A 114,261-nucleotide genomic window follows, 5' to 3' on the forward strand; every position below is an offset into this window, starting at 1 on the left:
GCCGCCGGCTCCGCCTTGCCGCGGAAGACACGATAGCCGACCGCGACATAGAGCAGCATCAGGGGGAACACGAACAGGCCGGCGCCCCAGAACATGAATGCGAGGCTCGCATGCGGCGCCGCGGCCTGGTCGATCGTGACGACGAACGGGATCATGTAGGGCCAGAACGACAGGGCGAGCGTGCAGAACGCCGCCGCGAAGATCAGCGACACCATGTGGAACGGCCAGTAATCGTCGTGCTGCAGGATGCTCGTGGCGAGCCTTGCCGCCGCACCCGCGCCGATGAGGGGAAACACGAGCAGATAGGGCCGCTCGGTCCATCGGCGCAGGATCGGCAGATGCTCGATCAAGGCATGCGTGAAGACGACGACGAGGAAGGCCAGCACGGCGATCGCAAGAAACGGGATCTGCCGCCGCGTGGCGTGGCGGACAGGGTCTTGGCACTTCCTCACGAGCCAGCAGGCGCCGAGCAGCGCGTAGCCGAAGCACAGGCCGATCCCGCACAGGACCGAAAATGTCGTCAGCCAGCCGAAGGTGCCTCCGACATACTCGCCGTTCGAAAACTGAAGTCCCTCGACCAGCGCGCCGACCATGACGCCCTGCATGAAGCTCGCGGCAAACGATCCCGCGGAGAAGCTGGCGTCCCAGATCCAGCGCGAGCGCGACGCCTTGCCGCGAAACTCGAACGCGACGCCGCGCAGGATCAGCCCGAGAAGCATCACCACGACCGGAATGTAGAGCGCGGACAGCAGCATGGAATAGACCACGGGAAACGCGCCCCACATGATCACGCCGGTGACGATCAGCCAGGTCTCGTTGCCGTCCCAGACCGGAGCGATCGTGCGCAGCATCGCCTGCCGCCTCGCCTCGCTGCCGGCAAGGCCGAACAGCATGCCGACGCCGAGGTCGAACCCGTCCAGAAGGAGATAGATCAGGATGCTGATGGCAAGCAGAGCAACCCAGTACGTCACCATGGCTATTCTCCCGCTTCGGCGATGGCCGGCATTTTGTCGGCGAGCGACATCGGCCGGTTGGGCACGGGAACATGCAGCGGCTTGCCGCCGAGTCCCGCGGGGCCGGCGCGCAGCAGCCGATAGATGTAATAGGTCCCGAACGAGAAGATGAAGGCGTAGACGGCGACGAACAGGATCAGCGATGTCAGCGCAGCGGACGCCGTGAGGAAGGGCGTCACGGCGTCGGCTGTCCGCAACACGCCGTAGATGGTCCACGGCTGGCGGCCGACCTCCGCGGTGTACCAGCCGGTCAGGATCGCGATCCACGGCAGCGGAAAGCTAAGGAAGATTCCCCACAGCAGCAGGCGGCTGCGCTCGAGCCGATGCTTGAGGCCGAGCCAGGACCCGAACCAGGCCAGCCCCAGCATCACGAAGCCGCAGCCGACCATGATGCGGAAGGCAAAGAACGGGATCGCCACCGGCGGCCGGTCCTGCGGCGGAAAGCTGGTGAGGCCGACCTCTTTCGAGGTCAGGCTCATGCTTCCGATGATGCTGCCGAGCACCGGAATCGAGATCGCGTATTTGTTCGACTCCGTGCTCGAATCCGGGATCGCGATCAGCACCTCCGAGGCCGGCTGCTCGTCATGCCAGCGCGCCTCGATCGCGGCGAACTTGGCCGGCTGAAAGTCGTGGACGTAGTCGCCGACGAGATGCCCGATGAAGAGCTGGACCGGAAGCAGCACGGCCGCAAGCGCAAGACCCATGCGCAGCATCACATGCGCCTCGGCCCGATAGGTCCGCCGCAACAGATACCACGCGCCGGTCGCCGCCACGCAGAAGGCGCCGGTGAGATAGGAGGCGAGCAGCATGTGCGGAAAGCGGACCCAGACCACCCGGTTGAAGATGATCTGCGCCCAGTCGTTCGGCACGAACTGGCCGTTCTCCAGCACGTAGCCGGTCGGCACCTGCATCCAGCTGTTGTTGACCATGATCCAGAACGCCGACAGCGTCGTTCCGAGTGCGACCATCGCCGTGGAGAACAAGTAGAACCAGGGCGGCACCCGCGGCCGGCCGAAGATGAGGATGCCAAAGAAGCCCGCCTCAAGCATGAAGGCGGTGAACGTCTCGTAGGACAGCAGCGGTCCCTGGATCGGCCCCGACATCTTCGAGAGCACGCTCCAGTTCGTGCCGAACTGGAACGCCATCACCACGCCCGAGACGACGCCCATGCCGAAGGCGACGCCGAAGATCTTCAGCCAGAACTCGAACAGCGTCCGGTAGACGGGCCTGCCGGTGTACTGGTGCATCGCTTCGAGAACGGTGAGCCAGGCGGCAAGCCCGATGGTGAACGCCGGGAAGATGATGTGGAACGAGATGGTGAAGGCGAACTGCAGCCGCGAGAGAAGAAGCGCTGTCGGGTCCATGGCAAGCCCCTTTTCTTCTCACGCCCGTTTCGCGACAGCCGGCGCGCGCGCGGCCGGTTGCGGGATGTTGTCGACCTTGAGCACCTCCGCCGTGGCGGCGCGGATCTGGCGGCAGAAATCCGCATTCTCGATCAGCGAGACGCCATAGGACGGGATGATCTGCTTCAGCTTCGGCAGCCAGGCGCTCGCCGTCAGCTCGCCGGCAAAGCACTTTTCCAGTACGCTGATGGCGATGAACGCCGCGGTCGAGGCGCCCGGCGAAGCGCCGAGAAGGGCGACGAGCGAATGATCGTCGGCGCCGACGAGCTCGGTGCCGAACTCGAGCAATCCGCCGCGCTTGACGTCGGGCTTGATGATCTGGACGCGCTGGCCCGCGACCTGCAATCGCCAATCCTTCGGATCGGCTTTCGGGAAGTACTCGTCGAGTGCCGCCAGACGGTGGCTCTCGGACTGCAGCACCTGCTCGACCAGATACTCGGTGAGATCGAAATTGTCGCGTGCCACCGCAAGCAGCGGCTTGACGTTGGCGGGACGGACGGACTCGAACAAATCGAGCAGCGAGCCGTGCTTGAGGAACTTGCTCGAGAAGCCGGCATAGGGGCCGAACAACAGCGAGTGCTTGCCGCCGATCACGCGCGTGTCGAGGTGAGGCACCGACATCGGCGGCGATCCGACCGCGGCCTTGCCGTAGACCTTGGCATGATGGCGTTTGTTGATCTCCGGATCGTCGCAGCGCAGCCAGATCCCGCTGACCGGGAAGCCGCCATAGCCTCGCCCTTCGGGAATGCCCGACTTCTCCAGCAGCGGCAGCGCACCGCCGCCGGCGCCGATGAACACGAACTTGGCGCGGACCGACCGCGTCTCGCCGCTGTCGGTGTCGCGCACCTCGACGCGCCAGCGACCGTCCTGCTCACGGGTGAGAGCGGTGACGCAGCTCTTGTAGTGCGTCGCGCAGCCCGGCTGGCCGACGAGATGATGGACCAGGAGATGGGTCAGCGAGCCGTAATCGACGTCGGTCCCCGTGATGATGCGCGTGGCGGCAACGGGATCGCCACCGGCGCGACCCTCCATCACCAGCGGCGCCCACTCGGCGATTTTGGCCGGTTCCTCGGTATATTCCATACCCTCATAGCAATGATGGGCCGACATCGCCTTGAATCGCTTCCTGAGGAAGTCGACGTTGTCGGTACCGTGCACGAAGCTCATGTGGGGCACGGGATGAATGAAGGACCGGGGATCGGCGATCGCGCCGCGCCCGACGAGATAGGACCAGAACTGCCGCGACAGGTCGAACTCGACATTGACCTGGAGCGCCTTCGAGATATCGACGCTGCCGTCGGGCCGCTGCGGCGTGTAGTTCATCTCGCAATTGGCCGCATGGCCGGTGCCCGCATTGTTCCACGCATCCGAGCTTTCGAGCGCGCAATCCTCGAGAACCTCGAGCATCTGAATCGAGAGCGAGGGCTCCAGCTCCTTGAGGAGGACACCGAGGGTGGCGCTCATGATGCCTGCGCCGATGAGGACGACGTCGGATTCGGAAGTTCCTTGCATGGCAGTTCTCTTCGTTTGGCTTGAGGGGGACGAGAGGTGCTTGGGATGGCTCGGTCAGGCCCGCGCCGGCTGGCGTGCCTTGGCGCGGTACGGCACGGCGGCGCCGGGCCGCAGCACCACATAGGCGCGGCGCCAGGACGAGTCGTCCGTCAGCTTCCAGCTGTGGCCCGAGCCCGCCGTGTCCTCGGCCAGCAGGATGTTGCCGGGATGAATGAGGAAGTGGTGGCCGTCACGCGTCTGGAAATCGAGCGTTCCGCTCAGCGTGATCACGAGCTGGCGGACCGGCGCGGTGTGCCAGGAGAAGGCACCGCCGGACTCGGTCTCCTGGAAGGAGACGCTGACGGCATCGATCTTGCCTGTGAGGAAGTCGCCGCGCTGGCCGGGCTCCAGCTCGATGACGCCTTCCTCGAAATGGGAGTTGTTGTCCTGTCCGGTCCACAGACGCACGCAACGGATCATCTTTCTCTCCTTCAGGCGGGCTGTTTCAGACGGCCTTGTTCAAACGGCTTTGGCGCCGATCGCGAGCGGCACCTTGATCTCGGCGACGTAGGGCTTGACCATCTTGGCGGGATCGACGATGCGGTCGAACTCCGGCTCGGTCACGAAGCCGAGCTTCAGCGCGGCCGATTTCAGCGTGAGATCGTTGTCCATCGCGTAATGCGCGATCCGCGATGCCTTGTCGTATCCGATCACCGGCGCCAGCGCGGTCACCAGCATCAACGACCTCTCGACATATTCCTGGATCTTCTTGTGGTTCGGCTCGGTGCCTTCGACGAGGAAGGTGCGGAAGTTCGTGCAGCCGTCGGAAAGGATCGTGACGGATTGCGCGATGTTGTGGATGATCAGCGGCTTGTAGACGTTCATTTCGAGATAGCCGCCGGCACCGCCGAAGCCGACGGCGACGTCGTTCGCCATCACCTGCACGGCGATCATCGTCAGCGCCTCGGCCTGCGTCGGGTTCACCTTGCCCGGCATGATCGACGAGCCCGGCTCGTTCTCCGGGATCAGCAATTCGGCAAAGCCCGCGCGCGGGCCGCAGGACATCAGGCGGATGTCGTTGGCGATCTTGTAGAGTGAGCCGGCAAGCGTGCGCAGCGTGCCAGACAGCTGCACCAGCGCATCATGCGCGCCCTGCACGGCGAACTTGTTGGGCGCGCTGACGAAAGGCAGGCCGGTCAACCGCGCGATCTCGGCCGCGACGGCCTCCGCGAAGCCCGGCGCCGCATTGATCCCGGTACCGACGGCCGTGCCGCCGAGCGCGAGCCGGTAGACGCCCTTGAGCGCGTCGTCGATGCGCGTCAGATCGTCCGCGAGCATGCCGGCGTAGCCGGACCATTCCTGCCCGAGCGTCAGCGGCGTTGCATCCTGCATGTGGGTGCGGCCGATCTTGACGATTTGGTCCCACTTGTCCGACTTCTTGGCGATCGCGTCATGCAGCGCCTCGACGGCGGGAACGAGGCGCTCGGTTACGTTCGTTGCCGCCGCGATGTACATGGCCGACGGGAAGCTGTCGTTCGACGACTGCGACATGTTGACGTGATCGTTCGGGTGGACCGGATGCTTGCTGCCGAGCGGCGTGCCCGCGATCTGGCAGCAGCGGTTCGAGATCACCTCGTTCACGTTCATGTTGAATTGCGTGCCGCTTCCGGTCATCCAGACATGAAGCGGGAACATGTCGTGGTGCTGACCGGCCAGGATCTCGTCGCAGACCTGGACGATCAGCTTGTAAGGCCGGTCCTCGAGACGGCCGCCGGCATGGTTCGTGATCGCCGCGGCCTTTTTCAGCACCGCGTAGGAGTGGATCATCTCGCGCGGCATGAGGTCCTTGCCGATGCTGAAATGTTCGAGAGAGCGTTGCGTCTGCGCGCCCCAGAGCTTGTCCGCGGGAACGGACACTTCACCGAGGCTGTCTGTCTCTTTGCGGAACTCGTTCATCCTGGCCTCTCGCGGCGGTTGATGTCTGAAAGCGCCATCCCGGCACTCGCGGAGGACGATACGTCGCGCACCGTGCACCTGCTTCCGCGAACGAACGTCGCTTTGCCGAATGGCATGGTGTGACGGCGCGCACGCCGCGAGAGATCGCTCAAGCGAGACCGTGGCCGGTCCGGTTCAGACGGCACCACAGCAGCGCGCACGCCGACAACGCGATCGGCACCGCGAGGCTGGCCGCGCCGAGCCGCGTCGTCGCAAGGCCGCCGATGGCGGCGCCGCACAGGAACATCAGGCAGAGCACGAGCATGACGACGCCGCCACGCGGGGCATCGCGATCGTTGACCGATCCGAACTGATCGATCGCGCGCAGCATGTTGCCGGTGACGGTGACCGAGAGATAGCTCCAGCGCTCGACACGCCTGAAGCTCGCCGACTGCAGCGCTACACCGAAGGAGATCCCGAGAATGGCGAGCGGCTCAGAAATCCGGTGCAGCAGCAGCATCACCACCGCGAGACAGACGATCTGCGCCATGAGACAGCGCAGCGGCGCCTGGATGCGGATCGCCACCCATGCGCCAAGCAGAAAGACGGCGAACGGAAGCAGGTGATGTGCTGCGCTCTGCCATTGCCCCGAGAGGACGTCGATGCCGAGGAAGACGATATTGCCGGTCTGCGAGCTCGCGAACACACCGCCCAGCGAGAGCCAGGTGAAGGCATCGATGAAACCGCCCGACAAGGTCAGCAGGGCCGCGACCGGCAGCGACCGTTCCGGTGCAAAGGCGACAGCCCGTAGCTCGGCTGCGGGCTCCGGGGATGCGGCCTGCATCGCCATGCGATCGGCCGGGGTCAACACCCCGCGCGCGGCGCGGCCTCGTCGGGCAGCAGCACGCGTCGCGGATGCGTGAACACGCCGTATCCGTCATCCCTTGCAATCGCCACCAGCGTGATGCCCGCCTCCTTCGCGGTCTGGATGGCGAGCGCGGTCGGAGCGGACACGGCCACGACGACCGGCACGCCCATCATCGCCGCCTTCTGCACCATCTCGACCGAGACGCGGCTCGTCAGCAGCACGGCGCCGTCACAGGCCGGGCTGCCGTCGCGCATGATCGCACCGGCAAGCTTGTCCAGCGCATTGTGGCGGCCGACATCCTCCCTGACCGGGCCGATGCCGGTGCGGGGACTCCAGAACGCCGCCGCGTGAACGGATCGTGTGTGCTGGTTCAATGTCTGCAGGGGCGACAGCGCCCGCATCGCGCTCAACAGGTCCTCGGCCTGAAAGGCAACGGCACGGCCTTCCACCCGCGAGGGCGCGCGGCGTGCCTGTTCGAGGCTTTCGATGCCGCAGAGTCCGCACCCGACCGGACCGCTGATGGCGCGGCGGCGGGCGGCCATGGACGCCGCGCGGTCACCCTCGAGCCACATCCGCACCTCGATGCCGAGGTCGTTCGGGATCAGATCGATGCTCCTGATCTCGTTCCGCCGTTCGACGATGGCTTCCGTGAGGCTGAAGCCGATGCCGAAATCCTCGAGATCAGCCGGCGTCCCCATCATCACGGCATGGGTCGAGCCGTTATAGGTGAGCGCGATGGCGGTTTCCTCGGCGATCAGCCGCGAGGTGGACCGTGTCTGTCCGCCGCGCCAGGCAATCTCCCAATGTCGCGTGAATGTCGAACCCGTCACCATGGTTCACACCGCCGCCGGCTGGGCCGAATGGCGCGAGGCCCGGCTTCTGAGCGCGAGGCCGAACGCAATGAAGCCCCAGCCCTGGAAGATCAGGTCGACGACCAGCATCGCACCCAGCAGCCACAGGCCGATCGCGGGCCAGGCCGCCACCAGCAGGACGCCGACGCAGAATGTCAGAACGCCGGCAGCGACGATCCAGCGCCAGCCCGGAGCCGGCCGCATATGAAAGCCCGCCCAGATCCGGATCGCACCGGCGACGACCAGGAACGCGCAGGCGACGAGAGACAGCGTGAACGAGGCCAGGACGGGATCGCGGAGGACGATGATCCCAGCAGCGCCATAGACGATGCCCGCCAGCAGCCAGAACAGGAATCCCCGCATGCCGCGCACCGAGAAGGCATGCACGATCTGGAAGATGCCGGCGGCGGCCATGGTGGCGCCGATCACCAGCACGGAGGCGAGACTGGCGGCCATCAGGTTTGCGGATGCGATGCCGCCGAGGATCAGTTCACCTGCGCCCAGCGCGACGAACCAGCCCCATTTTCCGCTGATCGCATGGATGGCTCTTCCAAGCGACGCCTTCGAGTTCGAGATATCCGTCATGGCTTGACCCTTGCACGTGTGACCGGTCTTCCGGTCATGGATGGCGCAAGCGTACACGCGGGGGCGCGCCCCATCTTTCGCAGAGGCGACCGTATTCTTGATCTGCACGATATGGCGCGCCACGCTCGATGAACTTGGCGGCACGGACGGCAAGCTCTGCAATGGCACACCACCGCCGCGAGCCTGCGCCAGTCAGGCCTGGCGCGGGATCTCCACGACGGTTCTCGTTGCGCCGGGTCCGACGCGGACGTCCATCGACCCGTTCAGGCGTGCGACGAGCATCTCGACCGTGGAATGGGCGCCCCGGGTCCGCGCTTCGTCCGGTGGCCCATTGTCAATGGCACAGCACGTCACCGAGTTGGCCGCCCCCCGGACCTCGAGCCGGATACTGCCGGTGCCGGAGCGGACATGACGCGCCGATGCGGTGATCAGTTCGAAGACGATCATCCCGAGCAGCCAGCAGCGCTCGGAGCTCATCGTCAACGGCTGTAGCCGGAGGGACAGCGCGATGCCTTCGGGCTCGAGCCGTGAGCGACTGATCGACCTGCCCAATTGCTGGAGATAGGCCGCCAGATCGACGGTCGTGGCAAATTGCGGCATCTGCAGCGCGTGGTGAAGCCGCATGTGGTTTTCGAGCCGGTCCTGCACCGATGCGAGGGCCGCCCTCGCCTCCGTGCCGTCGCAGCTGTTGGCCGCTTCCGACACCATGTCGATCACGGACACCAGCTCGTCGTCGATCTGCTGCGCGAGCTCGCGCAGCAGCATCCGCTCGGCGCTGGCGCCGTCATGCGGCAGGAGCTCCGGGAGACCGCTCATCTTTCGCCAGCCTCCGGCCGCACGGCTTGCCGCGCACTTACGAATTCGGGCCGCTGCGTCCGGTTTCGTAGAGGAACCAGATCCGCCGCTCGGTCTCGTCGATCCAATTTTCCAGCAGGCTCGCGGTGGCGACATCGCCATATTCGTCACAGAGCTCGTGGACCCGGCGCATTTCACGCGTGAGCTGCTGGTTGTCGCTGCGCAGCTCGGCCAGCATGTCCAGCGGATCGACATAATCCGCGTCGTTGTCGAGAATGCGCTGCTCGCGCGCGATCTGGCCGATCGAGCGCAACGTCGTGCCGCCGATCTTGCGCGCGCGCTCGGCGATGTCGTCGGTCATCGCGAAGATCTGCTCGGCCTGCTCGTCGAGCAGGAGATGGTAGTCGCGGAAGTGACGGCCCGACACATGCCAATGGAAGTTCTTCGTCTTGAGATACAGCGCGAAGACGTCGGCCAGCAATGCGCGGAGCGCGGCCGGAACGTCCCGGTTCGCATTGGCTCCGAGATCCGTCGGGACTTGCAGGTCGGCTTTGGTCATGGTCGGTATCCTTGTTGGAGGTGGGAACATTTCTAGCGAGGTGGCGGACGACCGGTCTTTCCGTCCCGTAAGGATCATTCCCGGATCGCACGCCTGCCTGCGCGCTCATTCGGCGGGCTTCATCCGCTCCTCTTGCGGCAGCGGCGAGATCGTCGCGAACACATCGTCGCGACGGACCAAAGCGTGGAACAGCGCCGCCGCCACATGCAGCAGCACGAGCGCGAAGAACGCGAGGCCCAGATAGACATGGGCGTTCCAGAGCAGCGTATGCGCGCGGTCGCTCTGCGGCAGCAGCGCCGGAATTTCGATCCCGCCGAACAGGACGACCGGATAGGCCGCCGCCCAGAGCATGCCGAGACCCAGCAACGGCATGACGATCATGAAGCCGTAGAGCAGCAGATGCGACAATCTCGCACCGAGCTTGATCGCCGGCGGAAGATCGGCCGGCAATGGCGGCGCACTGAGGCGAAGCCGCAGCGCCAGCCTGGCAAGGACGAGGATGAGGAGCGCAACACCGAGCGTCTTGTGGATCAGGATGAGCGGCAAATATTTCGGCGCCACGGTGGACACCATGCCGACGCCGATGAAGAGCATGGCGATGATGCAGAATGCCATCAGCCAGTGCAGCAGCCGCTGGATCGGGGAGAAGCGATGGGGAGCACCGGTCATGGCTTGGCGGTCCCGCTTCTCGGATAGTCCGCGGCTTCGGACGCGCGCAGGTCGTAGGATTTGCGGTAGACCGACGAGCGCGCGGCCGGGAAGGGATCGTCGGAGACGCTAACTCCCTGCGGCAGCACGGTCGGATCGAAATTGATGTCGCGGCAGGGTCCATCCCGCTCCGGTTCGATGCGCTGCACGACCAGTGTTCCGACCTGCACCTTGCGCCGGCTGTCCGGCCAGGCCCTGCTCGGATCCGCAGTCGGATCGCCGGGATCGGCGACGGTGGTGACCAGGGTCCATCGTTGCGGAGCGGACTTCACCCGGTCCGTGATGTCCTGCTCGAGGAAATCCGGGCCGCGCTTGTCCAGCTCCGCCTGCGTGATGGGAACAGGCGTTGCCGCGGGGACGAGCGACCAGCGCACGGCGTGCTCATCGCCCTTCGCGTTCGTGAAGACGAAACTGTTGAGACTGTTGTAGGGCTCCTCCGCATAGCTCGCGGTCCACGGCGCCGACTTGGCCCAGGCCGCGAAGGCGGCGAACTCCGGGTTGGCGCGGATGAATGCCGCCATCGCCTCCGGATCCTTCTTGCCGGCCGCAATCAGCAGGTCATGAAACGCATCCGGCGTGGAGACTGCAAAGACCGGCGGATTGATCATCGCCATCCGCCACGCCTCGCCGTCCGCCGCCGATATCTGCAGCCCGAGGCCGCGCACGCGCACGGTCGCATCCACCGCGTTGGGATCGGCGGTGCCGAGATTGAAACGACCGAGGACGGGATAGCTGCCCTGCACGAACACCTTGGCGCGGGACAGCTCCACACCGTTTCCATTCGCTTCGAATGTGCCGGTGAAGCAGATCCCCTTGGCATGATTGCGGCGGTGTCCGAGCGGCGGGCCGCTCGGCGGCGTCAACGCTGCGATCATCCGATCCGGAGTGAGACGCCCCGGCGAGAGCCACCCCGCGGTAAAGGCGAAGGCTGCGGCGCTACAGCCAAGGACGGCTGCAATCAGAATGAGCGCTCCGAGGCTGGATCGCTCCGGTCTACCCGGCAGTTTCATCAGGTCTCCTTGCGACGCGAAAGGCGCCTCGCGATCAAACGCGCAGCTTTCCGCTCGAATGACATCTGATGTTTAGCGGGGTCACGCAGGCGCGATCTTCCGAAACGCACCGTGAATTTCGCGAAGGCACGCCTGACCGCGTCGTTGCCGGCGGCGGTCGAAGCTGGTCGGGCATTTTGACAAGGTTTCGCGCCGCCGCGGCCGCGTGCAATCCGGATACAAGCGCGCGGAACCGGAAGATCGCCTCGATCCGCCAGGGCATTCTGATCCCGCAACAGGTTGTGGAATGTTCTGGAGCACGGGGGATGCGGCGCTCGCCGAGGCTGCAACGCGTCCGATCGATGGATCGGACGGCGCCCCCGGGTGTCCCCTAAGGTTTTAGGTAGCCAGGAGTTCGGCCATCATTGCTTGCGCGAGCCTCATGTCCGAGGTCTCGAAGCCTTCGGTGAATTTGCCGCAGACGGCGGCAAGAATGCCATGCGCGTCCGCGGCGCGGTTCTGACTCATCCGGAGCCTCGCCAAGCTGATCGCCGTTCGCAGCTCCCAGGATAGCGCACCCTGCTCCTGTGCCACCAGGAACGCCTCGTCGAAGGCCTGCTCGGCGGCGGCCACCGAACGGCACTGGCCCGGATGCAGCAATAATTCGCCCTTGATCCGCCAGAGCTCGGCTGCATACCAGCGCTCGTCCCTCGCCTCGCACCTGGCGAGCGCCTGGTCGGCGGTCGCAAGGCCCTCCGACACTTCGCCGGCCGCACCGAGGCATGCCGCCAGCTCACCGAGCGGAAGCAGGAAACGCGGCAGGAGGCGCGCCTCGCCCGCCAGATCCAGCGCCTTCTGAAGCAGAGGCAGTCCGGTGCCGATGTCGCCGTTTTTCGCCATCACCACGCCGCGGAAGGCACGCGCCCATACATTCCACAGGCGGATTGGATGCCGTTCGGTGTGCTCGATCAGCATCGTGCAATAGCGCTCGGCCGCATCAAGATCACCGGCGAGGAAAGCGACCGGGCAGGCGCCCTGGCCGAGGATGCTGCAGAATGTCAGGGCGTGGCCGCTCTCACGCCCCTCCTCGACGTTACGTTCGACCACGCGCAATGCCTGGTCCGGCAGACCGAGCAGCCACAGAATGCGCGCCTGGAAATAATGCGCCGAGGCTCTCAAGTCGAAGCGGAAGCGGATGACCTGCGGCCTCGCGGCGAGATCCGAGAGACGGGACAGCGCCCGCTGAATATGATCATGCGCCAGCCGCTGGTCACCGAGATAATGCAGCGAGGTGGCGAGCAGCCGGTCCGCCGTCATCCGGTCGACGGAATTGCTGCAATCGGCCGCGGCCCCTGCGAAGCGGTGCGCAAATTCGAGCGCCTTGCGGAACTCGCCGTTGTTGAACTGATCGATGGACAGCCCCCAAAGCGATCGCAGCAGGTAATCCCTGTCGCCGAGCTGTTCGGCAAGCTGCAGGGCCGCGGCCCAGGCAGGCCCGGCCTCGCGCGCTCGTCCGACGCCGTACATCAATGCCCAGCCGCGCGCGGCCGACAATTGCATGCGGAGCCGGGGCGCATTGGCGGCGCTCTCGTCGAGGCTGGCCAGGGCCAGTTCAGTCCGCTCGCGGCATTCAGACAGGAGCGACAATTGCACCCACAGCGGAACCGCCGCCGCGGTCAGCGCTGCGCCGATCTGCGCGTCTCCGCCGGACGAGAAGGCCCAGTCGAGGCACGCTCGCACGTTGTCGATGTGCCGGCCATAGAAGGCGAGCCATTCCGATTGCGGCTTCACCTCGCTGTCGCTCTCCGCGCTCGCGAAGAAGCCGCAATAGTATTTCGCCTGGCGGCGGGCCGCGTCGGCGGCTTCTCCGGCGGCATGCAGCTTCTCCATCGCGTAGACGCGCGTGGTATCCAGCAGGCGATAATAGGGGCGGTCGCCGCGAATGTCGGCGAGGACGAGCGACTTCGCCACCAGATTGGCGAGCTGCGCGGTGACGTCACCGATGCTCTTGCAGGCGACCGCAATCACCGCTTCGAGCAGGAACTCTCCGGCGAATATGCCGAGCTGGCGCAGCAGGCGGGCTTCGGTCTCCGGCAGCAGGTCGTAACTCCAGTCGAGCGTCGCGCGCAGCGTCTGCTGCCGCGGCAGCGCCGTACGCCGGCCGGTCGTCAGGAATCGAAACCTGTCATCGAGAAGCGCGGCGATCTTCGGCGGGCTGAGCATCGCCGCCCGCGCCGCCGCGAACTCGATCGCGAGCGGAATGCCATCGAGCCGCCGGCAGATCGCGGCGACGGCGTCGAGGTTCTCGTCGTCGGACACGAAGCTGGAGCCCAGCGCCCTCGCGCGCGTCGTGAACAGCTCCATGGCGGCATAGGCCGATGCCGCGCCGGGGTCGAGCCGGGTTTGCGGCGGCACGCCGAGCGGCGTGACGCGATAGACATGCTCGCCATCTATGCGCAGCGCTTCACGGCTCGTCGCCATGATCGTGGTGCCGGGACAGCGGCTGACGATCGTCTCCGCGACCTGGGCCACGGTGTCGACCACATGCTCGCAATTGTCGAGAACCAGCAGCAATTTCCTGGCGCCGATCGCGCGTGCGATGGACTCGGGCGAAATCTCCTCGCCCTCGAGCTTGATGCCGAGCACGCTCGCAACCGCGGAGCACACGAGCCTGGGATCGGACAGCGCGGCCAGCTCGACCAGCAATCGATCCGCGGCAAAGCCGGCCGGCGGCCGTCTGGCGGCGTCCAGGGCAAGCGCCGTCTTGCCGATGCCGCCGGGTCCGACCAGGCTCACGACACGATAGGCCGAAAGCAGCTCCCACAGATGCGTGGTCGCAGTCGTGCGGCCGATGAGATCGAATGAGGCGTTGGGGATATTGGTCGACGGCAACACCGCAGGTGCGGCCGATCGTAGCGGGGCCTCGGCCTGCCGGATTTGCCACACGCCGGCCAGGCGATAGCCGCGGCCGACGGTGGTGACGAGCATGTCGCGCTGCGACCCAAGGGCCTTGCGGATCGCCGCGATGTGGACGCGAAGTGCGCTGTCCTCGACGAAGACGCCCTGCCAGACCCGCTCCGTCAGATCGTTCCTGGTGACCAGTTCGCCCTGCGCCTGCGCCAATTCGGCAAGAATCTCAAAGGCGCGTCCTCCCAGCGGAACAAGCTCGCCCGTCGAGCGCAACTCGCGTCGGGCAAGATCGACTTCCCATTCCCCGCACACGTACACGGGTCGCTGGCCTGGCTCCGCCATCCTCGACAGCCCCGAGCGGTTTCTGGATCTCTTGTTCAGCCTATCACCAACCTTTCCGAAAAACACAGCTCGCCCGGCAGCCAATTCCGGCTTCGGAGCACCCTCATCACACTTCGATCCGGACGTCTCAGCAGCCGCGGCAGACCGATCCCTCGAGCATCTTCTCGAGCCGCGCGTCCTCCTTGGCGATGGCCTGGTCCGTGCCGAGCAATGGTCCGCCCATCGCATGACCGCCGCTCTCCGACGACGGAAGCGCGGTGCCGAGCGAGTTCGTCCCGGGCCTGCCGGCGCTCGTGCCGAGCGCACCGCCGCTCGTCATCGACATCGAAGAGCCGGCGCCGCCGCGGGCATATGCTGCGCCCGCGAGCGCAAGGCTGGTGACAACGCAGAGAAGCAGGATCGCCTTCATGGCTGCACTCCAAATACTTTAGGACCTGAATCCAGAACTGGGCGCCGCGCGCGATTTGACCATGCACGAACGCGCGATGGTTTCTGACATCGCTGACAGGATTCCCTGCGACACCGCACAAGGAATTCGTCGATAGCCGGGGCTCCATGTCCTGCACTCGGCCGTCTTCGCGCGAGCGTGATGCACACGCACGGGTTTTGCGGGCCGGGCGACCTATATATCCCTGCATAGAAGACGATTTCGGAAACGCCACCAGCCGAGCAGCGATCATCGCCAAGCGACTCTCCGCACAAGGCAACAATGGAGATTCGCCATGACTGCATTCAAGATCCTGATCGCCACCGCACTGATCTCGGCAGCAACAGTGTCGTCGGCTTCCGCCGCCTGGTCCTTCGCCGACCAGGAGCCCGCAACCTATGCCTCGATGTATCCCAACCGCGACGTGCTGAACGGCGGCGCATTGACACCGGCAGGACGCATCGGATTAGAGCGCGCCGGTGGCGCCGCGCCCGTGTTCGGCGCCGGCCACATTCACGGCTATCACTGGCGCCGATGACCGGGTGCAGTGAGCACATGATGCCAGCCGCAGGTACAGACGACCATCATACGCGAGATCAAACAGAGCGACATGCGCGCGCAATCACCGTGGACATCGCGCGCATGACTCCGTGCAATGACGAAAACGATCGTTCGTTTGGCACTGCAGATCCGGCACGCGCATGCACATGTCTGGCAAGCGAGCCGAGGCGTTCCCGGCGTCGCTTTGTCAAGGAGACGTACGATGACTACACTGAAGCTGTTCTCGGCCGGACTGATCGCCGCGGCGATGGTTGCTTCCCCGGCGATGGCGCGCGAAGCCAATACGAATGCGCGCAAGATGAATGCCGAAGCCTACGCATCGGCGCAGCGCGTTCCGGTCACGTCCAAGCGCAGCTGCGCGCGGGCTCCGGACGTCGGTGCCTATGCGACCGCCCCCTGGCGCCGTCCGCCCTGCGAGCCGACCTCCGGCTATTGATCGATCGAGCCGACGAGGCTCCTTCGGCGCGACGTCATCGCGTGCGCCGAGCCGAAGCGGACCGTCACATGGTCTCGAGGCACTCGTCAGGAAAGAGGAATGGCAGCTTCTCGTGATGCTGTCATTCCTCCGATTCCGATCGGGCAATGCCGGATCGGCCGCTCCGTCGCCGTCGCCGCGCGGACGACCGAGGCCTCCCGTCAGGAAAGAGTGTCGCCGCGAGGCAGGACGATATCGTAGGGCAATGTCCCGGTTCTCTCGAAACCCGCCGCAGCCGCGTTTCGCCATCGGCTCGGTGTGTCGCCGGTGAAGCGGCGGAACGTCGTCGTGAAGTGGGCCTGGCTCTGAAACCCCACCGCGAGCGCAATTTCGACAATCGACATCTCACAGTCGCGCAGCAGGTCCTTGGCCCGTCGTATCCGATGCCGCAGGATGAACTCGTGCGGCCTGCAGCCCGTCGCCGCCCGGAACTGGGCTGCGAAATGCATGCGACTCAAGCCCGCGGCCGCCGCCAGATCGGCAAGCACGATCTTCCGGCCGAAATGATTGTCGATGAAATCGATCACGCGCTTCAGGCGCCATTTCTGCAGTCCCTGGATCGGCCTCTCTCGTTGCTCGTCGGATTTCGACTGCTCCTCGGAGCGCAATGCGAACAGTCTGGCGAGGACCGCGAGCCGCAGCGCATCGGCACAGAGTGCCGTGTGATCCTCCTGCATGCTCTCGACGGCGAGGAGAGCTTCGGACAGGCCCTGAAGCACGGGATCGTCGGAAGCCGCAGCGCGATGACCGGCCTCTGCTCCTTCATCCTGGATGAGCGCCAGCTTCGCCGAACTCGATCTGATCCCGGATCCGGACTGCGACGGAATTTCAACCCGCAGCCGGCCGGCATCTTGGGCGGCCTCGCGCGGCGGCAGCCCGGGATGGCGCTGCGGGCGCGCCTCGATGGCAACGACCAAGGCGAGCTGCTTGAAGGCTATTGCGCTCGCGTCCCGAACCGGCACACCATGATCGCGCTCATGGGCAGCATCACCGATCGCATTCGTAAGCGATGCGAACGCTGCCGGCATGATGGTCGGCGATAGCCCCGCCCCTTCTTCATCCGCGATGGTCGTTGCAGGCACGTATCCATCATTCGATCGTCGCAATAGTTGAGGCATGGTCACGACTCTTGCTGTGATACTGAGGGGGCACAGTCTTGCGAGGAAGGTAGCAAGGTAGGCAGCGCTCGCCAGTTAAGAGACGCAAAATCAGGAATCTTCAGGTGCTCCAATCCGAGCCACAACCGCGCGAATCGAGGATGGGCGCGGCAAGGCGCGCCGGCTGATCAGCTCGCCCAATCGATCCATTGGCAATCCCGATCATCTCGCGGTGCGCGCGAATGCGCGATCTGATGGTGTCGGAGGTGACGGCGTTCTAGAATGCGCCGCTATGAAGCTGGGCGGCAAAAGCCCTGAGCTCCTCCTCGGCGATCTCCCATCCTGATCCAGACAGGATTGCCGGGCCCGAGCAGGCCAAGGCCGCCGGACCGACTCCGAAGCAGCCGGCCGGGAGCGGAATCGCGATGCTGCGCAGGCCTTCGGCATATTCGGAGAGAGTGCCGACGAAGCGGCTCTCGCGGGCAGCCGCGATGTCGCGCATCAAGGACGACATTGTCGTGCGGGTGTTTGATGCCAGGGCGACCAGCTTGCCGCGGCACAACTCCTCCACCTCGCCATCGTCAAGTTGCGACAGGATCGCCTTTCCGCCCGCGGTCGCGTGAAGCGGCACCTTCTCGCCCAGCATGCACCGCGAGGTCAGCGGCGTCGACCCTTGCCTGCTGGCAATGACGACCATCGCGCCGCATTGTAACGCAGCGATATCCGCCGTGAGGCACGTCGCAGCGCTGAGCTCTTCGATCTTCCGGATCACCACACCGCGAAGCCGGCTGCCCGCGACGTAGACCGACGCAAGCTGCACCGCGAGCACACCGATGCGGTAGCGATCATCGCTGGTCCGCTCGAGCATGCCGATTTCGGTCAGGGAGACCAGGTAGCGATGCGTCGTCCCGTCGTCCCAACCGAGATGGCGCGCGATATCCTGCAGCTTGCAGATGCTGCAAGCGCTTTCATCGACGGCGTCCGGAATAAAGAGCTGAAGCAGGCTACCGAGCTTCTGTACGGTTGGGACACGAAATCCCCTGCCCTGCGCTCCTTTCCGATCGCGCTTTCCGCTTCCTTCCGCCGCCCCACCCACTTTCGTCATCTCCGCTCGCCGTCACGAATTCGTGTAGCAAACGATCAGCGCGTCGATGCGTCCATCACGCAATGATGGATCATCGACTACTGAGAAGGTCTTCTTGACACGGCAACGAGCTTCCCTGTACGACACCCAAGCAAATTTGCGCTTTCAAATTCTTGCCAGGGTCGGTGATTTCCGGGTCGGTTCATTGCCTCTCCCCGGGTCACGGCAGTGAAGCTGATCCACGGACCCCCTATGTCGCCTTTGCAGGCTGGTCGAACCTACTCTTTCAAAAACTGGCTCATCGATTGCCAGCGCAGGGAGCTGAGGTACGACAGCGTCGCTGTTCCGATCGGAAGCCGCGCGTTCGAGATCCTCGAGAGATTGGCGAGTTCCGCCGGACATCTGGTGACGAAGGATGATCTGATCGGATGCGTCTGGTCGGGCCTCTCCGTCGAAGAGAACACGCTGCAGGTTCACATCTCCGCGGTCCGCAAGGCGCTCGGCAAGGATCGCGATCTCCTCAAGACAGTCTCCGGCCGCGGTTACACGCTTGCAGGAGCCTGGCAAAGCGGGCAACCGGAGCGCTTCACGGCCTCGCCGGTGTCCGTGCCGATAGACTCCGCGTTCGCAACCAACCTGCCGAACACGCACGCGCCGCTCATCGGCCGCGAGGATTACCTGAACGAGCTGGTCGACGTGCTGTCCGCATTCCGGGCAGTGACCTTGGTCGGCCCCGGCGGCATCGGCAAGACGAAGCTTGCGGTCGAGCTCGCGCACCGTGTCGCGTCCTCGTTCGACGAGTCCGTTGCGCTGGTCGAGTTCGCGACCTTGCAGGATCCGGCACTCGCAACATCCGCGACGGCCCGCGCCTTGAAGCTCGCCTTGAACGACAAGGAGGTCTCGGCTGCGGGTGTCGCTCAGGCCATCGGCTCGCGCCATCTGCTTCTGGTCCTCGACAATTGCGAACACGTCATCGACGTCGCCGCGCAGATCGCGAGCGCCGCACTTCGTTACTGTCCGAACGTCACCGTTCTCGCAACCAGCCGCGAGGCGCTCCGTATCGAGGGCGAATACGTCGCGGCGATCCCGCCATTGTCGGTCCCCCGTCCGGACGTGTGCGAGCCGGACTTGCTTCTGCAGGAAAGCGCCGTGCAACTGTTCGTCGCTCGCACGCGGGCGCTGCGCACGAGCTTCGCGCCGGACGCGGGGGACCTCGCCAAGATCGCTGCGATCTGCCGCCGGCTCGACGGAATTCCGCTCGCGCTCGAGTTTGCGGCCGCCCGGGCCGCAAATCTCGGGGTGGATACCGTATTGCTTCGCCTCGACAAGCGCTTCGAGCTCCTGAGCGGCGGACGCCGCGACCAGTTGCCACGGCACCAGACGCTGCGTGCGACGCTGGACTGGAGCTACGATCTGTTGCCGCCGGAAGAGCAGAGACTGCTTTGCCGGCTTGCGATGTTTCCCGCCGGCTTCACGCTCGATGCGGCCATCGCAATGATGGATGACGACGCATCGCGGCCGGATGTCATCGAGACCCTGTCCAATCTGGTCGGCAAGTCCCTCGTCTCCCTGGACCTGTCCTTCGACGGGCGATGGCGCCTGCTGGAGAGCACCCGCGCCTACGCACTGGAGAAGCTGGCGGAGGCAGGGCTCGTCGAGCAGGCCGCCCGGCAGCAAGCGGACTTTCTCATACAGCTCATCCAGCGGCCCGCCGGCAGCCCCGCGACCTCCGACGATTTCTCCCGGCTCGCCCAGGAGATCGGAAACGTGCATGCGGCGCTGGATTGGGCGTTCTCGCCCAACGGAGATGCCGCGCTCGGGATCGCGTTGACGGCAGGATTCGTCCCGGTATGGATGCAGCTGCTGTCCTTCGCGGAATGCTCGACCCGGATCGAGCACGCCCTTGCACATTTCAGCTCCGAACTGGAATGCGATCCCGGGCTCAAGGCACAGCTCTTCGTCGCCCTGGGCTTTGCGCTTCTCAACACGACGGGCTCGGCGGATCGCATGAAGGCGGCGCTGAGCATCGGGCTCGTGCTCGCCGAGGAACTGCGCGACCTCGAGCTTCAGCTCAAGGCCGTCTGGACGCTGTGGAGCTACAACCTCAATTCCGGCCAGTACGGCGCGGCCAAGGACGTCGGCGAGCGATACCTCGAGATCGCGCTGCGCACCGGGAATTCAGCCAGCGAGACCGTAGGCCGGCGCCTGATCGGCGCGGCGACGCACTTCTGCGGAGCGCAGGAGGATGCGCGACGTGAGCTCACCCTGTCTCTGGATCGCTCGGCGCATGGGTTGAAGGACGGCACCAACCAGATGTGGTTCCTGCTGAACCAGAGCGTTCTGGCCAAGGCCATGCTGGCGCGCGTCCTGCTGCTGCAGGGAAAGATCGCCCAGAGCAGATCCCTTGCCGCCGAATGCCTCCAGGAGGCGGAGACCGAGAACGACAAGCTTGCGATGGCCTACGCCCTGCGCAACGCCGTCTGTCCGATCGCATTGATGACGCACGATCTCGACGCTGCCGACCGCGCGATAGCGTCGCTCTCAAAGCTCGTCACGCGCGAGGGAATCGCATTCTGGGCGAGCTGGACATCGTGCCTGAAGGGGCAGTTGCTTGTCCTGCAGGGTGAGCATCGCGACGGGATCGCGCTGCTTCGCGATGGATTGAAGGCGCGCGCCGAGAACGGATGGCTGATGCGCAATCCCGAGTTCTTGGGATCGCTCGCCGAGGGCCTGTTCGCGATTGGCGAGAACGCGCAGGCCGTCGCCGCGATAGAGGAAGGCCTGAGCATGTCCCGGCAAGGCCGGCAGCTGTGGTGCGTGGCGGACCTGCTGAGGATCAAGGGCGAGCTTCTGCTGGCCGACGGCACAGCCGACACCTCCCGCGCGGAGCTGCTGTTCTCGGAAGGCCTATCCGTCGCCAGAGAGCAGCAATGCCGCTTCTACGAGCTGAAGGTTGCGGCGACCTGGGCAAGGATCATGGCGGGATCGAAGCGCCGCCAGGCCGCACTCGACCTCGTCGGTCCGCTCAGCGCGCTGTTCGATCCGGAAGTCGATCTTCCCGCCCTCGCCTTCGCGCGCGGCCTCGCCGCAAGACCGGGCATCCAGGCCTCGGCATCGCCCGGCGAGCACCCCGGCTCTCCCACCTGCCACTAGACCTTGCGGCGGCTCGGCCAAGGCAACGTGTCAAGGCAACGTGTCCAGGCGACGTGCCAAGGCAGCCTGCCCCAAAATCGGCAACATCCCTTCGATCAACTCTCCGGACTACACTTGATGAGCATCTCCAGACGACAGGTTTTGGGCGCCGCCGGCGCGTCGTTGTTTTCGCCGGTCATCGTCCGGGCACAGGGCACGCGACCGATCAGGATCGGCGAGATCAACTCCTACAGCAGCGCGCCTGCGTTCACGCTGCCTTACCGGCGCGGCTGGCAGCTGGCGGTCGAGCAGGTGAATGCCGCAGGAGGTCTTCTCGGCCGCGAGCTGCAGGTCATCAGCCGGGACGATGAAGGCAAGCCGAGCGTCGCCATTCGCGCCGCAGAGGAGCTCGTGCGCCGGAATGGCGTCGACCTCCTGGCGGGGACCTATCTGTCGAATGTCGGGCTGGCGATCAGCGACTTCGCGCGGCAGAACCGGACCCTGTTCGTGGCGAGCGAGCCGCTCACGGACGCACTCGTTTGGGATCGCGGACACCGATATTGTTACCGGCTGCGCCCCTCGACCTACATGCTGGCAGCCATGCTGGTGGAAGAGGCGGCGAAGCTGAAGGCGACACGATGGGTGACGATCGCACCCAACTACGAGTACGGGCATTCGGCCGTCAAATGGTTCACCGAGCTTCTCAGCCGCCGGCGTCCCGACGTCCAGTTCATCGCCAACCAATGGCCGCCGCTTGGCGCGATCGATGCGGGGGCGGTCGTGAACGCGCTCGCCCAGCAGAACCCCGAGGCGATCCTGAACGTGACCTTCGGACCCGACCTCGCGAGATTCGTCCGTCAGGGCAATGATCGCGGCCTGTTCGAGGGGCGGGACGTCGTCTCCTTCACCACCGGCGAGCCCGAATATCTGCATCCGCTCGGAGCGGACGCGCCGAAAGGCTGGATCGTCACCGGCTATCCCGTGACGGAGTCTCTCGGCGAGGCCAACAATGACTTCGTTGCAGCCTATTCGACGCGGTATGGCGAGGCTCCGACCATGGGCTCCGTGGTGGGCCACGCCATGATCAGCTCGATCAAGGCGCCGATCGAGAAGCTCGGAAGCGTCGACACCGAAACGATGGCCGACGGCTTTGGCAATGTCGGCTTCGCGACGCCATTCGGGCCGGCAAGCTGGCGTTCCATCGATCACCAGAGCACGATGGGTACGTTCGTCGGCCGCACCGCCGTGAGAGATGACAAGGGCGTCATGGTCGACTGGACGTACCGGGACGGCGGAACGATGCTCCCATCGGACGCCGAGGTTCACAAATTGCGTCCGTCGACCTGAAGGAATTGGCGATCCCCGCACCTTTCGCGCCGCTTCAGGAATCTTCACGACGACGCCAAGGAAATGCGCAGCCGCTTGGATCATAGTGCCGCCCTGACCATGATGGTGGGCAACGCAGATGATTCCCGAGCCGGATTCACATGATCAAGCGCCTGACGAGGCGCGCCACGAGCCAGGCGTGCGCGGCCTGGCCCGGCCGGGTCTCGAAGAGTGGCAGATGCGGCGCATCCGGGCGGCGATCGAATCCACCGAGACGTCATGGACGCTGGACGCCCTGGCGGCGCTGGTCGGCATGAGCCCGGATCGCTTCTGCAAGCGCTTTCGCGCCGCAACCGGATGTCCGCCGCATCGCTGGCAGATGCTGCAACGGATTGAACGGGCCAAGCAGCTATTGGGCGATCGGACTCTCACATTGACCGACATCGCCTATGCCTGCGGTTATGCAAGTTCCGCGCACTTCTCGACCAGCTTCGGACGTGCGACCGGCTCGACCCCGAGCGAATATCGACGGCTGCACGCATCGTCCCTGCGGAACTCCGGAGCGGCACAGGCCGAGGTGCCGTCTGCGGATATGCCCGCGGCCCGATGAGGCCATTGCGCCGCGCGGCTTGCTCCTCAGCAGCCCGGCGGCAAGACCGGCGACACGCCGGGCGTGGACGCCGCGCCTGTTGCGTTGGCCGGCATCACTGTCGCAGGCGACGCCAGGTTCATCGTCACGCTTTCCGCGCAGGCCGACGTGTTGGGGGTCGGCGCGACCGCGGCGTTCGGATCGATGCCGGTGCCCCCGACATCGGTGATGACCTGCGGAATCGTACCGAGCGAGGACGCGGCCGGCACGTCCGCGATCGAGAGCGGCAAGGTTGCAGCGCTCGGCGCCACGCCGCCCGGCGTTGAACTGCACGCCGTGGTCGCCGCCGTCCCGGCCGGCGCAGCCGCGGGAACGGTCCCGATCGAGCTGGTGTTCTGCCCGATCGGCGGCGTGATCGGGGACACACTTCCTGAAGCTGGCGATCCCATGCTCGATACGATCGGGGTCGCCGGCACCGGCGTCGGAGACGTCAATGGCGGCGCGCAGACGACGACCGTACCCGGCGTCGTCGGATTGAGGGCGAGCGGAACAGGCGCCAGCGTGGTATCGGGCGCCCCCGGCACAGTCGTTGCGGAAAACGGTCCCGGGCTGTTGAGCGGCGACGTGACGATCGCACCCGGCACGGTCGGAAGATCCATCGCCGTGCTGCCCGTCGTCGCCACCTGTGCTTCACTTGCAGAGCAGCCGAGCAACAGGGCAGCGAACGCCGCACACGCGATCCGGATCATGTCTGGCTCCCCGGGCCCGCATCCTGCTTGCGGATGGTGACCTTACTCCCCTCGACCAGATTGACCGGCGGATTGAGCACGACCTGGTCGCCGGGCTGCACACCCTCACGAACCTCGATCGACGTACCGAAATCCCGCGCGATCGAGACTTGCTGCAAATGAACGGTACCGTTGCGCACGACGTCGACATGAAGGCCATGCTGGTTGAAGACCAGCGCATCGGCCGGAACCGAAACCGACGGCGTCTTGCGCGGGATCGACAGCTCGACCGTGCAGTAGATGCCGGGATTCAGGAGGCCGTCAGGATTGGGGACGTCGATCTCGGTCAGCAGCGTCCGGCTTCCCGGCTGCAGCGCGGTGGCGATGCGCGTGACCTTCCCTGGAAAGGTCCGGCCCGGGATCTCGGGAACGCGAATGTCGGCATCCACGCCCGGCGCAACGCCGAAGGCCTCGTCCTGCGGCACGAAGACCTGCGTCCGGATCACGTTCGAATGCATCAGCGTGAACATGAAGGTCGATCCGGCCGAGACCAGGCTGCCATTGTCCACGTTTCGTTGCGTGATCACGCCGTCGAATGGCGCCACCACGCGCTGGTAGGCCTTCTCCTGCTGAAGCACGCGGATCTGCGCTTCCTGCGCCGTGATGTTCGACTGCGCCACGTTCACGGCCGCCTGCTGGGCGCGCAGGGTGAGGCGATCGTTGTCGCCCTGCTGGGCCGTCAGCCAACCCTGCTTGACCAGATTGCTGTCCCGCGAATTGGTGACGTCGGCAAGCTCCCTGCTCGCCTGTGCCTGCTGCAACGCGGCTTGGTTCTGCGCCAGCGTCGCCTGCGCCTGCGCGATCTGCTGGTCGAGCTCGGGCGCGGTGATGTCCGCGAGCAGATCGCCTTTCTTCACGCGATCGCCGATGTCGACATAACGCTTCTCGATGTAGCCGCTGGCCCGCGCGAAGATGTTCGCCGCCTCGAATGCCGTCGTGGTCGCCGGCAGGGTCACCTTGATGATGTCGCTGCTGGGGTGGACCGTCGCCACCCGGACCTCCGGAATGGCGGTCCTGATCTCTTCCGCCGTTGCGGCCAGATCGCGGGCAGCCTGATAGTGCCGCCAGACGCCGATGCCGAGCCCGCCGGCCAGGATCAGGAGCACGGCGCCGCCGAGCCAGGCGCCGCCATGCCGGCGCCGCGGCCGCGCGTTCTTGCCGGGCAGCTCGACGATGCGGCAGCTTTCCGCATCGGGCGGGTCGCTCACGCCGTCGCTGTTGGTCCGCACGCGAACATCGCTCATTCCGGTTGCTCCTCGAATACGCCGTGGTGAGCCTTGCCGTCATTGCCCTTGCGCAGCCAGGCGAACAGGTAAGGCACGATCAGCAATGTCGTCGGCGTCGCGAACAGCAGCCCGCCGATGACGGCGCGGGCGAGCGCCGCGTTCTGCTCCTCGCCCGGGCCTCCGATCGCCATCGGGATCATGCCCACGATCATCGCGGCAGCCGTCATCAGCACGGGACGGATGCGCGTGCGGCCTGCGTTCAGCGCAGCCTCGAAGGCGGACTGTCCCTTCAGCTGCGCCTCGCGTGCGAAAGTCACGAGCAGGATGGAATTCGCCGACGCGACACCCACCGCCATGATCGCGCCCATCAGTGAAGGCACGTTCAGCGTCGTCCCGGTGATGAACAGCATCGTCACGATGCCGCAGAAGGTCGCCGGCAACGCCATGATGACGACGAAGGGGTCGCCGAAGTTCTGGTAGTTCACGACCATCAGCATGTAGACCAGGATGGCGGCAAACAGCAGCCCGATCCCGAGGTCGCGGAACGATTGATGCATGCTCTGGATCTGTCCCAGGACCTGGATCGAATTGCCCGGCTGCAGCTGCTTCTGAAGCGTCGAGGTCACCTTCTCGATATCGGCTGCGACGCTGCCGAGATCGCGCCCCTGAACGCTCGCATAGACGTCATATACCGGCTGGACATTGGCCTGGTTCAGATTGGTCGGCACCGTCCCGCGCTTGAAGGTCGCGACATTGCTGAGCAGGCCGGGCACCGTCTGTCCGCTTGCGGCCAGCGAAGCCGACACCGGCGTGTTCCCCAGCGCATTGAGCGAGTTGGCGCGGTACTCGGGCGTCTGCACGGCCAGATAATAGGGGATGCCCGACGTCGGATCGGTCCAGAAGTTCGGCGAGACCTGGGCTGACGAGCTGAGGCTGACATTGATGTTGGTCGCGACCGTGCTGGCATTGAGTCCGAGTTGCGCGGCACGGGTGCGGTCGATGTCGGCATAGAAGGCCGGCGCGTCGACCTCCTGCTGGAGATGCGCATCGACAACCCCTGGAATGGCCGCCAGTCTCGTCTGCAGCTCCTTCGCCACCGACAGATTGTTGGTCCCGTAGCCGACGGTCCGGACGTCGATCTGCGCCGGCAGGCCGAAATTCAGGATCTGGGTGACGATATCAGCCGCCTGGAAGTAGAACGTATCCTCGGGGAAGGCCTTCGGCAGGACCTCGCGCAGCTTCTTGACGTAGTCCGCGGTCGGCTTGTGGCCGTCCTTGAGCGAGACGAGGATCGTGCCGTCGTTCACCCCGATCGTCGAACCGTCGGTGAACGCCAGATTGTAGGGGCGCGCGGGCAGTCCGATATTGTCGACGATCAGTCCGCGATCGCGGTCCGGAATGACTTCGCGAATCTTGTCCTCGACCGCCTGGAAGATCGCCTCGGTGCGCTCGATGCGGGTGCCGGCGGGCGCGCGAACATGAAGCTGGATCTCGCCGCCGTCGATCAGGGGATAGAAGTCCCGGCCCACATAGTGGAACATGACGCCGCCAAGAGCCAGCACCAACACGGCCACGACCGGCACGATGCTGCGCCGCCGGAGCAGAAGCACCAGGAGCCCGGAATAGCCATTGCGCAGGCGCTCGAAGGCGCGCTCGAACGCGGCGGAGGCGCGCGAAAACACGCCGGTCGGGGCCCCGCCCTCGCCATGGCGGCGCTCGCTCTTCAGCAACAGGCCGATCGTGATCGGCGTGAGGGTTCGCGACAGCACGTAAGAGGCCAGCATCGCGAACACCACGGCGAGGCCAAGCGGCGTGAACAGATATTTGGCCGGACCTTGCAGGAACACGACGGAGGTGAAGACGCAGCTGATCGCGAGCGTGGAAACCAGCGTCGGCACCGCGATCTCGGCGGCGCCATGCAAGGTCGCCTCCGACAGCGGCATCCCCTCCTCGGTCCAGAGCCGGTGCGTGTTCTCGATCGTCACGGTGGAATCGTCGACCAGGATGCCGACCGCGAGCGCGAGCCCGCCCAGCGTCATGGTGTTGAGGGTCTCGCCGAGGAAATGCAGGACGATAAGCGAGGACAGCATCGCGAGCGGGATCGAGATCAGCACCACGAGCGTCGAGCGCCACGAGCCCAGGAAGACCAGGATCATCAGCGCCGTGAGGCCCGCCGCGATCGCGCCTTCGCGCAGCACGCCGTCGACCGAATGGGTGACGAAGACCGACTGGTCGAACAGCTCGCTGATCTTCAAGCCCGCCGGGGCCGACGCGCGGATCGACGCCAGGGCATGCTTGACGCCGTTGACGACGGCGAGCGTCGAGGCGTTGCCGTTCTTGATCACGCTGAGCAGGACCGCGCGGTGGCCGTCCTCGCGCACGATGTTCTGCTGGACCTGCGATCCGTCGCGCACCTGGGCGACATCCTTCAGCTGGATGGTCGCGCCGTTGGCGAACTTGACCGGGATATCGTTGAGATCCTTGATCGTGGCCGGCGTCGCGTTGGTGCGGATGGTGTACTGGGTGTCGCCGATTTTCGCCGTGCCGGTCGGCAGCGTCAGGTTCTGGGTGTTCACGGCATTGACGATGTCGAGCGGCGTCAATCCGCGCGACAGCAGCTTGTTGGGATCGATGTCGACCATGATCTGCCGGTACTTGCCGCCCGCGGGCGTCGGCAGCGTCACGCCCGGAACGGGAGCCAACTGCTGCCGGATCCGGTAGATGCCGAAATCGTACAATTGCTGCTCGTTCAGCTTGTTGGACTCGAGGCTGAGCTGCAGCACCGGCACGCTCGAGGCATTGAACTGCACGATGACGGGCGGCTGAATGCCCGGCGGCATCAGCGCGCGGATGGCGTTCGTTGCCGAGACGATCTGCGAGATCGCAAGATCGAGATTGACGTCCGGCTGGAAGTAGATCTTCTGCACCGACAGGCCGTTGAGCGTCTGCGCCTCGATGTTCTTGATGCCGCTGACATTGGCGCTGATCGAGTACTGGCTGTACGTGCTGACGCGCTGCTCCATCTCCGGCGTCGAGAGGCCGGTATAGCTCCAGATCACCGTGACGACGGGGATGCGAATCTCGGGAAAGATGTCCGTGGGCATCGACCAGACCGCGATGCCGCCGAGAAACATGATCAGCGCCGCGAGCACATAGAACGTGTGCGGAAAGCGGAGCGCGAAGCGGACAATTCCCATGACGACGATTGCCTGAAGCAGGTTGCGCGAGATCTCTGGTCAGGTGGCGGTGATGCGCGGGCGTTCAACTGAAAACGAGTTCAGCATCGCTGCGAGCCGGCTGCTCGCCTCGCAACGGCGGCGAGAGGCGCCGCTGTTCATCGGAAGCAATCGCGCGCTCCTGCGTGGCCCGGATGGCGGCCCTGCGGACCTTTGCGAAGGCGCGGATCTCGATCTGCCGGACGCGCTCGCTCGAGATCGAAAGTTCGCGGGCGAGCTGGTCGAGTGTCGGCGGGTGCTCCGCGAGCCGCCTTGCCTCCAGCACGCGCCGCTCGCGCCCCGTGAGGACCTTGAGTGCGGCGCGCAGGGCACCGCTCCGGCGTTCGGTCTGGTCCTGATCGGCAAGGACGGTTTCGGCGTCGCTGGACTCGTCCACGAGCAGCGCCTCCCACTCGGCGCCCTGCTCGTCGCCGCCGACCCGCGCGTTCAGCGACAGGTCGCCGCGCAGGCGGCAATCCATCTCGAGCACATCACGTGTGGAGACTTCGAGCCTGACGGCAATCGCCTCGGCCGTCTCGGGCGTCAGCGCCGCCGCCGCGCCGCCGGCGGTCTTTCTCATCTCGCCGCGGAGCCGGAAAAACAGCTTCTTCTGGGCCGCTGTGGTGCCGATCCGGACCAGCGACCAGGAGCGCAGGATGTATTCGTGAATGGCGGCCTTGATCCACCAGGTTGCATAGGTCGAGAACCGCGAATTGTGGCCGGGCTCGAACCGCGAGGCGGCGATCACGAGCCCGAGATTGGCCTCGGCCATGAGATCGGCGAACGGCAGGCCGTATCCCCTGTAGCTGCGCGCGACCTTGGCGGCGAGGCGGAGATGGCTCGTGACCAGCGTGTTCGCGGCCTCGCCGTCGCGCGTCTCCTGCCAGCGGCGCGCAAGCTGCTGCTCCTGCTCGCGCTCGAGCATGTCGTAGCGGCCGATGATCGAGGAATATGCACTCACGGCACCGACAGCCGTCCGGCTGGCCGGCACGGCGATATCGGTCCTGGTCACACTTGCGTGGCGCGTTGACATCTCTTGCTCCCACATTCGAACCGGCGAACGGAGCGTAAGAGGCCTCCGAGTGACGGCGCCAGTAAATTGCACTTAACAAGCCTGAAATAGCTTTCAGAGATCGCGGCCTTATTTCCGCTTCGCACGCAGCGCGCGCGCCGCTCGCGGTCACAGCGGCGCGAGGGATTCGTGACGCTCGCGCGCGGGATCGGATGGCGCAGCGTCGCACGAGGCCGATCGCGCGGAGGCGAGGATCTCCACGCGCCCGCCGGGCCCGGGGCAGATGGTCAGGCGGAAGCCATGCAGCTTGACGATGGCGGCGACGAGGCTCAGCCCCAGTCCCACGCCCGGCGTGTTGCGCATCTTGTCGGAGCGATAGAAGCGCCGAAGCACCGCCTCGCGCTCGCTCTCGCCGATGCCGGGCCCGGTATCGCTCACGCGCACGCGCACGGCCTTGCCGTCCGACATCAGCTCGAGCGTCACCCGTCCGCCGCGCGGGGTGAACTTGACGGCGTTGTCGACGAGATTGGCGATCGCCTCGAACAGCAGGTCGCGGTCGCCCCTGACCTCCGCCGTGCGGTCGATGGCGACGCGCAGCGCGACGTCCTTGTCCTCGGCGATCGGCTCATAGACGTCGCACACCTGCCGCAGGATCTCGTCGAGCGCGACGTCGCCGAAACCGGCGGTGCGGCTGCTGCTCTCGATTTCGGCGAGGCGCAGCAGTGCTGTGATGATCGCGAGCGCCTGGTCGATACCGCCGATGGCCTTGTCCGCGACCTCCTGAAGGTCCTCCAGCGTGGCCGCGTGCGTGCGCCCGCGCTCCAGCGCCAGGCGAACCCGCGTCAGCGGCGTCCTGAGATCGTGGGCGATGTCGTTGCCGACACCGGCCAGCGCATTGATCGTGGTCTCCATCTCGTCGAGCATGCCGTTGACGATGCCGGCGAGCCGCGCGAACGGATCGTCGGCATCGCTCTGCGGCAATCGCTCGCGCAGATCCCCGGCGACAATGCGCTGAACGCGCTGGTTCACCTGCTCGACGCGCCGCTCCGCGCGGATGCTGAGCCAGGCTCCGGCCAGCAGGCAGAGGCAGAATGCCGGCAGCAGGCCGAGCAGCAGCGCCTGGCCGACGACGGTGGATATCTCGCGCGTCTCGTCGACATGCCTGCCCATCACGAGGATATGGCCGTCGCCGAGCCGCCTCGCCGCGGCCTTGACGATCGCCTCGTGAACCGCGGACGGCGCGATCCGGGCGAGCCGCACGCTCCGCACCGGCCCGCCTGGATCGAGCTGCGGCGGCAAGCGCGCGATGTTGCCGGCGAGCCGGGCGCCCGCGGCATCGAACAGGCCGGCATATTGCACGCCCCGGGAATCCTGCTTGAGGTGATCGGAGATCGCGTCATTGAGGCGGCCGGGCGGCAGCTCGGCCAGGAAGTTGAGCTGCGTTGCGATCATGCGGTCGGACCGCATGATCAGATAATCGTCGATCTTCCAGTAGATGAAGGCGAACAGGCCGGCGACGAACAGCGCCAGCGTGGCCGCCACCGCGGCGGTCCACAGGAACGTGTTCGAACGAATGAACTCGATCTGGCGCATCGGTCCGCCGGGCTTTGTTCAGCGAACGCGCAGGATGAATCCCGAGCCGCGAACGTTGTGGATGAGCTGGGTCTCGCCGGGACCGTCGACCTTGTGGCGGAGGCGGCCCATGTGCACGTCGATGAGATTGGTGGTCGCCGGCACGAATTTGTAGTTCCAGACCTCTTCGAGCAGCATCGCGCGCGTCAGCAGCTGGTCGCTCCGGCGCATCATGTATTCGAGCAGGCGGAATTCGCGCGGCAAGAGGTCGATCTCGCGCTCGCCGCGCCGCGCGGTGCGCTCGATCAGGTCGAGCTCCAGCGGCCCGGCCTGCAGCGTGGTCTCGCGGCTGTCGAACGGACGTCGCAGCAGCGCCTCGACCCGCGCGACGAGCTCGACCAGCGCGAACGGTTTTGTGAGATAGTCGTCGCCGCCGACGCGCAAGCCGCGCACCCGGTCATCGACCGCGCCGAGCGCGCTCAGCACCAGCACCGGCGTCCTGACCTGGTCCTTGCGCAGGGCCTCGATGACGGTGAGCCCGTCCATGCCGGGCAGCATGCGATCGACGATCAGGGCATCGGGCGAGGACTCGCGCGCGCGGTCGAGGCCGCCGATGCCGTCGGGCGCCCATCGCACCTCGAAGCCGCGCTCGGTGAGCTCGGACACGATCGCGTCCGCGGTCTCGGTATCGTCCTCGATCAGGAGAATGCGCGTCATGGTGCTGGTCCCACGTGCTGCGAGACGTTGGGGCCGACGGCGCGACATGGGGTCACTGGTCCGCGACGACATGTTCAACGCCCGTCCGGACCGAACATGCGGGGCAGCACCGCCATACGACGCGCCGCCGGCTCACCACCGAGATAGTCCCGCGGCGAATCGATCACCATTAAATAGCGTGTCAGTGAATCCATGCGCGCGGCCACGGCCGGCGACGGCGCGCGGGAAATCGAATGGGCTGTCGCCGGGGTCATCTCTCATCTCCGTGCAGCAGGACGCCCTCGCATATATGCCCCGGGACACGCCGCCGTTACGCGCCGGCCTCGCATGCGTTGCCTGATTGCACGATCGTGCTTGCCGGCAACGCCGGCATCACGCGCCGTTGAAGGCGGGTGAGCGTTTCGTGCGTTTTGTTCCTGCAGGGTCGTCCGCACCTGTCGAGCAGGCCGGCCTGGACTGGCTGCTGTCACACAAGGAGAATTCCAATGACCACTCTCAAGGTGTTGTCGACCGGACTGATCGCTGTCGCCATGCTCGGGGGACCCGTCATGGCGCGCACCAGCCATGCCGTTACGCATTCGTCCGCCATGCAGGCCGAACCGGCCGCATCCGAGGGCTTCGGCTATCAGGGCGAGCGCGCCTGCGTTCCGGCCCCGCGTGTCGGCGCGTTCGCGACGGCGCCGTGGACCGGCAACAACGTCCCCTGCGAGCCGGGCACCGGCAGCTTCTGATCCCGGCGACGTCGCGGCCGTTACCTCACCCGGCCGCTGCAATTGAAATGATGCAGGCGGGCCCGTTTGTACGGGCCCGCTTGCGTTTGGGGACGTGCATCGGCGCGCGGCCGGATCATGTCGCCGATGCGCCGGGCCCTCGCGCCTGACATCGAATTCAGTGGGAGTGATGCGCGCGCTTCCTATCTGTTTTCACGATAGGGCTTGCCGGCGGCACGACACGCAAGCGAACGCATCGGCCGCCGCGCATCCGGACACGAAAGGAGTCCCTCATGAAACGAGCATTGATCATTCTGGCGACAGCGGCGCTGGCTTCCACACTGGCTGTCGGAACGGCCGAGGCGCATGGCGGCGGTGGCGGTGGCCACGGCGGCGGCTTCGGCGGTGGCGGCCATATGGGCTTTGGCGGCGGCGGGCATTTCGGCGGCATGGGCCATGCCGGCGGGTTCGGCGGCGCGCACTTCGGCGGCGGCCATTTCGGCGGCGAGCACTTTGGTGGCGAGCATCTCGGGTTCGGCGGTCATGTCGGAGGCCTGCGCCAGCACGCGTTTCACAGCTTCGGCCACCACCACGCCGGATATGGATTCTACGGCGCCTATCCGGATTGCTACGACTGGTACGCCTATCATCCCTACCAGCCGCTGCCGCTGAGCTGCAGCTAGACGAGCATGCACGGTGTCGATCGGTCCGGGCCACACAGTCGCCAGGGTCGGCCGATCGCACCGCGCTGGTTCGAATGCGCGGCCGTCGCGATGCATTGCGAGGAAACACGGCTTCGCATTCTCGCGGCTCAATTCGCCCGAGCTTTGCCTGGTCACTCCACCCTCAAAGCCAAGAGGGCGCAGGGAAGGCCGGGTGCTGACCTCGCACCCACGGTCCGCTGCGCGAAAGGTAGCGCAAAAGAACCGCACAGCAGCATACAGGTGGTGCCAATCACTCGGCCTTCCCTGCGCGATGGTCGGACGGCTTATGCCGCGCTCTCCCGGGAGCCGAACTTTCCCTCTGGCCTCCCTCACGCTCACGGAATTCACCGGCGCCGCGCCGGTTGACGCGATCACCGCCTCCGCAAGAGCTTGACCGTAGCAACGACGGCCAGGACCACACGGTTTTGCCGCACGCGCGGCCCGCCATATTCGCCGCAGTCTTCCCAGCCCTGTCGACAGAGCCGGAAACCTGCAGACGAGACGAACCCGTCAGCGCCGTTCGTCCGCGCGATGCCCTGGGCTCACGGAGAGCAATCCGCCCTGCCCTTGACCTCGCGCCCGACGCTGCCGCGTCCACCGCAAGCCCGGCTCGCGAAAACGACGACCACATGATCGCCCCTCAAGGATGAGCCGGGATGGGCGAGATGTACGATATTTCCGAATTTCGGTAAAGTGGAATATTTTTGCGGGGAGGGGTTGACGGGGTGGCGGGTGTTTTGCCCGACGGCCCTGACCGTTTCTTCCCATGCCCGGAAAGGTGACGCAGAGGATAAGCGGCGCGAAAGCCGCATCATTTTCCACTGTGTGTTTCAGATCACAGCAGAATCATGCGCCTTGGCCTACAAAGACAGGGCATGGCCGCAAACAAGGTAACGGCGGTACGCACGAGGCTGCGGAGACCATCAACAGCTACGGACTTTTTCGGAGCCGCCAGGGTGAAGAACCCGGCGGCTTTTTTCCGTTTTGCTGGGACGAGAACGAGCGACGCGCTTTCGGCGGATGCGCGTTGCCCACCGTATCACTCCCCGCGAACTACGGTGACAGCCCGTAGGATGGGTAGAGCGAAGTGAAACCCATCAATACTACCCGATGTGAAGGGTGATGGGTTTCGCAAGTGCTCTACCCATCCTACGGACTGCACCACATCGCTCTCCCCGAGCTACGGTGTCCTCGTAGGATGGGTAGAGCGAAGCGAAACCCATCGATGCACCCGATGTAAAGGGCGATGGGTTTCGCAAGTGCTCTACCCATCCTACGGACTGCACCACATCGCTCTCCCCGAGCTACGGTGTCCTCGTAGGATGGGTAGAGCGAAGCGAAACCCATCTATACTACCCGACGTGAAGCATGATGGGTTTCGCAAGTGCTCTACCCATCCTACGGACTGCACTACATCGCTCTCCCCGAGCTACGATGTCTTCGTAGGATGGGTAGAGCGAAGCGAAACCCATCGATGCACCCGATGTAAAAGGCGATGGGTTTCGCAAGTGCTCTACCCATCCTACGGACTATCCGACGTGAAGAGTGATGGGTTTCGCTTCGCTCTACCCATCCTACGGATTTCCTATCCCAGCTCGAACGCCCCCCGCGCCGCCTTTACCGACGACGCGATGAAGCGGTGCACTTCCTGCACCCTTCGCGTGCCGTGCGTGTCGGGATGTGACGTCAGCCAGTAGCTCCGCACGAAACGCACCTCGGGCAGCAGGCGGCGGAGCTCGGGGTAACGGCTGGCCGCGTAGTCGTGCAGGATGCCGATGCCGTGCCCGGCGCGGACCGCCTCGATCTGCGCGACGATGCTGCCGCATTCGTAGCGGCGGGACATCAGGCGGCCGAGGGCTGCCGCGTAGTCGAGCGCGCGGCTGTAGGCGAAATCCTCGATGTGGGTGACGAACAGGCGGCCGGCGAGATCGGCCTGCGCCTCGATCGCGCCCTCGCGCTCCAGGTAATCCTGCGAGGCGTAGACGCTGAGGCTGTAGTCGGTGAGCTTGGACAGGATGAGCCGCCCCTGCTTCGGCCGGTCCAGCGTGATCGCGATATCGGCCTCGCGGCGCGACAGCGAGAAGGTGCGCGGCAGCGGTATGAGCTGGATGATCAGGCCGGGATGGCGCGCCGCCAAGGCGCCGAGATGCTCGGCAAGGAAGAAATTGCCAAGACCGTCCGGCGCGCCGACGCGCACCGTGCCGCTGATGGTGTCCGCGCTGCCGCCGATGCTGGCGCCGACTTTCAGAAACTCGCTCTCCGCGCGCTCGGCCGCCTGCACCAGGGACTCGCCGGCGGCGGTCAACGTGCAGCCGGCGGTGTGCCGCTCGAGCAGCTTGGCCTTCAGGCTCTTCTCCAGCGCGGTCACCTGACGCGCCACCGTGGTGTGGTTCAGGCGGAGGTTCTTCGACGCCTTGAGGATCTGCCCGGCGCGGGCGACCTCCAGAAATATCCTCACCCGCTCCCAATCCATCGACGGCACCCTTTCGGAGCACGCTCTCCAGAGCGACATTTCATGCACAATGGAGGCTATTTATCGTTCATTGATGTGCAATTTTATGAGCCATAGATCAAGCGGGTCAAGCCTTCAGATCGCTCGCAACCAGAGAAAGGACAACCAGATGCCGCTGCTCCGATTCAACATGTTCGAAGGTCGCACCGATGCCGAGATCAAGACGCTGCTCGACGCGGCGCATGCCGCTGTCGTCGCCGCGTTCCACGTGCCCGAGGGCGACCGCTACCAGCTCGTCTCGGAATATCGTCCCGGCCGGATGATCGCCCTCGATACCGGTCTCGGCATCGCGCGCACCGACAAGGTCGTGCTGGTCGAGGTCCGCTCCCGCACCAGACGCGAGGACGAGAAGCTGCGGTTCTACGAGCTGCTGTGCCGGAAGCTGAAGGACGCCTGCAATCTCGACAGCTCGGATATCATCGTGTCCTTTGTCGAGAACGGCGATGCCGACTGGTCGTTCGGCCTTGGCCGCGCGCAATTCGTGACGGGCGAACTCGCGTGAGGCTGCGCGCAAATTGGACCGCTCGGCGCAATTGAGCGTGCGGTTGGCGATGGCGACACCGTTGTCGCGCGCCGAAATCAACCGCCGCCCAGCCTCGAAGGGTCATTGGGCGACGGCGGGTCGTCGTGATCGGTCCGAAAGCCCCCTGGCGCGGACGGGTCGCGATAGATCCTTTCCCCTCCCGGCGCGATGTAGACCGGGCTCGCGGCCGCGTTGGCCGAGCCCGCAAAGGCGCGCGGATCGACGTGGCGTCCTCTTTGGGCCGGGTTCGCCGAAGCCCCGAGAGCGAGCAAGAGCGATAGTGCAACAATGGAGCGCATTGGTTCTTCTCCGATCACAAGCGACCGGTCAGGTTTGCGCGGCCCGGGTCCTGGCAGGCTGCGCCGATTGGCGGTCGCGTTCCCGGTCGAGCTATGAACGGGCCTCGCGCTCCGCGATCCCCAGGTTTCGTGTTCGCACGACCGCTTGGCCGGACGGTCTTCCATTTCGGCAAGCGCATTCAAATCTAGGCAGTACCATTCACGAGCGCATTCGGCGGGGACGCTCATCGTCGTGCCAACGTCCACGCCGCCAGGGAGCCAGCACGATGCCAAGACTAGCGCTTCTCCTCGCATCGCTCGCAATGAATGCGATATCGCTTCCGGCTCTCGCCTCGGATTGCGTCTCGACATCGGACATCGCAGCATCACGCGCGCACTGGGCAACCGTCCGCAATCACCCGGCAGGCGCCTCCGAAAACGAGAAAGCCTGCCGCGCATTCGCTGCTTCTTTCTATGAATCCGTGACGACGCGCCAGGCAGCCGCGGGCTGCATTCGAAGCAACGACCGCCTGCGCGACCTTGCCGCGCTCGATTCCGAAATTGAGGCGTTCAATACCGCAATCGCCAGCAGATGCGGCGGCTGAGAGCGGCGGCAATGGCTGGAAAATATCGACCCCGCTCGAGCTTTGAGGAGATGAGCATGAAGATCGTCAGCCTGAGTGCCATCGCCATCGGCAGCATGATCGCTCTGGCGCCGCCGGCGCAAGCCCGATCGCCCTACGATGGCTGGTGGGATCTCGTCTTCGTCACGCAGGCTGGAGGATGCGACGCATCCTATAATTTTACGGTCAACGTCGCGAATGGCGTGGTGACCCACCCTAACCTCGTCAGGTTCAGGGGCTACGTTGCGAAGTCCGGAGCAGTTCGCGCCTCCGTCACCGTCCAGGACAAATACGCGTCCGGCTCCGGCCGATTGCTCGGCACGACCGGCCGGGGAAAGTGGAGCGGCTATTCCGGCTCGTCGCGTTGCTCCGGGTATTGGACTGCCCAGCGGAACTGATCGTCCAAGCCCAGGCCTTCACTCCGTCAGGCCGCCGCACGGGCGACAAAACAGATCAGCGATCATCCCGCGACGACATCCCCAGGCTCGCCTTTGGTTGCAAAAGCGAGACGTCGCCGCCGCGAGCTTCCGCGCGAATTTGCTCTACCGAGATCATCACATGGAGAGTTCATTCGCGCGCAGGGGCGAACAGGCGAGACGAGTATTTTCAAGGATTTATCGGGAATTTGGTAGCGGGAGAGGGACTCGAACCCCCGACCCCAGGATTATGATTCCCGTGCTCTAACCAGCTGAGCTACCCCGCCACAGGGTCGCGAACGGCGGAACGCCGATCTCGCGAACGCGCGGCATATAAAGAAGGGGGCGGCGGGAAGTCAAGCAAAGGTCGGGCGATTGGCGGGATGAATTCAGCGCCTGAATCGACCTCATCCGCCACTGATTCCGTCATGGCCGGGCTTGTCCCGGCCATCCACGAGCCTATTCGGCACCCGGAGAACGTGAATGCGCGGGACGAGCCTCGCCGAAGCGGCTTCGGCCGCGCAGGCGGGACGAGCCCGGGCATGACGATATCCGGGACCAACCAAGGCCTATTTCGGCCTCACATTCGGGTCGCCGCCGGGGCTGCCGGGGGGCGGAATCACGGGGGTGTTGCCGCCGGTGTCGGGGGCCGGGGCGTGCATGTCGGGGTCTACCCCGGAGGGCGGACAGAGCACGCCGTCGGATTTGGCCAGCTTATCGCCGAGCGGTTCCCGGGACTGCCCAATGGTGGTGCCATCGGGCGAGCGGTTCGGGCGGTCCTGCGGGGCGCAGTTGGCCATATGTTGCGGGGATGGCGGCGCGGTCTGTTGCGGCGGCGTCGCCGGGGCGGGCGGAGCCTGCGCGATCGCACTGCCGGAGGCGGCGATCAGGAGGCTGGCCAGGATGATGTTTGATGTCGTGCGCATGGGAGGAAAACGCACCGGCCTCGGCGCGTGTTCCCGCGGCAAGATCACGATTTGCGGTAGCGGATCAGCGAGAAGTGGCCCATCGGGGGCATCGGGCGGCGCTCGGTGAGCGTGACGCCGCCGTGTTTGGCGGCCCAGTTGACGAGACGGGCCCACGGGAATTCCGGGCGCCAGCCGAGGCGGCGGGCGACGGGCGCGAAGGCGAGCTCGAACAGTTTGCGAGGGCCGCTCTCGGCGCCGATGTGGTTGACCAGGATCAGCTCGCCGCCGTGCTTGAGCACGCGCACGAACTCGTCGAGCGTTCCTTCCGGATCGGGCACGGCGGTGATGACATATTGCGCGACCACCGCGTCGAAGAAGTTTTCGGGGAAGGCGAGGTTCTTCGCGTCCATCACCGAGAGCACTTCGACATTGGAGAGGCGCTCGGCGCGCACGCGTTGCTGCGCCTTGCGCAGCATCGGCTCGGAGATGTCGACGCCGCAGATCTTCGTGCCGCGCGAATAGTCCGACAGCGACAGGCCCGTGCCGACGCCGACGTCGAGGATGCGGCCGCCGATGCGGTCGGCCTCCGCGATGGTGGACTGGCGGCCGGCGTCGAAGACCTTGCCGAACACGAGGTCGTAGACCGGCGCCCAGCGGCCATAGGCCTTCTCGACCCCGGCTCGCGAGATGTCTGCTGCCATGCCCCTGCCCTTACGCGAAACTCGAAAGAGTATTGTTCATTGGTGAGATCGAAGTCAGCCCCGAAATAGGTCTAGCGCCTCTCCCGCTTGCGGGAGAGGTCGACACGCTCGCAAGAGCGTGGCGGGTGAGGGCTCTTTCCGCTCGCGATATATCGCTGGTGGAGAGACCCCCTCCCCAACCCTCCCCCGCAAGCGGGAGAGGGGGCGCACTTCCCTCGCGGTAGCAGGTGGGGCCGATCTCGGCAAGATTAGCCGCGCACGGCTTCCGCGAGCGGGCGCGATGTCGCGGCGCCGAGCTTCGCGGCGGCGCTCTGGATGAAGCCGCCGCCGAGCACGCGGGCCTGCCCGCCGGGCGCGTCGTAGAACACGCAGGCCTGGCCGGGCGAAACGCCCTCCTCGCCGGCAACGAGTTCGACCTCGTATTGGCCGCCGGCGCCGCGCAGCCAGGCCGGCTGCGGCGAGCGGGTCGAGCGCACGCGCACGAACATTTCGAGGCCGTTGCCGATGGCGCGGTCGATGTCGCCGCCGCCGATCCAGTTGACGTCGCGCAAGGCGATGCGGTGCATCTTCAGCGCATCGCGCGGGCCGACCACGACGCGGCGGTTCGCGGCATCGAGCCGCACCACGAACAGCGGCGAGCCGGAGGCGATGCCGAGGCCGCGGCGCTGGCCGACGGTGAAATTGGCGATGCCGTGATGCTGGCCGAGCACGCGACCGTCGAGATCGACGATGTCGCCGGGGTCCATCGCATTCGGACGCAGCCGGGTGATGATGTCGGTGTAGCGCCCCGTGGGCACGAAGCAGATGTCCTGGCTGTCGTGCTTGTCGGCGACGGACAGGCCGTAGCGGCGCGCGAGCTCGCGCGTCTCGGGCTTGGTCATGTCGCCGAGCGGGAAGCGCAGGAAGTCGAGCTGCTCCTGCGTGGTCGCGAACAGGAAATAGCTCTGGTCGCGGTCGCTATCGGCCGCGCAGACCAGCGCGCGCGAGCCGTCGTCGCGGCGGCGCGAGGCGACGTAATGGCCGGTGGCGAGCGCCTGCGCGCCGAGCTCGCGCGCGGTCTTCAGGAGATCACGGAATTTGACGCTGCGGTTGCACTCGATGCACGGCACCGGCGTCTCGCCGAGCGCGTAGCTGTCGGCGAAATTGTCGATGACGGACTCGCGGAAGCGGTCCTCGTAGTCGAGCACGTAATGGGGAATGCCGAGCTTGGCGGCGACGTCGCGGGCGTCGTGGATGTCCTGGCCGGCGCAGCAGGCGCCCTTGCGGTGGGTCGCCGCGCCATGGTCGTAGAGCTGCAGCGTGATGCCGACGACGTCGTAGCCTTCCGCCTTCAGCAGCGCAGCCGTCGTCGAGGAATCGACGCCGCCCGACATGGCGACGACGACCCTGGTGTCCTCAGGACGGCCTTCGAGATCCAGACTGTTGAGCATGGCTTCTTGTGACGGCGGCGTTCGGCGATCCGCGATTTGCCTTTGACCGGGGCATGAACGGTCCCGGGGAACCTGGGTTCCCGCAGGGGCGCGACTTGCCCGGTCGAAAGCGGCTGAGAGCGATCTCTTTAATATAGGCGGCATTCCGGTGAAGCAATCGCAGGGCTGGCCAGCTTAGGGCAATTCTTGCCGGGGAGGCAGAAATGGCGGGGTTCTTGCAGCCCTTGCGGCCGGGGCAAAGATCCGTCAAGTCATTGAAATATCTTGATAAAATAGATCAGCGGGAGGCTGGCCCGCTCCTTGCTACCCCTTTGCCGAAGATGTTTCCAAGGGGTCGCCTGTGGTCGGTGTTTCGTCAGATCTAGTGGCAAACGTGCAGGTTTCGAGCGCGCAGCAGAAGCCTGCGCGCTCGCAAGCGTCCAAGGACACCGCGCCGAGCGACTCCTTCGGCTCGCTGGTCGACAGCAATACCCAGGCGATCAGCAACAGCGCGCCGGCGCAGGATACCGCGCCGCGCCGGACCGATTCAGCCTCGTCGTCCTCCGCCTCCGACCGGAGCTCGCGCGAACCCGCCTCCACGGATAGCTCCGCGCAGAGCAAGGCCAGCGACGACACCGATACGTCCGCGCCCGCGAAGAGCGACGCGACGGACGACGCGGCCAAGAATTCGGACAAGGATCAGGTCAAGGCGGGCAAGACCAAGGACAAGTCCGAGACGTCCGACGCCAAATCGGCCGACAAGTCCGACGAGACCAAGACCGACAAGACCGACGCCGGCGACGGCCTCACGGCCGCCGTCGATGCGGCAGCTACGGCGCAAATCGATGCGACGCAGACCGCGGTGCCCGATCCGAACGCCGTCATCGTCGCCGCGCCCGTCGTCCCGCTCGATCCGAACGCGGCCGCCGGCCAGGCCAGCGATGCCGCCGCCTCGCCGCTGACGATTGCCGCCGCCGGCATCGCCGCCAGCACCTCGACCGCGGCGCAGATCGCGGGCACCAAGACCGATACCGCAACACCAGGCGACAAGAGCGCCAAGACCGCCGGCGCGAAAGTCGATGCCGACACGTCGGCGACGCTGGCCGATGCCGCCACCGGGGCAACCGACACGACCACCGGCACCGCGACCGATGCCAAGACCAATGGCGGGCTGATCGCCGCGGTGGACCAGGGCACGCCGAAGACCTCGTTCAAGGCCGCCGCCACCGCTGCCGGTGCCAGCGACGTCTCCAATATCGGCCAGGATACGGGCAAGGCGAACGCCGCACTCACGCCGGCGAACGCGACGCCCGCCAACGCCGCGCATGCGCAAGCCGCCAAGCCGCAGGCCGACGGCAACGCGGCCGAGGCGAAGACCAACGCTTCGGACCGTGCGCCCGACGCGATCCCCGCCGCACCGGCCGCCCACGCCCATGCCAATGCGCAGGCCGCTTTCAACACGACCGATCCCGGCGCGCAGGCCGCCGCCGCCGTGCAGGCACCGCTGACCACCACGACGTCGGCCGCGACCGCCTCGACCGCAACCCTGACCGCGACCGCGGCCACCTCGACGGCGGTGCCGATCAACGCCGTGCCGATCGAGATCGCCGCCGCCGCGCGCGCCGGCAAGACGCGGTTCGACATCAGCCTCGACCCGCTCGATCTCGGCCGTATCGACGTCCGCATCAATGTCGACCGCAACGGCCAGGTCACCTCGCATCTGACGGTCGAGAAGCCGGAAACGCTGCAGATGCTGCGCCAGGACGCGCCGCAATTGCAGCGCGCCCTCGACGATGCCGGCTTCAAGACCGGCAGCAACGGGCTCTCCTTCAGCCTGCGCGACCAGAACTCGTCAGGCCAGCAGTCCGGCCAGAACAACGACAATGGCGGCAATGCCCGCCGGCTGATCATCAGCGAGGACGACAGCGTTCCCGCAGCGCCCGTGGGGCGCGGCTACGGCCGCATGCTCGGATCGAGCAGCGGCGTCGACATCAGAGTGTGAGGAGTATTCGACCATGACCACCACGAATGCCGCCACCGCGCCCGCCGTCGTCTCCGGCACGACCGACATCCCGAAGTCCTCCTCGAGCTCGACCATGAGCTCGACCACGGGCTCGACGCTCGCGGGCAACTTCCAGACCTTCCTGACCCTGCTGACGACGCAGCTGCAGAACCAGAACCCGCTCGATCCGCTCGACACCAACCAGTTCACCCAGCAGCTGGTGCAGTTCGCCGGCGTCGAGCAGCAGCTCAAGACCAACGATTCGCTGGCCCAGCTCGTCACCCTGCAGCAGACCACGCAGGCGACCCAGGCGCTGGGCTTCGTCGGCAAGACCGCGCTGGTCGACGGCTCGACCGCGACCATGACCAAATCGTCGGCGACCTGGCATCTCAACGTGCCCAGCGATTCCACGGTCGACGTCACCGTTGCCAATGCCAGCGGCCAGACCGTGTTCACCGGCAAGTACACCGCCTCAGCCGGCACCGACATTCCCTTCACCTGGAACGGCATGGGCAATGACGGCACGCAATGGCCCGACGGCAAGTACACGGTCTCGGCCACCGGCAAGGACGTCGCGGGGAACAATGTCGGCATCGCCGCGCAGGTGCAGGGCGTGGTGTCCTCGGTCGACCTGACCCAGTCGCCCCCGCTGCTGACGATCGACGGCGCCAGCTACACGCTGAGCCAGGTGAAGAGCATCATTGCGACGAGCAGCAATTGAGGCGGCGGGCGAGATAGCGCCGCTACATATCCGGTGTCGTCCTGGCGAAGGCCAGGACCCATAACCACCGAACCCTGTTGTAACGCGAGGACGTAACCCCGGGTCTTCGCCAAACTGCTCCCTGGGGTAATGGGTCCTGGCTTTCGCCAGGACGACGGCTGAGGGCTCTGCAGCGTCCCGCGCAGGCCCGTTCGTTAGTAAAGTATTTACGAAGACCCCCGCCCGGCCCGCTGAAATCGCGTTCTCAGCGCCCCGGGCCGGTCGCGTTCCCGCAAGTTTCAACGAGAATTGTATTGAAGCCTTAGGCTTAGCGGATTTTTAAGCCGACGGGGTTACGGTTACGGCGTGAGTTCAGTGGTTGAGAGTTTGTGAGTACGCCATGACAGAACCCCATCGCCCGAGGGTAAAATACGTCATCGGGCCGGACGGCAGTCCGCTGACGATCGCAGATCTGCCCGCGCCCGGCACCAAACGCTGGGTCATCCGCCGCAAGGCCGAGGTCGTCGCCGCTGTGCGTGGCGGACTTCTCTCCCTCGAGGAGGCCTGCAGCCGTTATACCCTGACGGTCGACGAATTCCTCTCCTGGCAGTTTTCCATCGACCAGCACGGTCTGGCGGGTCTTCGCACCACCCGCATCCAGCAATATCGCCAGTAAGCGATCCGGAAATCTGCGGCTTTTGACGAAAATCGGTCTCGCCCCGCGAGGCCGATTTTTTTCATGACGCTACTTTTGTCCGCCCTCTTAACCTTCGTTAACCATATCGAAACCATCACCTAGGCAATAATTGCCCAGTCGGCCGCTCGGTTGCGGGTCGAAGCTTCGGGGCGGTTGCTTGCAAGGTCTTGCGGACTTCTTAAAAAGTATCGGCGCCGCCCGGTTCGGGGCGATGATCGCGGTCACCGCCGCGCTCATCGGCTTTTTCGCGTTCGTCATCATGCGGGTTACCACGCCGCAGATGACGACGCTGTTCACGGACCTCAGCGTCGAAGATTCCTCCAGCATTATCAAGGACCTGGAACGCCAGGGCATCCAGTTCGAGATCCGCAATGAGGGCTCGATCATCATGGTGCCCAAGGACAAGGTCACGCGCCTGCGGATGAAGCTCGCCGAGGGCGGCATGCCCAAGGGCGGCGGCGTCGGCTACGAGGTGTTCGACAAGTCGGACGCGCTCGGCACCACCTCCTTTGTCCAGAACATCAATCATCTGCGCGCGCTGGAGGGCGAGCTTGCCCGCACCATCCGCGCCATCGACCGCATCCAGGCCGCCCGCGTCCATCTGGTGCTGCCCGAGCGCCCGCTGTTCGCCCGCGAGGCGCCGGAGCCGTCAGCCTCGATCGTGGTGCGGGTGCGCGGTTCGCTCGAGGCCCAGCAGATCCGCGCCATCCGCCACCTCGTCGCCTCCGCCGTCAACGGGCTGAAGCCGCAGCGCGTCTCGATCGTGGACGAGGCCGGCCAGCTGCTCGCCGACGGCGCCCAGACTGACCCCGAGCAGGCGCTCGGCGACGAGCGCCGCACCGCCTTCGAGAAGCGGCTGCGCAAGCAGGTCGAGGACATCGTGTCCTCCGTGGTCGGCTCCGGCCGGGCCCGCGTCCAGCTCTCCGCCGATTTCGACTTCAACAAGGTCACCCAGACCTCGGACAAGTTCGACCCCGAAGGCCGCGTGCTGCGCTCGAGCCAGACCCGCGAAGAAAGCAGCATGACCGCCGACAACAACGGCCAGGTCACCGTCAACAACGAGCTGCCCGGCAACCAGCAGAACAACGGCGTCGCGGCCAAGGACCAGAGCAAGAAGACCGAGGAGACCAACAATTACGAGATCTCCCGCACCACCAAGACCGAGGTGACCGAGGCCGGTCGCGTCAACCGCATCTCGGTCGCGGTGCTGGTCGACGGCATCTACACCAAGAACGACAAGGGCGAGCTGGCCTACACCGACCGCACCAAGGAGCAGCTCGACCGCATCGCCACCCTGGTTCGCTCGGCGATCGGTTTCGACCAGAAGCGCGGCGACCAGGTCGAGGTCGTGAACCTGCGCTTCGCCGACGCCCCCTCCACCGCTCCGATCGGCGAACCCGGCGGCTTCCTCGGCATGCTGCAGTTCACCAAGGACGACCTGATGTACTTCGTCGAGCTCGGCGTGATGATGCTGCTCGGCCTCGTCGTGCTGTTCATGGTGATCCGCCCGCTGGTCAAGCGCATCCTCGCCTCCGACGAAGTCGCCGCCGCCATCAGCGGTGTCCTTTCCGGTCCGGCGGCGTCCGAAGAGGCAGCTCCCGCCGGCCAGCCCCTCCTGCCGGGCGGGGCCGCGAGCGCGATCGACGTCGCCACCATTCAGGGCCAGGTCCACGCCCAGTCCGTTCATCGCGTCGGCGAACTCGCCGAGCGCAACCCCAACGAAACCGTCGCCATCATCCGCCAGTGGCTCACCGAGCCCACCAAGTAACCGCCAAGTGAATCAAGAAGTGATCTGACATGGCCGCCTCCTTGCAAAACGCCAATTCGAACGACATCACCAGCGTGATCTCCACGCTCGGCCAGCGTGCCGGCAGCCGCACGGGCAAGGCCGAAACGGTGGCGGGGCCGAAGCGCGCCGCGATCCTGATGCTGGCGCTCGGCGAGCAATATGGCGGCAAGATCTGGGGCCTGCTCGATGATGACGAGGTGCGCCAGCTCTCGCTGGAAATGTCGACGCTCGGCACCGTCGAGGTCGACACGGTGGAAGACATGCTGCTCGAATTCGTCTCGCGCATGTCGGCTTCGGGCGCGCTGATGGGCAATTTCGACGCGACCGAGCGGCTGCTGCAGCAGTATCTGGCGCCCGAACGCGTCAACGGCATCATGGACGAGATCCGCGGTCCCGCGGGGCGCAACATGTGGGAGAAGCTCTCCAACGTGCAGGAAGAGGTCCTCGCCAACTACCTCAAGAACGAATATCCGCAAACCATCGCGGTGGTGCTGTCGAAGCTGAAGCCGGAACACGCCGCCCGCGTGCTCGGCATCTTCCCGGAAGAGCTCGCGCTCGACGTCGTCAACCGCATGCTGAAGATGGAGGCGGTGCAGAAGGAGGTGATCGAGAGCGTGGAGAAGACGCTGCGCACCGAGTTCATGTCCAATCTGTCGCAGACCCGCCGCCGCGACGCCCACGAGGTCATGGCGGAAATCTTCAACAATTTCGACCGCCAGACTGAAACCCGCTTCATCACCTCGCTCGAAGAAGAGAACCGCGAATCGGCGGAGCGCATCAAGGCGCTGATGTTCACCTTCGACGACCTCGTGAAGCTGGATTCCGGCTCGGCACAGACCCTGATGCGCAACGTCGACAAGGACAAGCTCGGCGTCGCGCTCAAGAGCGCCAACGAGGACGTCCGCAACTTCTTCTTCGGCAACATGTCCTCGCGTGCGGCCAAGATGCTGCAGGACGACATGGCCGCGATGGGCCCGGTCCGTCTGCGCGACGTCGACGAGGCCCAGGCGCTGCTGGTCAACCTCGCCAAGGACCTCGCCGCCAAGGGCGAGATCATGCTGACCAAGAACCGCGCCGACGACGAGCTGGTGTACTGATGGCCGCTCCGGCAAAATTCCTGTTCGATACCGACTTCGCGGCGCCCGAGCGGTCGCCGCGCGAGAAGGCCGCGACCGCGGCCGAGATCGCCCAGAAAGTCGCGGAAGCGGAGGCGCGCGCCTACCAGGACGGATTTGCCGCCGGCCAGCGCGAGGCCAAGGCCGAGAGCGACCGCCGCGTCGCGCTCGCCATGGAGGAGATCAACATCGGAATCCGCGGCGTTGCCTCCGGCATCGGCAACATCGAGACCAGGATGGAGACCGAGGCGGTCGAGGTCGCGGTCGCCGTGGCGCGCAAGTTGTGCGCCGACCTCGTCGACGCCGAGCCGCTCGGCGAGATCGTCGCGCTGGTCAAGGATTGCTTCTCGCATCTGGTCGCGACGCCGCATCTCGTCGTCCGTATCAACGATGCGCTCTATGACGCCGCGCGCGAGAAGATCGAGCGGCTGGCGAAGCAGAGCGGCTTCGAAGGCCGGCTGGTGATCCTGGCCGAGCCTGAGATCGCCACCGGCGACTGCCGGATCGAATGGGCAGACGGCGGTGTCGTGCTGGAACGCAGTGCCATCGCAGCCAAGATCGACGACATGGTCGGACGCTATATCGCGTCCCGCAGGGGGAGCTAAATCATGAGCGACACCGACGGACAGGTCCCGCTGCCCGATCTCAACGGCCCGATGCCGCCTGCCAGCACCGATGTCGGCTACAACGAGGACGAATACGCGACGCGTGCCGCCGCCGACCTCGAAGCCGTATTCGACGTGCCTGTGCAGGTCTCGGCCGTGCTCGGCCGTTCGAAGATGGACGTCAGCGAGCTCTTGAAGCTCGGGCCCGGCACCGTGCTCGAGCTCGACCGCCGCGTCGGCGAGGCCATCGACATCTACGTCAACAACAAGCTGGTCGCCCGCGGCGAAGTCGTCCTGGTCGAGGACAAGCTCGGCGTGACCATGACCGAAATCATCAAGACCGAACGCACCTAATACGCAGGGAATGACGCGCGGCAGCGCGACCAGACGGACAGGAGACTGACATGCGGCTTCTCATCGTTGGCACACTGAAGGGCCAGCTCACCACCGCCACCAAGATCGCGATGGAGAACGGCGCCACCGTGACCCACGCCGAGGATCACGAGCAGGCGATGCGGGTGCTGCGCGGCGGCAAGGGTGCCGACCTGCTGCTGGTCGACGTCGCCCTCGACATCCGCGACCTCGTGATGCGGCTCGAGGCCGAGCACATCCATGCTCCGATCGTCGCCTGCGGCATCACCAACGACGCCCGCGCCGCGGTCGCGGCGATCCACGCCGGAGCCAAGGAATACATCCCGCTGCCGCCGGAGCCGGAGCTGATCGCCGCGGTGCTGGCCGCCGTCGCCAACGATTCCCGCGAATTGGTCTACCGCGACGACGCCATGGCGCGCGTCATCAAGCTGGCGCAGCAGATCGCCGGCTCCGATGCCTCGGTGATGATCACCGGCGAATCCGGCACGGGCAAGGAGGTGCTGGCGCGCTATGTCCACACCCGCTCGGCCCGCGCCAAGCGCCCGTTCATCTCGATCAACTGCGCCGCGATCCCCGAACATCTCCTGGAGTCCGAGCTGTTCGGCCACGAGAAAGGCGCCTTCACCGGCGCGGTCGCCCGCCGTATCGGCAAGTTCGAGGAAGCGACCGGCGGCACCCTGCTGCTTGACGAAATCTCGGAGATGGACGTCCGTCTGCAGTCCAAGCTCCTGCGCGCCATCCAGGAGCGCGTGATCGATCGCGTCGGCGGCACCAAGCCGGTCGCCGTGGACATCCGCATCATCGCGACCTCGAACCGCAATCTGGCGGAAGCGGTGCGCGAAGGCACGTTCCGCGAGGACCTGCTGTTCCGCCTCAACGTCGTGAACCTGAAGATCCCGCCGCTGCGCGAGCGCCCGGCCGACATCCTCGAGCTCGCCCAGCACTTCGTGAAGAAATATGCCGAGGCCAACGGCGTGCCGATGCGCCCGATCTCGGCGGAGGCCCGCCGCGTGCTCTCCACCAACCGCTGGCAGGGCAACGTCCGCGAGCTCGAGAACACCATGCACCGCGCCGTGCTGATGGCGCAGGGCGACGAGATCGGTCCCGACGCGATCATCACCCCGGACGGCGACCGGCTCGACCTCGCCAAGACCGCTCCGGCGGTTGCGCATGCGACCATGGCCGCCGAGCAGGTGACGCGCGCACTGGTCGGCCGCACCGTCGCCGACGTCGAGCGCGACCTGATCCTGGAGACGCTGAAGCACTGCCTCGGCAACCGCACCCATGCCGCCAACATCCTCGGCATCTCCATCCGCACGCTGCGCAACAAGCTGAACGAATACGCCGACGGCGGCATCCCGATCACGCCGGCGGGCACGCCCGGGGAATATCCGCGGATGCCGATGGTAGGAGCGTAAGGGCTTCTGACAAGATCGAGACTACGAATGCCCGGGCCAGTCCCGGGCATTTTTCGTTGCCAGGTGCGTTAATGCCTATCCGTCATCCTGAGGTGCGAGGAATGCGATGCGAAGCAGCGCAGGCCGAGCCTCGAAGGATGAACGGCCACAGCCGGGCCGTCGCCCTTCGAGGGCCGCTAAAGAAGCGGCCACCTCCAGCGACAGACAACGGCTCCGCCGTTGCGCGGGGGTGAAGGTGATATGGTCCCGTAGCCCGGATGGAGCGAAGCGCAATCCGGGGCCAGAGTCCGCGATCGAGAATCCCGGATTTCGCTTCGCTCCATCCGGGCTACGGGGCGGAACACATGGCCGCACCCCGCGCGTGAAGCAGTTCACAATCGACATGCCGCGACATCGCTAGAGTCCCGGGGCCGCTTGGCAGGATGCCGGCGAGGTGCCGCATCCGCGTTTTGCGAACCTCCCTCAACCGAAAGGGCACGCCATGAAATGCACTTCGTGGACGATTTCCCGCTTATCGCTGGTTGCAATGCTGATCACAGCCACAGTGCCGCCTGCACGCGCCGACGTGATCATGGACTGGAACGCAAAGGCCGACGCGATCGCCGCCGAGAAGCAAATTCTTCCGGCGCCGCACAGCCGCGCCCTGTCCATGATGCACGTTGCGATGTTCGAGGCCGTCAACGCGATCGACCGCCGCTACGCGCCTTACAAGCTCGCGTTGTCCGCGGAGCGTTCGACCTCGCGGGAAGCCGCGGCGGCGGTTGCGGCCCACGACGTGCTGCTGTCGATCTATCCGGACATCAAGCCGGATCTGGATTCGACGCTGACGAACTCTCTGGCGCCGATCGCCGAGGGCGAATCCAAGACCGCCGGCATCGCGCTCGGGAAAGACGCCGCGGTGCAGATCATCCAGCTTCGCGCCAATGACGGCAGCAAGGCTCCGGAGTCTTACCGCCCCCTGACCACGGCAGGCGTCTATGTTCCAACCGCCGTTCCGCTGTTCCAGACCACGGGCGCGACGACGCCCTGGGTCATGACGTCGGGATCGCAATTCCGGCCCGGACCGCCGCCGGCGCTCGATTCAGAGGTCTGGACCAAGGACGTCAACGAAATCCGCGAGGTCGGTGGCCGTGGCAGCCCGACCCGGACGCCCGAGCAAACGACGATCGGCCGCTTCTGGTTCTTCGTCGGCGCCCGCACCTACAATCCCATCGTCAGGCAGGCCGCGATGGCCAAGGGGATGGATCTCGTCGACTGCGCCCGGCTTTACGCGTTGACATCGATGACCGGCAACGATGCCATCGTCGCCGTGTTCGAGGCCAAGTATCACTACAATTTCTGGCGTCCGATCACGGCCATACGCAACGCCGACATCACCTCGAATGCCGCGACGCCGCGCGATCCGTCCTGGCTGCCGCTCGGGGACACGCCGATGCATCCGGAATATCCCTGCGCGCACTGCATCGTCTCGGCCGCGATCTCGACCGTGCTTCAGACCGTCGTCGGAGATTTCGGCGAGTTCTCCCTGACCAGCCCGACGGCACCGGGGGTCACACGCAAATGGTCGCGGCTGCAGGACTACAGCGACGAAGTCGCCAATGCCCGCATCTACGCCGGCTTCCACTACCGGTTCTCGACCGAGGTCGGCAAGGACATGGGCCGAAAGATCGGTGCCCTGGTCGTCGCGACGCAGCTTCGCGGTGCCGAGGCGAAGGCCGAGCCGAGCCGGTAGGATTGCGACAATCTCCACCGCGCCTTCGTAGCCTGGATGGATCGAAGCGCAATCCGGTAATCCCGAACGCGGATCAAACCCCGGATTTCGCTCCGCTCCATCCGGGCTACGGAAGAGAACACATGGCCGCATCGCATCCAGCGACTAGGCCACGCCTGCGCAAGGTCCTATAACCCCGCGTGGGAACCACGAGGATACACATGTCTGAAGCTCAAATCACGGACTGGCTGGCGTCGCAGAAGCAGGCGATGATCGATCTCTTGCGCGATGTCGTGAACATCGATTCCGGATCGTATGACAAGGAAGGCGTCGATGCGGTCGGTGCGCGGTTCGAGCGGCATTTTGCCGAGCACGGCATTCCCTGCCGGCGCGAGGCCGACGGCACGTTCGGCGATGCGATCCATGCCGAGGTGGCCAAGCCCGGCAGCAACGAGAAGCCGGTGCTGTTGATGGGCCATCGCGACACCGTGTTCGGCAAGGGCGAGGCCGGGCGGCGGCCGTTCACGATTCTGGACGGCCGCGCCTATGGTCCGGGGGTTTCCGACATGAAGTCTGGCCTCGTCATGAACGTGTTCGTGGCGACCGCCTTCCACAAGTTCGGCGGCTCGCCGCATCCGATCAAGGTGCTGATCACCTCGGACGAGGAGATCGGATCGCCGTCGTCGCGCCCGGTGATCGAGCGCGAGGGACGCGCCGCGCGCGCCGTGTTCAATTCGGAGCCGGGCCGCCCCACCGGCAACGTGGTGACGGGACGCAAGGGCGGCATCTTCATGCACATGACCATCACCGGCAAGGCCGCGCATTCCGGCGCCAATTTCAAAGCCGGCATCAGCGCGATCGGCGAGCTCGCGCACAAGATCGTGCAGATCCACGCGCTGACCGATCTCGACAAGGGCATCACGCTCAATGTCGGCCTCGTCTCCGGCGGGCAGTCGGTCAACACTACGGCGCCTCACGCCGAAGGCCAGATCGACCTGCGCTATGTCGATCCCGCCGATCGCGCCAGGATCATGGCCGCGATCGAGAACATCGTCGCGACCTCCTACGTGCCGGGCACCAGCGCGACGCTGACGATCAAGGGCGAGTTCGTGCCGGTGGTGCAGAGCGCGGAGTCGAAGGCGCTGTTCGAAGGTTACCAGGCGGGCGCGAGGAAGGTCGGCCTCACCACGCTGCAGGGCGAGTTCTCCGGCGGCTGCGCCGATTCCGGCTTCACCGCCGCCGTGGGCACGCCGACCATCTGCGGCCTCGGCCCGGTCGGCGGCCTCGCGCACACGCCGGAGGAATATCTCGAGATCGACAGCATCGTGCCGCGCGCACAGGCGCTGGCGCTGGCGATCTTGCGGGGGTAGTCGCGGCATACACCGCCGTCATGCCCGGGCTTGACCCGGGTATCCACGTCTTCCCGAGAACGCCGATGCCCGTGGATGGCCGGGTCAAGCCCGGCCATGACGCGTTGAGAGAGATCCGCGCCACATTGGCCGCGCGCGTTGCTCTACGAATAACTTGGCGCGTCCGGCTTGCGGAAGATGTGGATGGGATCGCCCGGCACGATCGGCTGGCCCGAGAACATCGCATAGGCGTAGAGCGCGAGATAGGCGATCGCGAGCGCGCCGATGGCGTAGAAGGCGATAGTCGCGACGCGCTTCATCGTTCCGCTCCATTGCCTCCCGGATGGGAAGCTCAGGGCGCTTCTAGAGCGGTGCCGGAAAAAAGGCCAGCCTGAGTCAGGCGATCAAATGCCGCGCCGGCCACGCGCGGGAACGCTGACGTCGGCGAGCCTTACCGCGTCCTCGTCCTGGTCGACCGCCACATACTGGCCGTGCCAATAGGCCAGCGCCGCGGTGCGGGTCGAGCTCTTGATGTCCCTGACACGGCCGATGACGATGCCGTGCGAGTGCCGCTCGACGATCTCCTCGACCTCGCAATCGAAGGCCGACAATGCCCCCACCAGGAGCGGAACGCCGGAGACCGCCGTGATCCAATGGGCGCCGGCGAAGCGATCGGCCCCCTTCAGCCCGCCCTTCCCGGCGAAGCGTTCGGCGACGTCGAGCTGGTCGGCATTGAGGATGTTCACGCCGAAAGCGCCGTGTCGCCTGATCAGCGGGAAGGAGGAGGCATCGCGGTTGATGCTGACCAGCAGCGTCGGCGGCTCCACCGACAGCGAGGTCACCGAGGTCACGGTCATGCCGGTGATGTCCTTGCCCCGCCCGGCGGTGATGACGCTGACGCCGCCGGTGAGGTGGCGCATGGCGCCGCGGAAATCGGCGGGCGAAACGGGGATTTCAGTCATGAGATCGCGGGGCACTACATTCATGGCACGGTCCCCAAAGCCGGGGTTCCCTCTATCTAGGTACGATCTTCCGCCGACAAAAGGTGGCTCAAAATTGAGGCTTCGAGGCTCGCCAATTCAGCAGAGCCGCGTTCGCGGGGCCGGGCGGCGTTAACCACGACGTCATGGGCGATGCGGCCCTCCTCGATCACCAGCACCCGGTCGGCCAGCGCCACGGCCTCGGCAACGTCGTGGGTCACCAGGATCGCGGTGAAGCCCTGGTCGCGCCAGACCCGCTCCAGAAGGCGCTGCATCGAGATGCGGGTCAGCGCGTCCAGCGCGCCGAGCGGCTCGTCGAAGGCGAGCACGCGCGGACGCGAGACCAGCGCGCGGCCGAGCGCGACCCGCTGCTTCTGGCCGCCCGACAGCACCGAAGGCCACTGGTCGCGCTTGTCGGCAAGGCCGACCTCGGTCAGCGCCTTCTCGGCGCGCGCATGCGCATCGGCCGATGCGCGATCACGGCCGAGGCCGACCTCGACGTTGGCGAGCACGCGGGCCCAGGGCAGCAGCCGCGGCTCCTGGAACATCACGCGGATGTCTTCCGCCTGCACGTCCTGGCCGAAGCTGATGCTGCCGGCATCGATCTTGTCGAGACCTGCGATCAGGCGCAGCAGCGTGCTCTTGCCGCAACCGCTCTTGCCCACGATGGCGACGAACTGGCCGGCGGGGATGTGCAGATCGATGCCGCGCAGCACCTCGTTACTGCCGAAGGACTTGCGCAGGCCCCGGATGCTGAGCGGCAGGCCGATGGCTTGCTGCGGACGCTCCTCGCGCACGATGCGGGCGTGAGGGGCGAAGCTGGCGCGGCTGGCGAGCTCGGTCTCGGGAAGGGAGGTACGAAGCGCTGTCTGCATGTGATTCCCAGTGTTGGTGCTTAACGTTTCTGGAAGGCGGGGTGCCAGGAGAGCGTCGCCCGCTCCAGCACGCGGGAGGCGCTGTCGGCGAGCTTGCCGAGCAGGGCGTAGATCAGGATCGAGAGCACGACGACGTCGATCAGCATGAACTCGCGCGCCTGCATCGCCATGTAGCCGAGGCCCGACGAGGCCGCGATGGTCTCGGCGACGATCAGCGTCAGCCACATGATGCCGAGCGCGAAGCGGATGCCGACGAAGATCGACGGCAGCGCGCCCGGAAAGATCACGCGGCGGAACAGTTCGCCGTCGCTCATGCCGTAGATGCGACCCATCTCGATCAGCTGCGGGTCGACGGTACGGATGCCGTGCAGCGTGTTGAGATAGATCGGGAAGAACACGCCGAGCGCCACCAGGAACAGTTTTGCGCTCTCGTCGATGCCGAACCACAGGATCACCAGCGGGATCAGCGCCAGATGCGGCACGTTGCGCACCATCTGCAGCGTGGTGTCGGTGAGCTTTGCCGAGAGCTGCGACAAGCCGTTGGCGAGCCCGAAGGCGAAGCCGATGCTGCCGCCGATCAAGAAGCCGATCGAGGCGCGCCAGAATGAGACCCAGATGTTGCGGACGAGCTCGCCGGAGAGCAGCAGCTTCCAGCCTGCGAGCAGGACGTCGCTCGGGGCCGGCAGCACCCGCGTCGGCACGAAGCCGGTGACGCTGGCGACCTGCCAGATCGCGATGATGGCGAGCGGCACGATCCACTGGATCAGGCCGTCGACGCGCGGCAGGCGGACGCCGCGCGGAAGCGAAACGCTGTCGATCAGGCTCATGACTGCGATACCCTGTGTTGCGGACGGAAATCGCTGCCGACCGTCTCGCCGAAAGGACCGCCGTTGAAGTGCAGCCTGGTCACGTTGCTCGGCTGCTCCAGCGAGAGCAGCGGGAATACCAGCTCGGCGAAGCGATAGGCTTCCTCCAGATGCGGGTAGCCCGACATGATGAAGGTATCGATGCCGAGATCCTGATACTCCCTGATGCGGGCCGCGACGGTCTGGGCGTCGCCGACCAGCGCGGTGCCGGCACCGCCGCGTACGAGGCCAACGCCGGCCCACAGGTTCGGAGAGATCTCGAGCTTGTCGCGCTTGCCGCCGTGGAGCTGCGCCATGCGCTGCTGTCCCACGGAGTCCATGCGTGCAAAGTTCCTTTGCGCCTTGGCGATGGTGTCGTCGTCGACGTGCTTGATCAGCTCGTTCGCGGCGCGCCAGGCTTCTTCATTGGTCTCGCGGACGATGACGTGAAGGCGGATGCCGAAGGAGAGCTTGCGGCCCCGCGCGCTGGCGACCTCCCTCACCTTCGCGATCTTCTCGGCCACCAGAGCCGGCGGCTCGCCCCAGGTGAGATATTTGTCGACGGCGTCGACCGCGACGTCGATGCCGGCATCGGACGAGCCGCCGAAATAGAGCGGCGGGCGCGGCGACTGCACCGGCGGAAACAGCAGCTTGCCGCCCTCGACATGGATGTGCTTGCCATCGACATCGACGGTCTTGCCGGCGAGCAGATCGCTGTAGACGCTCAGGAACTCGCGCGTGACCTCGTAGCGCTCGTCGTGGCCGAGGAAGATGCCGTCGCCCTTGTTCTCGACGGGGTCGCCGCCGGTGACGACGTTGACGAGCAGCCGGCCATTGGTGATCCGGTCGAGCGTCGCCGTCATGCGTGCCGCAACGCTCGGCGATTGCAGGCCGGGACGCACGGCGACGAGATAGCGCAGCCGCTCGGTGAACGGCGCGACGCTGGAGGCGACGATCCAGGAATCCTCGCAGGAGCGCCCGGTCGGCAGCAGCACGCCGTAATAGCCGAGCTGGTCGGCGGCCTGCGCGATCTGGCGCAGATAGTTGAAGTTGACCTCGCGGCCGCCGATGCCGGTGCCGAGATAGCGGCCGTCACCGTGGGTCGGCAGGAACCAGAGAATGTTGGCGTTGGATGGTTTGCTCATGGCTTTGCTCACGATCCCGATTTCCGAGCGACGTCGGAAATCCTGATGGATTTGGGAATCAGGCCCAGCGCGAAGAACGCGTCGGCAACCTGCTGCTGGTCGGCGATGACGGCATCCGTGACCGGCTTGATGCCGTAGGCTTGGCGCTTGAGCGCCACCTCGACCACGGGGACCGACAAGCCGATCGCGGGGGCGAGCTGCTCGGCCACCGCATGGATGTCGCCCTTGGCCCAGTCGTCGACCGAGCTCAGCTCGGCGAGCACGGCGTCGACGATCTCAGGGTTGACGTCGAGGAATTTCTTCGAGGAGAAGTAGAACTGGTAGTTGGCGACGATGCCAGTGCCGTCGGCGAGCGTGCGCGCGCCGGTGGCGGCTTCCGCGGCGGCCTGGAACGGATCCCAGATCACCCAGGCATCGACCGCGCCGCGCTCGAAGGCGGCGCGGGCATCGGCGGGCGCCAGGAACACCGGCTCGATCTCGGAGTATTTGACGCCGGCCTTCTCCAGCGCCTTCACCAGGAGATAGTGGACGTTGGAGCCCTTGTTGAGCGCGACCTTCTTGCCCTTGAGTTCAGTGACCGATTTCAGCGGGCTGTCCTTCGGCACCAGGATCGCTTCGCCCTTCGGCGCCGGCGGCTCGTAGGCGACATACTGGATCGGCGCGCCCGCGGCCTGCGCGAAAATCGGCGGGGCTTCGCCCGTGTTGCCGAAATCGATCGCGCCGACATTGAGCGCTTCGAGCAGCGGCGGGCCGGACGGAAACTCGGTCCACACCACCTTGTAGCCGCCGGCGGCGAGCTTCGGCTCCAGCGTGCCCTTGCTCTTGAGCAGCACCAGCTTGCCGTATTTCTGGTAGCCGATCCGGACCACCTTGTCCTGACCGTAGGAGGTGCCGACCGCGGCGGCGACGATGCCGATCGACAGCACGATGGCCGCGATCAGACGCTGAATGATACGCCTCATGTTCAGACCTTTATGAATGGGAAGAGTGGTCGGCACGATCAGGCTGCCGGATTGCGCCAGACGATGTCGCGGATCACGATCGGCTTGGGGATCAGCCCGAGCTTGTGGAAGCGGTCGGCGACGCCCTGCTGGGTCGCGACGATGTCGTCGGTGACGGGGCCGACCACGAAGGACGAGCGGTTGGCCGCGATAGTCTGGATCTCCAGGGGAATGCCGGTGACGGCGGCGAGCGATCGGGCGACCTCGTCGCGATGCTGCTCGGCCCATTTGGCGGTGGCGCTGGTGACGTCGACGATCTGCTGCAGGACCGCGCCGTGGTTCTTCGCAAAGTCGCGGTTGGCGATGTAGAACGAGTTGGTCTTGGTGACCTCGCGCGCATTGATCAGGATGCGGCCATTCTGCTTGGTCTCGCCGATCGCGAAATACGGATCCCAGATCGCCCAGGCCTCGATGCTGCCATTGGCGAAGGCGGGGCCGGCATCCGGCGGCGTCAGATAGACCGGCGTGATGTCGGCATAGGTGAGGCCCGCCTTCTCCAGCGTCTGCACCACGATGTTGTGCGCGCTGGAACCTTTTGTGAACCCGACGCGCTTGCCCTTCAGTTCAGCGATCGAGCGGATCGGCGAATCCTTCGGCACCAGGATGCCCTGGCCATTGGTGATCGGCTGTCCCGCGGCGTAGACGATCGCAGCTCCGGCGGCCTGCGCGAACACCGGCGGGGAATCGCCGACGGCGCCATAGTCGACGCTGCCGACATTCATCGCCTCCATCATCGGCGGGCCCGAGGAGAACTCGACCCATTTCACCTCGATGCCCTGCGGCAAGAAATGTTTTTCCAGGGCGGCCTGCTGGCGCGTGATGACCAGCACGCCGTTCTTCTGGTAGCCGATACGAATTTCCTTCACCGCGCCTTGCGACGTTCCTTGCGCGTTCGCGCGGGAGACGAACGCAGCGGCAACTGCGGTTCCGGCAGACAATTTCAAGAAGTCGCGACGCTGCATTCCAAACTCCCGGCCGCCTGCGGCCGTCATCATTCATGTTTGACGAATGATGGGGCGCGTTACGAAAGCTGTCGAGACATCAGGAAAAATAGCGATGCGAGCACTGCGGGCGCGGCAAGGCGCGTGATTAATCTTTCAAGCGGCGGAGCGAACGCAGATGGAATTTTTCTGCACGCGGATGTGAAGACCGCGCACTGCCGCTCCGGGAAACCTGTGGCCGAAACCAAAACTGCGAAAACAACCCCATGCACAGTAGGCGCGGCACGCGAAATCAACGACTTACAAATTGTCCGAAATTTTCTTCGAGGCGTCGGGCAAAACAGGGGCATAATGGCATTGTGGCGGACTGGAGATAGGGTGTCGGAAGCCCCCTCCACCGGCTCGCCGTCATTCCCCGCGCAGGCGGGGAATCCAGTTTTCCAGAGACGCCAACGTTTCACACGACCGCCGCGGCGTACTGGATCGCCCGGTCAAGCCGGGCGATGACACTGCCATTGTGGCAACGGCCCATCCCGTCAACGAATGCAGCCACATCACCGAAACTAATTCGGCCACTTCACCGGCAGGTTCTGCAAGCCCCTGAACGCCCAGCCGCCGATCCGCACCGGCTCGTCGTCGGCGATCTCGAGCTGTCTTGCGCGCGCGAACACGGTCGGCAGCGCGACGTCGGCGATCATCGCGCGCGACGCGAAGGCGCCGGCACAGAAATGCGGGCCGGCGCCGAAGGCGACGCTCTTGGTGGTATCTCGTCTCACATCAAATTCGTCGGCGCGCTCGAAATGCTTCTCGTCGCGGTTGGCGGAGCCGAACATCAGGAACACGCGTTCGTCGGCTTCGAACTGGACATCGCGGATGCCCCAGGGCTTTGCGATCCGCCGCGGCGACATGCCGATCGGCGAGATCCAGCGGGCATATTCCTCGAAGGCCTGCAGCCAAGTCACCTCGCCCCTTCGCACGAGGTCGAGCTGGTCCGGATGGGTCAGGAGCGCCCACACCGTGCCGGCGATGGCCTTGCGCGGCTCGTTCTGGCCGCCCGAGATCGCAAGCTTGACGTTGGCGCGCACGCTCTCCATGGCCATGCCGGAGGCGAGGAGCACGCCCAGAATGCTCTGGTCTGGCTTCTCACGCATCACCGGCAGGATGTCGTCGATCGCGGCATCGATGCCCGACGTCGCCGCGTGGCAGCGCGCTTCGACCGCGGGATCGCCGGCATAATTGGCGATGCCTTCGATCATGCCCTGCGACCACGCATCCATGTCCTCAAAGCCGATATTGGTGAGGCCGGTGATCGACTTCAGGCATTCGCCGGAGAACGGCAGCGCGAAGTCGCGCATGAAATCGATCCGGCCCGGCCCGATTGAATCGAGGATGCGGTCGGCATGGGCCTGGAACAGCGCGGTCCAGTAGGCCTTCACCGTCTTCGGCGACACCGTCGGAAACATCGCGCGGCGCTCGACCTGGTGCGCCTCGCCGTCCTTGCGCATCATGTTGTGGCCCATCAGCCGGTTCATCAGGCCGGCCGGCTGGTGCGACGAGAACACGTCGATCTGCTTCTCCGAGATCGAGATGTCGTCGCGGCTGGTCAACAGCGTCGAGCCGAGCTGCGGCACAAACGCGATCGGCGCTTCTCTCCGCATCTTCGCGAGCATCGGATAAGGATCGGCCCAGAATGCAGACGGGTCGATGTCGATGTGCGGCGCCGTGCTCAAGGCGGTCTCCCCTGGATTTGCGTTTGCTCCAAGCTAGCGAAATCCGGCGGCGGCGTCTGTCCCTAGCGATAGGGACAGACGCCGCCAGGACACGCGTTCAAGAACAAGGTGCCCGCGCACGACAGCACGCGCGCGGCCGGACAACGAACATCGACGAGGCGCGAATGAATGAGGGTTAAATTATTCAAGCAGATTTTATGCGCGCATTAATTCAACAATTCACGCTCGGGTGGTGACGTTCGCGTGACGCCGAGCGCTATCCCCACTGCCGGGCAGATCATCGCGAATGCCTATAAATATCGGCAAATGCGGTAACATGGTCGGGTAACCTGGATCTGAACTTCGTCAAGAACGCCGGAACGTCCTGCTTCGCGCAGCGCCGCGACATCGCGACGCTATTTACAAAAGTTAATGCTTGATTTAACGTTTCCACTTTCGTCGAGGTTTGCGGGCTCGACAAGCATTGAAATTGCGCACCTACAGGCACTTGAACAGAGTTGGCCCTGATTTGATCGAGAGGGCTTCAGAGTAGAGTTCAATTGTTGTTTGAGGAGGCGGCCATGTTTGAGCCCGCTATTTGCTTCAGGACATATTCAATCAGCAAGGCGTGATCGTCGCTCGAGGCGGCGCGCGCTCCCGACTACGTTGCAAGCTCGATCTCTCACCCTCTGAGAGACGATGAGTTTTGTTTTGTTGTGTAATGCGTGCGTCACCTCCAGGCGATGGGAAATTCTTCGATGAATTTCAATCCATTTATCCTCGGAGGATTCAATGGCTCTCGGTATTTCCGGCAACCTCGTCATCGACGAGGAATTTCGCACACCTTCAACCGGCAGCACCGATAACGAGGTCGCAACGCTCTCGGCGGATGCAAGGCTGCTCGCCTTCCTCAACGGCCTCAACACCAGCCCCGATACGGGCTTCCCGCACTACGCCGAACGCGACGACATGATCGTCGGCTTTGCCAGTGGGGCCACGCTATCGCTGGTCGCCGACACCTCGGGCACGGCCTTCTCGACGAGCGTCGGCGTCGCCACGGGTTTCACCGATATCGATGGCCATGCGATCAGCCTCTATCAGGCCGACGCGGCGGATCGCCGACGAGCCTGCACGTGGAATTTCTGAAGTGCATACCTCACCCATAGTCATTTTGGAGGATGGATATCATGGCACTTACGGTCACTCTTACCGGCACAACCGTTATTCTCGACGAAACCGCTGGTCTGCAGAACAACGACACCAACACGGCGCTCCCGAGCGAGTTTTCAACCCGGCTGGCCGCACTGCTCGCTCCGGCCACGGAGATCAACCACGCGGTCAGCAACGGCGACGTCATCACCATCAGCGGCGTCACGGGCTCGGTCGGCAACGTCGCCTTCACCGATGGGAGTGGCGGCGCGCTCGACGGTGACACGAGCGGTCTCTTCACCAACGACGGCGAGGAGATCTTCCTTTTCACGGACCCCGTGAACGACAACATCGTGCTCGGCAAGACGGCTGCGGGCGTGATCGCCTTCGCGGTTTATCTCGAGCAGACCGCGACCGGCGGCAAGATCTGGAGTGTCCAGTACGAGGCGCTGGAGCATCCGGATGGCACCAACCCCGACGACTCCCTTGACCTCGGCAGCCATCTCAAGGTCGCGGTCAGCGAAGTGATCAATTTCGGCTTCGCCGGCGCGCCGTCCGGCAGCAATCTCTTCATGACCTTCGGAGATCCTACCTCGACCCAGATCGTGGTGATCGGCAAGGATCCGCTCAACCAGTCCCAGGGCGGAAACATCTCGAGCAAGGACGTGCTCAATATCAGCCAGGCCGGCAGCACCACCTCGTTCGGCGTCAACGGCAACGCGATCAACCCGGGTGAAGGTGCGTACATCACCTATGTCACGGGCGCGAACACGAACTTTCTCGTGCCCAATCTGGACCAGAACGAGGCCGACGTCGAAGCCAACATCGACTTCCAGAACGTCTTCAATGCGACCAGCGCGTCCTTCACCGTCAACCAGACGAACCCGGGCGTCGGACCCGTCACCGTCAAGATCTCGGCCTTCGACACCGCCAAGGAAACTGGCGTGAATTTCGTCGACGGACTCACCAACGACGCGCACGTCAATATCACCTCATTCTCGCTCACCGACGTCGTCGTCAAGTCGGGCAAGACGCAATTTACGCCGCAAGCCACGATCGACAACGACGGCAATCTGATCGTCACCGGCCTGAGCACGGGCGACAAGGTGCAGTGGACGACGGGCGCAACGCATGACCGCGTCCTGATCGAGAACATCAGCGCCACCGACGGCATTAGCGGCAACGACAACAACACCTTCGACATCGGCGGGTTCGGCTTGAGCAGCGCCAACGCCGCGAGTGCCGTGGTCGGCACGGCCATCCACTTCGAGGATGATGGGCCGACGGCGGGAATCGTGCAGGGCGCGCCGACCGTGGCGCATGACGAGACCGCGGGCAACCAGAGCGATGCCGATGACACCACTGCGGCAGGCGTGGTGTCGCTGTTTGCGGGCGTCACCAACGTCAGCGCCGACCTCAACCCGACCGGTTATGCGCAGGATGCGAACGCTGTTGTGAGCTCGACCGGGAGCTCGTTGGGTACCGACTCGGTGGGCGGGACGATTGCGTTCTCGCTGGCGGTGTCCGCCGCAGGGGTGGATTCCGGCCTCGACACCACCGACGGCACCAGCATCTTCCTGTTCAAGGAAGGCAGCCTGGTGGTCGGCCGCATCGGCGGTGCCGCCGGGGCGGCGGCCTTCGCGGTGGCGATCAACAGCACGAGCGGCGTCGTCAGCGTGGCGCAGTACGCCTCGCTGAAGCACCCGACGACGACGAACCCCGACGATTCGGTGTCGATCACCGACGCTGCGCTGCTGGCGGTGGTGACGGTGACCGACGGCGACGGCGACACGGCGACGAGCTCGACCGGCATCGGCGATGCCGTGCAGTTCCAGGATGACGGGCCGACGGCAGCGATCGTCCAGGGCGCGGCGACCGTGGCGCATGACGAGACCGCGGGCAACCAGAGCGACGCCGATGACACCACGGACGCCGCGGTGTCGGTGCTGTTCGCGGGCGTCACCAATGTCAGCAGCGACCTCAGCCCGGCCGGCTTCGCGCGGGATGCGACCCCTGTCGTGAGCTCGACCGGAAGCTCGCTCGGCGCGGACCAGGAGGGAGGGACGATTGCGTTCTCGCTGGCGGTATCCTCCGCAGGGGTGGATTCCGGCCTCGATACGACGGGCGGCACCAGCGTCTTCCTGTTCAAGGAAGGCAGCCTGGTGGTCGGCCGTATCGGCAGTTCCTCCGGGGCCGCGGCCTTCGCGGTGGCAATCAACAGCTCGACCGGCGTCGTCAGCGTGGCGCAATACGCCTCGCTGAAGCACCCGGACGCCACCAATCCCGATGACTCGGTGTCGATCACCGACAGCGCGCTGCTGGCGGTGGTGACCGTCACCGACGGCGACGGCGATACGGCGACGAGCTCGACCGGCATCGGCGATGCCGTGCAGTTCCAGGACGACGGGCCGACGGCGGGGATCGCGCAGGGCGCGCCGACGGTGGCGCATGACGAGACCGCGGGCAACCAGAGCGATGCCGATGACACCACGGACGCCGCGGTGTCGGCGCTGTTCGCGGGCGTCACCAACGTCAGCGGTGACCTCAACCCGACCGGGTATGCGCGGGATGCGAGCGCTGTCGTGAGCTCGACCGGAAGCTCGTTTGGTGCGGACCAGGAGGGCGGAACGACGTCGTTCTCGCTGGCGGTGTCCGCCGCAGGGGTGGATTCCGGCCTCGATACGACGGGCGGCACCAGCATCTTCCTGTTCAAGGAAGGCAGCCTGGTGGTCGGCCGTATCGGCAGTTCCTCCGGGGCCGCGGCCTTCGCGGTGGCGATCAACAGCTCGAGCGGCGTCGTCAGCGTGGCGCAATACGCCTCGCTGAAGCACCCGGACGCCACCAATCCCGATGACTCGGTGTCGATCACCGACAGTGCGCTGCTGGCGGTGGTGACGGTCACCGACGGCGATGGCGATACGGCGACGAGTTCGACCGGCATCGGCGATGCCGTGCAGTTCCAGGACGACGGGCCGACGGCGGGGATCGTCCAGGGCGCGCCGACGGTGGCGCATGACGAGACCGCGGGCAACCAGAGCGATGCCGATGACACCACCGACGCCACGGTGTCGGCGCTGTTCGCGGGCGTCACCAACGTCAGCGGTGACCTTAGCCCGACCGGATATGCGCGGGATGCGAGCGCTGTCGTGAGCTCGACCGGAAGCTCGTTTGGTGCGGACCAGGAGGGCGGAACGATCGCGTTCTCGCTGGCGGTGTCCTCCGCAGGGGTGGATTCCGGCCTCGACACTACCGACGGCACCAGCATCTTCCTGTTCAAGGAAGGCAGCCTGGTGGTCGGCCGTATCGGCGGTGCCGCCGGGGCGGCGGCCTTCGCGGTGGCAATCAACAGCACGAGCGGCGTCGTCAGCGTGGCGCAATACGCCTCGCTGAAGCACCCGGACGCCACCAATCCCGATGACTCGGTGTCGATCACCGACAGTGCGCTGCTGGCGGTGGTGACGGTCACCGACGGCGATGGCGACACGGCGACGAGTTCGACCGGCATCGGCGATGCCGTGCAGTTCCAGGACGACGGGCCGACGGCGGGGATCGTCCAGGGCGCCGCGACGGTGGCGCATGACGAGACCGCGGGCAACCAGAGCGATGCCGATGACACCACCGACGCCACGGTGTCGGCGCTGTTCGCGGGCGTCACCAACGTCAGCGCCGACCTCAGCCCGACCGGATATGCGCGGGATGCGACCCCTGTCGTGAGCTCGACCGGAAGCTCGCTCGGCGCGGACCAGGAGGGAGGGACGATCGCGTTCTCGCTGGCGGTTTCCTCCGTAGGGGTGGATTCCGGCCTCGACACGACGGGCGGCGCCAGCATCTTCCTGTTCAAGGAAGGCAGCCTGGTGGTCGGCCGCATCGGCAGTTCCGCCGGGGCCGCGGCCTTCGCGGTGGCAATCAACAGCTCGACCGGAGTCGTCAGCGTGGCGCAGTACGCCTCGCTGAAGCATCCGACGACGACGAACCCCGACGATTCGGTATCGATCACCGACGCTGCGCTGCTGGCTGTGGTGACGGTGACCGACGGCGACGGCGACACGGCGACGAGCTCGACCGGCATCGGCGACGCCGTGCAGTTCCAGGACGACGGCCCGACCATCGGGCCCATCGCCGATGGGCAGGTGGACTTCTCTGCTCTCTCTACCGTAACCAAGACGCTCGCCGGAGTGGTCGGAGCGGATGATCCGGCGACCTACAGCATCACGAGCTCGCCGGCGAGCCTGACGATCCTCGATGGCACGGTCTCGCAGATGACGCTGCTCCGGGATCTCTCGAACAGCGATACTGTCGCGACCTATTACAAGGACGTCGATAACAGCGGCACTCACAACGCCGGCGACATCGATTTCTTCAAGCTGACCCTGTCCGGCGGCAACTACACCTTCGATGTGCTGCAAAATCCTCCGCCCGCGGAGATCAGCTTCAGCTTTGCCGGCGCGCCCTCCGGCAGCAATCTGTTCATGACCTTCGGCGATCCAAACTCCACCCAGATCGTGGTGGTCGGGGAAAATCCGCTGAACCAGTCCCAGGGCGGAAACATCACGACCAAGGACGTGCTCAATATCAGCCAGGCCGGCAGCACCACCTCGTTCGGTGTCAACGGCAACCAGCTCAATGACAACGCCAACTACCCCACTGAAGGCGCGTACATCACCTACGTGACGGGTACGAATACGAATTTCCTCGTGCCCAATCTGGACCAGAACGAGGCGGACGTCGAAGCCAACATCGACTTCCAGAACGTCTTCAATGCGACCGGCGCGTCCTTCACCGTCAACCAGACCAACCCGGGCATCGGTCCCGTCACCGTCAAGATCACGGCCTTCAACACCCTCAAGGAAGCGGGGGTGAATTTCATCGACGGGCTCACCAACGATCAGCACGTCAATATCACGTCGGCTTCGGTCACCGACCTCGTCGTAAAGACGGGCAACACGTCATTTACTCCCGTTGCCACGATCGACCAGGACGGCAACCTGATCATCACCGGGCTGAGCACCGGCGACAAGGTGTCGTGGTCGACGGGTGCAACGACCCACGACCGGGTCCTGATCGAAAACATCAGCGCCCATGACGGCATTGCCGGCAACGACAACAACACTTTCGATATCGGCGGGTTCAGCCTGATCCAGTCGCAGCCGGCGCCCGACGAGAAGCTCGACTTCACCGTTCAGATCGCTGATGCCGACGGGGATACGGCGTCCAGCAGCTTCTCCGTCAAGATCGACGGAAACCACGACGGCGTCATCAACGTCTGAACCGCAAGCCGCCGGCTGCGCGCCGCTTTGGCGCGCAGCCGGCACCTCACATCGGGCGGGTCATGCTGCATGAAATTTCAAGAACCTGACTTCAATCAGTCACCACACGCGCGTCTCCGGTCCTCGCCGCTTCAGGCCTGTCGCGGCGTGCTGGTCGGGCTCGGCCTGATCACGGCCATGTTGAACGTGCTGTACCTGACCGGCTCGTTCTTCATGCTCGAAGTCTATGACCGCGTGGTGCCGAGCCGCAGCGTGCCGACGCTGATCGGCCTCGCCGCGCTGGTCGGCGCGCTCTATTCGTTCCAGGCGTTCCTCGACATTCTGCGCGGGCGCATCCTCGTCCGCATCGGCGAATGGCTCGACCGTGCATTCTCGGCGCGCGCCTATGACATCGTCGCGCGCTGGCCGTTGCGGGCACGCGCGAGCGGCGACGGGCTGCAGCCGGTGCGCGATCTCGACCAGGTGCGCAGCTATCTCTCCGGGCTCGGCCCGACCGCGCTGTTCGATCTGCCGTGGATCCCGTTTTACCTCGCGATCTGCTTCCTGTTTCATCCGCTGATCGGACTCACGGCGTCGATCGGATCGCTGTTGCTCGTGTCCCTGACCCTCATGACCAACCGGCTGACGCGCGAACGCACCAGGGAGGTCACCGGCCAGATCGCGCAGCGCAACGCGCTCGCCGAGGCCAGCCGCCGGAACGCCGAGGTCTTGCAGGCCATGGGCATGCGCGGGCGCCTTGCCGCGCGCTGGACGGAGGCCAATGACAGCTACATGGCCACCCAGCGCAGTGCCGCCGATATCACCGGCGGCCTCGGCTCCGTTTCCAAGGTGCTGCGCATGGTGCTGCAATCGGCGGTACTCGGTGTCGGCGGCTATCTCGTCATCATCCAGGAGGCGACCGCCGGAATCATCATTGCCGGCTCGATCCTCGCCTCGCGCGCGCTCGCGCCGGTCGAACTCGCCATCGCCCACTGGAAGAGCCTGATCGCGGCCCGGCAGAGCTGGAAACGTCTGCAGCAGCAATGGGCGCAACTCCCGGCCGAGGAGGAGAAGACGCCGTTGCCGCCGCCGTGCAAGGCCCTCGCGGTCGAGGCCGTCTCCGTGGCGGCGCCGGGCGAACAGGTCGCCGTCGTGCTGGATGCCTCCTTCGCGTTGAACCCGGGCCAGGGGGTCGGCATCGTCGGCCCGAGCGCATCGGGCAAGTCGTCGCTGGTGCGTGCCGTCGTCGGCGTGTGGGGAGCCGCGCGCGGCAAGGTGCGGCTGGACGGCGCCGCGCTCGACCAATGGAGCTGCGAGGCGCTCGGCCGCCATATCGGCTATCTGCCCCAGGACGTCGAGCTGTTCGCCGGCACGGTGGCGCAGAACATCAACCGCTTCGAGCCCGCCCCCGATGCCGAGGCGACGATCGCCGCCGCGAACGCGGCCGGTGTGCACCAGATGGTGCTGCGGTTGCCGAAGGGCTACGACACCCCGATCGGCGAAGGCGGCGCGGCGCTCTCTGCCGGGCAGCGGCAGCGCATTGCGCTTGCCCGCGCGCTCTACCGCGACCCCTTCCTGGTGGTGCTCGACGAGCCCAACTCCAATCTCGACGCCGAGGGCGACCAGGCCCTGACGCAGGCCATTCTCGGCGTGCGCGCGCGCGGCGGCATTGTCATCGTCGTCGCGCATCGCACCAGCGCGCTCGCCGGTGTGGACCAATTGATCGTGATGGCCGAGGGGCGCGTGCAGGCGTTCGGACCGAAGGACGCGCTGCTGGCCAAGATGATGCAGCCGCGGCCGGCGGTGCCGCTCAAGATCGTAACCGAGGGAGCAAACCCGTGAACCGCGAGCCGGTGAACCAGGTCCCGCACGCGATCCGCCAGCACCTGCGCGCCGGCCTCGTGGGCGTCGTCATTCTTGCCGGCGGCGTCGGCGGCTGGGCCGCGACCACGGAACTGGCCGGCGCCGTCGTCGGCTCCGGCACGCTGGTGGTCGACAGCTACACCAAGAAAGTGCAGCATCCGACCGGCGGCGTGGTCGGCGAACTCAAGGTGCGTGATGGCGCCCAGGTGAAGGCCGGCGACGTGATCGTGCGCCTCGACGAGACGGTGACTCGGGCCAATCTCCTGATCGTCGTCAAGAGCCTCGACGAACAGACGGCGCGCCGGGCGCGGCTCGAGGCGGAACGCGACGATCAGGAGTGGCTCGGCTTTCCCGCGGACCTCGTCGGGCGCATCGCTGATCCGGACGTCGCTCGCTTGATCGTCGGCGAGCGCAAGCTGTTCGAGCTGCGCCGCGTCGCCCGCGCCGGCAAGAAGGCGCAGCTCAACGAGCGCATCGGCCAGCTTCAAGAGCAGATCCGCGGGCTCGAGGAGCAGATCCAGGCGAAAGACAGGGAAACCACCTTCATCGACCAGGAACTGCTGGGCGTGCGCGATCTATGGCGAAAGAATCTGATCCAGATCTCGCGCCTGACCACGCTCGAGCGCGACGCGGTGCGCGTGCATGGCGAACGCGGCGCGCTGGTCGCCGCCATCGCCGAAGCCAGGGGCCGGATCACCGAGACCACACTGCAAATCATGCAGATCGATCAGGATCTGCGCAGCGAGGTCGGAAAGGATCTCGCCGAGATCCGTGCCAAGTCCTCGGAGCTGGTCGAGAAACGCGTGGCCGCCGAGGATCAGCTCAAGCGCATCGATATTCGGGCGCCGCAGGACGGTACCGTGCATCAACTGGCGCTGCATACCGTAGGCGGCGTCATCAGCCCCGGCGAGCAGATCATGCTCATCGTCCCCGCCCATGATGCGCTCGTCGTCGAGGTACGGATTCCCCCGCATGAGATCGATCGTCTGTCGGTCGGCCAGCCGGTGCTGCTGCGCTTTACGACCTTCAACCAGCGCACCACGCCTCAGCTCAACGGCGAGGTGAGCAACATCTCCGCCGACGTCTCAGTCGACCAGAAAAGCCCGGCGAGCTTCTACGTCGCACGCATCGCCGTTCCCGAGGCGGAGATCGCACGCCTGGGCGAGCTGAAGCTGATCGCCGGTATGCCGGTCGAAGCCTTCATCCAGACCGGTCAGCGCACGGTGATGTCGTACCTCGTCAAGCCGCTCTCCGATCAGTTGATGCGCGCTTGGCGCGAACGCTAGCGCGAGGCCAGCGCTGACCGCGGTCGACCAACGCGAGGCCGCGCCCAGCTCTTCGGCCCGCGCGACAGCGTTCTCGCCAAGGTTACGCAGCTGCGACCCGACGCGCCGATGCCTGTCAGGCTGGCGGGAGACGCGCGATGAAAGCACCGCCCGGCTGGCAGGCACAATCCGCGGACACCAAGACCGGCGCGAACTACTTCACGCTGCGCGTCACGGTTCCGGACCAGGAGGTCGGCCGATGAGATAGCCTGGATTGCGACGTACTCGCTCCCGCAATCGCGTCGGTTTGCCCACTGCGCGCCTTCATCGGCCTGTTTCATCATCAAAATGGCGGCCCCGCACGGGCGGCCAGGAACCGTGCCTCGGGAACCCCGAGATCGCGTGCCGGCAGGCACCTCCAAATCTCTCAAACGGTTGAAATAGGAACATAATCTCTGCTAGGCGTCGATCCGGCCCGCCCGGGAAATAGTAGCAATTGAGTTCCATTGAGCGGGGTGTTGGTATCAAGGGGCCTTGGACAAGCGAAGCACGGTCGAATCTGATGGGTCTATCGCTGCCAATGACGGACATCGATTTCGAGCGCATCGTGGATCGCATCCACGAGGCTTCGACCGTTCCAGAGCTCTGGCCGGAGGTTCTGGAAGACATCGCCCATGCCGCGGGCGCGCATGGCATGGTCATGATCACCTCGGATTCCGATCAGTGGTCCGGCGTCTGGAATGGCGTCGTGACGTCGCCATCGATCCGCGAGGCATTCTCGGCGTTCATGCGTAGCGACCTCTCCAGCCGGACGGAGACGACCCCGAGACTCCTGGCCCTCGATCACCCCGGCTTCGTCGGCGAGCATGAGGCGTTTTCGCCGGAAGAATGGGAGCGTGATCCCTATCGGGTGGAATGGAACAAGAAATGGGGCTTCGAGCACGCTTGCGCGACCGCCGTGCGCAGCCCCTCCGGTGAGATCATCGTTTTCCATATGGAACGGCTCGCCGGCCAGCCTGCCTTTTCGCGGCAGGATCTCGGTTTTCTCGACCGGTTTCGTCCCCATCTGGCGCGGGCGGCCCTGCTGTCGACGCGCTGGCGTCTCACCCGGATGCGGGCGGCGACCGAGGCGTTGTCGCTGGTCGGCTTGCCGGCCCTCGCGATCGCGCGCTCCGGGCGGGTCCTGGCGGCGAACGCCCTGATTGAAGGCATGACGGACGTGCTGCAGTGGTTGCCGAAGGACCGGATCGCCGTCAGAGACCGTGCCGCCGACGCCCTGCTGCGCGCGGGCCTCGCTCAGCTCGATTCACCGGAAAAAGCCGTGCGCTCCTTCGCCGCACGCGGCTCGAGCGATCTCGACCGGATCGTCTTTCATCTCGTGTCGATGCCGGGCGAAGCACGCGATCTGTTCGACGGGGCGGTTGGCCTCCTGGTGGCGACGCCGGTCACCGCCTCCCAGGCACCGAGCCTGGCGCTGATTCGTGGCCTGTTCGATCTCACCCCCAGCGAGGCGCGCGTGGCGCGCGGAATCGCGCAAGGACAGACGATCGGCGACATCGCGGCCCATCACGGGCTGAGCCGCGAGACGATCCGCACCCAGATCAAGGCCGTGCTGGCCAAGACGGGAACGCGCAACCAGAAGAGCGCGGCTGCGCTGTTCGGCGCCATCCCCAAATTGCCGCTTCAGGACTGACGGCGGATTTTTCCCGCCGGATCGGGTTTACCTTGCCATGAGCCATGCGCCTCTCTTCACCCAAAGGGGTGAAGACACAGGCCGCCCCTCCGGGTTCAACTCCGTTCAGTGTCTGACGAGAACGGCAGGGATGGCGAGACCGGAATTCCCGATTTTCGAAATGGCCTTGGAACGGCAAAGGCGCGGGAAATGGACCTGGAGCGTCAGCATCGTCCAGGGAACGGTCGTGATGCGGGGCCGCGAATCCAGCCGGCCCGCTGCAAAGTACCGGGCCGAAAGAGCGCTTTTCATGCTGCTGCTCACCGCGCCCTACCGGTCGCGGCTTTCAGCCTAGCCATGCACGGCTGCCGACGCCGTCAGTTCAGGCTGGGCGTCAGCAATCGCAGCACGATCGCAAACAGCTCGCTCTGCGAGGAGATGCCGAGCCGCTCATAGGCGCGCTTGCGGTAGGTCAGCGTCGAATGCAGGCTGATGCCGAGTGCCTGCGAGATCGCTTCGGAGCTCGAACCCGACAGGATGCGGCGGCAGACCTCCTGCTCGCGCGGCGTCAGCGCGGCGAGCGGCGCTCTCGCGGCGAACAAGGAAGCGAGGGACTGGTCCGGCGCCGACGTCTGGAAATGCCGGGCCACGCTCGCCACGATCGCCGGTGCGATCGCCTCGAGCCGCTCACGCTGCGCGGCGCTGAAGCGGCCCTGCGCGGCGATCCGGTAGAAGTTGACGTAGAAGCAGGTGTCGCCGGTCCAGATCGCGGTCGCGCATTTGTCGACGATGCCGGAATCCTGGAAGAAGATCTTGCGGTAACGCGCACCGTACATGCGCGGCGCGAACGCCGGCAGCATGATCGGCGCGCCGCCTTCGCCCTCGAACAGCGCATCGCGGTTGGGATCGGATTCGTGGAATTGGCCGGCATAGGCCGCGCCGAGATCGCCGCCGGTCGGGATGTTGCCGGCATCGAGCAGGCAGTCGGCGGCACCGGCCCGGCTCAACGCGAACACCATGCAATGGCCAACCTCCGCCTGCCGGCGCAGCGTGTCGATCAGGACGTTCGGGAAATCGGAGCGGCCGATGGCGAGCACCGCGGAGGTGACATCACCCGCCGACGGATTCGAAGGCACCGCCCGAGACTGCATCGCTTCCTCCGCACGCCGCTGTTTTGCGGGAGGATAGCAGCAAGCCCGGTGCTCCGGAAGCCGGCGGCGCCTGCACGCACCGCGTCCGGGACACGCGCGCAAGCTCGAAACAGCCTTGCGCCCCGGACGCAGCGTAGCACCCCGGCGATGCGAGCATCGTCCGGTGCGGTGCGCGGCAGAGCCGGGGCCCATGTCAGTTCTGAATCAGCCCACCGGCCCCGGCGTCCAATCATCCCCCGCCAGCGGGCTGACCTTGACGTCCTTGATGACTCCGCGCTCCAGGCTCGGGTCGAAATGGCGCATCGTGCGCTCGTTGAAGTCGATGACGCGGCCCGGTCTGAGCGGTCCGACGTCATTGATCTTGACGATGACCTTCTTGCCCGCGGCCTCGACGAGCGCGAACTTCGGCCTCTCGCCGAATTGCACCCCACCGAATTTCCGGCGCAAGCTGGTCTTGATCGCAGCCGACCAGGCAGAGGGATTATACCGCTCGCCCGAGGCGGTGCTCGGTCCGCCCTCCTCCTTGCCGGGCCTGAACGGATTGTACATCGATGCCGCGCCGACGACCGCATCCCCGGAGGCGGCTTCGACGACGGCGTTTGCGTGAACACCACGCGATTCACTTCGTGCAACAGTGACGGAAACGGCAAGCGCAACCAGGGCGCCGCAAACTGCGGCGCTCGAGTGGAACAGCATCATATCTCCTGTGATTTTCGTCGTCCGGTTCCCGGCACCGCACAGCGCAAGCGAACGCCGAAGCGTTCATGAATCTTGCGCCGGTCCTTTGCGGATTCGAGCCAACCCCTTGGCTATGGAACCGTTGTGCGAACCTGAGCGGTTCCCACGCAGTGTTTTACGTTGTCGCTGTTAAGACAGAGATTGCGTCAGCAACATGACCCGACGAGCAATCTATTCCGCGGCTGCCTTTGCCGGAGCAACATTGATCGCGAGCTTGCCGTAGCGATCCGTAAAAGCCACAGTGTCGATCTCTTCCAGCTTGATCTCGCCGCTCATGACGCCCCGTTTCCAGGCCGCCTGCGCCGGATCGTTCTGGAACTCCGGCATCACCTCGCGGCCGAACAATTCGAGCGATTCACAGATGTACTCGTGGCTGTTCTTGCCGGCCTGGTTGAGCAGGATGACCTGATCGATATGCGAGGACTGGAAGCGCTTCAGCTTCTTGCGGATCGTCTCGGGCGAGCCGATCAGGCCGCCGCGCAGCGCCGCCTCCTGCGCTTCAGGGTTGTCGCGCTTCCACTTGTTGTACTCGTCCCACATGTTGACGGTGTAGGGCGCAGGCCGCTGGCGGTTTTGCGAGGCACCGTAGAAGCGCAGCGCGAACTGGAAGAAGGTGGCGCCGTCGGCGCGCGCACGCGCTTCTTCGTCCGTCTTCGCGCACATGAAGAACGACACCAGCGCCATGTTCGGGTTGATCTCGTAGTCGGCGAGCTTGTGCAGCCGCTTGGTCATGGCGTTGTAGTAGGCGTGCACCCAGGCATGCGCAGCATCAGCGCTGACGAACTGGAAGCCGAGCGCGCCAAAGCCGTGGCGGCCGGCACGCTCGATGGTCGGCAGCTGAGAGCAGGCCATCCACAGCGGCGGATGCGGCTTCTGCACGGGCTTCGGCACGACGTTGCGCAAGGGAATGTCGAAATACTTGCCGTGATGCTCGCTGCCTGCGTCCTTGAACATCGGGAAGATCGCGGCGACGGCTTCCTCGAACACCTCCTTCTTGGTCTCCATGTCGCGGCCGAACGGCGTGAGCTCGGTGATCGACGCACTCTCGCCCATGCCGAATTCGCAGCGGCCGTTGCTGAGCAGATCGAGCACCGCGACGCGCTCGGCGACGCGGGCCGGATGGTTGGTGGTGAGCTGGAGGATGCCGTGGCCGAGCCGGATGTTTTTCGTGCGCTGGCTCGCGGCCGCAAGGAACGATTCCGGCGACGGCGAGTGCGAATATTCCTCGAGGAAGTGATGCTCGACGACCCAGGCGTGGTCGTAGCCCAGCCGGTCGGCGAGTTCCATCTGCGAGAGCGCGTTCTGGTAGAGCTTCAGCTCGTCGCCGGCCACCCAGGGCCGTGGCAGCTGCAGCTCGTAGAAGATGCCGAACTTCATGACGACGTCTCTCCCAAGGTTTCTTGCCCGCTTATTGTTGTTAAGCACATCTTAAGGTGTGGGGCGGCGCTGTCTACGGAGCACCAATTCCGCCGCGCGGGAGAAGCATTCCGCGCCTGAACGCAGCAACACGCTGCCCGCCGCGACGCAGCCGCTGCGACATCGGCGCAGAGCGGTAACTTGATCCAGATCAAGGCCGCACCGGCCCGAATGCATCAAAAGTGCAGCAAGGCAACGGCCCGGATGCCGTCCCGATTCCATACCAGTTCAAAGAGACCGAATATGTCGGCCCCTGACGACACGACTTCGCGCGTGCGCCGTAAGCGCATGGAGATTTTTGCGTTCCTGTTCCTGACCGCGATCGTGATGCCCGTCCTCGCGGTCGGAACGGTGGGCTCCTACGGGCTCGGCGTCTGGATCTACCAGATGTTCGCCGGCCCACCGGGACCTCCCTCCTCCCCGCATTGATCCCCCCTTGAAGCGAAAGACAGGCATCATGGCCCAAGCCACACGCAACAGAAACACACTCGACCGCCGCGCCTTGATCACCGGCCGCGTGCTCAGCACCGAGCGCGTCATCTCGCCACCGGGCGCGGAGATCGCCAGCATCATCGTGCAGGCCCGCCCCGAGCGCCTTGCCGAGCTGGAAGCGGAGATCGCCGCGCTTCCGGGCTGCGAGATCTACGCCCGCGACGCACGCGGCAAGCTCGTCGTCGTCACGGAGGCGCCGGACGCCGGCAGCCTCGGCACCATGCTCAACACCATCCAGTCGCTGCAGCACGTCTATTCCGCGGCGCTGGTCTTCCACGCCATCGAAACCGCCTGAGACGGAGAGCCATCATGACATCGCCGAAGCTCGACCGCCGTCAGATGCTGAAGCTCGAGGCCGCCGCGATCGCCGCGGCCGCCGCCGGCCTCCCGGCGCCGGCACTCGCCGCCAACCTCGCCGCCGAGCGCGAGGTGAGCGAAATGAAATGGGACAAGGCCGCCTGCCGCTTCTGCGGCACCGGCTGCTCCGTGATGGTCGCGACCAAGGACAACCGCGTCGTCGCCACCCATGGCGACATCAAGGCCGAGGTCAATCGCGGCCTCAACTGCGTCAAGGGCTACTTCCTCTCCAAGATCATGTACGGCCACGACCGCCTGACGCAGCCGATGCTGCGCAAGACCAACGGCAAGTACGACAAGAACGGTGACTTCACGCCGGTGTCCTGGACCGAAGCCTTCGACATCATGGAGCAGAAGTGGAAGGAGGCGATCAAGAAGCGCGGGCCGAACGGCGTCGCCATGTTCGGCTCCGGCCAGTGGACGATCTGGGAAGGCTATGCGGCCTCCAAGCTGTTCAAGGCCGGCTTCCGCACCAACAACATCGACCCCAATGCGCGGCACTGCATGGCCTCGGCCGTCGCCGGCATGATGCGCACCTTCGGCATCGACGAGCCGGCCGGCTGCTATGACGACATCGAAGCCACCGACGCCTTCGTGCTGTGGGGCTCGAACATGGCGGAGATGCACCCCATCCTGTGGACGCGCCTCGCCGACCGCCGGCTGTCCGCGCCGCATGTCCGCGTCGCCGTGCTCTCGACTTTCGAGCACCGCTCGTTCGACCTTGCCGACATCGGCATGGTGTTCGTGCCGCAGACCGATCTCTACATCCTCAACGCGATCGCCAACCACATCATCACGACCGGCCGCGTCAACAAGGACTTCGTCAACGCCCATACCATCTTCAGGCGCGGCCAGACCGACATCGGTTATGGCCTGCGGCCCGAGCATCCGCTGCAGAAGAAGGCGACCGGCGCGGCCAAGGCCAACGATTCCACCGACATGAGCTACGACGAATACGTCAAGTTCATCTCGGACTACACGCTGGAGAAGGCGGCAAAAATGTCCGGCGTGCCGCTCAATCGCCTCGAGGCGCTGGCGGAGCTCTATGCCGATCCCAAGACCAAGGTGGTCTCGTTCTGGACCATGGGTTTCAACCAGCACACCCGCGGCGTCTGGGCCAACAACCTCGTCTACAACATCCATCTGTTGACCGGAAAGATCTCCTCGCCCGGCAACAGCCCGTTCTCGCTGACCGGCCAGCCTTCGGCCTGCGGCACCGCGCGCGAGGTCGGCACCTTCTCGCACCGCCTGCCCGCCGACATGGTCGTGACCAACAAGGCGCACCGCGATCACGCCGAGCACATCTGGCAGCTGCCCGAAGGCACCATCCCCGACAAGAACGGCGCACACGCCGTGCTGCAGAGCCGGATGCTGAAGGACGGTCTGATCAACGCCTATTGGGTGCAGGTCAACAACAACCTCCAGGCCGGTCCCAACGTCAACGAGGAGACCTATCCGGGCTTCCGCAACCCCGACAATTTCATCGTGGTCTCGGATGCCTATCCGACCGTGACCGCGCTCGCCGCCGACCTGATCCTGCCGACCGCGATGTGGGTGGAGAAGGAAGGCGCCTACGGCAATGCCGAGCGGCGCACCCAGTTCTGGCACCAGCTCGTCACCGCGCCGGGCGAGGCCAAGTCCGATTTGTGGCAGCTCATGGAGTTCTCCAAGCGCTTCAAGATCGAGGAGGTCTGGCCCGAGGAGCTGATCGCCAAGAAGCCGGAAGTTCGCGGCAAGACGCTGTTCGACGTGCTCTACAAGAACGGACAGGTCGACAAATTCCCGGCGACCGAGATCGAAGCCGGCTACGGCAACGAGGAAGCCAAGGCGTTCGGCTTCTACGTGCAGAAGGGCCTGTTCGAGGAATATGCCCAGTTCGGCCGCGGCCATGGCCACGACCTCGCGCCGTTCGACACCTATCACCGGGAGCGCGGCCTGCGCTGGCCGGTGGTCAACGGCCAGGAGACCAAGTGGCGCTTCCGCGAGGGCAGCGACCCCTACGTCAAGCAGGGCACCGACGTGCAGTTCTACGGCTATCCCGACGGCAAGGCGCGCATCTTCGCCCTGCCTTTCGAGCCGGCGGCGGAATCGCCCGACAATGAATATCCGTTCTGGCTCTCGACCGGCCGCGTGCTGGAGCACTGGCATTCCGGCACCATGACGCGCCGCGTGCCGGAGCTCTACAAGGCGTTCCCCGAAGCCGTCTGCTTCATGCATCCCGACGACGCGTCGGAGGCGAAGCTCCGGCGCGGCGACGAGGTCAAGGTGGTGTCGCGCCGCGGCTTCATCCGCGCCCGCGTCGAGACGCGCGGCCGCGACCGGCCGCCGCGCGGTCTCGTCTTCGTGCCGTGGTTCGACGAATCCAAGCTGATCAACAAGGTGACGCTGGACGCCACCGATCCGATCTCGCTGCAAACCGACTTCAAGAAATGCGCCGTGCGCATCGAGCGGGTGAACCTGTCATGATGAAACGATTTGGTATCGCCCTGCTCGCGGTCGCGATTGCCGCCGGCACGGGCTCGCTGACCGCGCAGACGGTGTCGTCGGGGCTGCGCGGCCCGGCGCCGCTCAACGACGAGGGCCCGGCGCCGCCGATGCTGCCCAACCGCAACACCTCCGAGAAGGAGGTGCGCAACTATCCGGAGCAGCCGCCCGTCATCCCGCACACGATCGACGGCTATCAGATCGACCTCAACGGCAACAAGTGCCTGTCCTGCCATGCGCGGGCGCGGACCGCGGAATCGCAGGCGCCGATGGTGTCGATCACGCATTTCATGGATCGCGACGGCCAGTTCCTGGCCGCGATCTCGCCGCGCCGCTTCTTCTGCACCGAATGCCATGTGCCGCAGAACACGGCCAATCCGCCCGTCAGCAACGATTTCACCGACATCGACACGCTGCTGTCGCGTGCAAGCCCCGGTGGCCGGCGATGACGACGACTGCGGACGAGCCCAACGAGAAGCAGGAGCAGAAGCTGGAAACCAAGCGCAGCTTCATCGCGCGAAGCTGGGACTTCGCGCGCGAGCTCTGGCAGGTGCTGATCCGGCCGAGCTCGGTGTTCGGGCTCGGCGTGCTGGTGCTGGCGGGCTTCATGGCCGGCGTCATCTTCTGGGGCGGCTTCAACACCGCGCTGGAACTGACCAACACCGAGAAGTTCTGCACCGGCTGTCACGAGATGAAGGACAACGTCTTCGCCGAGCTGAAGTCGACCATCCACTTCACCAACCGTTCCGGCGTGCGCGCGACCTGCCCGGACTGCCACGTGCCGCACAACTGGACCGACAAGATCGCGCGCAAGATGCAGGCCTCCAAGGAAGTCTGGGGCAAGATCTTCGGCACGATCGACACCCGGGAGAAGTTTTTGGATCACCGGCTCGAGCTTGCCGCGCATGAATGGGCGCGCTTCAAGGCCAACGATTCCCTGGAATGCCGCAACTGCCACAGCGCCGATTCCATGGACATCACCAAGCAATCGCCGCGGGCCTCGGTGGCGCACCAGCGCTTCCTGTTCACCAAGGAAAAGACCTGCATCGACTGCCACAAGGGCATCGCCCACCAGCTGCCCGACATGCGTGGCGTTCCCGGCTGGCAGTAGGGACGGCCCACATCTGACCTGGCTTCGGGTACCAAAGCTTCCACATCGTCATGGCCGGGCTTGTCCCGGCCATCCACGCCCGGCAACGCCGCACTGAGAACGTGGATGCCCGGGCCTTCGCCTCCCCGAAGCGGCTTCGGCCGCGCAGGCGGGACAAGCCCGGGCATGACGACCTCTTGCACCGGTCCATAGGGGATTGTCTGCTAATAGTAGGGTAGCCCGCGCTTGAACCCCCGGGGCGAATGGTTAGTTTTGGGGCATGGCGAATCGCCTCGGCTCGCCCTTCTCAAGACAGACATGGCCACCTTCACCCCGCATCAGGATGCTGCGCTCAAGGCCGTCGGCGATTGGCTCAAGGCCAAGCCGGGCCGCAATGGCACGCCGCCGATTTTCCGCCTGTTCGGCTTCGCCGGCACCGGCAAGACCACGCTGGCGCGCCATATCGCCGAGGGCGTGGACGGCGAGGTGAAATTCGCCGCCTTCACCGGCAAGGCGGCCCTGGTCATGCGCAACAAGGGCTGCGACGAGGCCTCCACCATCCATTCGCTGATCTACCGCGCCCGCGAATCCGGCGAGGAGCAGCCGAGCTTCGAATTGTGGGACGACGCGCCGGCCTCCAAGGCCAAGCTGATCGTGATCGACGAGTGCTCGATGGTCGATGCCGAGCTCGGCCGCGACCTGATGTCGTTCGACTGTCCGCTGCTGGTGCTGGGCGATCCCGCGCAGCTGCCGCCGATCCAGGGCGGCGGCTTCTTCACCAATGTCGAGCCCGATGCGATGCTCACCGAAGTGCATCGCCAGGCCCAGGACGACCCGATCGTGCGGATGTCGATGGACGTGCGCGAGGGTCGCGAGCTCGATATCGGCCGCTACGGCGAGAGCGAGGTGGTGTCGCGGAAAGAGCTCGACCCTGACCGCGTCATGGGCGCCGACCAGGTGCTGGTCGGCCGCAACAACACGCGCCGCGCCTACAACATGCGGGTGCGCCAGCGCCAGAACATCGAGGATGTCTTCCCGGTCGCCGGTGACAAGCTGGTGTGTCTGCGCAACAACCGCAAGAAGGGCCTGTTCAACGGCGGCCTGTGGCGCGTGAAGTCGCGCAACACCTCGCGTTCGAAGTCGCGCATCCTGTCCATGCGGCTGTCGCCGGACGAGGACTTTGGACACAAGATCACGAAGGTGTCGGTCCGCGCCGACTGCTTCGAGGGCGGCGTCGAGCAGATCGCCTGGGAGCAGCGCAAGCCCTATGACGAGTTCGACTACGGCTATGTGCTGACCGTGCACAAGTCGCAGGGCTCGCAATGGGACGACGTCGTGCTGTTCGACGAGAGCTTTGCGTTTCAGGATTCGCGGGCACGGTGGCTGTACACGGGCATCACGCGTGCGGCGAAGCGGCTGAGTATCGTCGTTTAGAGCACCGCCGCCGTAGGGTGGGCAAAGCGAAGCGTGCCCACGCGCCTTATTGCTCATAGCGAGAGATCGTGGGCACGGCGCTGCGCGCCTTTGCCCACCCTAGGATTCTAACTTTCTCCTTCATTCCGGGGCGCACGAAGTGCGAACCCGGAATCTCGAGATCCCGGGTTCGATGCTTCGCATCGCCCCGGGATGACGACCATCCTTGCTACGCAAGCCTGGTCGTCACTTCCCCGCCACGAAGTAAAAATCCTCACGGCCCGGCGGCGAGCCGTAGGTGAAGGGCTGCTGCTCGTGCTTCGTCGCGGCCCAGACGTCGTCGCGGACGATGTCGAACAGCTTCCGGATCTCGACCTTCGGCTCCTTGATCTCGCGGGCGAGCGCGGTGGCGAACGGGCTGTTGGCGGCACCGTCGCCGTCCATCGCGGTCTCGCCGTGCTTGGCGGCGTAGACCACCATGAAACCGGCGCCGGGCTCGATGTTGGAAAAACCCTTGTCGACGAGCTTCAGCGACAGCGTGTGCTGCATGGTCGGCGCGAACGGATTGTCGCGGCAGGCATCCAGCACCACGAGCCGCATCTTTCGCGCGGCACCGACCGCGGCGATGACCTGCTCCAGGGCGACCGCCTGGCTCTCGGCGTCCTTGTCGGCGGCGAGCTTGGCATCGACGGGGACGAGGTAGTTCACGCCGCCGATCTCGAAGCCGTGGCCGGCGTAATAGACCACGGCCCAGTCGGCCTTCTCCGCTTCCTCGGCGAAGGCCTTCAGCGCGTCGAAGAACTTGTCGCGGGTGAGATCGCTGACGGAGATCACGGTCTGGAAGCCGACGTCCTTCAGCACGCTCGCAATCAATTTCGAGTCGCGCGGCGGATTGGGCAGAGCGTGGACGTTCTTGTAGGCGCCGTTGCCGATCACCAGCGCGACGCGGCGCCCGCTCATCGCGGCCGGCGCCTGCGGCGTCAGCGCGGCGAGACGCTCCTGCGCGATGGCGCGGGCACGCGCCACGTCGGGGTCGTCGAACTTGGTCAGCGAGTAGGCGGCGGCGCGGTAGTCGGCACGCGCCTGGGCGAGATCCTTCTTGCGCTCGTAGATCTGGCCGCGGCCGGAATGGGCGCGGATATTGTTCGGATTGATCTCGATCGCCGTGTTGTAGTCCTTCAGCGCGGCGTCGAAGTCGCCTTTCATCATGCTGACGTCGGCGCGATTGTTGATCGCGAAGACGTTGCGGGGCTGCTTCTGGATCAGACCGTTGCAGTCGGCAAAGGCCTGCTCGTACTTGCCCATCATGCCGAAGGTGACGCAGCGGTTGCCGGCGATCTGCGGTGCGGCCGGATCGATCTTCTCGGCCTCCGCAAAGTCGGCGATCGCGCCGTTGTAATCCTTCATCGCCGTGCGCACGCGGGCGCGATTGGTCCAGGCGAGCAGGAATTTCGGCGTGTACTTGATCGACAGGTTGAAATCGTCGAGCGCGCTCTGCAGCGCGCCCCTGCGGGCGTGGATGACGCCGCGATTGTTGTAGGGCACGCCGTAGGTCGGCCGCTTCTGCAGCGCAAGGTTGTAGTCGGCCATCGCGAGGTCTTCCTTGCCCGAGCGCTCGTAGGCGAGGCCGCGCAGGTTGAGCGCGATGACGTAGTCCGGATCGAGGTCGACCGACATGGACAGGGTCTCGATGGCGCGGACGTAGTCGCGCTTGTTGATCAAGGTGTTGCCGCGGACCGACAGCGCGATGGCCTTGTCCTTGCCGGTCACGCGATCGGCGTTGAGCAGATTGTCGCAGGCCGGTGCGCGGGCCTGCATATCCGTCTGGCGGTCCCGGCAGACGGCGAGATCGTCGCTGACTTGATCTGCCGAGGCGGTCGCGACGGCCGCGATCAGGGTGACGAGGGTCAGGGAAACGACGCGCAGCATGTTGTCAGGTCAGCTCCAGCCACCACTTCTTTGGGTCGATCGTCGATCTCACTGGTTCATCTATTGTTTGAGCATGATCTTTGCGGAAAACCGCTTCACACTTTTCCGGATCATGCTCTTAGCGCGGAGTTCCGCATCCCGCCAAGCCGGATGTCTGAGTACGTCGCTTTCACAGACTCGTGTCCGTCACGGCGTAACAATCGGTCCCCCTGTCCGTATCTCAGATGACCGAAAATGCGGCCGGGCAGGCTGTTCGCCCGGTGCCAACCGACCTAGACTGTCGCAACCTTCCGAAAAGAGGCTCCGCCATGCGTCGTCCCGCCCTCCTGACCCTGCTCGCCGCCACCGCCGCCGCGACCCTGGCCTTTGCCATGCCGTCGCAGGCCGCCGAGGACGCGGTGGTGCTTCCCGCTCCCGCCGTGGACGCAGCGCCCGCCAGCGGCATCCAGACCGCGGTGGTCGCCGGCGGCTGCTTCTGGGGTGTGCAGGGCGTCTTCCAGCACACCGCCGGCGTCGTCAACGCGGTCTCCGGCTATGCCGGCGGCACCAAGGCGACCGCCGATTACCAGACCGTCTCGGGCGGCCGGACCGGCCACGCGGAATCGGTCGAGATCAAGTACGACCCGAAGAAGATCTCCTACGGCAAGATCCTCCAGATCTATTTCTCGGTGGTGCACGACCCGACCCAGCTCAATCGCCAGGGCCCCGACGTCGGCACGCAATATCGCTCGGCGATCTTCACCACCTCCGACGAGCAGAAGAAGGTGGCGGATGCCTATATCGCCCAGCTCAACGGCGCCAAGGTGTTCGGCAAGCCGATCGTGACCAAGGTCGGCGCGCTGGAGGCGTTCTATCCGGCGGAGGCCTACCACCAGGATTATCTGACGCTGCACCCGAACCAGCCCTACATCGCCTATAACGACCTGCCGAAGGTCGAGAACCTGAAAAAGCTGTTCGCGGATAACTACATTGAGAAGCCGACGCTGGTGAATGCCAGCAAGGCCACCAACTGATCGCGACATCATCAAAAGAAACGGGAGACCCATGCCCGACACCAAGACGAAAACCACCGACGACAAGGTCATCAAGAGCGAAGAGCAGTGGCGCAAGGAGCTCTCGCCAATGCAGTACGCGGTGCTGCGCGAGAAGGCGACCGAGCGTCCCTTCACGGGCGAATATGAGCACGACCACCGTGCCGGCACCTATGTCTGCGCCGGCTGCGGCAACGTGCTGTTCGAGTCCGACGCCAAGTTCGATTCCGGCTGCGGCTGGCCGAGTTTCACTGCGCCCGCGGTCGAGAGCCATATCGACGAGGAGCACGACGCGAGCCACGGCATGATCCGCACCGAGGTGCTCTGCTCCAAATGCAGCGGCCATCTCGGCCACGTCTTCCCCGACGGCCCCGCGCCGACCGGCCTGCGCTACTGCATCAACTCGGCAGCGCTGAAGCTCGAGCCCAAATAAACCCTGCGGGAGATCGGGTTCCTTCATGGAACCCGATCGCCCGATGTGCTTTTCTTCCCTGGCGGTGCGGCCGATCACCGCATTTCGGCGGCCGCCAGGGAGGATGCCATGACGCTTGGGACCATCCTGATCATCCTGGTGATCATCTATCTCATCGGCGGCCTGTCGGGCCGGTTCGGCGGTTACGGCTATGGCCTCGGCCATTCCGGCATGGGCATCGGAGGGGTCGTGCTGGTGGTGCTGGTCGTGCCGCTGCTTCTTGGCAAAGTGTAAACCATATAAGCTATTGAATTTACTTGGATTATAACCCTTGCGGGGCTGCCATGCGTGGATTCATCATCTCCCATCGCAGGGGTCGCATTTCTGTCAAATCGGCCTATATTAGAGGGCGAAAATGATGTGCGGCGGGCCGACCCGATCGTGGCCCCTGCCTTCCCAAACCCCACGCGCTTAAAGCCCCAGAGAGATCACGAGGTCTTTGACCATGCGTCCACTGCGTCCGTTCAACTTCAACACTTCCGCCGAGCTCTTCCCCGCCGCCATCCGCAAGAAGAAGCGTGCGGGCTTCACCTATCGCCGGTTCGGCACTGCGGCTGAAGCCGTGCAGTTCGCGATGGAGCAGTTGCCGACGGATTCGCTGAACGGCGCCTATCTCCAGGTCGAGGAAGCGCGCTTCGACCAGAACGGCATCCGCTCGCTCTACGAGAGCGAGGCCTTCCCGCTGCCCCGCCGTCCCCGGCCGGCGCCAGCCGCCGAGACCGACGCCGACGCGGCGTAAGTTTTCGCAAAGCCCGATGTGCGCAGAAAGCGCGATGGCCCAACGGCCGTCGCGCTTTTTGCGTTTCTGGAGGTCCCCCTTGCTTGCGGGAGAGCGAAGACTCTCGTTCCCCGGACGCAGCGCAGCGCTCCTTTAGCGGTGCGCTGCAGAGCCGGGGCCCATGCCAGCCACGATCCTCCCGACCTTTCTTGGGTTCTGGGTCCCGGCTCTGCGCAGCGGCACTGCGCGCCGCAGCGCGTCCGGGACACGAGAGAGGAGCGAGAAGAGACGAAGCCTCACATCCGAGGCTGCTTTTCGAGCCAGCGGCGGAGCAGGCGGACGTTGCGCATGTTGGCGCGGAACATGACGTCGAAGGCATCGCCGACGAACGGCACGATACCGACCACGCCGTCCACCGCGACATTGCCGAGCATGCGCGCGGTGATGTACCAGGGCGCCCCCAATGCGCGTGCCTCGCGCACCAGCCACAGCGAAATGGCCGTGGTGATGATGTCGCCGATGACGGGGATCAGCCCGATCAGGCCGTCGATGCCGTAGCGGATGTTGGTGCCGGGCAGGATGAAGGCGACGTCGAGCAGCTTGGCGATCGCCTCGAGCCGCGCGATGCGCTGCTCGCGCGTCAGATTGCCGAACGGGTTACCGGCGAACGGATTGTCCTTGCCGAACTCGAAGCGAAACTCGCGAAAGCCCTGGTCGAGCGTCTCCGGGCGGATCTCGTGTCCTTCCTGGTCGATGATCGGCCCGCGCGCCTCGGCGGTGCGCGAACGGCTCCCGGAACGGGATTTGGGGGGCACAAGGATATCGTCGTCGGACATGGTCATAGCCTGAGGAAAACGCGCCAGCGCGGCGGAGGTTGCTGCACCGCGCCTGAAGGCCGCACGTTCAGGTCGGGGCGGCCGCGGATTGCGGCTCCTCGACATATCTATGTACGATCCACGAGGAAATCACCGACGGCACGAAGCCGACCATGCCGTACAGGATGAACTGCACCACGCCCGAATCCGGCCCGCGCGAACTGTAGGTCAGCGAGGCCAGCACGAAGGCGAACAGGCCGACGAGGAGCATCCGCAATCCGGGTCCGATCCGGCGGACATGGATCAGGATATCGTCGACCGCGCCGATCATCAGCGAGGGCAGGAAGCCGAACAGATAGCTGTATTGCAGGGTCTTGAAGAACACGACGAACAGCTTGCCGACCTCGCCGAGACTGGTCTGGGCCCAATAGCCGGACTGGTAGGTCGTCGTCAGCAGCAGCAGGAACCCGCCGACGAACGGGCCGACCAGCGCAAACACCAGATAGCGTTTCATCAAATACCCTCACACATCGGCCCTGTTATAGCAGCGCCGCGGGAACCTTGAACAGCGGCGCGCCGGCCGCCTCGAAGGGGAACAAGTGGTAAGGCGACGAGTTCAGACAGGACCTGAATCATCCCTGTTGGATTGGAGCCGCCGATGTCCCGCAAACTTCTCCTGGCGACGATCACGCTGATCACCCTGAGCGGCCTGGCGGGCACGCCGGCTTTCGCCCAGGGGCACATGGGCACACAGCAGGAGCAGAACGCCTGCTCGCGCGATGCATCGCGCCTGTGCCGCAAGGAACTCGGCAATGACGGCGCAGTGCAGAGCTGCCTGCAGGCCAACCGGGCCAAGCTGTCGAAATCATGCAGCAAGGTGTTCGCCAGCCACGGCATGTGAGGATCGGCAACGCCCTGTGAACGGAGAGTGAAGCCATGTTGCGCGACGAACAACTCTCGATCCTCAGGGACATCAGCCAGTCCATCGCCTTCGCCGACGACCGGCAGGGCAAGGTCGGTGAGCTGATCGCCGACGGCTACGTGATGAAGGACGGCGACCTGTTCGAGCTCACCGCGAAGGGCGTCACCGCGGTGGAAGAACATGCCGCTTCGCTCGGCGCGAGCGAGGCGGAACAAGAGAGCGTATCCTCCGAACGTCTGATCTGATCGCGTGCATCTCGTTTGCTGCGTGACGTGCGCGCAACAATTGCGAATTCCTTTACGATGACCATTGCGGCCGCGTGACAATGGCGCATACTTCGCTCGGGCGGCGCAGCACTTTCGATTCGACATCGTAATCGAGCGACCACATGCGGGATCGAGATCCCGGCGTGAAGGCTGTGACATGCGGCAGATCAAGCCGTGTGCGGCGCCCCAAAACCAAGCGGCTCAAGCCCAGGGAACTCGGGGACCCATCCTTCATGACACGCCATCAGACCATCGCTTCGCTCTTCGCCTTCTCCGCCTGTCTCGCACTCCAGACATCGCCCGGCCTCGCCTTCTCGTCCGAAGCGCAGCAGATGTGCTCCGCCGACGCGATGCGGCTGTGCTCCAGTGAAATCCCCGACATCCCGCGCATCACCGCCTGCATGGTCCGCAACAAGTCGCAGGTCAGCCCCGGCTGCCGCGCCGTGATGGACCGCGAGCACGCCGCCGCGGCCGCATCCCGCAAGCGGGAAGCGGCGGCACAGTAACGGCGGACGTAGCGTCATGGCCCGGCTTGTCCGGCCATCCACGGCTCCAGGCCATGAGAACGTGGATGCCCGGGACAAGCCCGGGCATGACGATCTTTCTCGGTAGGAAGAGCGGAGCTCTAGTCGCCCCACTGCGCGAAGGCGTCGTTGAAGGCGCGCTCGCCGGGGGCGCCCTTCTCGATGGCTATGATGGCGCGGCGCTGGTTGGCGTAGACCAGCGGCACGTCGAACCACGAGCGCTCCTTCAGGAGCTGGACGTTGCGGGTGCGGTCGGCATCGACATTGGAGAGACCGACCAGGAAGAAGCCGTCGGTGACCTTCACCGCGAGGCCTGCGAGCGGGGTGCCGCGCGCCTGCTCGTTCGACTTCATCAGGATGCCCGGCACGTTGGAGACGCTGCCGCCCGGGAAATCCGGCGGCAGGATGAAGGTCAGTTCCGCGGTGTGACTCGCCGGCAGCGACGAGTCGGTATTGCGGCGGAACGACATCGTCATCTTGAACTTGCGGTCGGGGATCTCGATGTCGGCGCGCACGGCGACGTCGGGCTTCTGGTTGCCCGCGGCCTTGATCGGCTCGAGCCGCCACACCACCGAGCCGACATATTGCTTGCCCTTCGGATCGGACGGATCCTCGTCATAGAGCACGACCTTCTGCGCCACCGGCGCGACCGGCTGGTCGCTGGCCGAAGGCTGGCCGACGCGATCCGGAATCTTCGGCTTGCTCTGCGGCTGCGACGGATCCTTCGGCGCCTCCACCACCTGGGTCGGCGAGGACTTGAACAGATTGGTGACGGTCTGCACCAGGGGCTTGCCCCAGAGGATGCCGGCGCCGACCAGGATCAGCACGATGCCGATGGCGATCGCGCTCTTGAACGGGAATGCGGAGCCGGAGCGCCTGGGCTTCTTGACGTCGCGGTCGGGCGAGATGCGCGGACGGGGCGACGGCGGCTGCGGCGCGTAGCGCTCGGCCTCCTCGATCGACTCGTCATAGGAATAGGGCGCCTCGCCCTCGCCGACGCGGTTTTCCAGGCTCGGCTCGAGACGGTCGAATTCCGGCGAGGGCGAAGGCACATTGGCGTAGGTGCGGCGCGCGGCGCGGTTGGCCTGCGCGGCGGCGCCGCCGAGATCGTTGGCATCGGCCGTGATGTCGCGGAAGCCGCGCACGCCCGGGGCCGGCGGCAGCGCCGGCGGAGGTCCGATGTCCGGCGGGCGGCGCCCGCCTGCGCGGTCGCGGCCGGCCGGCGGAGGCGCGGGCGGCTCCGGCATCGACGGCGGCGCGGGCGGAGAACCAGGCGGACCTGGCTGGCGCGGCGCGTCGAAACGCGGCGCACGCGGCGGACGCTGGGCATCGCCCTGGTCGTCGACATTGAAGGACGGACGGTCGGCCCGCGGCGGTGTCGGGGCCGGCCGGGTGCGTGGCGCGCCGGGCTGGGAGGCGGGCTGATTGCCTTCGGCGGCACGCGTACTGGCCCGGCGGAAGGCATCGCCGCTACCGCTGCCGCCGCTGCGGCCGCCGCCCCCACCGGGGCGGGAGGCGTCGCGGGCGCGCTGGGCGGCTTCCGATTCGACCTTGCGGACGGCCTCTTCCAGCGACAGCCGTTCGCGGGTGATCTCGGATTCGGAGAGCGGCGGCTGCACGCTGCGCAGCTGCGCGATCAGGGCCGTGCGCGCCCGCTCATAGAGCGCGCGACGGCTTTCGCCGGGAGCATTGGGGTCCAGGGCGGCAATAGCGCGGGCGATCAGCGGATAGTAATCAGCCATTTCTACTCAACTATACGCGCGTCCCGGTAAGATATCGTTAAGCCTCAAACGGATTTTGCACGAGGATAGTATCTTCGCGTTCGGGGCTGGTGGAAAGCAGCGCCACCGGGCACCCCACCAATTCCTCGATCCGGCGGACATATTTGATGGCCTGGGCGGGCAGGTCGGCCCAGGACCGGGCACTGGCGGTCGGCTCCTTCCAGCCCTCGATGGTCTCGTAGATCGGCTCGACCCGGGCCTGGGCACCCTCACCGGCCGGGAAATGGTCGATCTCCTTGCCGTCGAGCTTGTAGCCGGTGCAGACCTCGATCGAATCGAAGCCGTCGAGGATGTCGAGCTTGGTCAGCGCGAGGCCGTTGATGCCGCAGGTGCGGACCGCCTGGCGGACCAGCACGGCGTCGAACCAGCCGCAGCGGCGGGGACGGCCGGTGTTGGTGCCGAACTCGCGGCCACGCTCGCCGATCTTGCGGCCGGTCTCGTTGTCCTGCTCGGTCGGGAACGGGCCCTGGCCGACGCGGGTCGTGTAGGCCTTGCACAGGCCGAGCACGTAGCCGACCGCGCCCGGTCCGAGGCCGGCGCCGGTCGCGGCCTGCGCCGCCACCGTGTTGGACGAGGTGACGTACGGATAGGTGCCGTGATCTACGTCGAGCAGCGCGCCCTGCGCACCCTCGAACAGCATGCGCTTGCCTTCGCGGCGCTTGATGTCGAGCAGCCGCCACACCGTCTCGGCGTAGGGCAGAAGCTGCGGCGCCAGCGCGCTCAGCTCCTTCAGGATCTCCTTGCCGTCGAACTCGGGCAGATTGAGTCCGCGGCGCAGCGCGTTGTGGTGCGCCAGCAGCCGGTCGATCTTGTGCGGGAGGGTGTCGAGGTCGGCGAGGTCCATCAGACGGATGGCGCGACGGCCGACCTTGTCCTCGTAGGCCGGGCCGATGCCGCGGCGCGTGGTGCCGATCGCCGTGGCCGCGTTGGAGGACTCGCGCAGCGCATCGAGCTCGCGGTGCAGCGGCAGGATCAGCGTGACGTTCTCGGCGACACGCAGATTGTCCGGCGAGACCGCAACGCCCTGCGAGCGCAGCTTGGTGACCTCGTCGAGGAAGGCGGCGGGATCGAACACCACGCCGTTGCCGATCACCGACAGCTTGCCCTCGCGCAGCACGCCGGAGGGCAGCAGCGCGAGCTTGTAGGTCTTGCCGTTGATCACCAGCGTATGGCCGGCGTTATGGCCGCCCTGGAAACGGACGACGATGTCCGCTTGCTCCGACAACCAGTCGACGATCTTGCCCTTCCCTTCGTCGCCCCACTGGGCGCCGACGACGACAACGTTGGCCATTCGCGGGTAATCCCTGTTCAATCTGTCTCTAGGAGGCACGATCCTCGCGGAAAACCGGTGTCCACTTTTCCGGGATCATGCCTGGTGCCCAGCCCAATCCGCGGCTCAGGACCGCTCGCACGCAAGGCAGCCAACCGGATAAAGGAAGCAGCCCTTCTAGGCAAGCAAGAACGGGGCTTTTTCGAGGTCCAAAGGCCTGCCCAAGCCTTTGATATCCCCTTAAAATCCTGCAACCTTTGGGCCCGGCGCCAGGCCTTCGACCAAAGCCTGAGAAGCCGCCTCCCCGCTGCATGGTCGCGATGCATCCGCCCCCCGTTGATGCAACCGCGATTTCCGTGTCTTTGAGCGTGGCCGGGCTGTCAGCCGGCCCGGGCATCGCCGGGCGGGTCGCCCCGGCGATGATGCGGGGCCATAACAAGCACAATGTCCGCCACCGGCCAGACCACGAGCGCCGACACATCCGGTCACAACTGGGTCGCCAACCAGCCTTACCTGCTGCTCAGCATCACCGCGCTGTGCTGGGCCGGCAATGCCATTGTCGGGCGGCTTGCCGCCGGCCACATCCCGCCGGTGACGCTGTCGTTCCTGCGTTGGACCTTCGCCTTCCTGCTGGTGCTGCCGTTCGCCTGGAAGCACCTGGCTCAGGACTGGCCCGCGATCCGCGGGCGGCTCGGCCTGATGATCACGCTCTCGATCACGGGCATCGGCGCCTTCAACACGCTGCAATACTGGGCGCTGGAGCACACGCAGGCCCTCAACACGCTGCTGCTGCAGTCGGCCGCGCCGCTGGTCGTGGCGCTGTGGTCGCTGGCCATCCTCGGCGTCCGCCTCACGGCGGCACAGGCGTTCGGCGTGCTGCTGTCGATGTGCGGCGTGCTGACGATCCTGCTGCATGGCGATTTCACCACGCTGTCGAACATCGAGTTCAACAAGGGCGACCTCATCTTCATCGTCGCGCTGATCATCTTCGCGCTGTATTCGGTGCTGTCGCTGAAGCGGCCGCCGATGCACGGCCTGTCGTTCCTCGCCTTCACCTTCGGCGCAGGCGCCGCCTGTCTCATCCCGCTGGAGATCTGGGAATTGTCAGCTCGTCCCGTCATGAAGCTAGACGGCCCTAATTTGCTCACGCTGTTCTATGTCGCGGTGTTCCCCTCGACGCTCGCCTATCTCTGCTTCAATCGCGGCGTGCGCCTGATCGGCGCCAACCGCGCCGCACCGTTCTTCCACGTGGTGCCGGTGTTCGGCTCGATCATGGCGATGGTGTTCCTGGGCGAGCACCCGCAGGCGTTCCATTTCATCGGATTCGCGCTGGTGCTGTCGGGCGTGTTCGTGGCGTCGAGGAAGCAGGCGAACTGACGCCTCAATGGGCGACTCTTCTCCTGTGCGCGTATTTCGGATTGATGCCGCAGGAGGCACGCGTGCCGGACGCCGAGACGCGGCACTGCTCGTAGGTATCGAAGCTGCAATTCCCCGGATAGCCCCATTGATCCCCTTGAAGGCAGTAGCGCCGCGCATGGGCCGGGGCGATCCCGACCGCGCACGACAGGACAAGGGCGGACAGGCTAATCAGGGCAAGGCGATGCATGGGTTCTCCGATGGCATGCGTGAGACTCACCTCGATTCCTTGCTGGCAAGCGCAGGACGACCCCTTGATCGAGATCAAGGCCGCGAGCCCGGCGGCGTCAGAGGACGCTGAACTTGCTGTAGGCCTCGCTCGTCGCGATGATGACGTGCTCGGCGCAGCCGTTCACGCGATGCGGGTCGGCCTGCGTCTCGTAGGCTTCCGACGTCATCATGTCCAGGAAAGCCGCAACGGTCGGATAATAGACCAGCGCGACGAAGTCCCAGTCATTGCCGGCGTGCGGACCGAGGGCGATGGCCTTGGCCTCGCCGGTCCAGAGCAAGGTGCCGCCGCGCGCCTTGATCATCGGCACTGTGACGGCGCTGTAACGCAAATAGGCGTCCCAGCCCGAACCGTCGCCGTCGCGCGAGCGCGCGTGAAAGCGCATCAGGTTCAGCATCACCACGGGCGCGTTCTGATCGAGCCCTTCCAGGCCTTCGATGTTCAACATATTGACCGCCAATGGCACCTCCTCCGGGCTTGCCTGCATTGTAGCATTGCGACCGCGTGACTTGTGTCATGACGGCAATCCGGCGCAAGCTCGTATCCGACGCCAATGACGATCGCTTCGCCCGCGCCAAAAGCCGCCAATCCCGCCAGTTGGCTCAACAACCAGCCTTATCTGCTGCTCAGCCTGAGCTCGCTGTTCTGGGCCGGCAACATCGTGCTCGCGCGCCATGTCGGCGCGCATGTGCCGCCGCTGACGGTGACGACGATCCGCTGGTTCGGCGTATTCCTGATCCTGCTGCCGTTCTCCTGGCCGCACCTGAAGCACGACTGGCCGGCGCTGCGCCGGAGCCTGCCCCTGATGCTGTTCCTGTCGCTGGTGGGCTTCGCCTTCAACAACGCGATCTCGTACTGGGCGCTGCAATACACGGAAGCGCTGAACGCGCTGCTGATCCAGTCGGCGGGTCCCCTGTTCGTGGCGCTGTGGTCGCTGGTGCTGTTCGGCGTGCGGCTGACCGGCGGACAGCTCGCCGGCATCGCGATCTCGCTGCTCGGCGTGCTCATCATCATCCTGCGCGGCGATCTCGCCGCGCTCGCCGGCATCAGCTTCAACCGGGGCGATCTGATGTTCGCGTCCTCGCTGGTGGCGTTCGGGATCTACTCCGCCTTCATCCCGCGCCGGCCGAAAGTCCATCAGCTCTCTTTTCTCTCCTTCACGACCTGCTGTGGCGCGCTGATGCTGCTGCCCACCGCGGTCTGGGAAGCCATGAACGGCAACGTCATGCATTTCGATGCGCTGACCTTGGCGACGCTGGGCTACATCCTGATCTTCCCCTCGACGCTGGCCTATCTGTTCTTCAACCGCGGCGTCGCGCTGATCGGCCCGAACCGGGCGGCACCGTTCTTCCATCTGGTGCCGGTGTTCGGCTCGGTGATGGCGATCGTCCTGCTCGGCGAGAAGCTGCAGCCGTTCCACCTGATCGGCTACGCGCTGGTGCTGGCCGGCGTCGTGATCGCCTCTAGGCAGGGCTCGGCGGTGAAGTAATTCCGCGGCGCGGACGCACGATAATTCTCGTGTCCCGGGCGCAGCGCAGCACGCAGTGATGCGCTGCTGAACCGGGACCCAGTTTGCCGCGGCATGGGCCCCGACTCTGCAGCGCACCGCACCGGACGATGCTTCGCATCGCCGGGAGCGCTGCGCTGCGTCCGGGGCACGAGACGTCGCGTCAAACTCACGCCTTCCGATTTCAGCGAAGAGAAGCTAGGTTCCCCGCCAACGAAAAAGAGGGAACGACCAGACATGCTTTCAGCGTTGATTTCGAACCTGCGCACCATCGGCGCGGCCGCGCTCTGCCTCGCCGCCGCGACCGCCGCCCAGGCCGACACCTACCCCAGCCGCAACATCACGCTGGTGCTGCCGTTCGCGGCCGGCAGCGGCACCGACACCACGACGCGGCTGATCTCGCAGCATCTGTCGCAGGCGCTCGGCGTCGCCATCGTGATCGAGAACAAGGCCGGCGCCAACGGCATGCTCGCCGCGACCTACGTCGCGAAGGCCGCCCCGGACGGCTACACGCTGCTGGTGACGACCAACACCACGCATTCGGCCAATCCCTATCTGCTCAAGAATCTCACTTACGATCCGGTCAAGGATTTCACCCCGATCGCGCGCACCGGCGACCTGCCCTTCATGTTGGTCGTCAATCCTGAGGTCCCCGCCAAGACCGTCGGCGAGCTCGTCGCCTATGGCAAGGCCAATCCGGGCAAGCTGAGCTATGCCTCGGGCTCGTCCTCGGCGATCGTGTCGGGCGCAACCTTCGCGCACAATGCCGGGCTCGACCTCCTGCACGTGCCCTACAAGAGCTCGCCGCCGGCGCTCAACGACGTCATGGGCGGACGCGTCTCGATGATGTTCGTGGACATCCTGACCGGCCTGCCGCACGTCCAGGGCAACGCGCTGCGCTCGCTCGCCGTCACCACCAAGGACCGCTCGCCGCTGGTGCCGAACCTGCCCTCGATGCAGGAGGCCGGCGTGCCCGATTTCGACATCTCGTCGTGGCAGGGCTATTTCGGCCCCGCCGGCATGCCGAAGGAGATCGTGACGCGGCTCAACGCCGAGATCCGCAAGATCGTCGAGAAGCCCGAGATCAAGGCCCAGCTGGCGACGCTCGGCATGGATGCGTTTTCGGGCACGCCCGAGGATCTCGGCAAGTTCGTGAACGAGCAGCTGGTGCTGTGGGAGAAGCTGATCACCAACGCGAAGATCGAGAAGCAGTAGGGCTCTTGTCCCGGACGCGCTGTGGCACGTAGTGACGCTGCGCAGAGCCGGGACCCAGATTGCGGCTAGCATGAGCCCCGGCTCTGCAGCGCACCGCTCCGGACGATGCTCCGCATCGCCGGGAGCGCTGCGCTGCGTCCGGGGCACGAGATCTGGGCCGCGCCTCTCCGTCATGGCCGGGCTTGTCCCGGCCATCCACGAATATCCACGATTGCAGCGGCCTAGAACGTGGATGCCCGGGACAAGCCCGGGCATGACGTCGTAGTCGATAGCGGTGACCGTGCGTTTGCGCCTTACGCCGCGCGGACCTTGGCGAGGAAGCCGTCCACCGCGTTGCGCAGCGCGCCGGACTGGCTGTCCAGCTCGCGGGCGTTGGTCAGCACTTCGCCGGCCGCACTGCCGGTCGCTTCCGCGGCCGAGGTGACGCTGCCGATATTGGCGTTGATCTCGCTCGAGCCGGCCGCGACCGACTGGATGTTGCGGGCGATCTCGCGCGTCGCCTCGCCCTGCTGCTCGATCGAGGCGGAGATGCCGGCCGTGATCTCGCTCATCTCGGCGATGGTCTGGGTGATGCCGCCGATCGCGGCGACCGCATCGCTGGTCGAGGTCTGCATCGCCGCGACCTGGGCGGAGATTTCCTCGGTCGCCTTGGCGGTCTGGTTGGCCAGCGCCTTGACCTCGGAGGCGACGACGGCGAAGCCGCGGCCGGACTCGCCGGCCCGTGCCGCCTCGATGGTAGCGTTGAGCGCGAGCAGATTGGTCTGCGCCGCGATCGAGTGAATGAGCTTGACCACCTCGCCGATCTTCTCGGCGCCGGTGGAGAGTTCCTGCACCGTGGCGTTGGTGCGTTCGGCGTCGCTGACCGCGCGGCTCGCGACTTCGGTCGAGCGCGTGACCTGGCGGGAGATTTCCGCGACCGAGCTCGAGAGCTCTTCGGCGGCGGCGGCGACGGTGCCGACATTGCCGGAGGCCTTCTGCGAGGCGGCACCGACGGTCGCCGCGCGCGAGGAGGCATCGCTCGCCGTCGCGGTCATCGACTGCGCCGTGGTCTGCATGCCGGCGGCGGCCGAGGAGACCGAGCGGACGATGCCGTTGACGCTGCGCTCGAAGTCGTTGGCGATCGCTTCCATCGCAGTGCGACGTTCCGTCGCGGCGCGATCCTTGGCGTCGGCCTCGCTCTTCTCGATCTCGCGGATGCGGACCGCATTGTCCTTGAATATCTGGACGGTCGAAGCCATCGCACCGATCTCGTCGCCGCGGCCGACGCCGGGGATGTCACCATCGAGCTTGCCGTCGGCGAGATCCTTCATGCGGGCGCCGAGCAGCGCCAGCGGACGGCTGATGCTGCGGCCGATCATCCAGGCGACGCTGCCGGCGACGATGACGATGCCGAGCATGGCAAGGCCGAGCAGCCAGTAGACCGGCCCCATCTTGGCGTCGATGTCGCTGAGATAGGCGCCCGTGCCGAGATACATGTCGAAACCGGGAACCGCGACGGCGTAGCCGATCTTGCTGATCGGCGTCTCCTGGCCGGGCTTCACGTAATCATAATAGAGCAGGATCGAGCCGTTGGCCTTGACGCCTTCCATCAGCTCGATGGACAGCTTGCGGCCGTTGGTCACGACGTCCATGCGGTTGGTGCCGATCTGCTTCGGATCGGGCGCGAGCTGCGTGATGCCGTCATAGGACGTGCCGAACAGATAGCCCGAGCCGTTGTCGTAGGTCATCGCGTTGCCGTAGCGGCGCAGCTCGGCCATCGCCGCGTCCTTCGTCAGCTCGCCGGCATCGACGCGCTTCTTCAGCGCGGCCGCGTAGTTGCGGCCGAGATCGACGATCGACTTGGTCTGGTCGATGCGCGCATTCACCATCTCGCGCTTCATCAGATAGCCGGCGAGAACTCCGGAGATGCAGAGGCCGAACAGGGTGACGCCGACAAGGATGCCAAGCTTGGGGGCGATCTTCAGGTTGCTCAACACGGGATGGCTCCGGAAAAAAGGGATACGGGCACGCGAGTGAATCGATCGAAATTGAATCAACTTTTAGTGTGAGACCCCTTAGCAAGTTACTTACGTGCCTCCGTAGAAGCCCGGACGATGCCGCCGAAACCGGCAATAATCATCACGGTGGACAACCGGGAATTGTACGCGCAGACATCGATTTCGCGTAAAAGACGCAAAGGCCCGCCCGAGAGGCGGGTCACAACAAGAAACCAAATCGGGAGCAGGACATGCCGAAATACAGGGTGGTGACGCCGAAGGGCGCGAGCTTCACGGTCGCAGGCAGCGATTATTCCTACGAGCGCGAGGCGCTCGATCCGATCGATGCCGAAATCGTCGAGGCCCCCGCCAACGAGGCCGAATTCATCGCCGCCGCCAGGGATGCCGACGCCATCTACGCCAAGGGCATCCCGATCTCCAAGACCATCATCGACAGCCTCGAGAACTGCAAGGTCATCACGCTCGGCTCCGTCGGCGTCGACAGCGTCGACGTGAAGGCCGCCACCGCCCGCGGCATTCCCGTCACCAACATCCCCGATACGTTCATCGAGGAGGTCGCCGACCACGCCATGATGCTGCTGCTCGCCGGCTTCCGCCGCCTGGTCGAGCAGGACCGCATGGTGCGCGACGGCCGCTGGGCCGAAGGCCGGCCGGCGCTGCTCAAGATCCCCCGCCTGATGGGCCAGACGCTCGGCTTCGTCTCGTTCGGGCGCGTCGCGCGCGCGGTTGCGAAGCGCGCCGCGCCGTTCGGCCTGCGCATGATGGCCTACGATCCCTTCATCCAGGAGACGCTGATGTACGACCACGGCGTCATCCCCGCGACGCTGAACGAGGTGCTGTCGCAATCCGACTTCGTGTCGATGCACGCCCCGGCCCGGCCCGAGGTGCATCACATGCTGACCGAGAAGCACTTCCGGCAGATGAAGAAGGGCTCGGTCTTCATCAACACCGGCCGCGGCGCCACGGTGGACGAGGAGAGCCTGATCAAGGCGCTGCAGGAGGGCTGGATCGCGCACGCCGCCCTCGACGTGCTGGAGAAGGAGCCGCCTTCGCACAACAATCCCCTGCTCCGCATGGAGAATGTGACCCTGACCGCCCATGTCGCCTCGGCATCGGCACGGTTCGACGAGGCGCGCAAGCGCCGCGTGGGCTACGAATTGTCACTGGTGCTTCAGGGGATGTGGCCGGTAAGCTGCGTCAATCCGTCGGTGCTGCAGAACACCGCGCTCCGCCGCTGGCAGCCCGTCAGCATGGATCGCGGACCGAACAGCTAGGCGGCCGGCGCATCAAGCGACGGAACCGGCAAAAGAACGGAACGGCCCTTCACCGGCGATCAACGCCGGGAAGGGAACACATAGGGAGGTACTGATGAGGAACGACATCACACGTCGTGATGCCTTGGCGCTTGGCCTGTCTGCTGCAACGCTCGCGGCCACCGGTGCTGCAGCGCAAACATCTGCTATCAAAGCTGCCGATGTTGCACCGCCCAAGCTCGAGATCGAGAAGGGCGCCAGCTTGCGCATGCTGCGCCCGGTGCGCTTCGTGCAGGCCGACGAGGACGTCTTCCGCGCCAATGCAGCGAAGTTCACCAAGGAGACCGGGGTCGAGGTCAAGGTCGACTTCGTCGGCTGGGAAGACATCAACCAGCAGACCGCGGTCACCTCGAACTCCGGCGCCGGTCCCGACATCATCATCGGCTTCTCCGACGCGCCTCATATCTACATCGACAAGCTGATCGAGCTCACCGACGTCGCCGACTACATCGGCAAGCGCTATGGCGGCTGGCTGCCGCTGGCGCAGCGCTACGGCAAGAAGAACAAGAGCGAGTCCTGGATCGGGCTGCCGTTCGGCGCCACCGCCGGTCCCCTGATCTACCGCAAATCGGCGCTGCAATCGGTCGGCTTCGACAAGGTGCCGGAAGACCATGCCGGAATTCTCGACCTGTGCCGCAAGCTGCACAAGGCGGGCAAGCCGGCCGGCTTCGCGCTCGGCAACGCCAAGGGCGACGGCAACGGCTTCGCCAACTGGGCGCTGTGGTCGCACAACGCCGCCCTGCTCGACGAGGAAGGCAACGTCGTCATCAACAGCAAGGAGACCATCGCTGCGCTGAACTGGGTCAAGGAGGTCTATCCGACCTTCATCGCGGGGACGCCGTCGTGGAACGACGTCAGCAACAACCGCGCCTATTCCTCGCAGGAGATCTTCCTGACCGCGAACGGCGTCTCGCTGTATTTCTCGCTGAAGAACGATCCCGCGACCAAGGCGATTGCCGAGGACAGCGAGCATCAGCTGCTGCCGAAGGGCCTCGCCAAGGTCTCTCCGATGGCCGGCCTGACGCTGAACGCCATGGTGTTCAAGCACAGCCCGTACCCCAACGCCGCCAAGGCCTTCCTGCAATACATGCTGGAAAAGGACCAGTACGAGCCGTGGCTCAATGCCAACTCCGGCTACTGGTCGCAGCCGCTGGCTGCCTATGCCGACGCCGCCGTGTGGTCGCAGGACCCCAAGGTGAAGCTGTTCAAGGACACCATGAACAGCACCTATTATGACGGCTACAAGGGCCCGATCTCGACGGCGACCGGCGCGGTCAGCGCCGACTACGTGCTGGTCCAGATGTGCGCGTCCGTCGCCACCGGCGCGGCCACCCCGGAAGCCGCGGCCGCCGAAGCCGAGCAGCGCTGCAAGCGCTACTTCCGGCGGCAGGGCCGGTAAGGGGCGACGACCAAGCAACCGTCATTGCCAGCGAAGCGAAGCAATCCAGACCCGTTCCCGCAGCGACAGCCTGGATTGCTTCGTCGCTTCGCTCCTCGCAATGACGTGGTGAAAGCCTAGAACAGGACAACAACCTAATGTCCGTGACCACCCTCTCCTCTCCCGCACTGGCGCAGCGGCAGCCGAACTGGATCGTGCGGTTGTTCGACTACAAGCCGTTCCTGATCGTGATGTGCCTTGCGCCGGCGCTCGGGCTGCTCGCCGTCTTCCTCACCTATCCGCTCGGCCTCGGCGTCTGGCTCGCCTTCACCGACACCACGATCGGACAGCGCGGCATCTTCGTCGGCTTCGAGAACTTCCAGTATCTCTTGACCGACCCCTTGTGGTGGAACGCGGTGTTCTACAGCGTGTTCTACACGGGCGTCGCGACCTTCGGGAAGTTCGCGCTCGGCTTCTGGCTGGCGCTGCTGCTCAACAACCATTTCCCGTTCAAGAGCCTGCTTCGCGCCATCGTGCTGCTGCCCTGGATCGTGCCGACGGTGCTCTCGGCGCTGGCGTTCTGGTGGATCTACGATCCGCAGTTCTCGATCATCTCCTATCTCCTGGTCGACGTGCTGCACTGGAGGTCGAGCAATATCGATTTCCTCGGCTCGCCCTGGCCGGCGCGGTTCTCGCTGATCGTAGCCAACATCTGGCGCGGCATCCCCTTCGTCGCGATCTCGCTGCTGGCGGGCCTGCAGACCATCTCGCCCTCGCTCTACGAGGCCGCGATGCTCGACGGCGCCAGTGCCTGGCAGCGCTTCCGCTACATCACCTTCCCGATGATGATGCCGATCCTGGCCATCGTCATGACGTTCTCGATCATCTTCACCTTCACCGACTTCCAGCTCGTCTACGCCATCACCCGCGGCGGTCCCGTCAACTCGACGCATTTGCTGGCGACACTGGCGTTCCAGCGCGGCATCGCCGGCGGCGAGCTCGGCGAAGGCGCAGCGATCGCGGTGTCGATGATCCCGTTCCTGGTGTTCGCGACGCTGTTCTCCTATTTCGGCCTGGCGCGCCGCAAATGGCAGCAGGGGGAAGCCAATGACTGATACCGTCGCGCAAACCTCGACCGTCGCCGACACGAAAGCGCCGCCCGACACCATGGCCTGGGATTCCGGGCTGCGGCGGCTGATGATGATCTATCTGCCGCTCGGCTGCTTCGTGCTGATCCTGCTGTTCCCGTTCTACTGGATGGCGATCACCTCGTTCAAGCCGAACGCGGAGCTGATGAATTACAAGGAGCACAATCCGTTCTGGATCTCCTCGCCGACGCTCGCCCACATCAAGCACCTGCTGTTCAACACCTCCTATCCGCAATGGCTGAAGACGACGATGATGGTCGCGATCGGCTCGACCACGCTGTCGCTGATCGCCAGCACGCTGGCGGCCTATGCGATCGAGCGGCTGCGCTTCCGCGGCAGCCCCTATGTCGGCCTCGGCATCTATCTCGCCTATCTCGTGCCGCCCTCGATCCTGTTCATTCCGCTCGCGACCGTCGTGGTGCAGTTCGGCCTGTTCGATTCGCCGATCGCCCTGATCCTGGTCTACCCGACCTTCCTGGTGCCGTTCTGCACCTGGCTGCTGATCGGCTATTTCAAGTCGATCCCCTACGAGCTCGAGGAATGCGCGCTGGTGGACGGCGCGACGCGGCTGCAGATCCTGCGCCGGATCACGCTGCCGCTGGCGGTGCCCGGCCTGATCTCGGCCGGCATCTTCTCCTTCACGCTGTCCTGGAACGAGTTCATCTACGCCCTCGCCTTCATCCAGAGCGGCGCCAACAAGACCGTGCCGGTCGCCATCCTGACCGAGCTCGTCACCGGCGACGTCTACCAGTGGGGCGCGCTGATGGCGGGCTCGCTGCTGGGATCGCTGCCGGTCGCGATCTTCTACTCGCTGTTCGTGGACTATTACGTGTCCTCGCTGACGGGCGCGGTAAAGGAGTAGCAGCGTCCGCGCGATCACGGCTTATCGTGCTATCGTGGTAGATCGCTTGCCTTCCTTGGTGCTACCAGCCGTCCCTGCGGCCGGTTCGATCATTGGCGCCGCCAATAAGCATCGAGGAAAGCGAGCATTGCATGGGATCGCCAGAACTCCCTTCATTGTCCCGACGGGGCTTTTGTCTGTGCTGCGTCGGCGGCACCTTTGCCGCCACAACGGGTTGGCTCACGCCGCGACAGGCCTACGCAGAGGCGCGCGGCCTCGTCAGCGTGATCAAGGACAGTGCGGCAACGTCCCTGATCACGACCACCAAGCTGCGTAACAATATCAGCGTGCTGGAAGGATCCGGCGGCAATATCGCCGTCCTCACGGGGCCTGACGGCAAGCTTCTGGTCGACGCCGGCATCGGCGTCTCGCGCCCGCGGCTTACCAACGCGCTGGCCGAGCTCGGCAAGGAGCCGATCGCGCACCTCATCAATACGCACTGGCACTTCGACCACGCCGACGGCAATGAATGGCTGCAGGCGGCCGGCGCCAAGATCATCGCCCACGAAAATACCCGCAAGCACCTCTCCGTCGTTCAGCGGGTCGAGGACTGGGACTATAATTTCCTCGCCCTGCCCGCGAGCGCCGTCCCGGCCCAGGTGTTCGCCAGGGAGCATCAGCTCAAGGTCAACGGCGCATCGATTGCGATGAAGTACTACGGGCCGGCACATACCGACGGCGACATTTCGGTGATGTTTACCGAGGCCAACGTCCTGCATGTCGGCGACACCTACTGGAACGACATCTATCCGTTCATCGACTATTCGACCGGCGGCAGCATCGACGGCATGATCGCGGCCTCCGACGCCAATCTGGCGGTGGCCAACAACGACACCATCATCATTCCCGGTCACGGCAAGCCCGTCAGCAACAAGGCGGAGCTGCAGGCATTCCGCGACATGCTGGTTACGATCAGGGACAATGTCGGCAACCTCAAGAAACAGGGGAAGTCGCGCGACGAGATTGTTGCCGCCAAGCCCACGGCCGCATTCGACGCAAGGTATGGGCAGTTTCTCGTCGATCCCGGCTTCTTCACCAGGCTCGTCTATGAAGGCGTGTGAAGCGGTATGCGAATAGCCGCCCTGCGGCCTTTCGCCCGCTTTCACAAAACTGCAACACGCAATCCGCATAAGGCGTCGTCCGCTAACAGGAGACGCACATGCGCGCGACTTTTCTCAGCACCGTCGCAACGATCATTCTTACCGCGAGCACCGCGCTCGCGCAGAGCGAGGGCGAATTCCCGGCCAAGCTCGCCGGCCACGTGGTAATGCCGGCCGCCACCTTCATCGACGCGCCGGCCGACGCCCCCGCCGATCTCAAGACCTCCGGCAAATACACCACCGGCAAGCGCGTCGACGCGCTCGGCACCGTGATGGGCAAGTCCTATGAGCGTCCGACCGGCGTGTCGCTGCCGTTCAAGGGCCAGCCGCTGCAGGGCCACTCCGGCATCAAGCACATGCCCGACGGCAGCTACTGGGTGATCACCGACAACGGCATGGGCGCGCGCGCCAACTCGCCGGATTCGATGCTGTACCTCAACCGCTACAAGATGGATTGGGCGAACGGCAAGATCGAGCGCCAGGAGACCATCTTCCTGCACGATCCCGACAAGAAGGTGCCCTTCCGCATCGTGCACGAGGACACCCAGAAGCGCTACCTCACCGGCTCCGATTTCGACACCGAGGGCTTCCAGATCATCGGCGAGAATTTCTGGATCGGCGACGAGTTCGGCCCCTACATCCTGAAGGCGGACAAGACCGGCAAGATCCTCGGCGTGTTCGAGACGGTTGCCGACGGCAAGCCGGTGCGCTCGCCGGACAACTGGGCCGTCGCGACGCCCGGCGCGCCGGGCGCGACCTACACCAACGTCAACCTGCGCCGCTCCAAGGGCTATGAGGGCTTCGCCGCCTCGAAGGACGGCAAGTTCATCTACGGCCTGCTCGAGGGCCCGCTGTGGGATGCCGACAAGAAGGACTGGGAAAAGGTCGACGGCAAGGAAGCCTCCCGCATCCTCGAATTCGACGTCGCCGCGGAGAAGTTCACCGGCCGCTACTGGCAGTATGTGTTCGAGCAGAACGGCAATGCCATCGGCGATTTCAACATGATCGACCCGACCGCCGGTCTCATCATCGAGCGCGACAACGGCGAAGGCACCGCCGACAAGGCCTGCCCGCAAGGGACTCGCGGCGAAAATTGCTTCCCGGATCTCGCCAAGTTCAAGCGCATCTACAAGATCGAGCTCTCGGACGCCAATGTCGGCAAGCCCGTGCGCAAGATCGGCTATATCGACCTGATGAAGATCCAGGACCCCGACAAGAAGGCGCGCAAGCCGCTCAATGACGGTGTCTACACCTTCCCGTTCTTCACCATCGAGAACGTCGATCGCGTCGACGACACCCACATCATCGTCGGCAACGACAATAACCTGCCGTTCTCGTCCAGCCGCGATCCCAACAAGGCCGACGACGACGAGTTCATGCTGCTCGAAGTCGCCGACTTCCTGAAGGCGAAGTAAGGCGGCGCGCTCACAACTCCCTCCCTCTCCCCGCTCCTACGGGAGAGGGTTGGAAGCGACCACGGCGCCTCATCCTCCGTCATTGCGAGCGCAGCGAAGCAATCCAGAATCGTTCCGCGGAGACAGCCTGGCTTGCTTCGCTGCGCTCGCAATGACGAGGATAGAACTCAGTTCCCGCACTCTCGGTGCGTCCGCGGGGACTGCTCCTCGCCCCGCCCCCCCCCGCGGTGAAGGGCTTCGCTACCGGATCGCAAACGAGATCGGCACGGAGAAGCTCATCGTGGCGTGCGTGATCTCGGGCGGGAATGCCGGGAATGGCTGCGCACGGCGGACCATCGCCATGGTCTCGGCGTCGAGCGCCGCATAGCCGGCCGAACCGGAAAGACGGCTGCCGAGAACCTGGCCGCTGCGGTTCAGCGTAAAGCTCAGGCGCGACACGCCGTGCTCGCCGGCCGCCTTCGAGGCCGGCGGGAATTGCTTGAAGCGCTGCAAATGCGCGGCCACCATCTGGTTATAGGAAGCGATCGCTGCCGCCGACGCGCCGGTACTCACCGCCGATGCGGCGGGCGCCTGCCGCTCCGCACGCGGCGAGGCGGTGGTGCGCGGCGCAGGCGTCGTGTGACTGGGCTTCCTGGCGTCGGGACGCACCACTTTCGGCTTGACCGGCTCGGGCCTGGTCTCGGCGACCGCCTTGGCGGGCTCCGCCTCGGCCGGCTTCAGCTTCTGTTCGGGCGGCGCCACCACGTCAGGCTTTTCCTGCGGCGGCGTCGGCGCGATGGTCTCCTCGACGGCCTGCGGCACGGACTGATCCGGCGGAGAGGCGTCCGCCTGCTCCATCACCGGCCCCGGCGCGAGGTCGAGCGGCGTCGATTGCGGGGCCGACGTCACGGGCGACATGTCGACCATGATTGCCGGCAGGCTGACGCCCTGCTCCGGCTGCGACTTGATCCAGCTCATGGCCAGCACCGCGGCGGCAATATGCAGCGCCACGATCACGCCCGCCGAGACGCCCCAGCGCGCGGCCTCGCCCTCGCCGAGCGGCTCGTGCAGGGCAAAGGCGTTCGCGGCGGCCATCAGCTGCGTCCGTCGAGGCCGACGAGCGCGACCTTGAGATAGCCGGCATTGCGCAAAGTGTTCATCACCTCCATCAGGTCGCCGTAGCTCACCGCCTTGTCGGCGCGCAGATAAATGCGCTCGTCCTTGCGCCCCTGGGTGGCGGCTGCGAGTGCGGCGGCAAGACCGTCGCGCGCCATCGTGTCCTCGCCGACGGCAACGGTGAGATCCGGCTTCACCGTCACGAAGACAGGCTTGTCCGGGCGCGGCGCAGGTTCAGCCGCGGTCGCGGGCAATTCGACCCCGATGTCGACGGTGGCGAGCGGGGCTGCGACCATGAAGATGATCAGCAGCACCAGCATCACGTCGATGAACGGCGTGACGTTGATCTCGTGGGTGACGTCGAGATCACCGGGGTCGCCGCGCCTGAGCGGCGATCCCATGCGTGCACCGAGCTTCGCGCCCATGGCCTACTCCGCCGCCCGTGCCAGGCGAAACTCCCTGTGGTCGCGCTGGCGGCTGACCAGCAGCATCAACTGGGCCGAGGCGTCGCCCAGCAATGCGCGGTAATTGGCGATGCCGCGGACGAGATGGTTGTAGATGACCACCGCCGGAATCGCCGCCACGAGGCCGAGGGCGGTGGCGAGCAGCGCCTCCGCGATGCCGGGCGCGACCACGGCAAGGCTCGTGGTGTGGCTCTCGGAGATGCCGATGAAGGAATTCATGATGCCCCAGACCGTGCCGAACAGGCCGACGAACGGCGCGGTGGCGCCGATGGTCGCGAGCACGCCGGTGCCGCGCGCGATCTGCCGCGACATCGCCGCCTCGACCCGCTCCAGCCGCAGCGCCACGCGCTCCTGAAGACCGTCATCGACGACGCCGCCGGAAAGCTCGGCTTCCTTCGCGCAGGACTGGATGAGCTGGGCAACTGCATCGTGCGCATCCCCGATCCGCTCCGCCGCCTCCGCCAACTTCATCCTGCCTTCGAGCGCGCGGGTGCGCTGGACGGCGAGCGTGCCCTTGCGGCGCAGCTCGATGGTCTTGGCCAGCCACACCGTCCACGTCACCAGCGAGGCGATGGCGAGCCCGATCATCACCGCCTTCACGACGATGTCGGCGCCCAGGAACATACCCCAGGGCGACAGATTGCGCGGCAACAGCGCCTCGTCGATCGCGAAGGCCGGCGCCGGCGCGAGCGTCAGGGCAGTTGCCAGGATCACGTGCCGAAGCTCAACTTTGCTTTGCATCCTGATCTCCCGACAGAAGAGAAGCTACGCCGCGATCCGGTCCGCGAGCTGACGGAACCGCAGCAGCTGGTCCGCGCGCAGCGCCCGGGCCTCGTCGCGACCGACGAAGACCTTGAACATGATGCCGCCATCGGCGTTGACGAAGGCGACGAAGGCCGACGTCTTGCCCATGAAGGGACGCTCGACGAAAGCGACGGCCGCGCAGCGCTCGTGCCTGAGATGGCCGTGCAATCCCTTCGGCTGCATCAGGTTGAAATAGCCGCGGCCGATCTCGCCCGCCGGCACCGCCCCGGTGAACTCGAAGATCGCGTCATCGGTGTGGACGATCAGCGTGACCTCGCCCCATTCCGCGATGTCCTGCATGGCAGCGGCGAAATGATCGCCGCCACCGATGCGCACCATGGACGACGGCAACGCCTCGATCACCGCACGCGCGGTGACCCTGCGCTCGCGCGCGACGTCCTCGATCACCGCGCCGGGATTGTCGGCCATGTACGCCTTGAGATCGGCGAGATCGGTGTTCAGCATGTCCGTATCCCTTTCGTGATCAGCCGAGGCCTAGGCGGCCGCGTTCGTCTTGCGCTCGGTCATGATGACCTCGAACCCCTCGAACTTGGGGTGGCCGAGATAGAGGCTCTCCCCGGTCTTGTTGTCGGCGCGCGCATGGGCGCGGCGGAATTCGTCCGACTTCGTCCAGGCCTCGAAGGCGGCCTTGTCGACCCACACCGTGTGCGAGGAATACAGCGTGTGATCCTCGAGCGCCGGCCCCTTGAGCAGGTGGAATTCGACGAAGCCGGCCATGCTGCCGAGATAGGACTCGCGGGTGCGCCAGACGGTCTCGAACGCGGCTTCCGAGCCGAGCTTCACCTGGAAACGATTCATCGCGATGAACATGTGAGGTCTCTCCTTGCTCTCAAATCGAAAACGCGCCGAAGCCGCGCTGGAGCATCAGCGCGGCCCGGCGGAAGTGGATGGTGTTGCGGTGCCTTTGGCTCACGCGCCTCCGAAGTGGATCTTCATGCCGGCCTTGTAGACCCGGCCCGGTCCCGGGCTCGACCACAGCACGTCGTTCTGCGAGGTGCCGTCGGTGGAGCTGCCCGGAATGGCGTAGGGCCGGTAGTACTGGTTCAGGAGGTTGTCGATCGAAGCCGTGAACACGATGTCCCTGGTCGCGTTGTAGGTCATGTACAGATTGACCAGCTCGTACCCGGTCGCGGGCAGATAGCCGGCGGGCACGTCGTTGTTCGGACCGTACGAGGCCCACTGCGCCGACAGGACCAGCGAGCGGTCGAGCAGCCGGACGCCGCCGGTGGTGACGACCTTGCGCGGGGTGATGGTCGCGAGCCCGACATTGGTCACGGCGTTCTTGCCCTGGATGTAGTGGCCGGCGACACCGACGAACCAGTTGCCGGCATCGTACATCGTCTCCGCTTCGAAGCCCTGGATGCGGGCCTGCGCGATGTTCTGATACTGGTAGTACTGCGCGAACGAGCCGACGCCGGGGAAGGTCACGAAGCCGAACGAAACGAGGTCGATGTAATCGCTGACGTCGTTGCGGAACAAATTGATCTTGCCGCGGAACGAGTCGTTGGCGCTGAAGATGTTGTCGTACTTCAGATTGAAGCCGACTTCCTTGTTCTTGCCGATCTCGGGACGAAGGTTCGGGTTGGGCAGGAAGCAGAACAGGCCGACGGTGCCGTCCGGGCAGGGGAAGAGCGCCGGTCCGCCGCCGGTCGCGTGCGCGCCGGAGATCACGGTTTCGGTGATCGACGGGGCACGGTAGCCTTCGGCATAGCTCACATAGGGCTGGAAGCCGGGAACGGGCGTGACGCCGAGGGTGATCTTCGGCGAGAAGCGGTCGCCGCTGCCGTTGGTCTTGCCCGATTCCAGGTCGTAGCGATCGTAGCGGATTGCACTCACGGCCTCGAACCAGGTGCTGTAGTTCTGCTTCAACTGCAGGAATCCGCCCGACACCGTGCGGATGCCGCTCGGCGTGGTGATGTTGGAATTGCCACGGCTGTCGGTCGTGATCACGTCGTCCTGGAACGCATCGAAGCCGACGGTGAGCGCGTTGCGCCAGTCGCCGACATTGAAGCGCGTGGTGTTGTTGGCATCGATGCCGAACGTGTTGAGGACATAGCCGCGCTTGTCGCCGACGCAGCCGGAGATGTTGTTGCCGAAATTGCCGGTGCCGCACAGGGCCGCACCCGAGGTCGAATAGTGGTACGTCTTGGTTTGGTCGTTATCGACGCGGTTGCCGTAGACCGACACGTGCGAGTCGAACAGATTGTCGCTCGGCAGCGAATAGTTCCAGGTGATCGTGCCGGTGTAGTTCTTGGCGTCGGACGCGTAGACCGACGAGCCCTGATAGAGCGCGCGCTGGGCTGCGGTCGCGACCGGCCCCCTGTTGAACTGGCCGATATCGTATTGATAGTCCTGGAAGACGGCGCCGAACTTGACCTCGTGGCCAAGGGCGGGACGGACCGTGAGCTTCAGCAGTCCGGCCTCAACCTGGTTGCCGGTGTTGCCGATCTCGGTGCCGTTGCCGTCCTTGTAATTGCCTTGCGTGCGGTAGACCGCGCCGCCGAAGATATCGACGTCGGGCGTGGCGCGCACGCCGCCGAATACCGAGCCGAGACCGCGATTGTTGTTGGAGCCGTAGGAGCCCGAGAGATCGACACCCCAGCGCTCGCCGGGACGCACCACATCATCGATGTCCTTGGTGCGGAACGAGACCAGGCCGCCGATGGCACCGGAGCCGTAGATGTTCGCGGTCGGGCCCCGCACGACGTCGACGCCGCCGATCAATTCAGGATCGAGGAAGAAGGAGCCGTTGGCGTTGTGACCGGTGCGCTGATAGTTCTGCCGCGCACCATCGACGACCACCGCAACGCGCCCGAACTCCTGCAGGCCGCGGATGTTGATGACGGTCGCGGGATCGTCGCCGCGCTCCTGGAACGACACGCCGGGCACGGCATAGAAGATTCCCGACAGCCGGTTCGGCTGAATTCCCTGGATCTGGTCGAGCGTGATCGAGCTGACGGGCGCAAGCGCGTCGATCGCACGCTCCTTGGTCTTGGTCGCGGCGACCGTGATGGTGTCGAGCACCTGAACCGGCGCCGTGCCGCCGGCCTGGGCGCGCGCGTTCAACGCGTCAGGCGTCGCCTGCTGCGCGGCTTGCGGCCTGGCCGGCTTGCGCTTGGCCTGCTTTGGTGAGGCGCTTTCGCTCTGTGACGAAGCGGTCTGCGCAAAGCCGCTTGCCGGCATCACTGCCGCGATTGAAACCACCGACGCGCCCAAAATCAGGGCGCGCGAATACCTAGCCCCGTCAGCCATAACCCCAACCCAATCATCATTGTCTTAGTTTGGCTGGCGTGCGCCGCACGAGGCGAGCGACTGGCTGGCTATTTGTGGTGCGGGCTCCCCGGCCCGCTGCCTTATTTGGTTACGTGGCAACACTCTGACGGTCAATGACGCCAGGTTGCAGTTTATATCAATTGTAAATCGCCGCCGTTGGAATGCGCCTGATGCCGCCTGTACAAGCAGGCAGTATCTGAATTTACGAAAGCGCATCACACTCACAATGCCAGCGACACCGGGAGACAATGGCGGCGATGCGGCAGGACCTGCACAAAGTCCTTCTGCGGCAACGAGAACTCTCACCATGCGGGGGAGCCGGATCGACAGCCGCGAGCTGTTTGCGCATGAGCGCGAGATCATCATCGCACATGGCGAGGACAGCTATCGCCTCCGTCTCACCTCGCAGAACAAGCTGATCCTGACGAAGTAACCTGTAATGACATTTTGTCGCACCCTCGCAAACCTCGTGCTGTCCGGCGCCATCGCGCTTGCATCGAGCGCGCATGCGGCCGGCGTCACCGTCCACGACGCGCGCAATCGCGACGTCACCGTTGCCGACTTCGCGCGCACGGTTTCGATCGGCGGCGCGATCACCGAGATCCTCTATGCGCTCGGGCTGGAAAGCCGGCTGGTCGGCGTCGACACCACCAGCCTCTATCCGGCGGCGGCGCTGCACGACAAACCCAATGTCGGCTACATGCGCCAGATCTCTGCGGAAGGCGTGCTCGGCCTCAACCCCACGCTGATCCTGGCGATCCAGGGCTCGGGTCCGCGCGAGACCATGGACCTGCTGGAGACGGCGAAGGTGCCGCTGGTGCTGGTGCCAGAGACCTTCTCCGAGGACGGCCTGCTCGAGAAGATCAAGCTGGTCGGTCACGCCATGGGCGTCGATGCGCGCGCCGCGTGCCTCAGCGCGGCGGTCGGCGCCGATCTCGCCCAGCTTCGCACGCTGCGCGCCAAGGTGACGAAGCCGGTGCGCGTGATGTTCGTGATGTCGCTGCAGAACGGGCGCGCGATGGTCGCGGGCCACAAGACCGCCGCCGACGAGATCATCCAGCTCGCCGGCGCCACCAACGCGGTCGACGACTATGACGGCTACAAGGTCATCGGCGACGAGGCGATCGTGGCCGCGAAGCCGGAAGTCGTGCTGTCGATCGAGCGCGGCAAGGACTCGCTGCAGGCCGACGCGGTCTACACCCATCCCGGCTTCGCGCTGACGCCGGTCGCGGCCAACAAGAGCTTCATCACCATGGACGGGCTCTATCTGCTCGGCTTCGGGCCGCGCACGGCCGCGGCCGCGCGCGACCTCTCCGTCAAGCTCTATCCGGCATTGGCCGATGGCGGCGCCTTCAAATCGGCGCTGTCGGCGGCGAACTGCCGGCAATGAGCGTGGCGGCCAGGACGGAGCCGCGGAGCCTGCGACGAGCCGGCGCGGGACGCCGGTTCGTGCCGGTCGCGATTCCCGCCCTGCTCGTAATACTGGTCTGCACGGCCATCGTTGCATTGACGGTCGGCGCAGCCGGCATTCCCCTTTCCCGGCTTCCGGCGGCGCTCGGCTTTGCCGGCAACGCTACTCCCGATCCCATGACGGCGCGCGACAAGCTCGTGCTGTGGTCGATCCGCATTCCCCGCATTGCCGCGACCGCGATGGTCGGCGGGCTCTTGGCGGCGGCCGGCGCGATCATGCAGGGCCTGTTCCGCAATCCGCTCGCCGATCCCGCGCTCGTCGGGGTCTCCAGCGGCGGCGCGCTCGCGGCCGCCAGCGCGATCGTGTTCACGGATTCGCGCTTCGGCGAGACGCTGCGTTTCCTCCAGACCGAGCTGCTGCCGCTCGCCGCCTTCGCGGGCTCGCTGGCGACGACCGCCATCCTCTACGGCATCTCCAGCCGCGCGGGGCGCACCTCGATCGCGATCTTCCTGCTCGCCGGCGTCGCCATCACCGCCATCACCAATGCCGGCATCGGGCTGCTGGTGTTCATCGCCGACGACCGCCAGTTGCGCGACATCACGTTCTGGATGCTCGGCTCGATGAGCGGCGCGACCTGGACCAAGGCGGCCGTGCTCGCGCCGGTCCTCCTGATCGGGCTCGCGGCCTGCGCTTTCATCGCGCGCGGCCTCGATCTGCTGGTGCTCGGCGAAGCCGACGCCTTTCACGGCGGCGTCGACGTCGAGCGTCTCAAGAGAATCTCGATCGTCATGGTCTCCGCCATGACCGGCGTTGCGGTCTCGATCAGCGGCGTGATCGGCTTCGTCGGCATCGTGGTGCCGCATCTGCTCCGCCTCGTCATCGGACCGGCGCATAGGATGCTACTGCCGGCGTCCGTGCTGCTCGGCGCGATCCTGATGGTCGGCGCCGATACGCTGGCGCGCACCATCGTGGCGCCCGCGGAGATGCCGATCGGCATCTTGACCGCCGCCGTCGGTGCACCGGTCTTCCTCGGCATCCTGCTGCGGCAGCGCGGGCTCGCCGCGCTATGAGCGCCGTGATCGAGGCAAGTGGCCTGATCAAGCGCGCCGGCCGCGCGACGTTGCTCGACGGCGTCAGCGTGACCGTCGCGGCCGGCGAGATGGTCGCCATCATCGGCCCGAACGGCGCCGGCAAGTCGACGCTGCTGCGGCTATTGTCCGGCGATCTCCGTCCGAGCGAGGGCGAGGTGCGGCTGAAGCAGCGCGACATCGGCAGCTACACGCCGCGGGAGCTCGCAGCGCGCCGCGCGATGCTGTCTCAGCACATCAATGTCACCTTCCCCTTCACGGTCGAGGAGATCGTGCTGATGGGCGCCGGCGAGCGCAGTGCGCGCGAGGCAGGCAGGCTGGTCGAGGCCGCGCTGGACGAGGTCGGCCTGTCGCATTTCCGCGAGCGGCAATTGCCGACGCTGTCGGGCGGCGAGCAGCAGCGCGCTCATTTCGCCCGCGTGCTGGTGCAGCTCGCCTGCGGCGAGGTCGAGCATGGACCGGGACTTCTTCTGTTGGACGAGCCGACCTCGAGCCTCGACCTGCGCCACCAGATCGACCTCGTCGAAGCCGCCCGCCGCCGCGCGAGCAGCGGCACGGCCGTGATCGCGATCCTGCACGACCTGAACCTCGCGATCCGCTTCGCCGACCGGATCGTCGTGCTGAACGGCGGCAGGCTCGCCGCCGACGGCCCGCGCGCCGAGGTCGTCACGCGCGAGACCATCCGCGATATTTTCGAGATCGACGCCGTCGTCCATCAGGCCGACGGCGTGCCGTACGTGCTGCCGCAGTCGATGCGGGCGGCGGGGCCGCCGCCAAAGCTTTGACGAGATTTCGTTGCTTCGGCAGAGGCAGTGCGCTCCCTCCCCCGCTTGCGGGGGAGGGCTGGGGAGAGGGTGTCTCCGCAATGGGACAATCCCCTAGAGGAGAGAGCCCTCACCCCAACCCTCTCCCGCACGCGGGAGAGGGGGCGCACCTCGTTCGTGGCCGGTAGCCTACCCTGCCGGCACGATCACCATGCCCTTGTCCTTCGGCCAGCGGATGCGCCAGGCGAAGTTGATGTCGCGGGCCTCGCCGGGCTTGGCGTCGAACGACCATTCCAGCACGCCGCGCTTGTCGCGGATGTTGCTTGCGGTCGGCGGCGTGGTCGCGGGCAGCATCTCGACGACGATGTCCTCGCTCTCGCTCACCGGCAGCTGATCCTCGATCGCGACCTTGATCGGGAAATCATGACCGTTGCGGACGGTGGTCTTGAACGTGCGCTCGTCGGTCTTCGACGTCGTCACGAGGAGGCCGGCCGAGCCCTCGTTGCGCTTGATCACGGCGCGCTCGATTTTGACCTTGTCGTCGGCGCCGAAGCCGAGCCGCACGATGTCGTCCTTGGCGGAGGCGGAAATCTTGCCGCGGCCGACGAAGACGCCGTCGCGGTAGATCGCGACCTTGCCCGGCAGCAGCGTCGCCTCATCCGTCTGCTTGAAGCTGGCTTCGAGGAAGGCGGTGGGATCCAGCACCGGCGCCGCGCGCACCGCGAGATCGGCGGTCACGGTCGTGGAAGCAATGCGCAGGCTCTTCGCACCCTCGGCGGCGCCGAGGCTGACGCGGCCGGGAATCTTGAAGGTAGCCTGGAAGTCGCCGATCTCGGCGACGGCCTGCTGCTCGTCGGCGCGCTCGCGCGGCTCGGCCGCCTCGGCGACCTTCGACATGGACTCGACCTGCGCCGAGCGTTGGCGCGATACGGGTGCGGGCCTTGCCAGGTCCGAGGCCGCTCCAAGTGCCATCGGCTTCGGCGGTTGCGGATATTGCGCGACGAGCGTGTTCAGCTCCGGCGCGCTGCCGCCACGGTTGATGCGGACCGTGGAGACGCCGAGCGTGACATTCGACCAGTCCTCCCCGGTCGATTGCGTAATCTCGGCGCGGCGGACCAGCTCGAGCTGCGGCTTGCGGTCCTTGGCGCCGGTGTCGAGCCGGGCGTCGTAGAGCGGCAGCCAGCGCGCGTTGCGCACATTATAGGTGACCCGGAGCGTCGCCTTGGTCGCGGCCGGCGCGGCGATGTCCATGCGGACCTCGAGCTTGCTCGGCGGCTTGGCCTTGCGCTCGACGTCGAGCTGGGCGATCTGCCGGTCGATCTCGCGGATCTTGCGCGTGGCCTCGCGGATGGCGGTGTCGGCGCTCGCGATTTCGTCGCCGACTGCGGTGAAGGCCGTGCGCCATTCGGCGATCGGCCGCGCCTCGCCCTTCTCGCCGATACCGACGGGGGCCGCTTCCGCAAAATGCTCCGCGAACTTGCGCCGGGCATTGGCCGAGTCGATCGAGCCCTGCAGATCGGCGCGCTGGTCGTTCAGGGCCTCGATGCGCTTGTCCAGCTCCGGCAGATTGACCGGCGCCGCGCGCGGCGGCCGCGCATCGATGGTGCCGATGGTGAGCTTGGCGCCGCCCTCACCCTCCACCCGGATGGAGGAGCTATCGAGACCGAGCGGGAAGTCCTTGGCGACAAGCGTCGAGTCACCCGACGGCAGATCGATCGAGATGATCCGGGTCACGGTGGCGCCATCGGGATAGACGGTGACGGTATCGATCGTCGAATTGGCGTCCAAATCGGCGGCCCATGACGGCGATGCCATCGCCATGGTCACAAGGACCAGGCTCGTCGTTGCCAAATATCTTGCGGTGATGCGCATAAGATCCCTCCTGCCGGTATCGCCGCGCCGCCAGCCGGACGCGTGCGATCGAATGCCTCGCCAACATGGTTGGACGCG

The 114,261-nt window shown here is 65.6% G+C and carries 102 protein-coding genes, 1 tRNA gene and 1 pseudogene (1 of these 104 cut by a window edge); 51 read left to right on the forward strand and 53 right to left on the reverse strand.

What is annotated here, in order from left to right; all coding sequences use genetic code 11:
- The 14 genes and pseudogenes from cydB to JQ617_RS35240 all read right to left on the reverse strand — a co-directional run.
- Window positions 1-974 carry the 5' portion of a cytochrome d ubiquinol oxidase subunit II gene (gene cydB, locus JQ617_RS35175; RefSeq protein WP_212030380.1) on the reverse strand. 13 nt of this gene lie to the left of the window's left edge, so 974 of the gene's 987 nt are visible here — the first part of the coding sequence; the start codon lies at window positions 972-974; the stop codon falls past the left edge of the window.
- 2 nt (window positions 975-976) lie between these two features.
- Window positions 977-2,377, reverse strand: coding sequence for a cytochrome ubiquinol oxidase subunit I (locus JQ617_RS35180; protein ID WP_212030381.1), 1,401 nt, complete (start codon window positions 2,375-2,377; stop codon window positions 977-979).
- Window positions 2,378-2,395: 18 nt separating this feature from the next.
- A pseudogene (mqo, locus tag JQ617_RS35185) lies at window positions 2,396-3,934 on the reverse strand (malate dehydrogenase (quinone)); the annotation flags it as partial.
- A gap of 48 nt (window positions 3,935-3,982) precedes the next feature.
- The gene (locus tag JQ617_RS35190) at window positions 3,983-4,387 is read right to left on the reverse strand and encodes a cupin domain-containing protein (protein ID WP_212030383.1); all 405 of its coding nucleotides are present in this window, start codon (window positions 4,385-4,387) and stop codon (window positions 3,983-3,985) included.
- Between the two features lie 39 nt (window positions 4,388-4,426).
- Window positions 4,427-5,863: a class II fumarate hydratase gene (gene fumC / locus JQ617_RS35195; RefSeq protein WP_212030384.1), complete on the reverse strand. Its 1,437-nt coding sequence runs from the start codon at window positions 5,861-5,863 to the stop codon at window positions 4,427-4,429.
- Between the two features lie 148 nt (window positions 5,864-6,011).
- A complete protein-coding gene (locus JQ617_RS35200) occupies window positions 6,012-6,686 on the reverse strand; it encodes a YoaK family protein (protein ID WP_249157789.1) in 675 nt (224 codons plus the stop codon).
- 20 nt (window positions 6,687-6,706) lie between these two features.
- Complete coding sequence (gene fdhD, locus JQ617_RS35205; RefSeq protein WP_212030385.1) at window positions 6,707-7,543, reverse strand: formate dehydrogenase accessory sulfurtransferase FdhD; 837 nt, start codon at window positions 7,541-7,543, stop codon at window positions 6,707-6,709.
- Window positions 7,544-7,546: 3 nt separating this feature from the next.
- Window positions 7,547-8,146 carry an HdeD family acid-resistance protein gene (locus tag JQ617_RS35210; protein ID WP_212030386.1) on the reverse strand — a complete coding sequence of 200 codons (600 nt, stop codon included), beginning with the start codon at window positions 8,144-8,146 and terminating at the stop codon, window positions 7,547-7,549.
- A gap of 192 nt (window positions 8,147-8,338) precedes the next feature.
- Window positions 8,339-8,962 carry a sensor histidine kinase family protein gene (locus JQ617_RS35215; RefSeq protein ID WP_212030387.1) on the reverse strand — a complete coding sequence of 208 codons (624 nt, stop codon included), beginning with the start codon at window positions 8,960-8,962 and terminating at the stop codon, window positions 8,339-8,341.
- A 37-nt stretch (window positions 8,963-8,999) separates the two neighbouring features.
- Entirely contained in the window at window positions 9,000-9,500 is a 501-nt protein-coding gene (locus JQ617_RS35220; protein ID WP_212030388.1) for a Dps family protein, read from the reverse strand.
- Window positions 9,501-9,605: 105 nt separating this feature from the next.
- A complete protein-coding gene (locus tag JQ617_RS35225; RefSeq protein ID WP_212030389.1) occupies window positions 9,606-10,169 on the reverse strand; it encodes a cytochrome b in 564 nt (187 codons plus the stop codon).
- Window positions 10,166-11,218 carry a catalase family peroxidase gene (locus JQ617_RS35230; RefSeq protein ID WP_212030390.1) on the reverse strand — a complete coding sequence of 351 codons (1,053 nt, stop codon included), beginning with the start codon at window positions 11,216-11,218 and terminating at the stop codon, window positions 10,166-10,168. Before JQ617_RS35230 ends, JQ617_RS35225 begins: the two co-directional genes overlap by 4 nt.
- A 378-nt stretch (window positions 11,219-11,596) precedes the next feature.
- Window positions 11,597-14,425: an ATP-binding protein gene (locus JQ617_RS35235; protein ID WP_349630670.1), complete on the reverse strand. Its 2,829-nt coding sequence runs from the start codon at window positions 14,423-14,425 to the stop codon at window positions 11,597-11,599.
- Window positions 14,426-14,576: 151 nt separating this feature from the next.
- The gene (locus JQ617_RS35240) at window positions 14,577-14,858 is read right to left on the reverse strand and encodes a hypothetical protein (RefSeq protein ID WP_212030392.1); all 282 of its coding nucleotides are present in this window, start codon (window positions 14,856-14,858) and stop codon (window positions 14,577-14,579) included.
- 313 nt (window positions 14,859-15,171) lie between these two features.
- On the opposite strand from JQ617_RS35240, the gene JQ617_RS35245 reads away from it, so the two are divergent.
- Both JQ617_RS35245 and JQ617_RS35250 read left to right on the forward strand, forming a co-directional pair.
- The gene (locus JQ617_RS35245; protein WP_063690245.1) at window positions 15,172-15,414 is read left to right on the forward strand and encodes a hypothetical protein; all 243 of its coding nucleotides are present in this window, start codon (window positions 15,172-15,174) and stop codon (window positions 15,412-15,414) included.
- Between the two features lie 225 nt (window positions 15,415-15,639).
- Entirely contained in the window at window positions 15,640-15,873 is a 234-nt protein-coding gene (locus tag JQ617_RS35250) for a hypothetical protein (RefSeq protein WP_212030393.1), read from the forward strand.
- Window positions 15,874-16,073: 200 nt separating this feature from the next.
- Here JQ617_RS35250 and JQ617_RS35255 read toward each other — a convergent pair whose 3' ends face one another.
- Together JQ617_RS35255 and JQ617_RS35260 are read right to left on the reverse strand one after the other, a co-directional pair.
- Window positions 16,074-16,994: a helix-turn-helix transcriptional regulator gene (locus JQ617_RS35255; RefSeq protein ID WP_349630671.1), complete on the reverse strand. Its 921-nt coding sequence runs from the start codon at window positions 16,992-16,994 to the stop codon at window positions 16,074-16,076.
- A 292-nt stretch (window positions 16,995-17,286) separates the two neighbouring features.
- Complete coding sequence (locus JQ617_RS35260; protein ID WP_212030394.1) at window positions 17,287-18,114, reverse strand: IclR family transcriptional regulator; 828 nt, start codon at window positions 18,112-18,114, stop codon at window positions 17,287-17,289.
- Between the two features lie 231 nt (window positions 18,115-18,345).
- Here JQ617_RS35260 and JQ617_RS35265 point away from each other — a divergent pair, with 231 nt between their 5' ends.
- The 4 genes from JQ617_RS35265 to JQ617_RS35280 all read left to right on the forward strand — a co-directional run bounded on the left by JQ617_RS35265 (window position 18,346) and on the right by JQ617_RS35280 (window position 23,929).
- On the forward strand, window positions 18,346-21,246 hold the full coding sequence (locus JQ617_RS35265; protein ID WP_212030395.1) for an ATP-binding protein: 2,901 nt from the start codon (window positions 18,346-18,348) through the stop codon (window positions 21,244-21,246).
- Window positions 21,247-21,363: 117 nt separating this feature from the next.
- On the forward strand, window positions 21,364-22,572 hold the full coding sequence (locus JQ617_RS35270; RefSeq protein WP_212030396.1) for an ABC transporter substrate-binding protein: 1,209 nt from the start codon (window positions 21,364-21,366) through the stop codon (window positions 22,570-22,572).
- A gap of 118 nt (window positions 22,573-22,690) precedes the next feature.
- Window positions 22,691-23,161 (forward strand): helix-turn-helix transcriptional regulator, encoded by a 471-nt coding sequence (locus JQ617_RS35275; protein ID WP_212030397.1) that lies wholly within the window; start codon window positions 22,691-22,693, stop codon window positions 23,159-23,161.
- Between the two features lie 63 nt (window positions 23,162-23,224).
- Window positions 23,225-23,929 (forward strand): hypothetical protein, encoded by a 705-nt coding sequence (locus tag JQ617_RS35280; protein WP_349630672.1) that lies wholly within the window; start codon window positions 23,225-23,227, stop codon window positions 23,927-23,929.
- Here JQ617_RS35280 and JQ617_RS35285 read toward each other — a convergent pair.
- The 6 genes from JQ617_RS35285 to JQ617_RS35310 form a co-directional block, all read right to left on the reverse strand.
- Window positions 23,886-25,172: an efflux RND transporter periplasmic adaptor subunit gene (locus tag JQ617_RS35285; RefSeq protein WP_212030398.1), complete on the reverse strand. Its 1,287-nt coding sequence runs from the start codon at window positions 25,170-25,172 to the stop codon at window positions 23,886-23,888. The two genes, JQ617_RS35280 and JQ617_RS35285, sit on opposite strands and share 44 nt — an antisense overlap.
- A complete protein-coding gene (locus tag JQ617_RS35290; protein ID WP_212030399.1) occupies window positions 25,169-28,351 on the reverse strand; it encodes an efflux RND transporter permease subunit in 3,183 nt (1,060 codons plus the stop codon). Before JQ617_RS35290 ends, JQ617_RS35285 begins: the two co-directional genes overlap by 4 nt.
- A gap of 64 nt (window positions 28,352-28,415) precedes the next feature.
- Window positions 28,416-29,402 (reverse strand): RNA polymerase sigma factor RpoH, encoded by a 987-nt coding sequence (rpoH, locus tag JQ617_RS35295; RefSeq protein WP_212030400.1) that lies wholly within the window; start codon window positions 29,400-29,402, stop codon window positions 28,416-28,418.
- Window positions 29,403-29,549: 147 nt separating this feature from the next.
- Entirely contained in the window at window positions 29,550-30,974 is a 1,425-nt protein-coding gene (locus tag JQ617_RS35300; protein WP_212030401.1) for a sensor histidine kinase, read from the reverse strand.
- A gap of 18 nt (window positions 30,975-30,992) precedes the next feature.
- Window positions 30,993-31,670 (reverse strand): response regulator transcription factor, encoded by a 678-nt coding sequence (locus JQ617_RS35305; protein ID WP_063690280.1) that lies wholly within the window; start codon window positions 31,668-31,670, stop codon window positions 30,993-30,995.
- A gap of 74 nt (window positions 31,671-31,744) precedes the next feature.
- On the reverse strand, window positions 31,745-31,924 hold the full coding sequence (locus JQ617_RS35310) for a hypothetical protein (protein ID WP_212030402.1): 180 nt from the start codon (window positions 31,922-31,924) through the stop codon (window positions 31,745-31,747).
- 231 nt (window positions 31,925-32,155) lie between these two features.
- On the opposite strand from JQ617_RS35310, the gene JQ617_RS35315 reads away from it, so the two are divergent.
- Window positions 32,156-32,401, forward strand: coding sequence for a hypothetical protein (locus JQ617_RS35315; protein ID WP_145665392.1), 246 nt, complete (start codon window positions 32,156-32,158; stop codon window positions 32,399-32,401).
- A gap of 272 nt (window positions 32,402-32,673) precedes the next feature.
- The gene (locus JQ617_RS35320; RefSeq protein WP_212030403.1) at window positions 32,674-33,063 is read left to right on the forward strand and encodes a hypothetical protein; all 390 of its coding nucleotides are present in this window, start codon (window positions 32,674-32,676) and stop codon (window positions 33,061-33,063) included.
- A gap of 1,606 nt (window positions 33,064-34,669) precedes the next feature.
- On the opposite strand, the gene JQ617_RS35325 is transcribed toward JQ617_RS35320, so the two are convergent.
- The gene (locus tag JQ617_RS35325; RefSeq protein ID WP_212030404.1) at window positions 34,670-35,557 is read right to left on the reverse strand and encodes a LysR family transcriptional regulator; all 888 of its coding nucleotides are present in this window, start codon (window positions 35,555-35,557) and stop codon (window positions 34,670-34,672) included.
- A 148-nt stretch (window positions 35,558-35,705) separates the two neighbouring features.
- Here JQ617_RS35325 and JQ617_RS35330 point away from each other — a divergent pair, with 148 nt between their 5' ends.
- Together JQ617_RS35330 and JQ617_RS35335 are read left to right on the forward strand one after the other, a co-directional pair.
- Entirely contained in the window at window positions 35,706-36,098 is a 393-nt protein-coding gene (locus tag JQ617_RS35330; protein ID WP_212030405.1) for a tautomerase family protein, read from the forward strand.
- Window positions 36,099-37,058: 960 nt separating this feature from the next.
- Window positions 37,059-37,418 (forward strand): hypothetical protein, encoded by a 360-nt coding sequence (locus tag JQ617_RS35335; protein WP_212030406.1) that lies wholly within the window; start codon window positions 37,059-37,061, stop codon window positions 37,416-37,418.
- Window positions 37,419-37,646: 228 nt separating this feature from the next.
- Here the strand turns inward: JQ617_RS35335 and JQ617_RS35340 are convergent.
- The 4 genes from JQ617_RS35340 to mnmA form a co-directional block, all read right to left on the reverse strand.
- A tRNA-Met gene (locus JQ617_RS35340) sits at window positions 37,647-37,723 on the reverse strand.
- Window positions 37,724-38,005: 282 nt separating this feature from the next.
- Window positions 38,006-38,362 (reverse strand): hypothetical protein, encoded by a 357-nt coding sequence (locus JQ617_RS35345; RefSeq protein ID WP_212030407.1) that lies wholly within the window; start codon window positions 38,360-38,362, stop codon window positions 38,006-38,008.
- A gap of 44 nt (window positions 38,363-38,406) precedes the next feature.
- Window positions 38,407-39,045 carry a class I SAM-dependent methyltransferase gene (locus JQ617_RS35350; RefSeq protein ID WP_212030408.1) on the reverse strand — a complete coding sequence of 213 codons (639 nt, stop codon included), beginning with the start codon at window positions 39,043-39,045 and terminating at the stop codon, window positions 38,407-38,409.
- A gap of 248 nt (window positions 39,046-39,293) precedes the next feature.
- A complete protein-coding gene (mnmA, locus tag JQ617_RS35355; protein WP_212030409.1) occupies window positions 39,294-40,475 on the reverse strand; it encodes a tRNA 2-thiouridine(34) synthase MnmA in 1,182 nt (393 codons plus the stop codon).
- Between the two features lie 340 nt (window positions 40,476-40,815).
- Between mnmA and JQ617_RS35360 the strand changes: the two genes are divergently transcribed.
- From JQ617_RS35360 to JQ617_RS35405, 10 genes are all read left to right on the forward strand, one after another.
- A complete protein-coding gene (locus JQ617_RS35360; protein WP_212030410.1) occupies window positions 40,816-42,456 on the forward strand; it encodes a flagellar hook-length control protein FliK in 1,641 nt (546 codons plus the stop codon).
- A 13-nt stretch (window positions 42,457-42,469) separates the two neighbouring features.
- Complete coding sequence (locus tag JQ617_RS35365) at window positions 42,470-43,177, forward strand: flagellar hook assembly protein FlgD (protein ID WP_212030411.1); 708 nt, start codon at window positions 42,470-42,472, stop codon at window positions 43,175-43,177.
- A gap of 379 nt (window positions 43,178-43,556) precedes the next feature.
- A complete protein-coding gene (gene sciP, locus JQ617_RS35370; protein ID WP_002714638.1) occupies window positions 43,557-43,832 on the forward strand; it encodes a CtrA inhibitor SciP in 276 nt (91 codons plus the stop codon).
- A 178-nt stretch (window positions 43,833-44,010) separates the two neighbouring features.
- Window positions 44,011-45,621, forward strand: coding sequence for a flagellar basal-body MS-ring/collar protein FliF (gene fliF, locus JQ617_RS35375; protein ID WP_063693987.1), 1,611 nt, complete (start codon window positions 44,011-44,013; stop codon window positions 45,619-45,621).
- 29 nt (window positions 45,622-45,650) lie between these two features.
- Window positions 45,651-46,739 (forward strand): flagellar motor switch protein FliG, encoded by a 1,089-nt coding sequence (fliG, locus tag JQ617_RS35380; RefSeq protein ID WP_063693988.1) that lies wholly within the window; start codon window positions 45,651-45,653, stop codon window positions 46,737-46,739.
- On the forward strand, window positions 46,739-47,362 hold the full coding sequence (locus tag JQ617_RS35385) for a FliH/SctL family protein (protein ID WP_145668746.1): 624 nt from the start codon (window positions 46,739-46,741) through the stop codon (window positions 47,360-47,362). The genes fliG and JQ617_RS35385 overlap by 1 nt, the downstream gene beginning before the upstream one ends.
- A 3-nt stretch (window positions 47,363-47,365) precedes the next feature.
- Window positions 47,366-47,716, forward strand: coding sequence for a flagellar motor switch protein FliN (gene fliN / locus JQ617_RS35390; protein ID WP_063693990.1), 351 nt, complete (start codon window positions 47,366-47,368; stop codon window positions 47,714-47,716).
- Between the two features lie 50 nt (window positions 47,717-47,766).
- Window positions 47,767-49,152: a sigma-54-dependent transcriptional regulator FlbD gene (flbD, locus tag JQ617_RS35395; RefSeq protein WP_063693991.1), complete on the forward strand. Its 1,386-nt coding sequence runs from the start codon at window positions 47,767-47,769 to the stop codon at window positions 49,150-49,152.
- Window positions 49,153-49,678: 526 nt separating this feature from the next.
- Complete coding sequence (locus JQ617_RS35400) at window positions 49,679-50,884, forward strand: vanadium-dependent haloperoxidase (protein WP_249157790.1); 1,206 nt, start codon at window positions 49,679-49,681, stop codon at window positions 50,882-50,884.
- A gap of 200 nt (window positions 50,885-51,084) precedes the next feature.
- Window positions 51,085-52,233, forward strand: coding sequence for a M20 family metallopeptidase (locus JQ617_RS35405; protein ID WP_063693993.1), 1,149 nt, complete (start codon window positions 51,085-51,087; stop codon window positions 52,231-52,233).
- Between the two features lie 143 nt (window positions 52,234-52,376).
- On the opposite strand, the gene JQ617_RS35410 is transcribed toward JQ617_RS35405, so the two are convergent.
- From JQ617_RS35410 to JQ617_RS35445, 8 genes are all read right to left on the reverse strand, one after another.
- Window positions 52,377-52,532, reverse strand: a complete 156-nt coding sequence (locus JQ617_RS35410) for a hypothetical protein (protein ID WP_164988526.1) — start codon at window positions 52,530-52,532, stop codon at window positions 52,377-52,379.
- A gap of 84 nt (window positions 52,533-52,616) precedes the next feature.
- Window positions 52,617-53,198 carry a flavin reductase family protein gene (locus JQ617_RS35415; RefSeq protein WP_212030413.1) on the reverse strand — a complete coding sequence of 194 codons (582 nt, stop codon included), beginning with the start codon at window positions 53,196-53,198 and terminating at the stop codon, window positions 52,617-52,619.
- A 32-nt stretch (window positions 53,199-53,230) separates the two neighbouring features.
- Window positions 53,231-54,067: an ATP-binding cassette domain-containing protein gene (locus tag JQ617_RS35420; RefSeq protein WP_212030414.1), complete on the reverse strand. Its 837-nt coding sequence runs from the start codon at window positions 54,065-54,067 to the stop codon at window positions 53,231-53,233.
- 20 nt (window positions 54,068-54,087) lie between these two features.
- On the reverse strand, window positions 54,088-54,894 hold the full coding sequence (gene ssuC, locus JQ617_RS35425) for an aliphatic sulfonate ABC transporter permease SsuC (RefSeq protein WP_212030415.1): 807 nt from the start codon (window positions 54,892-54,894) through the stop codon (window positions 54,088-54,090).
- Window positions 54,891-56,057 carry an FMNH2-dependent alkanesulfonate monooxygenase gene (gene ssuD, locus JQ617_RS35430; protein ID WP_212030416.1) on the reverse strand — a complete coding sequence of 389 codons (1,167 nt, stop codon included), beginning with the start codon at window positions 56,055-56,057 and terminating at the stop codon, window positions 54,891-54,893. Before ssuD ends, ssuC begins: the two co-directional genes overlap by 4 nt.
- Before the next feature lie 8 nt (window positions 56,058-56,065).
- The gene (locus tag JQ617_RS35435) at window positions 56,066-57,019 is read right to left on the reverse strand and encodes a sulfonate ABC transporter substrate-binding protein (protein WP_212030417.1); all 954 of its coding nucleotides are present in this window, start codon (window positions 57,017-57,019) and stop codon (window positions 56,066-56,068) included.
- Window positions 57,020-57,057: 38 nt separating this feature from the next.
- The gene (locus JQ617_RS35440) at window positions 57,058-58,020 is read right to left on the reverse strand and encodes a sulfonate ABC transporter substrate-binding protein (RefSeq protein ID WP_212030418.1); all 963 of its coding nucleotides are present in this window, start codon (window positions 58,018-58,020) and stop codon (window positions 57,058-57,060) included.
- Between the two features lie 542 nt (window positions 58,021-58,562).
- Window positions 58,563-59,729: a cytochrome P450 gene (locus JQ617_RS35445; protein WP_212030419.1), complete on the reverse strand. Its 1,167-nt coding sequence runs from the start codon at window positions 59,727-59,729 to the stop codon at window positions 58,563-58,565.
- A gap of 771 nt (window positions 59,730-60,500) precedes the next feature.
- On the opposite strand from JQ617_RS35445, the gene JQ617_RS35450 reads away from it, so the two are divergent.
- The 5 genes from JQ617_RS35450 to JQ617_RS35470 all read left to right on the forward strand — a co-directional run bounded on the left by JQ617_RS35450 (window position 60,501) and on the right by JQ617_RS35470 (window position 70,924).
- Window positions 60,501-60,854: a hypothetical protein gene (locus JQ617_RS35450; protein ID WP_212030420.1), complete on the forward strand. Its 354-nt coding sequence runs from the start codon at window positions 60,501-60,503 to the stop codon at window positions 60,852-60,854.
- Window positions 60,855-60,895: 41 nt separating this feature from the next.
- Window positions 60,896-66,124: a beta strand repeat-containing protein gene (locus tag JQ617_RS35455; RefSeq protein ID WP_212030421.1), complete on the forward strand. Its 5,229-nt coding sequence runs from the start codon at window positions 60,896-60,898 to the stop codon at window positions 66,122-66,124.
- A 69-nt stretch (window positions 66,125-66,193) separates the two neighbouring features.
- Complete coding sequence (locus JQ617_RS35460) at window positions 66,194-67,945, forward strand: type I secretion system permease/ATPase (protein WP_212030422.1); 1,752 nt, start codon at window positions 66,194-66,196, stop codon at window positions 67,943-67,945.
- Window positions 67,942-69,252 carry an HlyD family type I secretion periplasmic adaptor subunit gene (locus tag JQ617_RS35465; protein ID WP_212030423.1) on the forward strand — a complete coding sequence of 437 codons (1,311 nt, stop codon included), beginning with the start codon at window positions 67,942-67,944 and terminating at the stop codon, window positions 69,250-69,252. Before JQ617_RS35460 ends, JQ617_RS35465 begins: the two co-directional genes overlap by 4 nt.
- A 559-nt stretch (window positions 69,253-69,811) precedes the next feature.
- A complete protein-coding gene (locus JQ617_RS35470) occupies window positions 69,812-70,924 on the forward strand; it encodes a helix-turn-helix transcriptional regulator (RefSeq protein ID WP_212030424.1) in 1,113 nt (370 codons plus the stop codon).
- A 356-nt stretch (window positions 70,925-71,280) separates the two neighbouring features.
- On the opposite strand, the gene JQ617_RS35475 is transcribed toward JQ617_RS35470, so the two are convergent.
- From JQ617_RS35475 to JQ617_RS35485, 3 genes are all read right to left on the reverse strand, one after another.
- On the reverse strand, window positions 71,281-72,054 hold the full coding sequence (locus JQ617_RS35475; protein ID WP_212030425.1) for a helix-turn-helix transcriptional regulator: 774 nt from the start codon (window positions 72,052-72,054) through the stop codon (window positions 71,281-71,283).
- Between the two features lie 204 nt (window positions 72,055-72,258).
- The gene (locus tag JQ617_RS35480) at window positions 72,259-72,753 is read right to left on the reverse strand and encodes a septal ring lytic transglycosylase RlpA family protein (RefSeq protein ID WP_212030426.1); all 495 of its coding nucleotides are present in this window, start codon (window positions 72,751-72,753) and stop codon (window positions 72,259-72,261) included.
- Between the two features lie 210 nt (window positions 72,754-72,963).
- The gene (locus JQ617_RS35485) at window positions 72,964-74,169 is read right to left on the reverse strand and encodes an LLM class flavin-dependent oxidoreductase (protein ID WP_212030427.1); all 1,206 of its coding nucleotides are present in this window, start codon (window positions 74,167-74,169) and stop codon (window positions 72,964-72,966) included.
- A 282-nt stretch (window positions 74,170-74,451) separates the two neighbouring features.
- On the opposite strand from JQ617_RS35485, the gene napE reads away from it, so the two are divergent.
- The 6 genes from napE (at window position 74,452) to JQ617_RS35515 (ending at window position 80,065) form a co-directional block, all read left to right on the forward strand.
- Window positions 74,452-74,637, forward strand: coding sequence for a periplasmic nitrate reductase, NapE protein (napE, locus tag JQ617_RS35490; RefSeq protein ID WP_063694005.1), 186 nt, complete (start codon window positions 74,452-74,454; stop codon window positions 74,635-74,637).
- A 28-nt stretch (window positions 74,638-74,665) separates the two neighbouring features.
- Entirely contained in the window at window positions 74,666-74,995 is a 330-nt protein-coding gene (locus JQ617_RS35495) for a chaperone NapD (protein ID WP_063694295.1), read from the forward strand.
- Between the two features lie 14 nt (window positions 74,996-75,009).
- Window positions 75,010-77,523, forward strand: coding sequence for a nitrate reductase catalytic subunit NapA (napA, locus tag JQ617_RS35500; RefSeq protein WP_212030428.1), 2,514 nt, complete (start codon window positions 75,010-75,012; stop codon window positions 77,521-77,523).
- Window positions 77,520-77,990, forward strand: a complete 471-nt coding sequence (locus JQ617_RS35505) for a nitrate reductase cytochrome c-type subunit (protein ID WP_212030429.1) — start codon at window positions 77,520-77,522, stop codon at window positions 77,988-77,990. Before napA ends, JQ617_RS35505 begins: the two co-directional genes overlap by 4 nt.
- On the forward strand, window positions 77,987-78,652 hold the full coding sequence (locus tag JQ617_RS35510; RefSeq protein ID WP_212030430.1) for a NapC/NirT family cytochrome c: 666 nt from the start codon (window positions 77,987-77,989) through the stop codon (window positions 78,650-78,652). Before JQ617_RS35505 ends, JQ617_RS35510 begins: the two co-directional genes overlap by 4 nt.
- A gap of 297 nt (window positions 78,653-78,949) precedes the next feature.
- Window positions 78,950-80,065 (forward strand): ATP-dependent DNA helicase, encoded by a 1,116-nt coding sequence (locus tag JQ617_RS35515; protein WP_063694009.1) that lies wholly within the window; start codon window positions 78,950-78,952, stop codon window positions 80,063-80,065.
- A gap of 225 nt (window positions 80,066-80,290) precedes the next feature.
- Here the strand turns inward: JQ617_RS35515 and JQ617_RS35520 are convergent, their stop codons facing one another.
- Window positions 80,291-81,973 carry a caspase family protein gene (locus JQ617_RS35520; protein WP_212030431.1) on the reverse strand — a complete coding sequence of 561 codons (1,683 nt, stop codon included), beginning with the start codon at window positions 81,971-81,973 and terminating at the stop codon, window positions 80,291-80,293.
- A 308-nt stretch (window positions 81,974-82,281) separates the two neighbouring features.
- On the opposite strand from JQ617_RS35520, the gene msrA reads away from it, so the two are divergent.
- The 4 genes from msrA (at window position 82,282) to JQ617_RS35540 (ending at window position 84,215) form a co-directional block, all read left to right on the forward strand.
- Window positions 82,282-82,986, forward strand: a complete 705-nt coding sequence (gene msrA / locus JQ617_RS35525) for a peptide-methionine (S)-S-oxide reductase MsrA (RefSeq protein WP_212030432.1) — start codon at window positions 82,282-82,284, stop codon at window positions 82,984-82,986.
- 31 nt (window positions 82,987-83,017) lie between these two features.
- Window positions 83,018-83,437: a peptide-methionine (R)-S-oxide reductase MsrB gene (gene msrB / locus JQ617_RS35530; RefSeq protein ID WP_212030433.1), complete on the forward strand. Its 420-nt coding sequence runs from the start codon at window positions 83,018-83,020 to the stop codon at window positions 83,435-83,437.
- A gap of 108 nt (window positions 83,438-83,545) precedes the next feature.
- Window positions 83,546-83,710, forward strand: a complete 165-nt coding sequence (locus tag JQ617_RS35535) for a DUF3309 family protein (protein WP_212030434.1) — start codon at window positions 83,546-83,548, stop codon at window positions 83,708-83,710.
- Window positions 83,711-83,921: 211 nt separating this feature from the next.
- A complete protein-coding gene (locus JQ617_RS35540; protein ID WP_014492502.1) occupies window positions 83,922-84,215 on the forward strand; it encodes a hypothetical protein in 294 nt (97 codons plus the stop codon).
- 275 nt (window positions 84,216-84,490) lie between these two features.
- Here JQ617_RS35540 and JQ617_RS35545 read toward each other — a convergent pair whose 3' ends face one another.
- Together JQ617_RS35545 and JQ617_RS35550 are read right to left on the reverse strand one after the other, a co-directional pair.
- Window positions 84,491-85,036, reverse strand: a complete 546-nt coding sequence (locus JQ617_RS35545) for a DUF4112 domain-containing protein (protein ID WP_212030435.1) — start codon at window positions 85,034-85,036, stop codon at window positions 84,491-84,493.
- Between the two features lie 61 nt (window positions 85,037-85,097).
- Window positions 85,098-85,523 (reverse strand): DUF5413 family protein, encoded by a 426-nt coding sequence (locus tag JQ617_RS35550; protein ID WP_063694014.1) that lies wholly within the window; start codon window positions 85,521-85,523, stop codon window positions 85,098-85,100.
- A 144-nt stretch (window positions 85,524-85,667) separates the two neighbouring features.
- On the opposite strand from JQ617_RS35550, the gene JQ617_RS35555 reads away from it, so the two are divergent.
- The 3 genes from JQ617_RS35555 (at window position 85,668) to JQ617_RS35565 (ending at window position 86,703) form a co-directional block, all read left to right on the forward strand.
- Entirely contained in the window at window positions 85,668-85,910 is a 243-nt protein-coding gene (locus JQ617_RS35555; protein ID WP_212030436.1) for a hypothetical protein, read from the forward strand.
- Between the two features lie 35 nt (window positions 85,911-85,945).
- On the forward strand, window positions 85,946-86,176 hold the full coding sequence (locus tag JQ617_RS35560; RefSeq protein ID WP_212030437.1) for a hypothetical protein: 231 nt from the start codon (window positions 85,946-85,948) through the stop codon (window positions 86,174-86,176).
- 254 nt (window positions 86,177-86,430) lie between these two features.
- Window positions 86,431-86,703 (forward strand): hypothetical protein, encoded by a 273-nt coding sequence (locus JQ617_RS35565; RefSeq protein ID WP_347336398.1) that lies wholly within the window; start codon window positions 86,431-86,433, stop codon window positions 86,701-86,703.
- 119 nt (window positions 86,704-86,822) lie between these two features.
- On the opposite strand, the gene JQ617_RS35570 is transcribed toward JQ617_RS35565, so the two are convergent.
- The gene (locus JQ617_RS35570) at window positions 86,823-88,463 is read right to left on the reverse strand and encodes a hypothetical protein (protein ID WP_212030438.1); all 1,641 of its coding nucleotides are present in this window, start codon (window positions 88,461-88,463) and stop codon (window positions 86,823-86,825) included.
- A gap of 37 nt (window positions 88,464-88,500) precedes the next feature.
- The gene (locus JQ617_RS35575; protein WP_063694017.1) at window positions 88,501-89,793 is read right to left on the reverse strand and encodes an adenylosuccinate synthase; all 1,293 of its coding nucleotides are present in this window, start codon (window positions 89,791-89,793) and stop codon (window positions 88,501-88,503) included.
- A 423-nt stretch (window positions 89,794-90,216) separates the two neighbouring features.
- On the opposite strand from JQ617_RS35575, the gene JQ617_RS35580 reads away from it, so the two are divergent.
- Window positions 90,217-91,149 carry a DMT family transporter gene (locus tag JQ617_RS35580; RefSeq protein WP_212030439.1) on the forward strand — a complete coding sequence of 311 codons (933 nt, stop codon included), beginning with the start codon at window positions 90,217-90,219 and terminating at the stop codon, window positions 91,147-91,149.
- 4 nt (window positions 91,150-91,153) lie between these two features.
- On the opposite strand, the gene JQ617_RS35585 is transcribed toward JQ617_RS35580, so the two are convergent.
- Entirely contained in the window at window positions 91,154-91,378 is a 225-nt protein-coding gene (locus JQ617_RS35585) for a DUF3551 domain-containing protein (RefSeq protein ID WP_212030440.1), read from the reverse strand.
- Between the two features lie 97 nt (window positions 91,379-91,475).
- Entirely contained in the window at window positions 91,476-91,865 is a 390-nt protein-coding gene (locus JQ617_RS35590) for a DUF1330 domain-containing protein (protein WP_212030441.1), read from the reverse strand.
- A gap of 105 nt (window positions 91,866-91,970) precedes the next feature.
- Here JQ617_RS35590 and JQ617_RS35595 point away from each other — a divergent pair, with 105 nt between their 5' ends.
- Both JQ617_RS35595 and JQ617_RS35600 read left to right on the forward strand, forming a co-directional pair.
- Complete coding sequence (locus tag JQ617_RS35595) at window positions 91,971-92,906, forward strand: DMT family transporter (protein WP_212030442.1); 936 nt, start codon at window positions 91,971-91,973, stop codon at window positions 92,904-92,906.
- Window positions 92,907-93,161: 255 nt separating this feature from the next.
- Window positions 93,162-94,139 carry a Bug family tripartite tricarboxylate transporter substrate binding protein gene (locus JQ617_RS35600; RefSeq protein ID WP_063694021.1) on the forward strand — a complete coding sequence of 326 codons (978 nt, stop codon included), beginning with the start codon at window positions 93,162-93,164 and terminating at the stop codon, window positions 94,137-94,139.
- Between the two features lie 293 nt (window positions 94,140-94,432).
- Here the strand turns inward: JQ617_RS35600 and JQ617_RS35605 are convergent, their stop codons facing one another.
- Entirely contained in the window at window positions 94,433-96,115 is a 1,683-nt protein-coding gene (locus JQ617_RS35605; protein WP_063694022.1) for a methyl-accepting chemotaxis protein, read from the reverse strand.
- A gap of 251 nt (window positions 96,116-96,366) precedes the next feature.
- Between JQ617_RS35605 and JQ617_RS35610 the strand changes: the two genes are divergently transcribed.
- The 6 genes from JQ617_RS35610 (at window position 96,367) to JQ617_RS35635 (ending at window position 103,391) form a co-directional block, all read left to right on the forward strand.
- Window positions 96,367-97,410, forward strand: a complete 1,044-nt coding sequence (locus tag JQ617_RS35610) for a C-terminal binding protein (RefSeq protein ID WP_063694023.1) — start codon at window positions 96,367-96,369, stop codon at window positions 97,408-97,410.
- Between the two features lie 94 nt (window positions 97,411-97,504).
- Entirely contained in the window at window positions 97,505-98,848 is a 1,344-nt protein-coding gene (locus tag JQ617_RS35615; protein WP_212030443.1) for an ABC transporter substrate-binding protein, read from the forward strand.
- Window positions 98,849-98,985: 137 nt separating this feature from the next.
- Complete coding sequence (locus tag JQ617_RS35620) at window positions 98,986-99,942, forward strand: carbohydrate ABC transporter permease (protein WP_212030444.1); 957 nt, start codon at window positions 98,986-98,988, stop codon at window positions 99,940-99,942.
- Window positions 99,935-100,837, forward strand: coding sequence for a carbohydrate ABC transporter permease (locus JQ617_RS35625; protein ID WP_063694026.1), 903 nt, complete (start codon window positions 99,935-99,937; stop codon window positions 100,835-100,837). Before JQ617_RS35620 ends, JQ617_RS35625 begins: the two co-directional genes overlap by 8 nt.
- Window positions 100,838-100,968: 131 nt before the next feature.
- Window positions 100,969-101,937, forward strand: coding sequence for an MBL fold metallo-hydrolase (locus tag JQ617_RS35630; RefSeq protein WP_212030445.1), 969 nt, complete (start codon window positions 100,969-100,971; stop codon window positions 101,935-101,937).
- A 98-nt stretch (window positions 101,938-102,035) separates the two neighbouring features.
- Window positions 102,036-103,391, forward strand: coding sequence for an esterase-like activity of phytase family protein (locus JQ617_RS35635; protein WP_212030446.1), 1,356 nt, complete (start codon window positions 102,036-102,038; stop codon window positions 103,389-103,391).
- 240 nt (window positions 103,392-103,631) lie between these two features.
- Here the strand turns inward: JQ617_RS35635 and JQ617_RS35640 are convergent, their stop codons facing one another.
- From JQ617_RS35640 to JQ617_RS35665, 6 genes are all read right to left on the reverse strand, one after another.
- Complete coding sequence (locus tag JQ617_RS35640; RefSeq protein WP_212030447.1) at window positions 103,632-104,465, reverse strand: energy transducer TonB family protein; 834 nt, start codon at window positions 104,463-104,465, stop codon at window positions 103,632-103,634.
- Window positions 104,465-104,911 carry a TonB system transport protein ExbD gene (gene exbD / locus JQ617_RS35645; protein ID WP_212030448.1) on the reverse strand — a complete coding sequence of 149 codons (447 nt, stop codon included), beginning with the start codon at window positions 104,909-104,911 and terminating at the stop codon, window positions 104,465-104,467. Before exbD ends, JQ617_RS35640 begins: the two co-directional genes overlap by 1 nt.
- A gap of 3 nt (window positions 104,912-104,914) precedes the next feature.
- The gene (exbB, locus tag JQ617_RS35650; protein WP_212030449.1) at window positions 104,915-105,691 is read right to left on the reverse strand and encodes a tonB-system energizer ExbB; all 777 of its coding nucleotides are present in this window, start codon (window positions 105,689-105,691) and stop codon (window positions 104,915-104,917) included.
- 24 nt (window positions 105,692-105,715) lie between these two features.
- Complete coding sequence (gene hutX, locus JQ617_RS35655) at window positions 105,716-106,219, reverse strand: heme utilization cystosolic carrier protein HutX (protein ID WP_212030450.1); 504 nt, start codon at window positions 106,217-106,219, stop codon at window positions 105,716-105,718.
- 30 nt (window positions 106,220-106,249) lie between these two features.
- On the reverse strand, window positions 106,250-106,585 hold the full coding sequence (hmuQ, locus tag JQ617_RS35660; RefSeq protein WP_063694033.1) for a heme-degrading protein HmuQ: 336 nt from the start codon (window positions 106,583-106,585) through the stop codon (window positions 106,250-106,252).
- A gap of 99 nt (window positions 106,586-106,684) precedes the next feature.
- On the reverse strand, window positions 106,685-109,027 hold the full coding sequence (locus tag JQ617_RS35665) for a TonB-dependent hemoglobin/transferrin/lactoferrin family receptor (RefSeq protein ID WP_212030451.1): 2,343 nt from the start codon (window positions 109,025-109,027) through the stop codon (window positions 106,685-106,687).
- Window positions 109,028-109,274: 247 nt separating this feature from the next.
- Here JQ617_RS35665 and JQ617_RS40120 point away from each other — a divergent pair, with 247 nt between their 5' ends.
- The 4 genes from JQ617_RS40120 to JQ617_RS35685 are packed head-to-tail and all read left to right on the forward strand — an operon-like array spanning window position 109,275 to window position 112,332.
- Window positions 109,275-109,481 carry a hemin uptake protein HemP gene (locus JQ617_RS40120; RefSeq protein WP_232995211.1) on the forward strand — a complete coding sequence of 69 codons (207 nt, stop codon included), beginning with the start codon at window positions 109,275-109,277 and terminating at the stop codon, window positions 109,479-109,481.
- 6 nt (window positions 109,482-109,487) lie between these two features.
- Window positions 109,488-110,438: a heme/hemin ABC transporter substrate-binding protein gene (locus tag JQ617_RS35675; protein WP_212030452.1), complete on the forward strand. Its 951-nt coding sequence runs from the start codon at window positions 109,488-109,490 to the stop codon at window positions 110,436-110,438.
- Window positions 110,435-111,529 carry a FecCD family ABC transporter permease gene (locus JQ617_RS35680; protein WP_212030453.1) on the forward strand — a complete coding sequence of 365 codons (1,095 nt, stop codon included), beginning with the start codon at window positions 110,435-110,437 and terminating at the stop codon, window positions 111,527-111,529. The genes JQ617_RS35675 and JQ617_RS35680 overlap by 4 nt, the downstream gene beginning before the upstream one ends.
- Window positions 111,526-112,332: a heme ABC transporter ATP-binding protein gene (locus JQ617_RS35685; RefSeq protein WP_212030454.1), complete on the forward strand. Its 807-nt coding sequence runs from the start codon at window positions 111,526-111,528 to the stop codon at window positions 112,330-112,332. The genes JQ617_RS35680 and JQ617_RS35685 overlap by 4 nt, the downstream gene beginning before the upstream one ends.
- 168 nt (window positions 112,333-112,500) lie before the next feature.
- On the opposite strand, the gene JQ617_RS35690 is transcribed toward JQ617_RS35685, so the two are convergent.
- Entirely contained in the window at window positions 112,501-114,183 is a 1,683-nt protein-coding gene (locus JQ617_RS35690) for a mucoidy inhibitor MuiA family protein (protein WP_212030455.1), read from the reverse strand.
- Window positions 114,184-114,261 lie beyond the last annotated feature (78 nt).

Source organism: Bradyrhizobium sp. KB893862 SZCCT0404 (assembly GCF_018130885.1).
Lineage (GTDB): Bacteria > Pseudomonadota > Alphaproteobacteria > Rhizobiales > Xanthobacteraceae > Bradyrhizobium > Bradyrhizobium stylosanthis.

Excerpts from the sequence above, each read along its gene's own strand:
- JQ617_RS35260 (WP_212030394.1), bottom strand. The coding sequence starts at position 18,114 with ATGACGAAAGTGGGTGGGGCGGCGGAAGGAAGCGGAAAGCGCGATCGG.
- ssuD (WP_212030416.1), bottom strand. The coding sequence starts at position 56,057 with ATGAGCAAACCATCCAACGCCAACATTCTCTGGTTCCTGCCGACCCAC.
- JQ617_RS35200 (WP_249157789.1), bottom strand. The coding sequence starts at position 6,686 with ATGCAGGCCGCATCCCCGGAGCCCGCAGCCGAGCTACGGGCTGTCGCC.
- JQ617_RS35665 (WP_212030451.1), bottom strand. The coding sequence starts at position 109,027 with ATGGCTGACGGGGCTAGGTATTCGCGCGCCCTGATTTTGGGCGCGTCG.
- JQ617_RS35350 (WP_212030408.1), bottom strand. The coding sequence starts at position 39,045 with ATGGCAGCAGACATCTCGCGAGCCGGGGTCGAGAAGGCCTATGGCCGC.
- msrB (WP_212030433.1), top strand. The coding sequence starts at position 83,018 with ATGCCCGACACCAAGACGAAAACCACCGACGACAAGGTCATCAAGAGC.
- JQ617_RS35250 (WP_212030393.1), top strand. The coding sequence starts at position 15,640 with ATGACTACACTGAAGCTGTTCTCGGCCGGACTGATCGCCGCGGCGATG.
- rpoH (WP_212030400.1), bottom strand. The coding sequence starts at position 29,402 with ATGTCAACGCGCCACGCAAGTGTGACCAGGACCGATATCGCCGTGCCG.
- JQ617_RS35190 (WP_212030383.1), bottom strand. The coding sequence starts at position 4,387 with ATGATCCGTTGCGTGCGTCTGTGGACCGGACAGGACAACAACTCCCAT.
- JQ617_RS35420 (WP_212030414.1), bottom strand. The coding sequence starts at position 54,067 with ATGCAGACAGCGCTTCGTACCTCCCTTCCCGAGACCGAGCTCGCCAGC.
- JQ617_RS35480 (WP_212030426.1), bottom strand. The coding sequence starts at position 72,753 with ATGATGCTGTTCCACTCGAGCGCCGCAGTTTGCGGCGCCCTGGTTGCG.
- JQ617_RS35315 (WP_145665392.1), top strand. The coding sequence starts at position 32,156 with ATGACCACTCTCAAGGTGTTGTCGACCGGACTGATCGCTGTCGCCATG.
- fliG (WP_063693988.1), top strand. The coding sequence starts at position 45,651 with ATGGCCGCCTCCTTGCAAAACGCCAATTCGAACGACATCACCAGCGTG.
- hmuQ (WP_063694033.1), bottom strand. The coding sequence starts at position 106,585 with ATGTTCATCGCGATGAATCGTTTCCAGGTGAAGCTCGGCTCGGAAGCC.
- JQ617_RS35265 (WP_212030395.1), top strand. The coding sequence starts at position 18,346 with ATGTCGCCTTTGCAGGCTGGTCGAACCTACTCTTTCAAAAACTGGCTC.
- JQ617_RS35675 (WP_212030452.1), top strand. The coding sequence starts at position 109,488 with ATGACATTTTGTCGCACCCTCGCAAACCTCGTGCTGTCCGGCGCCATC.
- JQ617_RS35220 (WP_212030388.1), bottom strand. The coding sequence starts at position 9,500 with ATGACCAAAGCCGACCTGCAAGTCCCGACGGATCTCGGAGCCAATGCG.
- JQ617_RS35610 (WP_063694023.1), top strand. The coding sequence starts at position 96,367 with ATGCCGAAATACAGGGTGGTGACGCCGAAGGGCGCGAGCTTCACGGTC.
- JQ617_RS35550 (WP_063694014.1), bottom strand. The coding sequence starts at position 85,523 with ATGAAACGCTATCTGGTGTTTGCGCTGGTCGGCCCGTTCGTCGGCGGG.
- JQ617_RS35475 (WP_212030425.1), bottom strand. The coding sequence starts at position 72,054 with ATGCAGTCTCGGGCGGTGCCTTCGAATCCGTCGGCGGGTGATGTCACC.
- JQ617_RS35450 (WP_212030420.1), top strand. The coding sequence starts at position 60,501 with ATGGCTCTCGGTATTTCCGGCAACCTCGTCATCGACGAGGAATTTCGC.
- JQ617_RS35520 (WP_212030431.1), bottom strand. The coding sequence starts at position 81,973 with ATGCTGCGCGTCGTTTCCCTGACCCTCGTCACCCTGATCGCGGCCGTC.
- JQ617_RS35225 (WP_212030389.1), bottom strand. The coding sequence starts at position 10,169 with ATGACCGGTGCTCCCCATCGCTTCTCCCCGATCCAGCGGCTGCTGCAC.
- JQ617_RS35330 (WP_212030405.1), top strand. The coding sequence starts at position 35,706 with ATGCCGCTGCTCCGATTCAACATGTTCGAAGGTCGCACCGATGCCGAG.
- JQ617_RS35440 (WP_212030418.1), bottom strand. The coding sequence starts at position 58,020 with ATGCAGCGTCGCGACTTCTTGAAATTGTCTGCCGGAACCGCAGTTGCC.
- JQ617_RS35305 (WP_063690280.1), bottom strand. The coding sequence starts at position 31,670 with ATGACGCGCATTCTCCTGATCGAGGACGATACCGAGACCGCGGACGCG.
- flbD (WP_063693991.1), top strand. The coding sequence starts at position 47,767 with ATGCGGCTTCTCATCGTTGGCACACTGAAGGGCCAGCTCACCACCGCC.
- JQ617_RS35300 (WP_212030401.1), bottom strand. The coding sequence starts at position 30,974 with ATGCGCCAGATCGAGTTCATTCGTTCGAACACGTTCCTGTGGACCGCC.
- JQ617_RS35630 (WP_212030445.1), top strand. The coding sequence starts at position 100,969 with ATGGGATCGCCAGAACTCCCTTCATTGTCCCGACGGGGCTTTTGTCTG.
- JQ617_RS35435 (WP_212030417.1), bottom strand. The coding sequence starts at position 57,019 with ATGAGGCGTATCATTCAGCGTCTGATCGCGGCCATCGTGCTGTCGATC.
- JQ617_RS35640 (WP_212030447.1), bottom strand. The coding sequence starts at position 104,465 with ATGGCCGCCGCGAACGCCTTTGCCCTGCACGAGCCGCTCGGCGAGGGC.
- JQ617_RS35535 (WP_212030434.1), top strand. The coding sequence starts at position 83,546 with ATGACGCTTGGGACCATCCTGATCATCCTGGTGATCATCTATCTCATC.
- JQ617_RS35275 (WP_212030397.1), top strand. The coding sequence starts at position 22,691 with ATGATTCCCGAGCCGGATTCACATGATCAAGCGCCTGACGAGGCGCGC.
- JQ617_RS35590 (WP_212030441.1), bottom strand. The coding sequence starts at position 91,865 with ATGTTGAACATCGAAGGCCTGGAAGGGCTCGATCAGAACGCGCCCGTG.
- JQ617_RS35310 (WP_212030402.1), bottom strand. The coding sequence starts at position 31,924 with ATGACCCCGGCGACAGCCCATTCGATTTCCCGCGCGCCGTCGCCGGCC.
- JQ617_RS35455 (WP_212030421.1), top strand. The coding sequence starts at position 60,896 with ATGGCACTTACGGTCACTCTTACCGGCACAACCGTTATTCTCGACGAA.
- JQ617_RS35515 (WP_063694009.1), top strand. The coding sequence starts at position 78,950 with ATGGCCACCTTCACCCCGCATCAGGATGCTGCGCTCAAGGCCGTCGGC.
- JQ617_RS35615 (WP_212030443.1), top strand. The coding sequence starts at position 97,505 with ATGAGGAACGACATCACACGTCGTGATGCCTTGGCGCTTGGCCTGTCT.
- JQ617_RS35495 (WP_063694295.1), top strand. The coding sequence starts at position 74,666 with ATGGCCCAAGCCACACGCAACAGAAACACACTCGACCGCCGCGCCTTG.
- fdhD (WP_212030385.1), bottom strand. The coding sequence starts at position 7,543 with ATGGTGACGGGTTCGACATTCACGCGACATTGGGAGATTGCCTGGCGC.
- JQ617_RS35570 (WP_212030438.1), bottom strand. The coding sequence starts at position 88,463 with ATGGCTGATTACTATCCGCTGATCGCCCGCGCTATTGCCGCCCTGGAC.
- JQ617_RS35405 (WP_063693993.1), top strand. The coding sequence starts at position 51,085 with ATGTCTGAAGCTCAAATCACGGACTGGCTGGCGTCGCAGAAGCAGGCG.
- JQ617_RS35400 (WP_249157790.1), top strand. The coding sequence starts at position 49,679 with ATGCTGATCACAGCCACAGTGCCGCCTGCACGCGCCGACGTGATCATG.
- JQ617_RS35325 (WP_212030404.1), bottom strand. The coding sequence starts at position 35,557 with ATGGATTGGGAGCGGGTGAGGATATTTCTGGAGGTCGCCCGCGCCGGG.
- JQ617_RS35285 (WP_212030398.1), bottom strand. The coding sequence starts at position 25,172 with ATGAGCGATGTTCGCGTGCGGACCAACAGCGACGGCGTGAGCGACCCG.
- JQ617_RS35635 (WP_212030446.1), top strand. The coding sequence starts at position 102,036 with ATGCGCGCGACTTTTCTCAGCACCGTCGCAACGATCATTCTTACCGCG.
- hutX (WP_212030450.1), bottom strand. The coding sequence starts at position 106,219 with ATGCTGAACACCGATCTCGCCGATCTCAAGGCGTACATGGCCGACAAT.
- JQ617_RS35560 (WP_212030437.1), top strand. The coding sequence starts at position 85,946 with ATGTTGCGCGACGAACAACTCTCGATCCTCAGGGACATCAGCCAGTCC.
- JQ617_RS35585 (WP_212030440.1), bottom strand. The coding sequence starts at position 91,378 with ATGCATCGCCTTGCCCTGATTAGCCTGTCCGCCCTTGTCCTGTCGTGC.
- JQ617_RS35410 (WP_164988526.1), bottom strand. The coding sequence starts at position 52,532 with ATGAAGCGCGTCGCGACTATCGCCTTCTACGCCATCGGCGCGCTCGCG.
- JQ617_RS35545 (WP_212030435.1), bottom strand. The coding sequence starts at position 85,036 with ATGACCATGTCCGACGACGATATCCTTGTGCCCCCCAAATCCCGTTCC.
- JQ617_RS35365 (WP_212030411.1), top strand. The coding sequence starts at position 42,470 with ATGACCACCACGAATGCCGCCACCGCGCCCGCCGTCGTCTCCGGCACG.
- JQ617_RS35620 (WP_212030444.1), top strand. The coding sequence starts at position 98,986 with ATGTCCGTGACCACCCTCTCCTCTCCCGCACTGGCGCAGCGGCAGCCG.
- JQ617_RS35485 (WP_212030427.1), bottom strand. The coding sequence starts at position 74,169 with ATGAAGTTCGGCATCTTCTACGAGCTGCAGCTGCCACGGCCCTGGGTG.
- JQ617_RS35600 (WP_063694021.1), top strand. The coding sequence starts at position 93,162 with ATGCTTTCAGCGTTGATTTCGAACCTGCGCACCATCGGCGCGGCCGCG.
- JQ617_RS35460 (WP_212030422.1), top strand. The coding sequence starts at position 66,194 with ATGAAATTTCAAGAACCTGACTTCAATCAGTCACCACACGCGCGTCTC.
- napE (WP_063694005.1), top strand. The coding sequence starts at position 74,452 with ATGTCGGCCCCTGACGACACGACTTCGCGCGTGCGCCGTAAGCGCATG.
- ssuC (WP_212030415.1), bottom strand. The coding sequence starts at position 54,894 with ATGAGCCTGATCGACAGCGTTTCGCTTCCGCGCGGCGTCCGCCTGCCG.
- JQ617_RS35415 (WP_212030413.1), bottom strand. The coding sequence starts at position 53,198 with ATGAATGTAGTGCCCCGCGATCTCATGACTGAAATCCCCGTTTCGCCC.
- sciP (WP_002714638.1), top strand. The coding sequence starts at position 43,557 with ATGACAGAACCCCATCGCCCGAGGGTAAAATACGTCATCGGGCCGGAC.
- napA (WP_212030428.1), top strand. The coding sequence starts at position 75,010 with ATGACATCGCCGAAGCTCGACCGCCGTCAGATGCTGAAGCTCGAGGCC.
- JQ617_RS40120 (WP_232995211.1), top strand. The coding sequence starts at position 109,275 with ATGCCAGCGACACCGGGAGACAATGGCGGCGATGCGGCAGGACCTGCA.
- JQ617_RS35625 (WP_063694026.1), top strand. The coding sequence starts at position 99,935 with ATGACTGATACCGTCGCGCAAACCTCGACCGTCGCCGACACGAAAGCG.
- JQ617_RS35470 (WP_212030424.1), top strand. The coding sequence starts at position 69,812 with ATGACGGACATCGATTTCGAGCGCATCGTGGATCGCATCCACGAGGCT.
- JQ617_RS35270 (WP_212030396.1), top strand. The coding sequence starts at position 21,364 with ATGAGCATCTCCAGACGACAGGTTTTGGGCGCCGCCGGCGCGTCGTTG.
- JQ617_RS35215 (WP_212030387.1), bottom strand. The coding sequence starts at position 8,962 with ATGAGCGGTCTCCCGGAGCTCCTGCCGCATGACGGCGCCAGCGCCGAG.
- mnmA (WP_212030409.1), bottom strand. The coding sequence starts at position 40,475 with ATGCTCAACAGTCTGGATCTCGAAGGCCGTCCTGAGGACACCAGGGTC.
- JQ617_RS35555 (WP_212030436.1), top strand. The coding sequence starts at position 85,668 with ATGTCCCGCAAACTTCTCCTGGCGACGATCACGCTGATCACCCTGAGC.
- JQ617_RS35540 (WP_014492502.1), top strand. The coding sequence starts at position 83,922 with ATGCGTCCACTGCGTCCGTTCAACTTCAACACTTCCGCCGAGCTCTTC.
- JQ617_RS35345 (WP_212030407.1), bottom strand. The coding sequence starts at position 38,362 with ATGCGCACGACATCAAACATCATCCTGGCCAGCCTCCTGATCGCCGCC.
- JQ617_RS35240 (WP_212030392.1), bottom strand. The coding sequence starts at position 14,858 with ATGAAGGCGATCCTGCTTCTCTGCGTTGTCACCAGCCTTGCGCTCGCG.
- fumC (WP_212030384.1), bottom strand. The coding sequence starts at position 5,863 with ATGAACGAGTTCCGCAAAGAGACAGACAGCCTCGGTGAAGTGTCCGTT.
- JQ617_RS35510 (WP_212030430.1), top strand. The coding sequence starts at position 77,987 with ATGACGACGACTGCGGACGAGCCCAACGAGAAGCAGGAGCAGAAGCTG.
- JQ617_RS35290 (WP_212030399.1), bottom strand. The coding sequence starts at position 28,351 with ATGGGAATTGTCCGCTTCGCGCTCCGCTTTCCGCACACGTTCTATGTG.
- JQ617_RS35320 (WP_212030403.1), top strand. The coding sequence starts at position 32,674 with ATGAAACGAGCATTGATCATTCTGGCGACAGCGGCGCTGGCTTCCACA.
- JQ617_RS35565 (WP_347336398.1), top strand. The coding sequence starts at position 86,431 with ATGACACGCCATCAGACCATCGCTTCGCTCTTCGCCTTCTCCGCCTGT.
- JQ617_RS35575 (WP_063694017.1), bottom strand. The coding sequence starts at position 89,793 with ATGGCCAACGTTGTCGTCGTCGGCGCCCAGTGGGGCGACGAAGGGAAG.
- JQ617_RS35595 (WP_212030442.1), top strand. The coding sequence starts at position 91,971 with ATGACGATCGCTTCGCCCGCGCCAAAAGCCGCCAATCCCGCCAGTTGG.
- fliN (WP_063693990.1), top strand. The coding sequence starts at position 47,366 with ATGAGCGACACCGACGGACAGGTCCCGCTGCCCGATCTCAACGGCCCG.
- JQ617_RS35685 (WP_212030454.1), top strand. The coding sequence starts at position 111,526 with ATGAGCGCCGTGATCGAGGCAAGTGGCCTGATCAAGCGCGCCGGCCGC.
- JQ617_RS35335 (WP_212030406.1), top strand. The coding sequence starts at position 37,059 with ATGAAGATCGTCAGCCTGAGTGCCATCGCCATCGGCAGCATGATCGCT.
- JQ617_RS35680 (WP_212030453.1), top strand. The coding sequence starts at position 110,435 with ATGAGCGTGGCGGCCAGGACGGAGCCGCGGAGCCTGCGACGAGCCGGC.
- JQ617_RS35690 (WP_212030455.1), bottom strand. The coding sequence starts at position 114,183 with ATGCGCATCACCGCAAGATATTTGGCAACGACGAGCCTGGTCCTTGTG.
- JQ617_RS35230 (WP_212030390.1), bottom strand. The coding sequence starts at position 11,218 with ATGAAACTGCCGGGTAGACCGGAGCGATCCAGCCTCGGAGCGCTCATT.
- JQ617_RS35245 (WP_063690245.1), top strand. The coding sequence starts at position 15,172 with ATGACTGCATTCAAGATCCTGATCGCCACCGCACTGATCTCGGCAGCA.
- msrA (WP_212030432.1), top strand. The coding sequence starts at position 82,282 with ATGCGTCGTCCCGCCCTCCTGACCCTGCTCGCCGCCACCGCCGCCGCG.
- JQ617_RS35210 (WP_212030386.1), bottom strand. The coding sequence starts at position 8,146 with ATGACGGATATCTCGAACTCGAAGGCGTCGCTTGGAAGAGCCATCCAT.
- JQ617_RS35505 (WP_212030429.1), top strand. The coding sequence starts at position 77,520 with ATGATGAAACGATTTGGTATCGCCCTGCTCGCGGTCGCGATTGCCGCC.
- JQ617_RS35385 (WP_145668746.1), top strand. The coding sequence starts at position 46,739 with ATGGCCGCTCCGGCAAAATTCCTGTTCGATACCGACTTCGCGGCGCCC.
- JQ617_RS35580 (WP_212030439.1), top strand. The coding sequence starts at position 90,217 with ATGTCCGCCACCGGCCAGACCACGAGCGCCGACACATCCGGTCACAAC.
- exbB (WP_212030449.1), bottom strand. The coding sequence starts at position 105,691 with ATGCAAAGCAAAGTTGAGCTTCGGCACGTGATCCTGGCAACTGCCCTG.
- JQ617_RS35180 (WP_212030381.1), bottom strand. The coding sequence starts at position 2,377 with ATGGACCCGACAGCGCTTCTTCTCTCGCGGCTGCAGTTCGCCTTCACC.
- exbD (WP_212030448.1), bottom strand. The coding sequence starts at position 104,911 with ATGGGCGCGAAGCTCGGTGCACGCATGGGATCGCCGCTCAGGCGCGGC.